General features: G+C 64.1%; 104 protein-coding genes and 1 pseudogene (2 of these 105 running past the window's edge). 60 read left to right on the top strand and 45 right to left on the bottom strand.

Features of this window, described 5'->3' with window-relative positions; all coding sequences use genetic code 11:
• Positions 1–355, top strand: partial view of an aminotransferase-like domain-containing protein gene (locus tag G5S35_RS16290; RefSeq protein ID WP_074985745.1) — the 3' portion only. It extends 1,061 nt beyond the left edge of the window; 355 of the gene's 1,416 nt are visible here — the last part of the coding sequence; the start codon falls outside the window, past its left edge; it ends in the stop codon at positions 353–355.
• A gap of 18 nt (positions 356–373) precedes the next feature.
• Here G5S35_RS16290 and G5S35_RS16285 read toward each other — a convergent pair whose 3' ends face one another.
• Positions 374–1,000 carry a LysE family translocator gene (locus tag G5S35_RS16285; protein ID WP_065058925.1) on the bottom strand — a complete coding sequence of 209 codons (627 nt, stop codon included), beginning with the start codon at positions 998–1,000 and terminating at the stop codon, positions 374–376.
• Between the two features lie 248 nt (positions 1,001–1,248).
• On the bottom strand, positions 1,249–2,274 hold the full coding sequence (locus tag G5S35_RS16280) for a sulfonate ABC transporter substrate-binding protein (protein ID WP_065058924.1): 1,026 nt from the start codon (positions 2,272–2,274) through the stop codon (positions 1,249–1,251).
• Positions 2,275–2,540: 266 nt separating this feature from the next.
• Here G5S35_RS16280 and G5S35_RS16275 point away from each other — a divergent pair, with 266 nt between their 5' ends.
• The 3 genes from G5S35_RS16275 to G5S35_RS16265 all read left to right on the top strand — a co-directional run bounded on the left by G5S35_RS16275 (position 2,541) and on the right by G5S35_RS16265 (position 4,821).
• Complete coding sequence (locus G5S35_RS16275) at positions 2,541–3,503, top strand: fatty acid desaturase (protein ID WP_080180446.1); 963 nt, start codon at positions 2,541–2,543, stop codon at positions 3,501–3,503.
• 76 nt (positions 3,504–3,579) lie between these two features.
• Entirely contained in the window at positions 3,580–4,503 is a 924-nt protein-coding gene (locus G5S35_RS16270) for a LysR substrate-binding domain-containing protein (RefSeq protein ID WP_124261770.1), read from the top strand.
• A gap of 45 nt (positions 4,504–4,548) precedes the next feature.
• The gene (locus G5S35_RS16265) at positions 4,549–4,821 is read left to right on the top strand and encodes a hypothetical protein (RefSeq protein WP_146230020.1); all 273 of its coding nucleotides are present in this window, start codon (positions 4,549–4,551) and stop codon (positions 4,819–4,821) included.
• A 107-nt stretch (positions 4,822–4,928) separates the two neighbouring features.
• Here G5S35_RS16265 and G5S35_RS16260 read toward each other — a convergent pair whose 3' ends face one another.
• From G5S35_RS16260 to G5S35_RS16245, 4 genes are all read right to left on the bottom strand, one after another.
• Complete coding sequence (locus G5S35_RS16260; RefSeq protein ID WP_065058922.1) at positions 4,929–5,321, bottom strand: hypothetical protein; 393 nt, start codon at positions 5,319–5,321, stop codon at positions 4,929–4,931.
• 31 nt (positions 5,322–5,352) lie between these two features.
• The gene (locus tag G5S35_RS16255; protein WP_065058921.1) at positions 5,353–5,769 is read right to left on the bottom strand and encodes a universal stress protein; all 417 of its coding nucleotides are present in this window, start codon (positions 5,767–5,769) and stop codon (positions 5,353–5,355) included.
• Between the two features lie 47 nt (positions 5,770–5,816).
• Positions 5,817–6,026: a hypothetical protein gene (locus G5S35_RS16250; RefSeq protein ID WP_065058920.1), complete on the bottom strand. Its 210-nt coding sequence runs from the start codon at positions 6,024–6,026 to the stop codon at positions 5,817–5,819.
• Positions 6,027–6,177: 151 nt separating this feature from the next.
• Positions 6,178–7,719 carry an FAD-dependent oxidoreductase gene (locus G5S35_RS16245; RefSeq protein WP_074985740.1) on the bottom strand — a complete coding sequence of 514 codons (1,542 nt, stop codon included), beginning with the start codon at positions 7,717–7,719 and terminating at the stop codon, positions 6,178–6,180.
• Between the two features lie 260 nt (positions 7,720–7,979).
• Between G5S35_RS16245 and G5S35_RS16240 the strand changes: the two genes are divergently transcribed.
• The 3 genes from G5S35_RS16240 to G5S35_RS16230 all read left to right on the top strand — a co-directional run bounded on the left by G5S35_RS16240 (position 7,980) and on the right by G5S35_RS16230 (position 10,209).
• Positions 7,980–8,279, top strand: coding sequence for a hypothetical protein (locus G5S35_RS16240; protein WP_082991784.1), 300 nt, complete (start codon positions 7,980–7,982; stop codon positions 8,277–8,279).
• Between the two features lie 380 nt (positions 8,280–8,659).
• Positions 8,660–9,667: a M23 family metallopeptidase gene (locus tag G5S35_RS16235; RefSeq protein WP_237181423.1), complete on the top strand. Its 1,008-nt coding sequence runs from the start codon at positions 8,660–8,662 to the stop codon at positions 9,665–9,667.
• A gap of 137 nt (positions 9,668–9,804) precedes the next feature.
• Complete coding sequence (locus tag G5S35_RS16230; RefSeq protein ID WP_065058917.1) at positions 9,805–10,209, top strand: DUF302 domain-containing protein; 405 nt, start codon at positions 9,805–9,807, stop codon at positions 10,207–10,209.
• A gap of 120 nt (positions 10,210–10,329) precedes the next feature.
• Here G5S35_RS16230 and G5S35_RS16225 read toward each other — a convergent pair whose 3' ends face one another.
• Positions 10,330–10,590, bottom strand: coding sequence for a hypothetical protein (locus G5S35_RS16225; protein WP_074985735.1), 261 nt, complete (start codon positions 10,588–10,590; stop codon positions 10,330–10,332).
• A gap of 517 nt (positions 10,591–11,107) precedes the next feature.
• On the opposite strand from G5S35_RS16225, the gene G5S35_RS16220 reads away from it, so the two are divergent.
• Positions 11,108–12,790 carry a phospholipase C gene (locus G5S35_RS16220; RefSeq protein WP_065058915.1) on the top strand — a complete coding sequence of 561 codons (1,683 nt, stop codon included), beginning with the start codon at positions 11,108–11,110 and terminating at the stop codon, positions 12,788–12,790.
• Between the two features lie 205 nt (positions 12,791–12,995).
• Positions 12,996–14,438 carry a cytochrome-c peroxidase gene (locus G5S35_RS16215; protein WP_183039208.1) on the top strand — a complete coding sequence of 481 codons (1,443 nt, stop codon included), beginning with the start codon at positions 12,996–12,998 and terminating at the stop codon, positions 14,436–14,438.
• A gap of 94 nt (positions 14,439–14,532) precedes the next feature.
• Here G5S35_RS16215 and G5S35_RS16210 read toward each other — a convergent pair whose 3' ends face one another.
• Entirely contained in the window at positions 14,533–16,119 is a 1,587-nt protein-coding gene (locus tag G5S35_RS16210) for a GGDEF domain-containing protein (protein ID WP_065058914.1), read from the bottom strand.
• A gap of 255 nt (positions 16,120–16,374) precedes the next feature.
• On the opposite strand from G5S35_RS16210, the gene G5S35_RS16205 reads away from it, so the two are divergent.
• From G5S35_RS16205 to G5S35_RS16185, 5 genes and pseudogenes are all read left to right on the top strand, one after another.
• The gene (locus tag G5S35_RS16205) at positions 16,375–18,105 is read left to right on the top strand and encodes a LuxR C-terminal-related transcriptional regulator (protein ID WP_183039207.1); all 1,731 of its coding nucleotides are present in this window, start codon (positions 16,375–16,377) and stop codon (positions 18,103–18,105) included.
• 334 nt (positions 18,106–18,439) lie between these two features.
• Positions 18,440–19,987, top strand: a pseudogene (locus G5S35_RS16200) (ESPR-type extended signal peptide-containing protein); the annotation flags it as partial.
• Between the two features lie 236 nt (positions 19,988–20,223).
• The gene (locus G5S35_RS16195) at positions 20,224–21,873 is read left to right on the top strand and encodes a YadA family autotransporter adhesin (RefSeq protein WP_477644652.1); all 1,650 of its coding nucleotides are present in this window, start codon (positions 20,224–20,226) and stop codon (positions 21,871–21,873) included.
• An 87-nt stretch (positions 21,874–21,960) separates the two neighbouring features.
• Positions 21,961–22,272: a hypothetical protein gene (locus G5S35_RS16190; protein ID WP_074985730.1), complete on the top strand. Its 312-nt coding sequence runs from the start codon at positions 21,961–21,963 to the stop codon at positions 22,270–22,272.
• 60 nt (positions 22,273–22,332) lie between these two features.
• Positions 22,333–22,917, top strand: a complete 585-nt coding sequence (locus G5S35_RS16185) for a hypothetical protein (RefSeq protein WP_183039204.1) — start codon at positions 22,333–22,335, stop codon at positions 22,915–22,917.
• A gap of 51 nt (positions 22,918–22,968) precedes the next feature.
• On the opposite strand, the gene G5S35_RS16180 is transcribed toward G5S35_RS16185, so the two are convergent.
• From G5S35_RS16180 to G5S35_RS16145, 8 genes are all read right to left on the bottom strand, one after another.
• Positions 22,969–23,313, bottom strand: coding sequence for a cupin domain-containing protein (locus G5S35_RS16180; RefSeq protein WP_065058910.1), 345 nt, complete (start codon positions 23,311–23,313; stop codon positions 22,969–22,971).
• A gap of 103 nt (positions 23,314–23,416) precedes the next feature.
• Positions 23,417–23,848: an OsmC family protein gene (locus tag G5S35_RS16175; RefSeq protein ID WP_065058909.1), complete on the bottom strand. Its 432-nt coding sequence runs from the start codon at positions 23,846–23,848 to the stop codon at positions 23,417–23,419.
• Positions 23,849–23,938: 90 nt separating this feature from the next.
• Positions 23,939–24,727 carry a c-type cytochrome gene (locus tag G5S35_RS16170; protein ID WP_074985725.1) on the bottom strand — a complete coding sequence of 263 codons (789 nt, stop codon included), beginning with the start codon at positions 24,725–24,727 and terminating at the stop codon, positions 23,939–23,941.
• Positions 24,724–26,349 carry a cbb3-type cytochrome c oxidase subunit I gene (locus tag G5S35_RS16165; protein WP_124261776.1) on the bottom strand — a complete coding sequence of 542 codons (1,626 nt, stop codon included), beginning with the start codon at positions 26,347–26,349 and terminating at the stop codon, positions 24,724–24,726. The genes G5S35_RS16170 and G5S35_RS16165 overlap by 4 nt, the downstream gene beginning before the upstream one ends.
• Positions 26,339–26,914 carry a cupredoxin domain-containing protein gene (locus G5S35_RS16160; RefSeq protein WP_065058965.1) on the bottom strand — a complete coding sequence of 192 codons (576 nt, stop codon included), beginning with the start codon at positions 26,912–26,914 and terminating at the stop codon, positions 26,339–26,341. The genes G5S35_RS16165 and G5S35_RS16160 overlap by 11 nt, the downstream gene beginning before the upstream one ends.
• Before the next feature lie 15 nt (positions 26,915–26,929).
• Positions 26,930–27,112, bottom strand: coding sequence for a hypothetical protein (locus G5S35_RS16155; protein WP_065058906.1), 183 nt, complete (start codon positions 27,110–27,112; stop codon positions 26,930–26,932).
• 7 nt (positions 27,113–27,119) lie between these two features.
• Positions 27,120–28,394 carry a c-type cytochrome gene (locus G5S35_RS16150; RefSeq protein ID WP_065058964.1) on the bottom strand — a complete coding sequence of 425 codons (1,275 nt, stop codon included), beginning with the start codon at positions 28,392–28,394 and terminating at the stop codon, positions 27,120–27,122.
• 103 nt (positions 28,395–28,497) lie between these two features.
• On the bottom strand, positions 28,498–29,103 hold the full coding sequence (locus tag G5S35_RS16145; RefSeq protein WP_110328222.1) for a c-type cytochrome: 606 nt from the start codon (positions 29,101–29,103) through the stop codon (positions 28,498–28,500).
• A 325-nt stretch (positions 29,104–29,428) separates the two neighbouring features.
• Here G5S35_RS16145 and G5S35_RS16140 point away from each other — a divergent pair, with 325 nt between their 5' ends.
• On the top strand, positions 29,429–29,680 hold the full coding sequence (locus tag G5S35_RS16140) for a hypothetical protein (RefSeq protein WP_183039203.1): 252 nt from the start codon (positions 29,429–29,431) through the stop codon (positions 29,678–29,680).
• A 33-nt stretch (positions 29,681–29,713) separates the two neighbouring features.
• The gene (locus G5S35_RS16135) at positions 29,714–30,454 is read left to right on the top strand and encodes a FadR/GntR family transcriptional regulator (protein WP_065058905.1); all 741 of its coding nucleotides are present in this window, start codon (positions 29,714–29,716) and stop codon (positions 30,452–30,454) included.
• A 58-nt stretch (positions 30,455–30,512) separates the two neighbouring features.
• On the opposite strand, the gene G5S35_RS16130 is transcribed toward G5S35_RS16135, so the two are convergent.
• Both G5S35_RS16130 and G5S35_RS16125 read right to left on the bottom strand, forming a co-directional pair.
• Positions 30,513–30,797 (bottom strand): XRE family transcriptional regulator, encoded by a 285-nt coding sequence (locus G5S35_RS16130; RefSeq protein ID WP_065058904.1) that lies wholly within the window; start codon positions 30,795–30,797, stop codon positions 30,513–30,515.
• A 26-nt stretch (positions 30,798–30,823) separates the two neighbouring features.
• Positions 30,824–31,183: a type II toxin-antitoxin system RelE/ParE family toxin gene (locus G5S35_RS16125; RefSeq protein ID WP_237181422.1), complete on the bottom strand. Its 360-nt coding sequence runs from the start codon at positions 31,181–31,183 to the stop codon at positions 30,824–30,826.
• A gap of 387 nt (positions 31,184–31,570) precedes the next feature.
• On the opposite strand from G5S35_RS16125, the gene G5S35_RS16120 reads away from it, so the two are divergent.
• From G5S35_RS16120 to kdgD, 4 genes are all read left to right on the top strand, one after another.
• On the top strand, positions 31,571–32,908 hold the full coding sequence (locus G5S35_RS16120) for an MFS transporter (protein WP_183039201.1): 1,338 nt from the start codon (positions 31,571–31,573) through the stop codon (positions 32,906–32,908).
• Positions 32,909–32,945: 37 nt separating this feature from the next.
• Positions 32,946–34,022 carry a lactonase family protein gene (locus G5S35_RS16115; protein ID WP_065058901.1) on the top strand — a complete coding sequence of 359 codons (1,077 nt, stop codon included), beginning with the start codon at positions 32,946–32,948 and terminating at the stop codon, positions 34,020–34,022.
• Positions 34,023–34,111: 89 nt separating this feature from the next.
• Positions 34,112–35,461: a glucarate dehydratase gene (gene gudD, locus G5S35_RS16110; protein ID WP_183039200.1), complete on the top strand. Its 1,350-nt coding sequence runs from the start codon at positions 34,112–34,114 to the stop codon at positions 35,459–35,461.
• Between the two features lie 44 nt (positions 35,462–35,505).
• Complete coding sequence (gene kdgD / locus G5S35_RS16105; RefSeq protein WP_065058900.1) at positions 35,506–36,423, top strand: 5-dehydro-4-deoxyglucarate dehydratase; 918 nt, start codon at positions 35,506–35,508, stop codon at positions 36,421–36,423.
• A 124-nt stretch (positions 36,424–36,547) separates the two neighbouring features.
• Here kdgD and G5S35_RS16100 read toward each other — a convergent pair whose 3' ends face one another.
• Complete coding sequence (locus G5S35_RS16100; protein ID WP_065058899.1) at positions 36,548–36,808, bottom strand: H-NS family nucleoid-associated regulatory protein; 261 nt, start codon at positions 36,806–36,808, stop codon at positions 36,548–36,550.
• Positions 36,809–36,940: 132 nt separating this feature from the next.
• Between G5S35_RS16100 and G5S35_RS16095 the strand changes: the two genes are divergently transcribed.
• Positions 36,941–38,014, top strand: coding sequence for a hypothetical protein (locus G5S35_RS16095; protein WP_373681642.1), 1,074 nt, complete (start codon positions 36,941–36,943; stop codon positions 38,012–38,014).
• 12 nt (positions 38,015–38,026) lie between these two features.
• On the opposite strand, the gene G5S35_RS16090 is transcribed toward G5S35_RS16095, so the two are convergent.
• Positions 38,027–38,737 carry a cytochrome b/b6 domain-containing protein gene (locus tag G5S35_RS16090; protein WP_080180445.1) on the bottom strand — a complete coding sequence of 237 codons (711 nt, stop codon included), beginning with the start codon at positions 38,735–38,737 and terminating at the stop codon, positions 38,027–38,029.
• Between the two features lie 166 nt (positions 38,738–38,903).
• On the opposite strand from G5S35_RS16090, the gene G5S35_RS16085 reads away from it, so the two are divergent.
• Positions 38,904–39,503 (top strand): TMEM175 family protein, encoded by a 600-nt coding sequence (locus G5S35_RS16085; protein WP_065058897.1) that lies wholly within the window; start codon positions 38,904–38,906, stop codon positions 39,501–39,503.
• A 79-nt stretch (positions 39,504–39,582) separates the two neighbouring features.
• Here G5S35_RS16085 and G5S35_RS16080 read toward each other — a convergent pair whose 3' ends face one another.
• On the bottom strand, positions 39,583–40,143 hold the full coding sequence (locus G5S35_RS16080) for a DUF4142 domain-containing protein (RefSeq protein ID WP_065058896.1): 561 nt from the start codon (positions 40,141–40,143) through the stop codon (positions 39,583–39,585).
• 444 nt (positions 40,144–40,587) lie between these two features.
• Here G5S35_RS16080 and G5S35_RS16075 point away from each other — a divergent pair, with 444 nt between their 5' ends.
• Positions 40,588–41,649, top strand: a complete 1,062-nt coding sequence (locus G5S35_RS16075) for a diguanylate cyclase (protein ID WP_074985714.1) — start codon at positions 40,588–40,590, stop codon at positions 41,647–41,649.
• A gap of 50 nt (positions 41,650–41,699) precedes the next feature.
• Here the strand turns inward: G5S35_RS16075 and icmH are convergent, their stop codons facing one another.
• The 3 genes from icmH to tssJ all read right to left on the bottom strand — a co-directional run bounded on the left by icmH (position 41,700) and on the right by tssJ (position 44,671).
• Positions 41,700–42,485, bottom strand: coding sequence for a type IVB secretion system protein IcmH/DotU (gene icmH / locus G5S35_RS16070; protein ID WP_065058894.1), 786 nt, complete (start codon positions 42,483–42,485; stop codon positions 41,700–41,702).
• Positions 42,482–43,828 (bottom strand): type VI secretion system baseplate subunit TssK, encoded by a 1,347-nt coding sequence (gene tssK / locus G5S35_RS16065; protein WP_065058893.1) that lies wholly within the window; start codon positions 43,826–43,828, stop codon positions 42,482–42,484. Before tssK ends, icmH begins: the two co-directional genes overlap by 4 nt.
• 216 nt (positions 43,829–44,044) lie before the next feature.
• Positions 44,045–44,671: a type VI secretion system lipoprotein TssJ gene (gene tssJ, locus G5S35_RS16060; protein ID WP_124261787.1), complete on the bottom strand. Its 627-nt coding sequence runs from the start codon at positions 44,669–44,671 to the stop codon at positions 44,045–44,047.
• A gap of 461 nt (positions 44,672–45,132) precedes the next feature.
• On the opposite strand from tssJ, the gene G5S35_RS16055 reads away from it, so the two are divergent.
• From G5S35_RS16055 to G5S35_RS15995, 13 genes are all read left to right on the top strand, one after another.
• Positions 45,133–45,798, top strand: a complete 666-nt coding sequence (locus G5S35_RS16055) for a tetratricopeptide repeat protein (protein ID WP_074985712.1) — start codon at positions 45,133–45,135, stop codon at positions 45,796–45,798.
• Positions 45,799–45,860: 62 nt separating this feature from the next.
• Entirely contained in the window at positions 45,861–46,391 is a 531-nt protein-coding gene (tssB, locus tag G5S35_RS16050; RefSeq protein ID WP_065058890.1) for a type VI secretion system contractile sheath small subunit, read from the top strand.
• 13 nt (positions 46,392–46,404) lie between these two features.
• Complete coding sequence (gene tssC, locus G5S35_RS16045) at positions 46,405–47,901, top strand: type VI secretion system contractile sheath large subunit (RefSeq protein WP_065058889.1); 1,497 nt, start codon at positions 46,405–46,407, stop codon at positions 47,899–47,901.
• 249 nt (positions 47,902–48,150) lie between these two features.
• Entirely contained in the window at positions 48,151–48,654 is a 504-nt protein-coding gene (locus tag G5S35_RS16040; RefSeq protein WP_065058888.1) for an Hcp family type VI secretion system effector, read from the top strand.
• A gap of 71 nt (positions 48,655–48,725) precedes the next feature.
• Entirely contained in the window at positions 48,726–49,205 is a 480-nt protein-coding gene (gene tssE, locus G5S35_RS16035; protein ID WP_065058887.1) for a type VI secretion system baseplate subunit TssE, read from the top strand.
• 70 nt (positions 49,206–49,275) lie between these two features.
• A complete protein-coding gene (gene tssF / locus G5S35_RS16030) occupies positions 49,276–51,114 on the top strand; it encodes a type VI secretion system baseplate subunit TssF (protein ID WP_074985711.1) in 1,839 nt (612 codons plus the stop codon).
• The gene (gene tssG / locus G5S35_RS16025; RefSeq protein WP_074985709.1) at positions 51,078–52,163 is read left to right on the top strand and encodes a type VI secretion system baseplate subunit TssG; all 1,086 of its coding nucleotides are present in this window, start codon (positions 51,078–51,080) and stop codon (positions 52,161–52,163) included. The genes tssF and tssG overlap by 37 nt, the downstream gene beginning before the upstream one ends.
• Before the next feature lie 37 nt (positions 52,164–52,200).
• Positions 52,201–54,879, top strand: coding sequence for a type VI secretion system ATPase TssH (gene tssH / locus G5S35_RS16020; RefSeq protein WP_074985708.1), 2,679 nt, complete (start codon positions 52,201–52,203; stop codon positions 54,877–54,879).
• Position 54,880: 1 nt separating this feature from the next.
• Positions 54,881–56,017: a type VI secretion system protein TssA gene (gene tssA / locus G5S35_RS16015; RefSeq protein ID WP_074985706.1), complete on the top strand. Its 1,137-nt coding sequence runs from the start codon at positions 54,881–54,883 to the stop codon at positions 56,015–56,017.
• Positions 56,018–56,036: 19 nt separating this feature from the next.
• Complete coding sequence (locus tag G5S35_RS16010; RefSeq protein ID WP_183039199.1) at positions 56,037–58,595, top strand: type VI secretion system Vgr family protein; 2,559 nt, start codon at positions 56,037–56,039, stop codon at positions 58,593–58,595.
• Positions 58,595–59,545, top strand: coding sequence for a DUF4123 domain-containing protein (locus G5S35_RS16005; RefSeq protein WP_183039198.1), 951 nt, complete (start codon positions 58,595–58,597; stop codon positions 59,543–59,545). Before G5S35_RS16010 ends, G5S35_RS16005 begins: the two co-directional genes overlap by 1 nt.
• Complete coding sequence (locus G5S35_RS16000) at positions 59,535–60,521, top strand: DUF3304 domain-containing protein (RefSeq protein ID WP_237181421.1); 987 nt, start codon at positions 59,535–59,537, stop codon at positions 60,519–60,521. The genes G5S35_RS16005 and G5S35_RS16000 overlap by 11 nt, the downstream gene beginning before the upstream one ends.
• A complete protein-coding gene (locus tag G5S35_RS15995; RefSeq protein ID WP_065065759.1) occupies positions 60,511–62,772 on the top strand; it encodes a DUF2235 domain-containing protein in 2,262 nt (753 codons plus the stop codon). Before G5S35_RS16000 ends, G5S35_RS15995 begins: the two co-directional genes overlap by 11 nt.
• Before the next feature lie 54 nt (positions 62,773–62,826).
• On the opposite strand, the gene G5S35_RS15990 is transcribed toward G5S35_RS15995, so the two are convergent.
• The 4 genes from G5S35_RS15990 to G5S35_RS15975 all read right to left on the bottom strand — a co-directional run bounded on the left by G5S35_RS15990 (position 62,827) and on the right by G5S35_RS15975 (position 69,845).
• A complete protein-coding gene (locus G5S35_RS15990) occupies positions 62,827–63,792 on the bottom strand; it encodes an OmpA family protein (RefSeq protein WP_074985700.1) in 966 nt (321 codons plus the stop codon).
• Complete coding sequence (gene tagF / locus G5S35_RS15985; protein ID WP_074985698.1) at positions 63,776–64,786, bottom strand: type VI secretion system-associated protein TagF; 1,011 nt, start codon at positions 64,784–64,786, stop codon at positions 63,776–63,778. The genes G5S35_RS15990 and tagF overlap by 17 nt, the downstream gene beginning before the upstream one ends.
• Complete coding sequence (gene tssM, locus G5S35_RS15980) at positions 64,783–68,670, bottom strand: type VI secretion system membrane subunit TssM (protein WP_183039197.1); 3,888 nt, start codon at positions 68,668–68,670, stop codon at positions 64,783–64,785. The genes tagF and tssM overlap by 4 nt, the downstream gene beginning before the upstream one ends.
• Before the next feature lie 317 nt (positions 68,671–68,987).
• On the bottom strand, positions 68,988–69,845 hold the full coding sequence (locus tag G5S35_RS15975) for a M15 family metallopeptidase (RefSeq protein WP_074985788.1): 858 nt from the start codon (positions 69,843–69,845) through the stop codon (positions 68,988–68,990).
• A gap of 136 nt (positions 69,846–69,981) precedes the next feature.
• Here G5S35_RS15975 and G5S35_RS15970 point away from each other — a divergent pair, with 136 nt between their 5' ends.
• The 6 genes from G5S35_RS15970 (at position 69,982) to G5S35_RS15945 (ending at position 75,377) form a co-directional block, all read left to right on the top strand.
• Positions 69,982–70,932 (top strand): hypothetical protein, encoded by a 951-nt coding sequence (locus tag G5S35_RS15970; RefSeq protein ID WP_065065756.1) that lies wholly within the window; start codon positions 69,982–69,984, stop codon positions 70,930–70,932.
• A 290-nt stretch (positions 70,933–71,222) separates the two neighbouring features.
• Complete coding sequence (locus tag G5S35_RS15965) at positions 71,223–71,867, top strand: CDP-alcohol phosphatidyltransferase family protein (RefSeq protein WP_183039196.1); 645 nt, start codon at positions 71,223–71,225, stop codon at positions 71,865–71,867.
• On the top strand, positions 71,854–72,477 hold the full coding sequence (locus tag G5S35_RS15960) for a lysophospholipid acyltransferase family protein (RefSeq protein ID WP_074985787.1): 624 nt from the start codon (positions 71,854–71,856) through the stop codon (positions 72,475–72,477). The genes G5S35_RS15965 and G5S35_RS15960 overlap by 14 nt, the downstream gene beginning before the upstream one ends.
• A gap of 3 nt (positions 72,478–72,480) precedes the next feature.
• Positions 72,481–73,422, top strand: a complete 942-nt coding sequence (locus G5S35_RS15955) for a phosphatidate cytidylyltransferase (RefSeq protein WP_065065754.1) — start codon at positions 72,481–72,483, stop codon at positions 73,420–73,422.
• A 135-nt stretch (positions 73,423–73,557) separates the two neighbouring features.
• Positions 73,558–74,046: a helix-turn-helix domain-containing protein gene (locus G5S35_RS15950; RefSeq protein WP_065065764.1), complete on the top strand. Its 489-nt coding sequence runs from the start codon at positions 73,558–73,560 to the stop codon at positions 74,044–74,046.
• Positions 74,046–75,377: a type II toxin-antitoxin system HipA family toxin gene (locus G5S35_RS15945; RefSeq protein ID WP_065065753.1), complete on the top strand. Its 1,332-nt coding sequence runs from the start codon at positions 74,046–74,048 to the stop codon at positions 75,375–75,377. The genes G5S35_RS15950 and G5S35_RS15945 overlap by 1 nt, the downstream gene beginning before the upstream one ends.
• Before the next feature lie 137 nt (positions 75,378–75,514).
• Here G5S35_RS15945 and G5S35_RS15940 read toward each other — a convergent pair whose 3' ends face one another.
• Positions 75,515–75,703 (bottom strand): CsbD family protein, encoded by a 189-nt coding sequence (locus G5S35_RS15940; protein ID WP_065065752.1) that lies wholly within the window; start codon positions 75,701–75,703, stop codon positions 75,515–75,517.
• Between the two features lie 253 nt (positions 75,704–75,956).
• Here G5S35_RS15940 and G5S35_RS15935 point away from each other — a divergent pair, with 253 nt between their 5' ends.
• The 4 genes from G5S35_RS15935 (at position 75,957) to bfr (ending at position 80,708) form a co-directional block, all read left to right on the top strand.
• Entirely contained in the window at positions 75,957–77,429 is a 1,473-nt protein-coding gene (locus tag G5S35_RS15935; protein WP_183039195.1) for a benzaldehyde dehydrogenase, read from the top strand.
• 32 nt (positions 77,430–77,461) lie between these two features.
• Complete coding sequence (locus G5S35_RS15930; protein WP_110328175.1) at positions 77,462–78,598, top strand: NAD(P)-dependent alcohol dehydrogenase; 1,137 nt, start codon at positions 77,462–77,464, stop codon at positions 78,596–78,598.
• A gap of 237 nt (positions 78,599–78,835) precedes the next feature.
• The gene (locus G5S35_RS15925; RefSeq protein WP_237181420.1) at positions 78,836–80,062 is read left to right on the top strand and encodes a helix-turn-helix domain-containing protein; all 1,227 of its coding nucleotides are present in this window, start codon (positions 78,836–78,838) and stop codon (positions 80,060–80,062) included.
• Between the two features lie 169 nt (positions 80,063–80,231).
• Positions 80,232–80,708 carry a bacterioferritin gene (gene bfr / locus G5S35_RS15920; RefSeq protein WP_065065748.1) on the top strand — a complete coding sequence of 159 codons (477 nt, stop codon included), beginning with the start codon at positions 80,232–80,234 and terminating at the stop codon, positions 80,706–80,708.
• 106 nt (positions 80,709–80,814) lie between these two features.
• Here the strand turns inward: bfr and cyoD are convergent, their stop codons facing one another.
• Genes cyoD through cyoA form a run of 4 tightly spaced genes read right to left on the bottom strand, consistent with a single transcriptional unit; the run spans position 80,815 to position 84,845 of the window.
• Complete coding sequence (cyoD, locus tag G5S35_RS15915) at positions 80,815–81,198, bottom strand: cytochrome o ubiquinol oxidase subunit IV (RefSeq protein WP_260400439.1); 384 nt, start codon at positions 81,196–81,198, stop codon at positions 80,815–80,817.
• Positions 81,195–81,815 (bottom strand): cytochrome o ubiquinol oxidase subunit III, encoded by a 621-nt coding sequence (cyoC, locus tag G5S35_RS15910; protein ID WP_065065746.1) that lies wholly within the window; start codon positions 81,813–81,815, stop codon positions 81,195–81,197. Before cyoC ends, cyoD begins: the two co-directional genes overlap by 4 nt.
• A 3-nt stretch (positions 81,816–81,818) precedes the next feature.
• Positions 81,819–83,810 carry a cytochrome o ubiquinol oxidase subunit I gene (cyoB, locus tag G5S35_RS15905; protein ID WP_065065745.1) on the bottom strand — a complete coding sequence of 664 codons (1,992 nt, stop codon included), beginning with the start codon at positions 83,808–83,810 and terminating at the stop codon, positions 81,819–81,821.
• A gap of 6 nt (positions 83,811–83,816) precedes the next feature.
• Entirely contained in the window at positions 83,817–84,845 is a 1,029-nt protein-coding gene (gene cyoA, locus G5S35_RS15900; RefSeq protein ID WP_080180443.1) for a ubiquinol oxidase subunit II, read from the bottom strand.
• A 191-nt stretch (positions 84,846–85,036) separates the two neighbouring features.
• On the opposite strand from cyoA, the gene G5S35_RS15895 reads away from it, so the two are divergent.
• Together G5S35_RS15895 and G5S35_RS15890 are read left to right on the top strand one after the other, a co-directional pair.
• Positions 85,037–86,449, top strand: a complete 1,413-nt coding sequence (locus tag G5S35_RS15895) for an aminotransferase-like domain-containing protein (RefSeq protein WP_110328177.1) — start codon at positions 85,037–85,039, stop codon at positions 86,447–86,449.
• A 281-nt stretch (positions 86,450–86,730) separates the two neighbouring features.
• The gene (locus G5S35_RS15890; RefSeq protein ID WP_065065742.1) at positions 86,731–87,852 is read left to right on the top strand and encodes a porin; all 1,122 of its coding nucleotides are present in this window, start codon (positions 86,731–86,733) and stop codon (positions 87,850–87,852) included.
• Between the two features lie 68 nt (positions 87,853–87,920).
• On the opposite strand, the gene G5S35_RS15885 is transcribed toward G5S35_RS15890, so the two are convergent.
• Positions 87,921–89,462, bottom strand: coding sequence for a DUF1254 domain-containing protein (locus G5S35_RS15885; RefSeq protein WP_110328178.1), 1,542 nt, complete (start codon positions 89,460–89,462; stop codon positions 87,921–87,923).
• 20 nt (positions 89,463–89,482) lie between these two features.
• Complete coding sequence (locus tag G5S35_RS15880; protein ID WP_110328179.1) at positions 89,483–90,985, bottom strand: DUF1254 domain-containing protein; 1,503 nt, start codon at positions 90,983–90,985, stop codon at positions 89,483–89,485.
• 774 nt (positions 90,986–91,759) lie between these two features.
• Between G5S35_RS15880 and G5S35_RS15875 the strand changes: the two genes are divergently transcribed.
• Both G5S35_RS15875 and G5S35_RS15870 read left to right on the top strand, forming a co-directional pair.
• The gene (locus G5S35_RS15875) at positions 91,760–92,656 is read left to right on the top strand and encodes a fructose bisphosphate aldolase (RefSeq protein ID WP_183039194.1); all 897 of its coding nucleotides are present in this window, start codon (positions 91,760–91,762) and stop codon (positions 92,654–92,656) included.
• 300 nt (positions 92,657–92,956) lie between these two features.
• On the top strand, positions 92,957–93,535 hold the full coding sequence (locus G5S35_RS15870; protein WP_420874530.1) for a transglycosylase SLT domain-containing protein: 579 nt from the start codon (positions 92,957–92,959) through the stop codon (positions 93,533–93,535).
• Between the two features lie 5 nt (positions 93,536–93,540).
• Here the strand turns inward: G5S35_RS15870 and G5S35_RS15865 are convergent, their stop codons facing one another.
• The 5 genes from G5S35_RS15865 to G5S35_RS15845 form a co-directional block, all read right to left on the bottom strand.
• Complete coding sequence (locus G5S35_RS15865; RefSeq protein ID WP_183039193.1) at positions 93,541–94,881, bottom strand: DUF1254 domain-containing protein; 1,341 nt, start codon at positions 94,879–94,881, stop codon at positions 93,541–93,543.
• 32 nt (positions 94,882–94,913) lie between these two features.
• A complete protein-coding gene (locus tag G5S35_RS15860) occupies positions 94,914–96,242 on the bottom strand; it encodes a DUF1254 domain-containing protein (RefSeq protein WP_237181419.1) in 1,329 nt (442 codons plus the stop codon).
• 86 nt (positions 96,243–96,328) lie between these two features.
• A complete protein-coding gene (locus tag G5S35_RS15855) occupies positions 96,329–97,675 on the bottom strand; it encodes an MFS transporter (RefSeq protein WP_110328182.1) in 1,347 nt (448 codons plus the stop codon).
• A 185-nt stretch (positions 97,676–97,860) separates the two neighbouring features.
• Positions 97,861–98,766 (bottom strand): LysR family transcriptional regulator, encoded by a 906-nt coding sequence (locus G5S35_RS15850; RefSeq protein WP_065065738.1) that lies wholly within the window; start codon positions 98,764–98,766, stop codon positions 97,861–97,863.
• A 171-nt stretch (positions 98,767–98,937) separates the two neighbouring features.
• On the bottom strand, positions 98,938–99,927 hold the full coding sequence (locus G5S35_RS15845) for a ProQ/FINO family protein (protein ID WP_183039192.1): 990 nt from the start codon (positions 99,925–99,927) through the stop codon (positions 98,938–98,940).
• 269 nt (positions 99,928–100,196) lie between these two features.
• On the opposite strand from G5S35_RS15845, the gene G5S35_RS15840 reads away from it, so the two are divergent.
• Positions 100,197–100,964, top strand: a complete 768-nt coding sequence (locus G5S35_RS15840; RefSeq protein WP_124261954.1) for an SDR family oxidoreductase — start codon at positions 100,197–100,199, stop codon at positions 100,962–100,964.
• Positions 100,965–101,162: 198 nt separating this feature from the next.
• Here the strand turns inward: G5S35_RS15840 and opgC are convergent, their stop codons facing one another.
• Entirely contained in the window at positions 101,163–102,254 is a 1,092-nt protein-coding gene (gene opgC / locus G5S35_RS15835) for an OpgC domain-containing protein (protein ID WP_110328185.1), read from the bottom strand.
• A 541-nt stretch (positions 102,255–102,795) separates the two neighbouring features.
• Between opgC and G5S35_RS15830 the strand changes: the two genes are divergently transcribed.
• The 7 genes from G5S35_RS15830 to G5S35_RS15800 all read left to right on the top strand — a co-directional run bounded on the left by G5S35_RS15830 (position 102,796) and on the right by G5S35_RS15800 (position 110,773).
• Positions 102,796–105,168: a bifunctional salicylyl-CoA 5-hydroxylase/oxidoreductase gene (locus tag G5S35_RS15830; RefSeq protein WP_074985676.1), complete on the top strand. Its 2,373-nt coding sequence runs from the start codon at positions 102,796–102,798 to the stop codon at positions 105,166–105,168.
• Positions 105,165–105,947, top strand: a complete 783-nt coding sequence (locus G5S35_RS15825; protein ID WP_183039191.1) for an SDR family NAD(P)-dependent oxidoreductase — start codon at positions 105,165–105,167, stop codon at positions 105,945–105,947. Before G5S35_RS15830 ends, G5S35_RS15825 begins: the two co-directional genes overlap by 4 nt.
• Positions 105,944–106,489 carry a MarR family winged helix-turn-helix transcriptional regulator gene (locus tag G5S35_RS15820; RefSeq protein ID WP_183039190.1) on the top strand — a complete coding sequence of 182 codons (546 nt, stop codon included), beginning with the start codon at positions 105,944–105,946 and terminating at the stop codon, positions 106,487–106,489. The genes G5S35_RS15825 and G5S35_RS15820 overlap by 4 nt, the downstream gene beginning before the upstream one ends.
• Positions 106,490–106,532: 43 nt before the next feature.
• Positions 106,533–107,390: an enoyl-CoA hydratase family protein gene (locus G5S35_RS15815; RefSeq protein ID WP_183039189.1), complete on the top strand. Its 858-nt coding sequence runs from the start codon at positions 106,533–106,535 to the stop codon at positions 107,388–107,390.
• Positions 107,391–107,393: 3 nt separating this feature from the next.
• A complete protein-coding gene (locus tag G5S35_RS15810) occupies positions 107,394–108,593 on the top strand; it encodes an acyl-CoA dehydrogenase family protein (protein ID WP_183039188.1) in 1,200 nt (399 codons plus the stop codon).
• Positions 108,594–108,628: 35 nt separating this feature from the next.
• Positions 108,629–109,045, top strand: a complete 417-nt coding sequence (locus G5S35_RS15805; RefSeq protein WP_074985670.1) for a RidA family protein — start codon at positions 108,629–108,631, stop codon at positions 109,043–109,045.
• 90 nt (positions 109,046–109,135) lie between these two features.
• Positions 109,136–110,773 (top strand): AMP-binding protein, encoded by a 1,638-nt coding sequence (locus G5S35_RS15800; protein WP_183039187.1) that lies wholly within the window; start codon positions 109,136–109,138, stop codon positions 110,771–110,773.
• Between the two features lie 607 nt (positions 110,774–111,380).
• Here the strand turns inward: G5S35_RS15800 and G5S35_RS15795 are convergent.
• Positions 111,381–111,779 carry an FKBP-type peptidyl-prolyl cis-trans isomerase gene (locus G5S35_RS15795; protein ID WP_065065727.1) on the bottom strand — a complete coding sequence of 133 codons (399 nt, stop codon included), beginning with the start codon at positions 111,777–111,779 and terminating at the stop codon, positions 111,381–111,383.
• A 192-nt stretch (positions 111,780–111,971) separates the two neighbouring features.
• On the opposite strand from G5S35_RS15795, the gene G5S35_RS15790 reads away from it, so the two are divergent.
• Entirely contained in the window at positions 111,972–112,427 is a 456-nt protein-coding gene (locus tag G5S35_RS15790; protein WP_065065726.1) for a DUF1269 domain-containing protein, read from the top strand.
• A gap of 31 nt (positions 112,428–112,458) precedes the next feature.
• Here G5S35_RS15790 and G5S35_RS15785 read toward each other — a convergent pair whose 3' ends face one another.
• A complete protein-coding gene (locus tag G5S35_RS15785) occupies positions 112,459–112,746 on the bottom strand; it encodes a hypothetical protein (protein WP_183039186.1) in 288 nt (95 codons plus the stop codon).
• A 63-nt stretch (positions 112,747–112,809) separates the two neighbouring features.
• Positions 112,810–113,616 carry a cytochrome c biogenesis CcdA family protein gene (locus tag G5S35_RS15780; protein WP_183039185.1) on the bottom strand — a complete coding sequence of 269 codons (807 nt, stop codon included), beginning with the start codon at positions 113,614–113,616 and terminating at the stop codon, positions 112,810–112,812.
• 366 nt (positions 113,617–113,982) lie between these two features.
• Here G5S35_RS15780 and G5S35_RS15775 point away from each other — a divergent pair, with 366 nt between their 5' ends.
• Positions 113,983–114,546, top strand: coding sequence for a thioredoxin family protein (locus G5S35_RS15775; RefSeq protein ID WP_065065724.1), 564 nt, complete (start codon positions 113,983–113,985; stop codon positions 114,544–114,546).
• A gap of 152 nt (positions 114,547–114,698) precedes the next feature.
• Here G5S35_RS15775 and G5S35_RS15770 read toward each other — a convergent pair whose 3' ends face one another.
• On the bottom strand, positions 114,699–115,068 hold the end of the coding sequence (locus G5S35_RS15770) for an alpha/beta fold hydrolase (protein WP_124261960.1). The gene runs 674 nt beyond the window's last position; the window shows 370 of its 1,044 coding nt (coding positions 675–1,044); its start codon lies off the right edge, out of view; the stop codon is at positions 114,699–114,701.

Genomic DNA, 115,068 nt, shown 5'->3' with positions numbered 1-115,068 from the left:
CGAGCGCATCGTCGACAAGGTGCTGCTCGAAGGGCGTTACGCGCGCCACGTCGAAATCGTCAACGAGCAGTTGAAGGCTGCGCATGCGACGTTCGAAGAGCGCATCGACGCGCTCGGGCTCGAACCGTTCTGCCGGCCGCGCGCGGGACTGTTCGTCTGGGTGCGGCTGCCGGTGGAGGCCGCGCGGGCGGGCGAGCTGGCGACGGCCGCGCTGCGCGACGGCATCTGGCTCGCGCCGGGCTCGTATTTCCGTCCCGACGACGCGGCCAGTTCCTGGTTCCGTTTCAATGCGCCGTACTCGCTCGACGACGCGCTCTGGTGTTTTATCGAGCGCGCGAGCAGCGGAAACTTCTAAGGGATCCTGACGAGGCGATCAGCTTTGTGCAAGATGCGCGAGATGCGCAAGCAGCGGATACATCGAGGCGACGAGTGACAGCGCCATGGCGATGTTGAATGCGCGCAGGCGGCGCGGATCGGCGAGAAAGCGCCGCATGCCGGTGCCGAACGCAGCCCACACGCAGATGCAGGGCAAGCCGATCACATAGAACAACGCGGCCATCACGACGGTATTCATGCCGAAGTCCGTCGACAGCCGGATCGTCGTCGCGGCGGTCAGCACCATCATCCACGCCTTGGGGTTGATCCACTGGAACGCGATGGCCTCGTGAAAGCGCATGGGACGCCGCTCGCCGCTTTTCATCTTGAGGTCGCCCGAGGTGCCGATTTTCCACGCGAGCCACAGCAGATACGCCACGCTCGCGGCTTCGAGTGCCGTGTAGAGCATGGGTACGTGGCGGAACGCCTGACCCAGACCGAAACCCACGGAGAGCATCAACACCACGACGCCCGCGCTGATGCCGAGAATATGCGGCACCGTGCGCCGGAAGCCGAAATTGACGCCCGAGGCGAGCAGCATGGTGTTATTGGGGCCGGGCGTGATGGTCGTGACGATGACGAACAGCATGCCGGCGGGCAGGGCGCTGAGCATGTCGGGCAGCATGAGGCGAGGGCTCCGGTAAAGCGAGGGCGATCGTATCGATCAGGATGGAGCCAGTCTAGCTGCGTGTTTCGGTACAGTACCGGTACAGATGGCAGAGTGTCTGCCGGTACGGCGTGGTGGCGGGTGGACGGGAACTGTCCGGTGGTCGGGGTGACGGGCGGTGACGGGCGGACCGCCGGGCCAAGCTGAGCTGGACCGCGCCCGGCCGCGCTGTCCTGCACGCGGCGGGCGTCTGGGTGCGAAGTCGCTCAGGTGGTCTGCCAGCGTGCGTCGGCGACCACGAGCTTGCGCGGGATGAGCTTGAGTTCGGTGAACGTGTCCGCGATCTGTTGCTGGTAGGCGAGCGTGGCGGCATCGATGGGGCGCACGCCGTAACCGGCGCGCTTGAGCGCCACTTCGAGCGTGGCCGTGTCGAGGCCGACCAGCGGCGACAGTTGCGCGGCGACCGCCGGAATGTTGTCGCGCGCGAAATTATCCACGGCGACGAGTTCGTCGACCAGCGCCCGCACGACCTGCGGCTGTGCATCGGCGAACTTGCGGGTCGCGAGGTAATACTGCACGTTGTCGACGAGATGCTCGCCGTTGGCGATCGTGCGCGCATTGGCCTGACGCTCGATCGCGGCGAGATACGGGTCCCAGATCACCCAGGCATCGACGCTGCGGCTCGTGAACGCGGCGCGCGCATCGGCGGGCGCGAGATAAACGGGCTGAATATCCTCGTACTTGAGATTCGCTTTTTGGAGCGCTTTCACGAGCAGATAGTGCACGTTCGAGCCTTTATTCAAGGCCACCCGCTTGCCGCGCAGATCGGCGACCGTGCGAATCGGCGAATCCTGCGGGACCACGATGGCTTCGCCCTTCGGCGCGGGCGGCTCGCTGGCGATATAGACGAAATCCACGCCGCCAGCCTGGGCGAAAATCGGCGGCGTCTCGCCAACCGTGCCGACATCGACCGCGCCCGCATTGAGGCCTTCGAGCAATTGCGGACCGCCGGGGAATTCCAGCCATTGCACCGAAAAACCGAGCGGCGCAAGGCGTTTTTCGAGCGTGCCGCGCGCTTTCAATACGACGAAATTCCCGTACTTCTGAAAACCGACGCGCAGCACCTTGTTGCCTTGCGCGCGCGCCGCGCCGCTTTGCAGCGCGAATGCGGAGGCGGCGCCGACGCCGGCCGCGCTACGGATCGTGGCCAGCGTGGCCGCGCCCGCAGCGGCTTTCAGAAGCTGTCGACGCGCGCCGTTGGCGCGGTGGTCGTCGTGTTGATCGTTCGACATCGTGTGGTCTGCCTTTGAATGACGCTATTTGCGAATGGCTGCGCGCATTGAACACCCATTGAACGCCGATTGTTCGCGCGAGAGGTGTCACCTTAAATCCGTTTTAGCGTCGGCCTAACCAAGATATCGTCAGATGCTTATCTGCCGACCCGCATATCGCGTTGCATGCGCGAACGTCATAACGATGTGCAAATCCATTATTGGAGCGCCGCGCGGCGCGTCCTTATACTGCAGCCTCATTGTGGGCGAAGTGGCAGGCGGCAGACATGGCGGAATATTTCGACGCGGAACACGCGCAGGCTGTTGCCGCGCTCGAAGCGCGCTTCGCGGCGCGCACGGAATGGCCCACATGGCTGCTGATCGCGGGCGTGTACGGCGGCTGGTTCGCCACGCTGCTGATGGTGCGCCATCATGCGCTCTCGCTGCACGCCGCCGCGCCGCTGCTCGCTGTGCTGTGCGCCTGGCATATGTCGATGCAGCACGAATTGCTGCACGGTCATCCGACACAATATGCATTCCTGAATAAATTGTTGGGATTCGCGCCGCTCACGATCTGGTTTCCCTACACGCTCTATCGCGACGCGCATCTCGAACATCATCGCGACGAAGCGCTCACCTTGCCGGGCCTCGATCCCGAAACGAATTATGTGCCCGCAGGCGAGTGGCAACGCTGGCCCGCGTGGCGTCGTGCGCTCTGGCACGCGCGCAAAAGCTTCGTGGGCAGAATGGTGGTGAGCCCGCCGATGAGCGCCGCCGCGGTGCTGGCCGCCGCGTTCAAAGCGCTGCGCACGCGCGACCGCCGCTATGCGCCAATGTGGATCGTGCACGGCGCGTGCGTCGCTGCGTTGCTGTTCGCGCTGCAACACTGGGCAGGCGTGCCGTGGTGGTTTTATCTGCTCGCCGTGACGTGGCCCGCGCTGTCGCTCGCGACCATCCGCTCGTTATACGAACATCGCGCCGCGCCGGACCCAAAGGCGCGCATCGCGATCAACGAAGCGGGCGCGGCCATGCGGCTGCTGTTTCTGAACAACAACTATCACCTCGTTCATCACGACCTGCCGTCGCTCGCCTGGTACAACCTGCCGCGTGCGTACCATCTGCGTCGCGCGGATTACGCCGACAAATGCGCGGATTTCGTGATCCGCGGCGGCTATGGCGAGTTGCTGCGCCGCTACGCCTGGAAAGCCACCGACGCACCGGTTCATCCGTTCGGCAACGGCGCGGCCTGATCCGTTCGCGAGCCCACCCCACGTTTAGCCAAAAGATCGATATACATCGAAGCGCGGGATTGATAGGCTGCGGCGTATGGATTCTTTACTCACTTCCGCATCGCTGCGGCGCCTGCAGGTGTTTCTCGCCGTCTGCGAGACGCTGCATATGGCGCGCGCCGCCGAACAGCTCGGCGTGGCCCAGCCCGCGCTCAGTCAACAGATCAAGGGACTTGAAGAGGCGCTCGGCGTGCGCCTCTTTCATCGCCGCAAGCGGGGCATCGACCTCACGGCGGCGGGCGAGGCCTTTCGCGCCGAAGCGCAGAAACTGCTCGCGCTGCACGGTCACGCGATCGACGCGGTCAGGCGCACTGCGCGCGGCGAACTGGGCACGCTGGCGATCGGCTATGTCGCGTCGGCGATGTTCGAGCGCAGCTTTCCCGTGCAATTGCGGGCCATGCGCGAGACGCATCCGAATGTGGAACTGGAGTTGCGCGACGAGAACCTGCGTACGCTGTTCGCGGCGCTGGAAGCGGGCGAACTCGATGTCGCGCTGGTGCGTGCGCCCGTGGCCGCCGAGGCGCCGCTGCGCCATCGCGTCCATTCGAGTCAGGAACTGGTGGTGATCTTGCCGAAGTGGCATCCGCTCGCCGCGCTGGAAAAGATTCCGCTGGCGAAGCTCGCGACGGAGCCGATGGTGGGCTTTCCCGATCCCGACGACGTCGGCACGATGCGCGTCGTCACCGACCTCGCGGCCAAGGCGGGCGTGAAGCTGCAACCGAAGTGGAAGGTCTCGGACGTGGGCAGCATCATCGGCCTGGTGGCGGCCGGGTTGGGGTTCGGGATCGTGCCGCTTGAGATCGCGCGGCTCGCGGGCGCCGGGATCGTGGCGCGACCGCTGGCGGCGCGTGGAGCGCGCGCCGAACTTTGGCTGGTCTGGCACGAGGCGCGCGAAACGCCCGCGCTGAGCCGGTTTCTGGCGATCGCCGGCAAAAGCCGCGTGGCGAAGGCCGCCGGCTAGCATGCACGCGGCGTCTTGCGCGATGAGCGCGCACGGAGGCCACGCATGGGCGTAGCAACGGCCGACGCGGTCGCGCTGGATGCGGCGACCGCGCAGAGTCAGGCAGACGACGGTCTGCCGCGAAGCTTGCGCTTCTTAGAAGCTGCGACGCTGCGCTTCGGCGAGCAGTTCGCAGTATTCGAGGTGGCGATTCAGCGCCACGGTGCCGAGACGGCGTGCTGCTTCAAGAAATCGAGCCACATTCGACGAAATTGCAATAATCACTGCGCCCATGATGTCCTCGTTTGGCTGGGGTATGTACCTAAGGGTTATCCCTAATCATACGCGCTTCCATCGGGAATGCAACGGCGTGAGTGTGTCGATTTGCAACACTCGGCCCCGGCTGGCCCCGAAAATCGGGGCAAAACCGGCGCCGACTGTGCGGATTAGCGCAACGATCGCGGCTGCCACGGTCCGCGCGCCGCGATCCCGCCCTGCAATCCAATATGCAATTCCACAAGCCAGCGGCGCGGGCACTCGCTGCTGACGCGCACGGTGCGGCCGCTCGCGATGGCGCGCGGCTCGACGAAGCCACTCGCCCGCGCGTCGCGCCAGGCGTGGTGCGCGTCGGAGCGAATCCAGACGCTCAATGCGGCGCAGGTCATGAAGCAGAACAGGGTGGTGAGGCCGAGCGCGAGATCGGGATGGCTGCCGCGCGCGACAAAGGCGAACGCGCAGGTGAGGATCGGGTTGATCAGCAGAATCAGGACGACGAGGCGCAAGACCGCGCGACGGCGCGGCGTCGACGTGTGACGAAACGAGGTGCCGGGGTGGTGCATGGTGAGTCGCTACGCGTATTTATTGTTTGGCTCATTGCAGCAGCGTGACGGGTGCGGCGCACAGCCGCCGGAGTTGCGCGAGCATGCCCCATTTGCGCAGAAAGCCCAGACGGCTCGCGTCGACCACGACGATATCGGCGCTCGCGCACTCCACGCATGCTGCAATGCTGCGAGCGGGCGGTCCGAACACGCTGCGCCGCGTGTAGGGCACGCCGGCGTCGTCGAGAATCGCGCAGGTTCGCGCGAGTGCGTCGCTCATCGAGCGATGGTAGCGTTCGCGCAATTCGGCCGGCGACCAGAATGCGCTGCTGCGGTCGATCGAAGCGTCGCCCAGCACTTCGACGACTTCGACTTCGCTGACGCAATGCTCGGCGAACAGAAAGGCGCTGTGGCGCGCGGCTTCGGCGGCGCCGTGCCGGTCGAAGATGGGGATCAGCAGTTTGAGCACGGAAACCTCGGGAGACTTTGTGAATGCGCTCGACGCAGACAGGGCGCTCAGTCGCGCACGAACACGAACGGAGCCAGCGCGGCCACGCAGAGCGCGAGACCGGCTACGGCGGACCCCAGCGCGATGCAGGTCACGGCTGCGCCCACGCCTGTCATGGCGATCGCATCGAGACGCCGCCGCCGCGCACGCCGGCACTCGATCTCGGCCAGCGACGCCGAGCGTGCAAGCGGTGCTTGCGCCCAGGTGAATACCGTCATGAACCCTCCGTCGACGCGCGATGCGCAAAAGTTGCAGGAGCTGCAACCACGGAGGAAATCGTAGCGGGCGCGCCGTAAAAACCGTGCTAAAACACGCGGCGGCCGTTATAAATGCGGCGTATCGAAACGCAGAAAGCGGATCAGGCCGGGATCAGCCGCCGAGTACGGCGCGCGCAATATCGGCCGTAATCGGTTCGCGCATGCGTTCGATCAGATGTGCGGTCGCCTGATCGTAACCGCAGGCGAGCACGGCCTGGACGTGGCCGAGGCGCGAATAGATCGCGCGAACACGGCCTTCCGCGAAGTTGCCGGAGATGTCGAGATCGTCCCATTGCGTGGCGTGGCCGAGATAATCCACGCGCTGGCCGAAATGCTCGGTCCAAAAGAACGGCACGCCTTCGTAGCGCACCTCGCGTTCGAGCATGTTGAGTGCCGCCACGCGCGCGAGTTGCTGCGCGACGCGCCAGTGCTCGATGCGCGCCGTGCGTGCGAGGCCCGAGCCGTCGGCAAGCGGAAAGCGCGCAATATCGCCGGCCACGTAGACGCGCGGCGCGGCGCACATCGTCGCATCGACGCTCACGCCGCCGTCGTGATCGAGCTTCAGTCCGGCCAGCAACTGCGTCGCGGGGCGCACGCCCACGCCCGCGATGACCGCGTGCGCGGGCAAGTTCTCGCCAGTGTCGAGTTGAATCGATTCAATGCATTCGCGGCCTTCCAGACGCAGCGCCTTCGCGCGCTGAAACGTCACGCCGTGCGCCTCGTGCCAGTCGCGAAACAGGCTGCCGACGCGCGCGCCCAGCGCCTGGTGCAAGGGCACGCCGCTCGGCGTGACGACGGTCACGCGTACATCGCGCTTGCGCAGCGCCGAGGCGGTTTCGAGCGAGATGAAGCTGTCGCCGAGCATGACGACGTGCTCGCCGGGTGCAATGCCTTCAAGAATCGCCTTCGCGTCGTGCAACGTGCGCAGCGTGAACACGCGATCGAGATTGGCGCCGGGCAGGTCGGGGCGACGCGCGCTCGAACCGGTCGCGACCAGTGCGGCGTCGAATGCGGTTTCGCGGCCATCGGCGAGCGTGACGCGCTTGAGCGCCGTGTCGAAGCGCACGACGGCGGTGTGCTCGATGCGCAGACGTTCGTCGCGCGTTATTTCCTCGGACAAAAGCGGCGGCACGTCGTCAGGCTGCATGTCACCTGCGGGAACGAATTTGCTCAGACAGGTGCGGTCGTAAGGCGCTTCGGGCTCCGCGCAGAAGACGGTCAACTCGCCGTCGAAACCGTTGTCGAGCAGCGTGGCCACCGCCGATGCGGCCGCCGCACCGCCGCCGATAATCGCGAAGCGTTGCGGCGTGCCGCGCCGCGCGACGGTCGCCGCCGGCGCGCCGGGCTGCAGATCGATGAATACGCTCGACGACTCCACCTTGACGGGCCACGCCTTGAGGCTGCCCAGCGCGGGCGGTTCGAGCCACGCGCCGCTATCGGCGGCGAATACGGCCTTGTGCCACGGACAGACGATGCGGCCATTACAGAGCGCGCCGGCTTCGAGCGGCGCGCCAGCGTGCGGACAATCCGCCTGAAACGCCCGCAGGCATTCGCCGTCGCGCACGAGCAGGACGGCTTCGTTTTCGATCTTCACGCGCGTCATGCCCGAAGCGGGCAATGCTCCCAGTTCCGCTGCCTTGATCCATGCATTCATGACGCGCTCCTGCCTGAAATAGCCGATATTTCCCGCTTGATGTAGCGGAAAGACGCATAGGAAAGAGCGCAAGCGCCGTGCCGCCGCAACACGGCCAGCCGATGCGAATAACGATGCAAATAACGATGCGGATAAATCAGCCGCGCCAACGGCACGCTTCGTGCGCTAACGGTCGTGAGCGTGTGATCGACACGTGTTTGTCGGTCTGCGTTTTTCATTCGGGTAGATCGACCATTTTCATTTAATCAGGAGTCCAAGCTATGTTGACGAAGAAAACACTTGCGGCGGCGCTGGTCGTCGCCATGGCGACGATGTCGGGCGCCGCGTTCGCGCAAGGCAACGGCGGCGGCAGCAGTAGCAACGGCACGGGTGCGCAGGGCGCGGGCGGCGACGCCAGCGGTTCGACGCAGAACATGAACATGGACCAGCGCCAGCCGGCCTCGTCGGCGCATGCCACGACGAAGCATCACAGCACGAAGTCGCACCACGCAAAGAAGCCCATGAACGACACCACGAATACGCCTGGCGCAGACGCCAGCAGCGATACCAAGGGTCAATAGCGATTCAGCGTGGGGTGGAAAATGCATTGCGCGAGCGGCCCGAAAGGGCCGTTCCGCCTGAAACGGGGCCATAAAATAATTGCCGCAATTTCGTGGCACGCGAACAATAATTCAGAAATAAATACCGAAAAAATAAGGGGAATAACGTTATCGAACTTTTTTAAGTTTGTTTTAAGAAAGCCTGGATAGCCTCGGGCCTTTCGCCCATCGGCACCGCAAGGGTGGCCGGTGTCACATCGAAAGTCGTGTGTCACGCGCGCGGCTTTTCGCCAGCATTCCGTTTCCAGCAGATGCCCAAACTCGTCTTGTCGACATCTACGGGATTCTCGGGTAAAGCGTTCATCGTCGCCGCTATGAGCACGGCCTGCACCGCATGGCTCATGCACCAGGCCCCCACGCAAAGCGCCGACGTATCGCTGCACGCATCCGACGATATCCCGGCTCATGCCACGCGCGACGGCGCGTCCGCGACTGCCACGCAATCCGCCCAGACCGCTGCAAGCACGCCGCCCGCCGCGCCCGCTTATCGCGTCGAAACGGCCCAGGTTACGCACAGCTTTTCCGAAGCCGCGACCAAACTGGGCGTCGACGCGGCGACCGCCGCGCAACTCGCGCGCGCGCTCGCGGGCCGACTCGATTTTCGCCGCGATCTGCAACCCGGCAGCGAAGTGCGCTTCGTGTTTCGCAACGACAACGCGCCGGCCGATGCGAATGCACAGACGAATACGCAGACAAATGCGCAGTCGTCGTCACAACCGGTAGCCGCCACGAGCGCCAGCACTGCCGCGAGTCCCGACGACGATCTCCCGCTCGCCGTGCGCATTTCCACGGGCAAGACGTCGCACGACTTGTTCCTCTATCGCAATCTCGACGGCAAGGCGTTCTATTACGGCGCCGACGGCCAGTCGAATGCGCCTTCGTTCACGCGCTATCCGCTCGCTTATACGCGAGTGTCGTCGGCGTTCTCGCCAAATCGGCTCGATCCGGTCACGCATCGCTGGGCGGCGCACGAAGGCGTCGATCTCGCCGCGCCCGCAGGCACGCCCGTGCACGCAACCGCGCGCGGCACCGTGACGTTCGCGGGCTGGGAGACCGGCTATGGACGCGTCATCAAGATCAAGAATTTCGGCGACTATTCGACGACCTTCGCGCATCTCTCGCGTTTTGCGAAGTCGCTGCGCGCGGGCGCGCAGGTGCGCACGGGGCAAGTCATCGGTTATGTCGGGTCGACGGGATGGGCGACGGGACCGCATCTGCATTACGAAGTGCACGTCGATCACGTGCCGAAGAATCCGCTCACGGTTGCGCTGCCGCAACGCTCGGGCATGAGCGCCGAGGAAAAAGAGCATTTCGCCCAGCAGGTCGCGCAGTTCGAGCCGATGCTCTGATCGCGGTGTCCCCGCCGTTTGCGCGCCGGTCCCCGGCCGTTTCCGCACGGTTTCCCCTGCCGTCAGGTTTATGCACTACAGTGCGTGAGCACGCACGCCTTATCGCGCGCATCACCGCTCATCAGGGAGCCAAGGTCATGACCGAACATCGGCAGCACCCATCGTCCGTGGTGTCGTTCAAAAGCGCCCACGATTTCGATACGACCATCGCGCAACTCAAAAGGGCGCTCGACGGCGTGGGCGCCACCGTGTTCGCGGACGTGGACCAGCGCGAGGCGGCGTCGCTCGTCGGGCTCGCATTGCGGCCCACGCGGCTGATTCTCTTCGGCAATCCGAAAGCGGGCACGCCGATCATGGCCGCCAATGCACACGCGGCGCTCGAGTTGCCGCTGCGCCTCGTGGTCTGGCAGGACGACGAGGGCCACGCGGTGGTCGATTACCGCGATGTCTCGCAGACGCTCGGTCCGCTCTACGCCATCGCGCCTGAACTGCTCGGGCCGATCCAGCGCGTCGCCGCCTTGTTGCAGGCGGCCGTGCAGTAATATCCGATGAAAAGTGAGCCGCGCGCTTTAGCCCCTGAAATACGGGGCGAAAAGCGCGCGTCGGTGTACATCTTCTTCATTGTTCGTTGATTGACAAGCGCGTTGCGCAACGCGCGCGCTTCATTGTCCGAAAAATAGATCGCACTGCGAACGAGGCAGACACGGCTTGCCGCCGGTGCGCTGGCCGGCCGCGCTGCGCGTGTCGGCCGTGCCGCCGTACGACATGTCGGTCGCGGCCTGAGCGGACGCATTGGCGTCGTCGAGCAGGGTGCGATGTGTGCTTTCCGGCGGCACCGCTTCGTCCCGGGCCAGCGACGTACGCGGCGTGCCGGCCGCCACGACGCTCACGCACACGGCGAGTATCGCCAATCGGATTTTCATTTCGACACTCCTTCTTCATGCGCCGCCGCACACGCGGTGCAGGGCGGCGTGCGCGCACGGCACGCGCCACTGCGCCGTACGCATTCAGGTGGAGTCGGGATGCCGGCACAACGCCAGGGCTGCCGAACGTGTTAGCTGACTGCTTACACCGTGGCGCGCCCTCGCCAGGCGGAGGGCGGCGCAGCACGGCGCGGCGCAAGAAGAAGGGAAGAGCGGGCGCGCAGAGAACGTCCGCGCTGCCCTTCAGTTATAGCGCGCGCACGCGAGAGTGCAAAACCCGGCCGTCTTTCAGGATTTCGCCAATTCTTCCCATTTCTTTCGGCATTGAAATGTAGTGAAAGCTTAAGGAAATTGAATGGTCGCTGTCACGTCATGTTGTGGTGTTGTAATTCGCTCGCCCTGATGTCTGGCGCATTAACCCGGTGAAACCTGATCGGCGCGAAAGCAAGCCCACACGTATTCGACGCGTCGAGCAGGACTCTAAAACCAACTCGAAAAATCGATGGAGCCCACAAAAATGTACCGCCGAGCATTACTCGCCGTGCCGTGCGTCGGCATTGCCGCCGCACTGTTCGCGTGCGGCAGCAGCAATTCGAACTCGGGTTCGACGACGTCGTCGCAGTCCGCACAGGACGCACTCACGACTGCCACGCCGATCAAGCACCTTGTGGTGATCTACGGCGAGAACGTCTCGTTCGATCACTACTTCGCGACCTATCCGAGCGCGACGAATCCGTCGGGCGAGCCGTCGTTTACGGCCGCTTCGGGTACGCCGTCGATCAACGGCCTGACGGGCACGCTGCTCACGTCGAACCCGAACTTCACCAACACGGCCAACGGCACGGACGCGGCCAATCCGTTCCGCCTCGACCGCACGCAAGCCGCCACCGCCGACCAGAACCACGCCTACACGGCCGAGCAGCAAGCCGGCGACAACGGCGCGCTCGACCTGTTCCCGAAGTACACGGGTAACGCGACGAGCGGCGGCGCCGGCGCCTTCGGCACGAAGGGCCAGGTGATGGGCTTCTACGACGGCAACACCGTCACGGCGCTCTGGAACTACGCGCAGAAGTACGCGATGAGCGACAACGCCTGGACGACGACCTACGGTCCGTCGACGCCTGGCGCGCTCGAAGTCGTGTCGGGCCAGACCAACGGCCTCGAACTCGTGAACACGTCGAAGCAGCCGGCCACGGCCACCACCTCGTCGTACTACATCCAGGACGGCGCAGGCGGTCTGACGATGATTAACGACGTCGATCCGGGCTACGACACCTGCTCGAGCACGACCGACTCCGGCATGATCAACGCGAAGAACATCGGCGACCTGCTGAACGCGCAGAAGATCACGTGGGGCGGCTTCATGGGCGGCTTCAACCTGCAGACCGTGAACTCGAACGGCACGACGGGTTGCAAGCGCAGCACGATCGCGACGGCGGTGAACGCGGCGACGGCCGACTACATCCCGCACCACAACTGGTTCCAGTACTTCAAGTCGACGTCGAACCCGCAGCATCTGCGCCCGAGCTCGACGGCCGTGATCGGCAGCACGCTCGAAGCGGACGGCAAGACGCTCGATCCGGCGAACCACCAGTACGACACGGATGACTTCTTCGCTGCGGTGAAGGCGGGCAACTATCCGTCGGTGAGCTTCCTGAAGGCGCCGGCCGCGCAAGACGCGCACGCAGGCTATTCGGATCCGCTCGACGAGCAGGCGTTCGTCACCAAGGTCGTGAACTTCCTGATGCAGCAGCCGGACTGGAAGAACACCGCCGTGGTCGTGACCTATGACGACTCGGACGGCTGGTATGACCATCAGTACATGGCGCCGGTCAGGTCGTCGCTCGCCAGCGCCGACCAGCTCAACGGCAGCGGCGTGTGCGGCACGGGCACGCAGCCGACGGGTGTGAACGGCTCGCCGGTCAACGGCCGCTGCGGTCCGGGCACGCGCATTCCGTTCCTCGTGATCTCGCCGTGGGCGAAGACGAACTACGTCGACCACACGTTCATCGACCAGGCTTCGGTGGTGCGTTTCATCGAAGACAACTGGCTCGGCGGCGCGCGTCTCGGCGGCGGCTCGTTCGATGCCGCGGCAGGCGACCTGCGCGGCATGCTGAACACGACCGGCACGGCGGTGACGTCGCCCCTGTACCTCGACGGAACGCTCGGCACGCAGCTGAGCGCCGCACCGGCGATGTAAATCGAGCGGCGGCGCGAGGCTTGAGCTGCAAGTGAGCTGCCAGCCTCGCGCCGCGTTTGCCCGCCATCGACGACATCCGATAACCAGCGATGTCGAGATGACGGGATGACTATCGCTGACCCGCTTGCCGTGCATGCGCTCCCGTAGCGCTCACGGCAATTCGGCGTTTCAGCGCCAACACGAAGAACGCCACGAAGAACGCATCATGTCCGAGCTTTCCGCATCGCCCACTCCGTCTTCTCCTTCGCCCGAGCCACACGCGCCGCGCACGTCGACGCGTCCCGCGCGCCTCGTGCTGCGCGCCGCCGCCGCCGTGCTGGTCGCGGGCCTCGGCTTCTGTGCCTACGCCGTGGCGTTTCCCGCACATGTGCCCGAGGCGGTCGGCGAAGTCGTCGAGAACCTCACGGGCGCGAATCCGCATCCTGTCGTGCTGCAGCGTCCGCCGGTCGCGCCGCTCTCGGCGATGGCGCAGCTCGGCAAGCAACTGTTTTTCGATCCTTCGCTCTCGGGCTCGGGCCAGCAGTCCTGCGCCTCGTGCCATAGCCCCGATCACGCATACGGTCCGCCCAACGGGCTCGACGTGCAGAAGGGCGGTCTCGCGATGACGCAGCAGGGCTATCGTCCGCCGCCTTCGCTGATGTATCTGTATCGCCAGCCCAATTTCAGCATCGGTCCCGATGCCGGTGAAAACGACGATGCGCCCACGGTGCAGCAGCAGGCGTCCGCATCGGCGAACGTCGTGAAGTCGCAGAAGACTGCGGGCGGCGCGTCGACGTCGGTGGAAATGGTGCCGCAGGGCGGTCTGTTCTGGGACGGTCGCGCCGACACGCTGCAACAGCAGGCCTATGGCCCGCTGCTCAATCCGGTGGAAATGGCCAACAAGGACGTGGACAGCGTCGCGCAGAAGCTGAAGAATGCGCCCTACGCGAAGCACTTCAACGAATTGTTCGGATCCCGAATCTTCGACAACCCGAAGATGGCCGTGTCGGAAGCGATGTTCGCGATCTCGCGCTATCAGGTGGAAGATCCGTCGTTCCATCCGTACAACAGCAAGTACGACCGCTGGCTCGAAGGGCGCGCGCATCTCTCGCAGGCCGAACTGCACGGGCTGCGTCTCTTCAACGATCCGGACAAGGCGAATTGCGCGGGCTGCCACCTCTCGAAGCCCGGCAAGGACGGTCTGCCGCCGATGTTCACCGACTACCAGTATGAAGCGCTCGGCGTGCCGCGCAATCGCACGCTCGCGCAGAACCGCGATCCGAAGTTCTACGATCTCGGCGTATGCGGTCCGTTCCGTGCCGACATGAAAGACCAGCAGCAATACTGCGGGATGTTCCTCACACCCACGCTGCGCAACTCGGCCTCGCGCACGGTGTTCTTCCACAACGGCATCTATCACGACCTCGACCGCGTGATGGCGTTCTACAACGAGCGCAATACCGATCCGGGCAAGTTCTATCCGCGCGGCGCGGACGGCAAGATCGAGAAATACGACGACATGCCGGCCGATCTGCAGAAGAACATCGATGTGGCCGATGCGCCGTTCGACCGCAAGTTCGGCGACAAGCCCGCCATGACCGCGGACGAAATCCACGACATCATCGCGTTCCTCAAAACGCTCAACGACGATCCGGTGCCGTCGCACTGATCGACGCAAAGTCACGCGAATATGCAAATACGCAAACACGCGGACCAACGGCCACGCGCGCTCCCGGGCGCGCTTTTTTATTTGATCGCGACGTTCAGTTCGCGCTGTTGCCGATCAACGAATCGCGCGGATCGGGCGGCGCGCCTTCGAACACCGTTGCCTTGACCTGATTGCGGCCTGCTTCCTTGGCGGCGTAGAGCGCCTCGTCGGCGGCGCGCAACAGCGCGTGAGCGCCGGTGGCCTCGCGCGGCGTGCAGGTCGCGCAACCCACGCTCACGGTCACCGAGCCGTGCTCGCTATGGCCATGCGCGATGCCGAGCGCCGCCACGTTCTCGCGAATCTGCTGCGCGATCTTCCACGCGCCATCGGCGGGCGTGCCGGACAGCACCACCGCGAATTCCTCGCCGCCGTAACGCGCCACCATATCCGTCGCGCGCTGCACGGTCGCGCCGATGGCGTGCGCCACGGCGGCGAGCACTTCGTCGCCGGCCGCGTGACCGTAGAAGTCGTTGAACAGCTTGAAGCGGTCGATGTCGATAAACAGGATCGAAAGCGGCTGCTCGGCGCGGCGCGCGCGCTGCCATTCTTCCACGAGCCGCAGATCGAGCGCGCGACGGTTCGACAGCCCGGTGAGCGCATCGGTGACGGACAGGCGTTTCAGTTCCGATTCCGCGCGCAGCCGCGAGCGCAAACCGAACGCGAGCAGCCACGACGAAAGCGCGACGAACGCGCCGAACGCAATCGAAGTCGGTTCGTAAACGGCGACGCGCTCGCGCCAGCGCACGAGCGTGTCGTCGAGCGCGGGCGCGACCACCACGGTCAGCGAAGCGTGCGGCACGCGTTGATACGTGTAGATGCGCGTCGTGCCGTCCTCATCGTCGCGCGCGACGAAGGAACCCGAACTCGATTTCAGCATGGGCGCGATCTGGCGCTGCGAGGCGAGATTCGTGCCCACGTCGTAATCGGAATACGGTTTGCGCGCGAGCAGCGTGCCGTCGTCGAGCATGATGAAGACGTTGCCGTTCGGCCCGACGTCGATGCGATTGAACAGTTGCTGGAAATACGCGAGCCGCAAGGTGAGCAGCACGACACCCCCGAACTCGCCTTCGTAGTCGCTGATACGGCGCGACAGGCCGATCGCATACTGGCCGTCGTTGACGCGCGAGCGGAACGGATCGGAAATGTACATGCCCTGCGAGCGGCTGCGTTCCTGGGCGCGGAAGTAGTCGCGGTCGGCGAGATTCACATTCGGGTAGGCGCGCCCGTCCTGCGAATCGACCACGTGCCCGCGCGCGTCGGCGTACAGCGCGCCGTCGATATAAAGCGCGCCCGCGATACGGCCGAACAGCACCGTGCGGCGCAGGTCGGGCGGCAGCGTCGCCGTGCGTGGATCGCGGATCGACGCGACGGCGTCCGAGAGAATCAGGTCGTACAGGCCCAGATTGGTTTCGAGGTGGCTCGAAATCAGCGCGGTCAGCATGGTGGAGGTTCGTTGCGCATTTTGCAGCGCTTGCTGCCGTTGTTGCGAAAAACCGATAAAGGCGATCGCGACGATGGCGAAGCCGACGAACGTCCCGGCGCTGCCGAGCACGAACGGATGCTCGCCGAGCCAGCGAAAGAGGTACAGATACGCCGCGCGAACACGGGCGGCCGTGGATCGGTAAAGCGACTGGAACGTCATGCAGGCTCTCCGTGGCGCGGTCTGCGTGACCACGTTCAGCCATGGTGCCGTAGCGGCGCTGGAGAGGGAAGCTAAGTGGCCTAAAACATGCCGCTTGCATGGCATCGCCATTCAACGCGATGAAACAATCAGTTTAACGAACTAATCATCGATTGCTAACGTTGCAACATTCGCGGTGTTCGCGCTCAGCGAGTGGGGCGATTTTGCGAAACGGTCATAGAATCGAGCACGGAGACAGCGACCTGGAGGAGCAGCATGGCCAGCGTGATCGTAGCGAGCGGTCAACCGGTTGAACGCGCGGCGCTCAGCGAGCTGGTGCGCGCGGCGGGCCATCAGGTGACGGGAGAGGCCGAGAGCGGGCAGCGGGCGTTGCAGTTGCTGCGCGAGGTCGAGCCTGAATTGCTGGTGCTGGCCACCCATCTGCCGAAGATCAGCGGCGTGGAAGTGTTGCGGCGTCTGCGGGCGAAAGGCACGCGCACGAAAATCCTGCTGTACGGCGAAGAAACGGCCGCGCATTTCATCCAGAGCTGCTATGAGGCGGGCGCGGACGGATTCATCGGCAAACAGGAGGAGCCGGGCGAATTGCGCCGCGCGATGAATGGCGTGCTCACGGGACACCGCTATTTTCCCGCGTTCGAATCCGAGTTCGCGGGCACGCGCAAACGCGTCGATTCCGCCGGCCCGCTCTCGGTGCTCTCGCCGCGCGAATTGAGCATTCTCACTTATCTGGCGCGCGGTTTTCCCAACATCGCCATCGCTCAGGAATTGTCGATCAGCGAGAAGACGGTGAGTGCGCATCGGAGTCATCTGCGCCGCAAGCTCAATGCGGAATCGCTGGTCGAACTCGCCGATATTGCGCGCAAGGCCGGCTTGCTCGGCGAATCCGCACGCGCCGGGATCGCGCCGACGGAAACGTTTCAGGCGAGCGAGCACGACGTTTCGATGCTGCGGGCGATGCTCGACGGCACGCCGTTGCCGCTGCATGTGCGCGATCTCAATGGCCGTCTCGTTGCGTGCAATGACGCTTTCCTGAAACTGCACGACACGACGTTCGACGCCGTTGCCGGTACGCGTTTCAGCGATCTTCCATCGATCGGAGCGGAGACCGCGATCGAACTGGAACGTCGCTACCGTGCGCGCGTGTCGCTCGGTACGCCCGCGCGCACCGATCGCGAAGTGGTCATGCACGGTCGTCGCGCGATGCTGCATAGCTGGGCGACGCCGTATCGCGGCACGGACGGCGAATTGCTCGGCATGGTAGTCGGCACGATCGACGTCACGGGGCGCGAGGACATGCTGCGCGCGTTGTCGATCGAGCGCGATAACGCGGCCGGCGTCGCGGAAGGCATGGGCCGCCTGCTGGGCGCACTCTGCGACGAAATGCAGCCGCTCGCCGGACTGCTGGAGACGGCAGCCGCGATGTTCGACAGCGGCACGGCAACGGCGGAGCAGCGCGCGTTTGCCTCGCGCCTGAGCGAAGCGATTCCACGCGTGGAGCATCTCACGCGCAACGTGAAGGATCTGATCGCGCTGGAGCAGGGCGAGCAGGCGCTCGAACAGGCGCCCGCGCGTCCCGCCGATCTCGTGCGCGAAGCCGCGCAAGCGGAACAGGCCGACGCGCGCCGTTACGGTTGCACGCTGACCGTGCGCGTGACTGGCGACGCCACGGTGTCCGCGCTGCTGGATCGAGGCCGGATGATCAATCTCGCCCGTCTGCTCGTGCGCCGCGAAATGCTGCAAAGTCCGGGCTGCACGGTCGACATTCATCTCACCGTCGCTCCGATGGTGCCGGGCGGCGCGTATCGCCTCACGATCGACATCGAGCCTTCGGCGGGGACAGCCGCGCCACTCCCTGTCGTCGAAGCCGGCAATCAGGTCGGCTTTCTCGTCTGCCGGCACATGGCCGAATTCATGCACGGCTCGCTGCAACTGCACGCCGGTGCGCGCCGGGGCACCACCTGGCGGCTCGTCGCGTCCGCTGAATAAGGCCGCGCGCCGCGCCGGCGACCCGCAGTATTGTCTGCCCGGCACCGCAGTATTTTCCTGGTTTCGCCCCTCCGTTGGCCTTTTCCGTCGAGCACAGCATTGTCCTGGGCGCGACTCAGTATTCGCTCATATTTCCCGATCGCTCCGGCCTCTATCGTTACATCCAGACGCAACGAGCGCATGCATCCGCCAGGTGATACCTCGCCAGACACATGCAGCGCCACCGGAATCCGTCTTCGTTGTAGCGAGCGAGTAGGCAGGGTTTTCTCGCGATGCAGGGCATCGCACGGCTGCTCCCGCTCACGTCACTTCACTCGACATTCGGGAGTCCGTAATGAACAAGATCTATCGATCCATCTGGAACGCCTCCACACAAACGTGGACGGCTGCGCAGGAAAACGCCCACGCGCACGGCAAGCATTCGGCGCGGCGGGCGCTGACGGTGGCCATGCTGGCCGCTGTCGCCGCACTGGGCAGCGGCGGCGCGTGGGCCACGCCCGCGCCCGGCGGGCAGGGCAATACCGGCATCTTCGTCAATGACGTCTCGACCGGCGGCTGCATCGCGGCTTATGACGCGGGCAGCGGAACCGGTGGCGGTCAGGGCAATCAGTGGTTCGGCATCAACGCCAGCAACTACCCGGGGCAGCTCCAATATTGCAGCGCGGGCGACAAGGCCACGCAAACGAAGCGCGTGCTGTTCTATGGCGCCACGGTCAACGATCAGGATCCCGGCATCGTCGGCAGCGATTCGCTCACGCTCGGCAACGAGCTGTATGTGAACGGCGGCCGCATCGTGCTCAACGATCAGATTCGCGGCACGGGCTCCCTCGCGATCGGCAACGAAGCTACCTTCGCCAACGGCGCGAACAGCGTGGCGATCGGCAATCGCGCCTTCACGGCTGGCGCGGCGGCGAATTCAATTGCGATCGGCACGAGCGCTCAGGCCAACGCGGCCAACAGCGTGGCGCTGGGCGCGAACAGCGTCACGTCGATGAACGCCGCCGCCGAGGCTTACGCGCCGACAGCGGAAGCGATGGCGAAACTCGCGGGCCTGACGCCCGTGGGCGAAGTCTCGGTGGGCTCTTCCGGCGTGGCCATGGTCAGCACCGAACGTCGCATCACCAACCTCGCGGCCGGCGCCGAAGATACCGACGCCGTGAACGTCTCGCAGTTGAAGAGCGTGGCCGACCTGATCGACAGCAACAGCACGCATTACTACAGCGTGAACGACAACGGCACGCCGCAAGGCAATTACAGCAACGAGGGCGCAATCGCGCCTCACTCGCTCGCGGCCGGCGTCAATGCCAGCGTCAGCAGCTCGAATTCGGTGGCGATGGGCGACGGCGCAACCGTGTCGACCAAAGCGGACAGTTCCGTGGCGGTGGGCAGCCAGGCGCAGAGCAATGCCAGATCGTCGGTCGCCGTGGGCGCGAACGCCGTGGTCGGGACCGAGGCGACGAACAGCGTCGCGCTCGGCAGCAACAGCGCAGTCGCCGCGGGCACGACCCATGCAACGGCGCTCGGATCCGGCGCATCGGTGAACGGGACGCGCGGCGTCGCGGTGGGTTCCGGCGCACAATCCCTTGCGGCCAACACCGTGGCAATCGGCGCAGGCGCGGTTGCGTCCGGGACGAACGACGTCGCGCTCGGTCGCGGGTCGGTGGCGAACGGCGCCGTCGGCACCAGCGGCGCGAACGTGGGCGGCAAGAGCGTGACGTTCGCAGGCGCGACGCCTCAGGGCACCGTGAGCGTGGGCGCGCAAGGCGCTGAACGTACGATCACGAACGTCGCTGCCGGCCGCCTCAGCGGTACGAGCACCGACGCCATCAACGGTTCACAACTGCACGCGACCAATCAGGTCGTCGACGAGCACGCAACGGCCATTACGGATCTCGATGGCCGCGTGACCACGGTCGAAGGTGGCGTGACGCGCCTCGGCGACACGATCACGAACATCGCGGGCGATACGAGCGAAACCTACACGAACGCGAATGGCATCGGTATCGCTACGCGCGCACCAACGAGCAGGGCCTTGCGAAAGCGGACGCCTATGCCAGCGGCGAAGGCAGCACGGCAGTCGGTTATGAAGCCGCGGCGCAAGGCAATTCGAGCCTCGCGTTGGGCCGCAATGCGATGGCCGCGCACGCAAACAGCGTCGCGCTCGGCTCGAACGCGGTGACGGACACGGCGTTCGGCACGGCGGGCGGCACGGTCGGCGGCGTTTATCGCGGCTATGCGGGCTCCGCGCCGGTCGGCACGGTAAGCGTGGGCGGCGCAGACAGTGAACGCACGATCACGAACGTTGCGGCGGGCCGCGTGGACGATCAAAGCACCGACGCCATCAACGGTTCGCAGTTGCACGCCACGAATCTGGCCGTCAACAAGAACACCAGCGACATCACGAATCTGCAGGGCGACATCGGCAACGCGGTGATGTACGACTCGCCGGCGCGTGACTCCGTGACGCTGGGCGGCCCGGGCGCGAGCAGCAAAGTGCGCCTGAGCAACGTGGCCGAAGGCGAAGTCAACGAAAACAGCACCGATGCGATCAACGGTTCGCAGCTTTATCAGACTCGCCAGAGCATCACGAATCTCGATGGCCGCGTGACGAATGTCGAAGGCGACATCACCAACCTGACCACCAACATCGACAACGTCTACATGGGCGGCACGAAGTACTTCCACGCCAACTCGACCGGCGTCGACTCGCAGGCCGTCGGTCAGGACAGCGTCGCGATCGGCATGGGTGCGCGTGCGAACCACGCGAACGATGTGGCGCTGGGCGCGGGTTCGTCGACCTCGTATGCGGTATCCACGCCGGGCGCGGTGTTCGGCAACAGCTACTACAACTTCGCGGGCGCCAACCCGACGGGCACGGTGAGCGTGGGCGCGCAAGGCAGCGAACGCACCATCACGAACGTCGCGGCGGGCCAGGTCAGCGCGGACAGCACCGACGCCATCAACGGCTCGCAGCTCTATGCGGTGGGCCAGGCGATCGGCGACCTCAACGCGAGCGTCACGCAGGCGACCGAAGGCACGGTGAAGTACGACCGCAACCCCGACGGCACCATCAACTACAACAGCATCACGCTGCAAGGCGAGGGCGGCGAGAAAACCTCCATCCATAACGTGGCGACGGGCGTGGAAGGCTCCGATGCGGTGAACGTCGATCAGCTCAACCAGGCCGTGAGCGGCATCACCGACAACCTCAGTGCGGCTGCCAATCCGTTCTTCACGGCCGATGGCGATCGCAATGCCGAAGCCGCGAGCGCGACCGGCGATCACGCAACGGCGATGGGCGCGAACGCCCAGGCGAACGCGGCGAACTCGGTGGCGGTCGGCGCGGGCTCGGTGGCGGACCGCGCGAACACGGTCTCCGTGGGGACCGCGGGCAACGAGCGGCAGATCACCAATGTCGCGCCCGGCACGGTCGGCACCGACGCCGTGAATCTGAATCAGCTCAACAACATGGGCGCGCAGGCGAATCAGTACACCGACAAGCGCGTGAACATGCTGGGCGACCAGGTGAACCGCGTGGCGCGCGATGCGTACTCGGGCGTCGCGGCAGCAACCGCGCTCTCGATGATCCCGGACGTGGACCTCGGCAAGTCGATCTCGGTCGGCGTCGGCGGCGGCACGTATCGCGGCTATCAGGCGATGGCGATCGGCGGCACGGCGCGCGTCACCCAGAACATCAAGCTGCGCGCGGGCGCGGGCGTGAGTTCGGGCGGCACCACGGTGGGCGTTGGCGCTTCGTATCAGTGGTAACGATCGGGCGGCGCTCGGCGCCGTCACCCGGTCAAAACCCAAATAGTCTGGAACCCGAATTAATTAATCTGATTTTACGAGTCAATCATGAAACATCACATTCTCTTCTGCGCAATCGGTCTCGCGCTTCTTGCGGGCTGCTCCAGCGCATCGGGCCCGGCACACAACCTCGACGTCATGACGTCGACACAAGGTGCGCCGGTTTATCGGGTGCAGTGTCAGGGCCTCTTTTCCAGTAGCCGGACCTGCATGAAGCAAGCGGAAAAGATCTGTGGCGAAGGGGCAGTGAACCTCGTCTCGACGATCGACAAGGCCGCTTCAGGCACCGAGGCCAGCGGCGATCCGCGCGAGCTGACCTTCACCTGCGCGGCACACAAGGCCGCACCTGTAGTGCAGTAAATCGCAGTTTGAGCGGGCGCGCCGCGTCCGCCATGTTCAATCAATCATCAGGAGTCTAAAATGAAATCCGCTACCCTCAAGCTCATCTCGATCAGCACCGCCATGTTGCTCGGCGTCGCGCCGGTTCTTCCGGCTGCCGCCTCCGACTTCACCGCCGACGCGACACAAAGCGTCGTCGCGCAGGCCGCTGCCGTGCCGCTGAAAGGCCGTGTCACCTCGGTCGACGTCACGAGCCGCACGATGACCGTGCTCGGCGAGCATGGCAAGGAAGTGCGTCTGCCGCTCGTCATGCGTCCCGACGACAAGACGCTGCCGCAAGTGGGCGATGCGATTGCGCTGCAATACAAGGATGCGCTGGTCGTCGAGCTTCACAAGGTGGCCGCGCAAAGCGACGGCATCCGCAAGCGCGTCGATACCGACGTGTTCCTGCCCACCGCCAGCGGCTACGAAGTCGCGCGTCAGGTGGAGGTCGAGGCGACGGTCTTGCAGGTCGACGCGCAGGCCCGCAAGGTCACGCTGCGTGGCGCGACACGGCGCTTCGCGATGGACGTGCATCCGGGCGTCGACCTGAAACAGGTCCATCCGGGCGACACGGTGCGGCTGGTCTTCGTCCAGACTTACGCCGTGCAGGATACGCAGGGTTGAGTCAAGGCGCGCAATCGCACGATTGTGCGAAGCGCGAGCGTCTCGCGACGCTCACGCTTTTTTGTCGTCGTGGGCGAGATGGATCGTGACGAGCACCGAGGCGTCGTCGAGGGATTCGAGCGCGTGCGGTACGCCTGCATCGAGCAACAGCATATCGCCCGCGTGCATCGTGCGCGGATCGCCGTTGATGGCAAAACGGATCACGCCTTCGAGACACAGCACGGTGATTTCGCCCGGCGCGCGATGCTCGGGCACCTGCTTGCCCGCGGGCAGCACGAGGCGAATCACTTCGAGCTGCTTCGCGCGGATCAGCGTGGTCGACTTCGCGTTCTTGAGCGCACCGCCTAGCGGGCGGGCGTCGAAGATCTCGCCGGGGGCGGCATGCGGAATGGCCATGATGGGTTCTCTGCGAGACGGAAATCAGCGGTTCGGTGCCGGGGACCGGACCCGAACCGGTCGATCACAAAACATCACAAAACATCAAACAACACCGTGTGCGTCAGGCGGCCAGGGTCGCCTTCAGCGTGATCTTCGCGTTGTTGGCGAACAGCTTCGACACCGGACAGTTCTCCTTCGCGCCGTTGGCGAGTTCTTCGAACTTCGCCTGGTCGATACCCGGAATCTTCGCGGTCATGTCGAGCTGGCAAGCCGTGATCGAAAAACCTGCGCCGACTTTTTCGAGCGTCACCGTCGACTTCGTTTCGATGCTGTCGGCCTTGAAACCGGCTTCGGTGAGAAAGAGCGAAAACGCCATCGTGAAGCAGCCCGCGTGCGCCGCGCCGATCAGTTCCTCGGGATTGGTGCCGGGGCCACCCTCGAAGCGCGAGGCGAACCCGTAGGGCGCGTCGCGCAACACGCCCGTCTGGGTCGAGATCGAACCCTGACCGTCCTTGATGCCGCCGTGCCATTTGGCGCTAGCCGTCTTTTGCATGATGTTTCTCCGCGTAAGGGGTGGGAAGGCGAGTCGCGCAAGCCGCGTGCCTCGGCAGGCGCTCGACGCCCAGTGCTCAGTGCTGATCGCTCAATGCTGCGTGGCGCCTGCGTACCAGGCGGCGGCCGCATCGATTTCGTCGGGCGTCATGTTGCGCGCGATGTTGCGCATCTGCTCGGAAATGTCGTTGTGGCGCGTGCCGTTCGCGAATGCCGCGAGCTGCGCCTTCGTGTAGACCGCCGGCAAGCCGTCGAGCCACGGGCTGCCGACTTTGTGATCGACGCCGCCATGACACGACGCGCACGCCGGAATATTGCGCAGCGGCGCGCCTTGCGAAACGATCTCGGGCGGCTCGCCCTTGAGCTCCACGAACGGCGGCAGCGAGGCGTAATACGCCGCCAGATCGCGCAAATCCTGATCGGACAGATTTTGCGCCATCGGCGACATCACCGCGTTCTGACGCGCGCCGCTCTGGAAGTCGAGCAGTTCCTTGTAGATCACGCTCGCATACTGGCCCGCGAGATTCGGCGAATTGGCGTCGCTCATGCCGCGCGGACCGTGGCACATCGTGCAGCGCAGCGAGAGCGTCGCGCCGCGTCCGATCGAGAGACTGCTCGCGCCGTCGAGCATGTGCGGCGTGAGTTCGACGGTGCTCACCTTGTAGCCGGGCGTCAACGAGGTTTCGCCCTGATGCCACTGGCGCGGTACGCCCGCCGCGCTGCAGATCGCGTTCCAGAGGCCCTGGAAGTTCGGATCGCTTTGCGCCGAAGGCAGCCACACGAAGCCGATCAGCGCGGAGACGAAGAACGCGACGATCGTCGCGCCCACGCTCACGCGAAACCAGGGATTGCGTAACGAGAACAGGCGTTCGTCGCTCATCGCGGCGCTCCAATCGGAATCGCGGGCACGGCGGTGTCGGGTGTCGCGAGCAGTTGCGCGATCGGGTAGCCGTAGTTGGCGACCGTGAGGGCGATCATCAGCACGATCCACAACGCGAAGCTGTTGAGCGCGACCGGCAGGCGCGGCGTCTCATGCACGGGCGTGCTGAAGCGGTATTCCTCGGGCGCGGCCGCCTCGCTGCGATGGCCCTGCCAGAGCACCACGAAAAACAGCACGGCCGAGAGTACGAGGATGAAGCCGCCCACCGCCGAGATCGCCACGAGCAGCGCCTGGCCGGCGAGCGCGGGATCGGCGTAATCGAAATACGCCATGCGGCGCGGCATGCCGAGAATGCCGACGAGGTGCCACGGGAAGGTCGTCACGATCATGCCGATGAACCACAGCCACAACTGCCAGCGCATCAGCCGCCAGTTGGTGAGCGCGCGGCCCGTGAGCTGCGGCCACAGATCGTAGGCGATGGCGAAATACATGATGACGATCGCGCCGCCGTAGATCAGGTGGAAGTGGCCCGTGACCCATTGCGTGTTGTGGATCGGCTGGTCGAGCTGGTAGCTCATGTTGATGAGGCCGCCCGCGCCGCCGAAGCCGAGCATCACGAACGAGAACGCCACCGCGAGCATCTGCGGGTTGTGCCACGGCAGCTTCGCGATCCAGCCGAACACGCCCTTGCCGCCGCGCAGCCGGCCCGCGATTTCCACCGATGCACAGATCGTGAACACCGTAAGCAGCGTCGGCACCGCGACGAGCGCCGTGAACACCGACTGCAGGAACTTGAAGCCCGAGCCCACTTGCGGATCGGTAAACAGATGGTGCAGGCCGATCGGCATCGCCACCACGAGGAACAGGATGAAGGAGATGCGCGCCATCGCATCGCTGTAGAGGCGGCCGCCGATCGCGCGCGGAATGATCGTGTAATAGGCGATGTACGCGGGCATCAGCCAGAAGTAGACGATCGCGTGCAGCGTCCACGAGAAGAACACGCGCGCGAGTCCCGCGTCGATGGTGCTGCGCAGACCGAGCGCCACGGGCAGGATCTGGAACAGCACTTCGATGGCCGCGCCGACAGCGGTCCAGCCCCACAGATACGCGCCCGCCACGGTCGCGAACATCGCGAGCGGCACCGGCTTGCCGCGATTCTCGCGCTTCCACGCCGCGAGGTTCACGCCCATCAACGCGACCCAGACCCACGAACCCACCACCACGAGCACGACGCCGAGGTAATAGAACACGCTGCCGATCATCGGCGGATAAAACGTGTAGAGCACCGAGGCGCGGCCGAGCGCGACCGGCACGCTCGCCGTGACCGAGCCGAGCGTGAGCAGGATGAAGCCGAGCCACGCCCAGCGCACGCCGACCAGCGGCTTTTTCAGCGCGAGTTCGGTGACGGCGTAGCCGAAGCCCATCGCGATGAGCGTGGGAAACGCGTAGCCCATCACGGTGCCGTGCTCGGTGACGGAGCGGTAGTAAAGCTCGGGGTCTTTGAGCCATGGATGCAGCGGGCTGCGCACGAGCATCTGCCACGCGCCCAGCACGAGCGCGACGCCGAACAGCACGAAGGCGAGCCAGAAGTGGGCGAGCACGAGGCGCTTGTTATTTAACACAGCTGAGTCTCCGCGAATTTCCCGCCTGGTTGGCCAGTTGCATGAACGCGTCGCGATCGATCACCTTCACGTGCGCCCACATGCCCTGGTGGCCCGTGCCGCAATACTCGTGACACGGCATCAGATGGTCGCCGGGCTTGTCGAAGGTGGTGCGGAAGGTGGAGACGTAGCCGGGCTCGACCATCGAATTCAGATTGGTGTCGGTGACGAGAAAACCGTGCACGACGTCGGCGCTGGTGGCGCGAAACGTGATCGGCACGCCCGTCGGCACGACGATGCATTGCGGCGTGAACGAATACTGCTGCGCGAGCACGCGCACGGTCACCGAGCCGTCGGATTCGAGCGCGCTGCCCAGATTGGTTTCGACGAATTCGCCGGACACGTGCAGCGTTTCGGGGTCGATGGTTTCCACGCGCGAAGGCGGCATCATCGCCCAGTGCAGGCCGGTGAACACCACCATCGCCACCAACAGCAGAACGAGCGCCACCATGAGCGTGGCCCAGCGGCGCTCCACGCGCGCGGCGACGTCGGCGCTGGCATGGGAATCGGTCGGATTCGTGGACATGGATGAGCGGCCCGCTTATTGGATGACGCCGCGAGGCAGGAACACGAGAAAGTAAAACGCGAACCAGATCGCGAACACGATGGCCGTGGCGATGCCCGCGAGCGCGAGCGCGCCGCCCGGACCGCGCCGCACGATCTCGTCGACCTGTTCGTGCTGCGGGCGCTCGCCCGGTTGTTCGGGAACGGAAGTTTCGATCATCGCGGCCTCAGAAAAGCGGCGCCGAACGCAGCGCGTTCACTTCATGTTCGGAAACCGGCGTGCCGTGATTGCCCCACGCCGTGCGGATATAGGTCACGACAGCCGCCACTTCCTCGTCGGAGAGCGATTGCGCGAAAGGCGGCATGCCGTACGGCATCGGATTCTTGCGCGTGCCGGGCGCATAGCCGCCGTTGAGCACCATGCGGATCGGATTCACCGCCGAGTTCATCTGGATCGACTGATTGTTCGCGAGCGGCGGGAAATGCGGCAGCTTGCCCTGACCTTCGGTCGCGTGGCACACGGCGCATTGCGCTTCGTAGATCTTCTTGCCGAGCGGCGCGAGACGGTTCGCTTCCTCGGTCACGAAATCGCTTTTCGGCGATTTGTCGACTTCGGACGAGTGGCCGGGCAGCGACTTCAGATAGACGGCCACGGCGCGCACGTCGTCTTCGGTCAGATACTGGAAGCTGTCGTAGACGACTTCGGACATCGGCCCATAGACGGCGCCGCGATTCGACACGCCCGCGTGCAGCAGGTCGACGATATCCTCGATGCTCCAGTCGCCCAGACCCGCTTCCTTGTTCGACGTGAGCGACGGCGCATACCAGTTCTGCAACGGAATCAGGCCGCCCTGGAAGGCCTTCGAGGCCGAGTTGCCGCCCAGCGCGTTGATGGCCGTGTGGCACATCGTGCAATGGCCGAGACCTTCGACCAGATACGCGCCGCGATTCCATTCCGCCGATTGTTTCGGATCGGGCTTGAACTCGCCCTCGCGGAAATAGAGCGCGCGCCAGCCGAGCAGCAGCGAGCGCTGGTTATACGGAAAACGCAGCGTGTGCGCGCGATTGGGCTGATGCACGGGCTGCGTGGAAAGCAGGTAGGCGTAGATCGCGTCGGAATCGGCGCGCGTGACCTTGGTGTACGAGGCGAACGGCATCGCGGGATAGAGCAGCGTGCCGTCGCGCGACTTGCCCTCGTGGAGCATGCGATAGAACTCGTCGGCGGTCCAGGCGCCGATGCCGTACGTCTTGTCCGACGAAATATTCGGCGTATAGAGCGTGCCGAACGGCGTCTCCATGGGACGGCCGCCGCCGAACATCTGCTGCGACGGCACCGTGTGACACGCAATGCAGTCGCCGGCGCGCGCGAGGTATTCGCCGCGCGCAATCTGCCCGGCGTGGGCGGCGACGGGCTTCGCGTTCGCCGACGCGGCGGCTGCGGCGGCGCTCGCCGCATTGGCGGCATTCGCGGAAGGCGCGGCGGTCTGCGCGCTCGCGCTCAGGGCGAACGCGCAGCAAACGGCCAGCGGCGCCAGCAAGGCCGGCAGGCGCGAGGAAAAACGCAGCGAAGTGAGGATTCGATGTTTGCGCACGTCGAGGCCTCGGCTAGTGGGGGACGCTGCCGCAGGCGAGCGGCAGGGGCGCGGGCGGCGCGGGCTTCGGATCGGCGGGCGCCGGCTGCGCGGCCAGCCACGCGGCGATGGCCGTGATGTCGCGTTCGGCGAGATGCGAGGCGATATCGTGCATGCAGTCGGGGCTCGCGGCGCGGCGCGTGCCGTAGCGGAACGCCCCCAGTTGCGCGCTGATGTAATCCGCGTGCAGGCCGACGAGGCCCGGAATGGCCGGCTCCATGCCGGTCAGCCCGGCGCCGTGACAGGCGGCGCACGCGGGCACGTTGCGGTTCGGCGCGCCGTTGAGCACGAGCGATTTGCCGAGCGCGAGCAACGCGGCGTCGACCTTCGGCGTGGCGGGCGGCGGGTAGGGCGGATGCTGCTGCGCGAAGAAGTCCGCGATCTGCTTGAGGTACGCGTCGGGGAGATACGCGAGCAGGTAGTTCATCGGCGGATAGCTGCGGCCGCCGTCGCGAAACGCGATCAGCTGGTTGTACAGATAACCGGCCGGCTTACCCGCGAGCCGCGGGAAGTAGTCGTTGTCGGTGCCTTCGCCGTGCGCGCCGTGGCAGGCGGCGCAACCCATCACGCGTGCCTGCATCGTATCGGGCGCGGGCTCAGCCGGCGGTGCCGCGAACAGCGGCGCCCAGGGCAGGACGAGCGCGGCAATGAAGAGGACGAAGCGGGTTCTCAATGATTCCCTCGTTGCGGATTGTGGCGACACAAACGCGGTGCGATTCGATATCAGTTGAGGCGTCGTCCGGTGTGGGGCAGCTTTCGTTCTCTTTGGCAGCCGATGTTCCGGCAGTCCGGCGCGCATCCTCTGATCGACATTATCAAGAAAAATGCCGTCGATGCACGTGAAGGTGTGCAAAAAAACTGTAAGTGGAGAAGTGGATTAACAGGTTTGCTAACGACCCGATCGCATGTTTGTTTTCGTCTTCAGCATTGGCGGCGAGACAGTGATGCGGCTTTATCTCTGCATTTTATTCGGATGGCTAATCAATTTTGACATGATCGATTCGCGTCACTATGCGGGGGAAAGATTCCGCCGGGCGCCGGTTCGGCACGGTTGTCCGATAACTGCCGGCGCGACGCTCCACGCCCGCCAAGCGCTGTTACGCGACGCTTTTGGCGCGCCAACGCCCGCAAACCATCAGTTGTCCGACGACGTATAATAATTCCCTAAACCGAATGACAAGGAGGGGACGATGGCCGCATCGCTCGCCGCGCCGATACCCGCGCGCAACCGCAACCTGGCCGAGCAGGTCGTCGACTTCATCAACCAGCAGATTGGATCGCGCGCGTTGAAGCCCGGCGACAAGCTGCCCACCGAAAGCAGTCTCATGACGCAACTGGGCGTGAGTCGCACGGTGGTGCGCGAGGCCATTTCGCGGCTGCAGGCCATGTCGGTCATCGAGACCCGGCACGGCATTGGCAGCTTCGTGCTGGAGCCGCGCCGCGAACCGCTCGAACTCGACGTCGTGCCCGCCAGCACGCTCAACGATCTGCTCTCGGTGCTGGAGTTGCGCATCAGCCTGGAGACCGAGTGCGCCGGACTGGCCGCGCAGCGCGCGAGCGAACGCGATCTCGCGAACATCCGCACGGCGCTCGACGCGATCTCGGCGGCAACTCACGCGGGCGGCGACAGCGCAGGCGCGGACCTGGCGTTCCATGTCTCCGTGGCGCGCGCCACCGGCAACCGGTATTTCGTGGACATCCTCACGCAGATGGGCGCCGCGCTCATTCCGCGCCATCGCATTGATTCGGCCGGTATTGCGCACCGCGATCCGAAGACTTACGCCGAACTCGTGAACCGCGAGCACGAAAGCATTTTCGAGGCGATCGCGCGTCAGGACCCCGAGGGCGCGCGCGCGGCCATGCGCATGCATCTGTCGAGCAGCCGCGAACGACTGCGCCGCGCGGCAACGGCGCCTGGCGGCAAGGTCTAATCGCCGTTCGCGCATGACACGCGGCGAAAGCGACGCTCAGGCGATGCTCAGGCAGCGTTCAGGCGCAGAGTTCGAACCTGAACTTCTTCCCGAGCGCGGCGGCGGCGCTGGCCAGCGTGGTGAGCGTGAGGCTGGTGTCGTTCTGGTCGAGCAGGCGGTTGAGCGCCGCGCGGCTCGTTTTCATTTTCGCGGCCATTTGCGTCTTGGTCAGTTGCTGCGCCTTCATTTCCTGCTCGATCTGCCACGCGATCACGCGCTTGATGGCCATGGCCGTCGATTCTTCGAGCAGACCTTCCCCGGCGAGAAAGTCGTCGAAATTTGCGCCGATATGTTTGTTCGTCATGCCGTGCTCCTTGTGCGCGGGGCGCGCTAGCCGTTTTTCAATTGACGTAACCGCTCTCTTGCCAACTCCAGATCGTCTTGTGGCGTGCCGTGCGACTTCTTGATGAAGCCGTGCAGCAGGACGAGGGCGTTGCCCGCGACCGTGAAGAAAACCCGGGCGATGCGCAGCGGCAAATGCACGCGGATCTCCCACAGATCGCGCTCCAGTTTGCGCACGACCGGCATGCCCAGCGGCCAGCCGATCTGCACCACCTTGATTTCCTCGCCGATGGCCTTGCGGTCGGCAGCCTCGAGATCCTTGAGCCATAGCCGAACCGGTTCGTTGCCGGAACCGGTTCGGAAAAAGTGCACGACGAGCGGCGAGACGTAACGATTAGGGTGATTCAAATGTATCAACATTGGTACGAAATATCAAGCCGATGGAGTTTGATCTTACGTAGCGATGTGATGCGAAAAGACTCGGCCAAATGGCTGGGTCGGCAGCGGAAGTTGATGTGGATGCCGGTTTGATCGGCTGCCCCAGCACGCGGGCAGCGCACGCCAGATGGGCCAAGTAAGTCATCGTACAACTAGGCGAAGTTATCGACTGACCGGCCTTTAATGGGAGCGATGTTGCTTGCTCTGATCGCATTTTCACGGCAAATCTAGCCAATTTTCAGGGTAAACACCCAATAGAATCCCACCCGTCTCCTCCCTACAATGTCGTCAGACAACGTACCATGAAGCGCCGCACACGGACCCCGATGCGCGGACGCCGCTCAGGAGACAGCCCAGATGTCCATTCCCGCCAAGCGTCACGACGACCTGCTGGATTCGGCCAGCGCCAAGGTCATGCGGCACGTGCTGCCGCTCTTCCTGATCATGTTCATCGCGAACTACATCGACCGCGTGAACGTCGGTTTCGCGAATGCGCACATGGAGGCCGATCTGGGCCTCTCCGCGGCGGCCTACGGGCTCGGCAGCGGTCTGTTTTTCATCGGTTACGCGCTGTTCGAAGTGCCGTCGAACATGCTGATGCAGAAGTACGGCGCGCGCGCCTGGCTCACGCGCATCATGGGAACGTGGGGTCTCGTGGCGGGCGCGATGGCGTTCGTGCAGAACGACACCTCGTTCTATCTGCTGCGTTTTCTGCTCGGGATCGCCGAAGCGGGGTTCTTTCCGGGCGTGGTGTATTACTTCGCGCAATGGCTGCCGCAGCAGGCGCGCGGCAAGGCGGTGGCGGTGTTTCTGGCGGGCTCGGCGTTCGCCTCGGTGCTGTCCGGGCCGATCACGGGCGCGCTGCTCTCGGTGCGCGGTTTCGGCCTCGCGGGCTGGCAGTGGATGTTCCTGATCGAAGGCGCGTTCTCGATCGTGCTCTGCGGCGCGAGCTGGCTGCTGCTGAAGTCGCGCATTCGCGACGCGCACTGGCTCACGCACGAAGAGCAGGGCGCGCTCGAAAGCTACATGGCGCGCGAACAGGCCGAGCGCGAAGCCGCGACCGGCACGCACGTGCCCGTCATGCGCCTGCTGAAGGATCCGCAGATCGTGCTGTTCTGTTTTCTCTACTTCGCGATCCAGCTCACGATCTACGCGGCCACGTTCTGGCTGCCGACGATCATCCGCAAGATGGGCAGCCTGACGGATTTCCAGGTGGGCCTCTACAACGCGATTCCGTGGATGATCGCCATCGTCGCGATGTACTGCTTCGCGCTGCTCTCGGCGAAATGGCGCTTCCAGCAGGCATGGCTCGCGCTGGCGCTGGTGATTGCCGCGTGCGGGCTGTTCGCGTCGACCTCGGCGAATCCGGTGTTTTCGTTCGTCGCGATCTGCTTTTCGGCGATTGGCTTCAAGGCCGCCTCGTCGCTGTTCTGGCCGCTGCCGCAAGGTTATCTCGACGCCCGCGTGGCTGCCGCCGTGATCGCGCTGATCAATTCGCTCGGCAATCTGGGCGGATTCTTCGCGCCCGCCACCTTCGGCTATCTACAGCAGCACACCGGCTCGATCGCGGGCGGCCTGTATGGACTCGGCGTGACGTCGCTGATCGCCGCGGCCGCCGCGTTCCTCGCCCGCAACAAACCGACGCGCCGCGCGTTCGGCGACGAAGCAGAGTCCGTCCATCGTGGCGCACACTGAGGCTTTCGCCACGACCGCGACCACTGAGGAAACGCTCATGCAAGACCGCTACTTCGTCTACGTTTCGAACGCCAACGACGGCGAGATCGACGTGCTGCACCTGGACGCCAACGCCGCCACGCTCACGCCGCACGCGCGCACGGCCATCGCGCCGACCGTCATGCCGATGGCGCTCGCGCCCGACCGCCGCCATCTCTATGCCGTGACGCGCGGTTCGGACCTGCATCTGTATCGCTACGCGATCGATGCGCACAACGGCACGCTGACCACGCTCGGCCGCGCGCCGCTCGATTCGAGTTTCGCCTATCTGTGCGCCGATCCGCTCGGGCGCTTTCTGCTCGGCGCCTCGTATGGCGAGCATCGCGTGTGTCTGTATCGCACGCAGGACATCGACCAGGGCCTGGGTGGACCGCTGCAGACCGTGGAAGGGATCCAGAACGCGCATTGCGTGATCGTTTCCGCCGACGGGCACTTTGCGTACGCCTCGTCGCTCGGCAGCGACCGCGTGTTCTGCTTCGCGCTGGAAAACGAGGGGCGCCTGCGCGAGATCGGCGCCGTGGATCTCGGCAAGGGCTTCGGTCCGCGCCATCTGTGCCTGTCGCCCGACGAGAAGACGCTTTACGTGCTGAGCGAATTCCGCGCCACCGTGGCCGCGTTGACGCGCGACGCGCAAACCGGCGCACTTGCGCCCGGCCACGTCTCGCCGCGCGCCGCCGACCTCGCGCATCTGAACGACGGCTTCGCGCGCCCGAGTTCGTCGGACCCGGTGCAGCCCGATCCCGCCGAACTGGCGAAGCTGGTCTGGGCCGCCGATATCCACGTCTCGCCCGACGGCCGCTTCGTCTACGCCTCGGAGCGCACGACCAGCCGCCTGCTCACGTTCGCCGTGCAGCCCGATGGCGCGCTCGACTACGCCGGTTGCGTCGATACCGAAACCCAGCCGCGCGGTTTCCGCCTCGATCCCTCGGGCCGCTTTGCGGTGGCCTGCGGAGAGAAGTCACCGCATGTCTCGCTGTATCGCGTCGATGCGCAGAGCGGGGCGCTCACGCTCGCCGCGCGCTGCGCGGGCGGACACGGTGCGAACTGGGTGGAGATCGTCGCCGCCCCGGCCTGATTTCGGCACATACCGTTTTGACCGACCGACTGGCGCGGGACGCTCGCCCGCGCCGCCTTTAAACAGCGCTTTCAAGCAGGTAAGCCTTCATGTCCACACCGACCGTCCAACCGAACGCCACGCCCGTCGTGACCGAACTGCGCGTCGTGCCCGTCGCGGGCCGCGACAGCATGCTGATGAATCTCTCCGGCGCGCACGGCCCGTTCTTCACGCGCAACGTCGTGCTGCTGCGCGACAGCGCGGGCAACACCGGCATCGGCGAAGTGCCGGGCGGCGAGGCGATCCGCAAGACGCTCGACGACGCGCGCGCGTTCGTGGTCGGTCAGTCGATCGGCAATCTGCAGGCGGTGCTCAACACGGTGCGCAAGCAGTTCGCCGATCGCGACGCCGGCGGCCGCGGCCTGCAGACCTTCGACCTGCGCACCACGATTCACGCCGTGACGGCGCTCGAAGCGGCGCTGCTCGATCTGCTCGGCCAGCATCTGAACGTGCCGGTGGCGGCGCTGCTCGGCGAAGGACAGCAGCGCAGCGAAGTGGAGATGCTCGGCTATCTGTTCTTTATCGGCGACCGGCGCCAGACCGATCTGCCGTACGCGAGCGGCGCGGAAGGCCGCGACGACTGGGAGCGCCTGCGCACCGAAGCGGCGATGACACCCGAGGCCGTCGTGCGCCTGGCCGAAGCCGCCAGAGCGCGTTACGGCTTCAACGATTTCAAGCTCAAGGGCGGCGTGCTGGCCGGCGACGCCGAAATGGACGCGGTCACGGCGCTGGCCGAACGCTTTCCCGAGGCGCGCGTGACGCTGGACCCGAACGGCGCGTGGTCGCTGGCCGAAGCGATTCGCCTGTGCCGCGACCAACACGACGTGCTCGCCTACGCCGAAGATCCGTGCGGCGCGGAAAACGGTTACTCGGGCCGCGAAGTGATGGCCGAATTCCGCCGCGCGACCGGCCTGCCGACGGCCACCAACATGATCGCCACCGACTGGCGTCAGATGGGGCACGCGATCCAGTTGCAATCGGTCGATATTCCGCTCGCCGATCCGCACTTCTGGACCATGCAGGGCTCGGTGCGCGTCGCGCAGATGTGCAACGACTGGGGCCTCACGTGGGGCTCGCACTCGAACAATCACTTCGACATATCGCTCGCGATGTTCACGCACGTGGCCGCCGCCGCGCCCGGCAAGATCACCGCGATCGACACGCACTGGATCTGGCAGGACGGCCAGCGTCTCACGCGCGAGCCGCTGCAGATCGTGGGCGGCAAGGTGCAGGTGCCGCAGAAGCCCGGCCTCGGCATCGACATCGATCTCGACGAACTCGACAAGGCTCACGCGCTGTATCAGCAGCACGGACTCGGCGCGCGCGACGACGCGATCGCCATGCAATACCTGATTCCCAACTGGACGTTCGACCACAAGCGTCCGTGCCTCGTGCGCTGAACGCAGGCTCGCCCGATATCGCCATCATCACAGGATCCCCGACCATGACCACGCCGCAAGAACTCAAGCAGATCGTTTCCGAAGGGCTGCTGTCGTTCCCCGTCACCGACTTCGACGCGCAAGGCAATTTCCGCGCCGATACCTACGCCGAGCGCCTCGAATGGCTCGCCCCGTATGGCGCGAGCGCGCTGTTCGCGGCCGGCGGCACGGGCGAATTCTTCTCGCTCACGAAAAGCGAATACTCGCAGGTCATCAAGACCGCCACGGAAACCTGCAAGGGCAAGGTGCCGATTCTCGCGGGCGCGGGCGGCGCGACGCGCGTGGCCATCGAGTACGCGCAGGAAGCGGAGCGCAACGGCGCGCAAGGCATTCTGCTGATGCCGCATTACCTCACGGAAGCCTCGCAGGAAGGCATCGCGGCGCACGCGGAGCAGGTCTGCAAGGCCGTGCCGAAGATGGGCGTGATCATCTATAACCGCGCGAATTCGAAGCTCGGCCCGGACATGCTCGAACAGCTCGCCGACCGTTGCCCGAACCTGATCGGCTTCAAGGACGGCGTGGGCGAGATCGAGGCGATGGTGACGATCCGCCGTCGTCTGGGCGACCGCTTCTCGTATCTCGGCGGCCTGCCGACAGCGGAAGTGTATGCGGCGGCGTACAAGGCGCTGGGCGTGCCGGTGTATTCGTCGGCGGTCTTCAACTTCATTCCGAAGACGGCGATGGACTTTTATCGCGCGATCGCGGCCGATGACCACGCAACGGTCGGCAAGCTGATCGACGACTTTTTCCTGCCGTATCTGAAGATCCGCAATCGCCGCGCCGGTTACGCGGTGAGCATCGTGAAGGCGGGCGCGAAGCTCGTCGGCCACGACGCGGGTCCGGTGCGCGCGCCGCTCACCGACCTCACGGCCGAGGAGATGGAGCAGCTCGACGTGCTGATCAAGAAGCTGGGCGCGCAGTAAGCTGGCCGATCAGCGCGCATCGCAGGAAAAAAAGCCCGCGAACCGTGATGGTTCGCGGGCCATTTTTTATCGTGCGCGCACGCGTTTATTTCAATCGTTTATTTCAACGGTTCAACGCAGATGTTCAATTTGCGCCGGAGCCGCCGAAAAGATCGAGATTGCCGTGGTCGGCATCTTGCGCGGACGCATTCTTGCGCGAACGGGCCGCGCCTTTTTTCTCGCGTTTCGCGCGCGGTTTGCCGAACAGGTCGTCCGGCGTGAAACCGAATTCGGCGATGGCGGCGCGGGCGGCCGCGAGTGCTTCGTCGGCCGCCTCGGCGCGCAACGCATCGATACGCGCGTCGAGCGCACGCTTTTCGGCGAGCAATTCGAGGTAAGTTGCCATGTGCGGTCGTGTCGAATGAAGTGAACGGGATCGCCCGATTTTACGTCAAGCGGCGCGCGCGAGGCATGTGACTTGCTAGCTGCATCGGCTGTTGCCTCACCGACGACCGAAGCCGACATGATTTCATTTCGCCTGCTGCCGCGGCGCCGCCTGATCGCCGCTCTGTGTCCACTCCTCATGACGTCCGGCTGCGCCTGGTTCGGTCCGCACATGTTGCGCACCGATCAGGTCGATTACGAACGCGCGCTCGGCGACGCCAAGAAACGCGAGATGCTCGCGACCATCGTCGGGTTGCGTTTCGGCGATTCGCCGTCGTTCGTCGCGGTGAGCCAGATCATCGCGTCTTACACGTTCGAGGCCAACGCGGGCGCGATCGCGGAGGGCGGTTCGAGCACGGCGGGCACCAGCTACGGCCAGGCGAGCGTGGGCGCGACGTACTCGAATCACCCGACCTTCACCTTCGTGCCGACCACGGGCGAGGCGCTCGCCACGGGCTATATTCGCCCGCTGCCGACCGAACTCGTGCTGCCGCTCGCGGACAGCGGCGTGCCGATCGACCTGCTGCTGCGCCTCTCGGTGCAATCGGTGGGCGGCCTGCAAAACGCCGCGCCGCTCGGCGGCCCAACGAGCGACGGCAGTCCCGGCTTTTTCGAACTGCTGCGCGCATTGCGTCGCCTGCAACTCGCGGGACAACTCACCGTCAGCTACAAGGAAGATCCGGTGGATCACTCGCATCGCGTGACGATGACACTCGGCAGCGAAGACGCGCCGCCCGAAACGAAAGCCGATCTCGACGACGTGCGCCGTCTGCTGAAACTCTCGCCGGTCGTGCGCGAATATCCGGTCGTGTACGGTCCCGCGAACGGCGACGGCCGCAGCATCCGCATGGTGACGCGTTCTGTGATGGGCATTCTGACCAATCTCGGCGCGCAGATTTCCGTGCCCGAAGACGATGTGAAGCGCGGCGCGACGATTCCCACCGTGCATCTGATCGGCGGCGAAACGCGGCCCACGATCATCGTGCACGTGGGCAGCAAGGCGCCGCCCGATGCGTATGCCACGATCGGTTATCACGACGCCACTTACTGGATCGAGAACGACGATTTCGATTCGAAATACGCGTTGACGGTGCTGCAGAATCTGATCGCGCTCTCGCAGGCGAATCAGGATCAGAAGGCGCCGATACTCACGGTGCCGGCCGGCTGACGCGCCCGAGCGTCACAGATACATCGCCAGCAAGGCCGTCACGAGCGCGGCGCAGCCCATCAGCAGCGCCGCGAGCCAGAGCGAGGCGCGCGCGGGCGCACGCACCGTGGCGGGCAGACGCTTGCGGCCCGTGAGCATCGGGCCGAGCAGATTGTGGCCCTTGGCGAGCGCATAGACGCCGATCGCGCAGACATGCAGCACGACGGCGATGGCGAGCACATCCCAGCCGTAGGCATGCAGCGCCGAAATCGCGTTCGCGAATGCGGCGCTCACGTACTCCGAAAGCGGGCCTTCATCCTCGATATCGTTGTTGACGTAGAGACCGCTGAGCGTTTCGACGAACAGCAACGCGAGCAGCAACAGCACCATCCAGCCGCCCGCCGCATTGTGGCCCACCTGGGTGTCGGGCTCGCGCCGCAAGACGTGGCGCAGATGCCGCCACGCGGCAAGCGGCGACGCCACGAAGCGCCCGAAGCGCGCGGTCTCGCTGCCGAACCCGCCCCATAGCAGACGGAACAGCACCAGCGCGAGCAGCGTTTCGCCGGCGCGCACGTGCAACTGCATCCAGTTGAAATGCTGCGAAATCCACGCGACGCCGACGAGCAATACAGCGAGCCAGTGAAAGAGCCGGGTCGGCAAGTCCCAGACGCGCACGCTGCGCGAGGGTGCAGCGGCGTCGGTTGCGTTCGCGGGTGGGGCGGTGGCGCGTCGGTCGGTATCCATGGGCGAGCCCGATTCGTCAGACGATGTAGCGCGCCGCTTACGGCGGCATCGGGAGATTATCGCGCGATGGCGGCAGGACGTAGCATCGCACGCCGGTTTCAGCGATACTTCGGCCATACTTTCGCGCGCCTTACTTCGTCTGCGAACCCCTCGAATCATTGAGCCAATGAACAAGAACCGACTCGAAGCGTTCAGCGATGGCGTGCTCGCCATCATCATCACGATCATGGTGCTGGAACTCAAGGTGCCGCACGGCGACAGCATCGCGTCGCTCGCGCCATTGTGGCCGACGTATCTGAGCTACGTGCTCAGTTTCATCTACGTGGGCATCTACTGGAACAATCATCATCACATGATGCACGCGGCGCGCAGCGTGAACGGCACCGTGCTGTGGGCGAATCTGCATTTGCTGTTCTGGCTTTCGCTGCTGCCGTTCACCACGGGCTGGATGGGCGAAAATCATTTCGGGCGCTGGCCGACCATGCTGTATGGCGTGAATCTGCTGCTCTGCGCGATTGCCTATGTCGTGCTGCAAGGCTGCCTCGTGCGCTATCACGGTGCGCAAAGCGCGCTGGCGCAAGCGCTCGGACGCGATTACAAAGGCAAGTTGTCGGTGGTGGGATATCTGTTGGGAATCGGCTGTGCCGCTGCCGATTACGCGCATTTCGGCGCGCTGTTTTTCCTGCTCGTCGCGCTGCTGTGGCTCGTGCCCGACCGCCGCATGGAACGTCTCGTGACGGCTGCGCACGACCATCCGGAAGCGTAAAACACGCGCATGACAGAATGCGAGGCGGCGCACGAATGCGCGCCGCCTCGCCGATCATGCGCTCACGCGCATGCTTTCATCAGCCCGCCAGATGCTTGCGCGCGGCCAGCTCCTTTGCCTTGGCGATATCCGCCTGAATCACGGGCAACCCTTCGGTCGCGGCCTTCTTCAAACCGGCATCGCGACCCGATGCAATTTCCGCCTGAAATGCCGAGAGCGTTTTTTGCTGGCCGGCCAGCGCGACCTGTTCGATATAGGTCTTGTCGAAATCGGCGCCACGCAGATTGTTGATGCTCGAGAGCACGGCGGCGTCCGGATCGTCGCGCGGGACGTCCACGCCGCGCGGACTGGCGGCGCGCATCGAATTCGAGAGCTTCGTGTAGTCGGCGACCAGTTGTTCCGCGAAGGCCTTCACTTCGCGGTCGGTCGAACGCGAGTCGGCAATACGCGCCGCGTCGCGCTGCGTGGCGACGGTTTGCGTGCCGTCCGCGATGAACGATTTGTCGGCGGCATGCAGTTCCTGCGTGGCGCCCGCGGTCGTGGCAGCCGGCGCGGCGGTTTGCGCGTGAGCGCTCACGGAGAGCGCGAGCAGCGCGGTGGCGGAAACACTGGCGAGCGAGGCAAGCGAGAGGCGATTCATGCGAACTCCTTTTCTACGTGATTTCTACGTCATTGGTATCGACTACGCCCACGGCATTCGCGCGCTGCCGCATGCACCGTGCATAGGCGTGCAATGTCCGCGTCGAGTGTCGTTGGCGGCCGCTGGCGGTCTTGCTGCGCAACGGTTGAAGCATTCTAGGAAGGCGTGGCGCGTACAGGTGCAACGATCACGTCGCTTCTGTAACGGTTGGTAAGAACGGGCTTGGACGCGCCACAGCCCGGGCTTGTTCATCGGGGCGTCATGAGAAACGATACACACGGTCGAACGCGCGGTTGCGCGGGCATCGATCGTGCGCTCATCGCACGCATCGAATAGCCCTTATTTTCAGGGGGAAAACCCGAATTCTCCACGGCGAACGCTGTCGCCGATGGCACAATACATGCATAGATCCTGCGCGACAGCAGGACATTCGAGAGACCGAGAATGTTACCCAGCACGAATCCGATGGCGGGCAAGGGGAGGCGCTTCGTCGAGCGCAGTTGGCGATTGCGCGTCGGCGGGCGTGTGCTCGCGTTTTTCTGCATGGCGTCGGTATTCGTGCAGCAGGGGCGCGGCGCGCCGTTCTGGGTGCTGCTCGTCATCGACTGCCTGATCTGGCCGCATATCGCGCGGCGTGCCGCGCACGCGTGGGCCGTGCCGTATCGCGGCGAACGCCTCAATTTGATGGTCGATTCCGCAATGGGCGGCGTGTGGGTGGCCGCGATGCGATTCGATTTGCTGCCGAGCGCATTGATGCTCGTGATGTCGGGCATGGACAACATGGCTTCGGGCGGCATGCGGCTGTTTCTGCGCGGCGTGCTGGCGAATCTTGCGGGGCTGGCGGCCGGTCTGCTGACGTTCGGCTTCGCGTTCGAGCCCGATACGCGCTTGCCCACGCTGCTCGCGTGCCTGCCGTTTCTCGCGATTTATCCGCTTGCGCTGGGCCTCGCGGTGTATCGCATCTCGCGCAAGCTCGCCGAGCAATCGCGCATGCTCGAAGGGCTGAGCCGCACCGACGGCCTCACCGGTCTCTTGAATCGCCGCCATTGGGAAAATCTGCTCGTGCGCGAATTCGAACGCTGCCGCGCGACGCGCTATGCATCGTCGCTGCTGCTCATCGACCTCGACCATTTCAAGGACGTCAACGATACGCGCGGGCATCAGGCGGGCGACGCCGTGCTAAGCGCGTTTGCGGGGCAACTACGCGAGCATTTTCGCGCGAGCGACAGCATTGGCAGGTATGGCGGCGAGGAATTCGGCGTGGTGTTGCCGGGCGCGACGCTCGCCGAAGCGCGCACGGTCGCCGAGCGTTTTGCGCGCGCGGTGCGCTTGCAGGCGAAGGACGCGGACAGCGTGTGCCCGTGTACGGTGAGCATCGGCGTGGCGCAATGCGACGAGGCGATGAACGATCACGCCGCATGGCTCAAGCGGGCCGATTCGAGTCTGTATCGCGCGAAGATGACGGGTCGCGATCGCGTGGTCGCGGAGCAGGGCGAACCTGCGTGAGAGCGATTCCAGCCCGTGTTTTCAGGGCTGAAATCGTCATCGGGTCGACATCAAGGCAGCGAGATCGTGAGATTGGCCGATTGCGGGCCGAGCTTGACGATCTGCGTGTAAGGCGCGAGCGTGCGCAGCGTGTTGTCGCGCAGCCACGTGCTGAGACCCAGCCATCCGAGCACGCCGACGAGCGCGAACACCGCGCCGATCGTCCAGAGCGGCACTTCGCGCTTGAGGCGGTGCACCACTTGATCGGGCAGCGGCCAATGCGGGGCGAACGGCGCGCGCTTGCCCTTCATGTGCGCGATTTCGTCGCCGATGCGCGCGGTCAGATAAGCAAGCTTCTCCGGCCCTTCGAGCATGTATTTGCCCTGAAAACCGAGCAGCAGGCACATGTGAAAGACTTCGAGCGATTGCAGGCGCGCGGCGCCTTGTGCGCGACATTGCTCGAGATACTGGAAGAACTTCTCGCCCGCAAGCTGTTCGCCGAACAGCGTGAGTTGCAGCGGACGGCGCTCCCAGTCCGCGCGAATGCGGAACGGCGAGGACAGCACCGATTCGTCGATCGCCGCGCAGAACGCGAACTTGGCCGCATAGACGTCGTCGGCGGAAACATTCAGCTTTTTCGCGCCGCGCTCGAAGTCGCCGAGAAACTGCTGCACGCGTGCGCTGAACTCGGCGGCGTCACCGGGCTCGCGACCGTTTTTCAGCAGAAACAGCATGAAAAAGCCATCGTAGAGCAGGTCGAGCAGCGAGCGCACCTGATAGGCGGGATCGCCCACCGGCGCTTGCGGCGTGACGGGCGGCGGCGCGACGTCGCCGAAAAGGGAAGGCGCGTTGGTCATGACGTCACCGCAATCAGTTCGAGTTTGAGATCGTTGATGCCCGAGGGCGTGTACACCATCGCCGACTGCGCCTGAATCATGCGCTCATAGAGCGCGCTGCGCGATTCGAGCGCGAAATAGCAGGCGCCCGGGCGCACCGGAATGGCGGGCGGCACTTGCGGCGTGTAGACGAGACGCACGCCGGGCATGGCCGAAAGCACGAGCTTGTCGACGTCGTCGGGCGCGCCGACCTTGAAGCGCGCGGGCACGGCATCGACCAGATCGACGGCGGGCATGTCGGCCGAGACAGCGAGATAGAACGTGGTCTTGTCGTCGATCTTGCCGGAGTCGAGGCGGCCGATATGGAACGACGCGCGCACTTCTTCGAGCGCAATCGCGAAGTACTGCGTGGAGATCACCGTTTCGAGCAGATCGCGCAGGATGGCGTCGAGGCGCGCAAAACCCGGGCCCGGATCGTCGTGACGATAAGCGGGCAGATCGGCGAGCGTGTGATTCTTCGAGAACGTGAGCAACTGGCCCGCAAGACGCAGTTCTTCCTGGAAGAGCCGTTCGGGATGCAGCGCCGCGTGCTGATACAGATGCGCGAGCGTCGCGAACGCGCCGCTGGCCGTGTGCAACAGCCAGAACGACGCAATATCGCCCGAGCGGAATTCGATGATGTTCTTGGTCGGCTCGCGGTGGAAACCGTAGAGCGCGTTGACCTTCGCCTGCAGCGCGTCGATCAGGCGGCGCAGGCGCTGATGCAGCAGCGGCGACGCCTCGATGGCGAGGCTCGGCGGCACGAAGCTCTCGTCGGCCTCGAAACCCGACGACGCCGTGCGGCGCACGCGCACCACCGGCACCGACAGCAACTGGTCGCGCGGCTCGGTGTGCGCAACGAGCTTCACGTTGTTCTTGAGGAACGTGATGTCGGCCTGCGCGGCGTCGGTGTAATGATCGGCCACGCTCGACTGTTCGCTCACGTAGCGCGCAATAAAGCCGTCGTCGCGATTGGCCGAATAATTCGAGCCGTTTTCGCGCACCTGATGCAGCGCCAGATAGAACGTGAATTCGTTGATGCCTTCGGGCAGCGTGTCGAGCGCGACGGGCGGCGGCAGGTCGTCGGCTTGCGGCGCGGAGTAGAGCGTGCCGTCGGGAAACACGAGCGACAACTCGCTGATGCGCAGAATATTGCTGCCAAGCGAGTCGTGATCGATACGGATCGAGCGCACGCCCCAGTTATATGGCTGGATCGCCTGGATCGACTCGAAGAGCCGCGCTTCGTGATAGGCGTCTTGCCGCTGGAAGTGCTGAGGCCTGAGAAACAGGCCTTCCCCCCAAAGCACTTTCGAGGAATAGCTCATGTTGATTCAGCGTTATGCGTCGATCGGGTCGTGCCTGGCGTGCGAGCCGCCGGCTGACTGAATTGGTTAAAGAGGTCCGTTTCCGTGAAATTCAACGCGCTTCTGGCGTGTGCATTCATCCCCGCTTTCATCCCCGCATTCCCCTCATTTGCAAGGTTCGCTGCCGCTCTTTCTGCCCCGTTTTAAATCTTCGCATTCGCTGTCACCGATTCGCTTTTAACCACAGGTGACAGACGAAAGCAGATTGAGCGCTTGCGCCGACTGACTTGCATCCGCGGGGATTACGGTACCGCTCGTGACCGTCATGGCGCAGTTGTGCAGGCCAACCATTATGCCGGATTTCTCCGATTTCGCCGGATCGAAAGCGAATTTCCAGCGCTTCATTGCCGGGTCGCGGAACAGCGCGACGATGCCGAAAGCTTGTGCTTCGCGCGAAACTTTCTCCGTGGCGTTATACCGCTGCCCCGGAATCAAGGTGATTTCGCGCACGCTCAGCAGGTCGGCGCCCAAGGTGCTTTTTTCCTTCGCGGGATCGGTGAATGTGTCGAACGGCGCCTGCTGGAACGAGGTCGGATCCTTCAACGCGTAGAGGCGCACGACTAATGCGAGCGGCTTGTTATCGGTCGCCGCATTGAGATTGCGCGCCGCGTAGAGCGTGACGCCGAGGTCGCGCGGCGGCTTCTGGCTGTCGGGTACATCGGGCTTGCCGATGCCCGCGAGTTGCAGCGCCGCCGAGGCCGCGCTGCCCAACGCGGGCACGGCCGCCGCGCACCCGCCCAGCAAGGCAGCAGCGGCGCAAACCAGAGCCACATTTGATGCGATTTGAATAATGCGCGCAGTCATTTTTATCGCGGGCTTGAAGCCCGAACTCTCCGACAACGTTAAATCCGCTTGAACGTTGGTAATGCACGGCGCATTGCGCGGACATTATCCCCGTGATGCCTTCTTTAATAAAAATCCGGCAAATTTTCCTGCCCGAAGCCCCGTGTACATTGGTTGCGCCGGAAATTATTTCCTTGTCAGCTGTGCGCCCGTTACTTTGTGGCTTCTGTCATGGTTCTTACTCGCTTCTCCAGCACTTTTCAGCTTCACGCGAGGCCCATTTTCTTTCGGGCACTTTTCATTGCACAGTTGAATTATCGAAATTTGGCCTGTACTATACCCGCGCGTTGAGCAATAAGTAAAACACTCGTTTCAATATCGAGATAAGTCTGCGAGACAGAGATCTCGATGGTAGTTTTCGAGGCGCAGATCTCGAAGCTGAATCACAAACACAATCAAACTCTCTGGTCGGTAGAGAAAACATGAATAAGAGCGTCTTCTCGAAGCTAACGGGGGCTGTGATCGCGTGCGGCATCGTCGCGGGTTGCGCCACCCAGGGCAACAATCTTTCCGCATCGCCCGAAGCATTCAACAAGGCGCTCGCCGATGCGGACGCGCTCTCGAAGGGCGGCGACCAGGATCAGGCGATCGCCGCGTATCAGAAGCTTGCAGCCGCCGACCCCACGCGTGAAGAGCCGTGGTCGCGCATTGCCCAGATCCAGTTCCAGCAGCAGCACTACGGTCAGGCGATCGTGGCGGCGCAAGAAGCGCTGCAACGCGATCAGACGGATCGTGGCGCGAAGAGCGTGCTGGCCGTGGCCGGCCTGCGCGTAGCGACAGAGTCGCTTGGCGAACTGCGTCAGGATGCTTCGCTGCAAGGCGACGCGAAGTCGGACGCCCAGGCGCTCGCGAAGCAGTTGCGCGACACGCTCGGCGAGGACGCGCTGTTCCCGCCCGACCAGAGCGCGAAGTCGCCGGTGAAGAAGAAGCGCTATGTGAAGCGCGTCACCAAGGCCGCGCCGAAGGCTGCCGAATCCGCAGAAACGGCGGCTGCACCCGCGGCTCCGGCCGCGCCCGCAGCACCCGCCGCGCCGGCGCCCGCCAAGGCTGCCGGTAACGCCGCTGATCCGTTCAGCGCGCTGCGCTGAGTTTCGAGCACCACACGCGACACGTCCGATAACAAGGTCAAAACGGGAGCAGGGAGCCGTCGATGGCAAAGAAAGAAAGCATCCAGAAGCGCTTGCAGAAAGTGCGGCCGCCGCGCGTCCAGCTGACCTACGAGGTCGAGCGTGGCGATGCGATCGAAGTGAAGGAACTGCCGTTCGTCGTCGGCGTCATGGGCGATCTGGCCGGTCAGTCGGAAATCGAGCAGCCCAAGCTGCGCGACCGCAAGTTCATCAATATCGATCGCGACAATTTCGACGACGTGATGAAAGGCATCGAGCCGCGCGCCGCGTTTCAGGTGGAAAACCGCCTGAGCGAAGCGGGCGGCAAATTCGCCGTCGATCTGCGCTTCAAGTCGATGGCCGATTTCAATCCGGACGAGGTCGTGGCTCAGGTCGAGCCGCTGCGCCGCCTGCTCGACGCGCGTTCGAAGCTCGCGGATCTGCGCAACAAGCTCGCGGGCAACGACAAGCTCGAAGACCTGCTGAGCGAAGTGCTCTCCAATACGCAGCAGTTGCAGGCGCTCGCGGAGAACACTCGCAAAGACCCGTCGGAAGACGAACCCAAGGGCGAATGAGGCGGGGGACGCAATGAATCAGCAAACCGCAGCCGCGCAAAGCGCGGCCATCGAAGCCGAAGACGGCAGCACGTCTTCACTGCTCGACAGCATTGTCGAAAAGAGCAAGGTCGCGAAATCGGATTCGGAGCACGCGCGTGCGAAGGACCTGATCGGCGAACTCGTGCATCAGGTGCTCGACGGCACCGTGGTCGTGTCGAACAATCTGTCCGCGACCATCGACGCGCGCGTGGCCGAACTCGACCGCCTGATTTCCGAGCAATTGAGCGCGGTGATGCATGCGCCGGAATTTCAGCGCCTCGAAAGCACGTGGCGCGGCCTCGATTATCTGTGCAAGGAAAGCAATACCGGCCAGACCATCAAGATCAAGGCGCTGCACGCACCGAAGCGCGACGTCGTGCGCGACTTCAAAGCCGCGGTCGAATTCGACCAGAGCGCGCTCTTCAAGAAGGTCTATGAAGAAGAATTCGGCACGTTCGGCGGCGCGCCTTTCGGCACGCTGATCGGCGATTACGAAATCACGCGCCAGCCCGAAGACATGTACTTCATCGAACAGATGTCGCATGTCGCCGCGGCCGCACACGCGCCATTCATCGCTTCGGCTTCGCCGGAGTTGATGGGCCTCGAATCGTTTGCCGATCTCGGCAAGCCGCGCGATCTGGGCAAGGTGTTCGACACCGTCGAATACGCGAAGTGGAAGTCGTTCCGCGACGCCGAGGATTCGCGCTACGTGGGTCTGACGCTGCCGCGCTTCCTGGGCCGCCTGCCGTTCAATCCGAAAGACGGTGCGACGGCGGAAGGCTTCAACTTCGTTGAAGACGTGGACGGCACCGATCACAGCAAATACCTCTGGTGCAACGCGGCGTGGGCCTTCGGCGCGCGCCTGACGGCAGCGTTCGACGACTTCGGCTGGTGCGCGGCGATTCGCGGCGTGGAAGGCGGCGGTCTCGTGGAAGATCTGCCGACGCACACCTTCAAGACCGACGACGGCGAAATCGCGCTCAAGTGCCCGACCGAAATCGCCATCACGGACCGCCGCGAAAAGGAACTGAGCGACCTCGGTTTCATTCCGCTCGTCCACTGCAAAAATTCCGATTATGCCGCGTTTTTCGCCGCGCAATCGGTGCAGAAAGCGAAGAAGTACAGCACCGATAGCGCCAATGCGAATGCCGTGCTCTCCGCGCAGCTTCAATACATCTTCTCGGTATCGCGCGTGGCGCACTACCTGAAGGCGATGATGCGCGACAAGATCGGCAGCTTCGCTTCGGCGCAAAACGTCGAAGTGTTCCTGAATCGCTGGATTTCGCAATACGTACTGCTCGACGACAACGCCACGCAGGAACAGAAGGCACAGTTCCCGCTGCGCGAAGCGTCGATTCAGGTCGCGGAAATTCCGGGGCGTCCGGGTGCGTATCGTTCGGTCGCGTTCCTGCGTCCGCACTTCCAGCTCGACGAACTGTCGATCTCGCTGCGTCTCGTGGCGGATCTGCCGAAGCCGGCTAATTCGTAATGCAAGCGTCGTAACGGGCGCGTCATCGAAAGCGGCAATCAAGACGACGGAAAGAAAGCCGCACAAAGGGAATTGAGAATGCGCCGAACGCGATTGCCTGCACCGCCAGAACGGTGCAGGCAATGCGGTGCATCCGGTGTAGAGGCCTCGTGTAAATGGGGCCCGCGCCAAGTGTGAGCGGTCCATCGGGCGGCCCGGCTTCGAGCCTCGCGCCGCCGTATAAACCACCTCTATGGGGAGCGATACGTTATGAAGGACATCTATCTAAAATTCGGCAATCCCGCGATCAAGGGCGAATCGCAGGATAAGGACCACGCTAACTGGATCGAAATCGACTCGTGGAGTCACTCGATCCTGCAACCGCGTTCGGCAACGGCATCGACGGCCGGCGGCCACACGTCGGAACGCTGCGAACACGCCGATATGCGCTTCACGAAGGACATCGACGTGGTCAGCCCGCTGCTGTATCAGCACGCTTCGGGCGGCACGACGTTCGACGAAGTCACCATCGACTTCATGCGTTCGGACGGCGAAGGCAACCGCATCAAGTACCTCGAAGTGAAGCTCAAGTACGTGATCATTTCGAGCATCACGCCGACGGTCGTTGGCGAAGGCCTGCCGACCGAAGAGTTTTCGCTCAAGTACGCGGCCGTGCAGTGGAAGTACACGCAGCAGAAGATCGGCGGCAACCAGGGCGGTAACGCGCAGGGCGCATGGAGCCTGACGAAGAACGACAAGACCTACGCGGTCTAAGGTGTCGTTGAACCGGGTGGGGCGCAGGGCGCGCCGCCCGGTTTTCATTGCATGCGACGCCGGATGGTTTGATGAAACGTTTCGAGCCCAGTTTCTTCGACAAGCTGTTCGACGACGAACCGCATTCGCCGGCACCTGCCGCGATGCGGCAATTGTCGCTGGACGAACTGAAAGCGACGGTGGCGCGCGATCTGGAGTCGATTCTGAATACGCGAATCGCCTTCACCGAGCACATGCTTGCGCAATTGCCTGAATGCCGTAAATCCCTGCTGACTTACGGCCTGAACGATTTCGCGGGTTTGAGTCTCGCGAGCCATTACGATCGCGCCTTTATCTGCAAGTCGATCCAGCAGGCAATCGAGCGGCACGAACCGCGCCTGCAACGTGTGACGGTGTCGCTCGAATTGAATTCGCGCTCGACCAGCGTGCTGAATTTCGCTATTCAGGCATTACTGGTCGTGCATCCGGCCGAAGAGCCGGTAAACTTCGATGCATTGCTGCAGCCTTCGACGCTGCAGTATTCGGTCTCGCGCGCACGCGCGAAGACCTGAAGCACGGCAACGGCCGCGGACTGTCACGCGCCGCGGCTGCACAGGTAGTTTTGGGGGGCGGGGAGTCGCGATGGAAGAGTTGTTGCCGTATTACGAGCGCGAATTGTCGTTCTTGCGACGTTATTCGCGCGAATTCGCCGAGCGCTACCCGAAGATCGCGGCCCGTCTCGCGATGAGCGGCGAGCACTGCGAGGACCCGCACGTCGAGCGCATGATCGAGTCGTTCGCGTTGCTGGGCGCGCGTATCAACAAGCGTCTCGACGACGATTACCCGGAATTCACCGAGGCGCTGCTCGAAGTCCTCTATCCGCATTATCTGCGGCCTTTTCCGGCGTGTTCGATCGCGCAGATCGGCAACACGGCGTCGTTCACGCAGCTCACCGCGCCGGCCACGATCGAGCGCGGCACCGAACTCAAGTCGCGCCCGCTGCGCGGCGTGCAATGCCGTTTTCGCACCGCTTATGACGTGACGCTTGCGCCGGTGCGGATCAGCGAAGCGCGCTATATGCCGGTGGCGATGGCGCCGAGTTCGATCGTGCTGCCCGGCGACGCCACGGGCGTTATTTCAATCACGATTGAATCGACTTCGCCGCAACTCGATCTTGCGACGTTGAAATTGCCGCAATTGCGCACGTATCTGCACGGCGAGCAATCTTTTATCGCGGCGCTCGGCGACTGCCTGTTCGTGAACGCGCTGGGTGCATGGGTCGAATCCGATCGCAGCGGTCGCTGGCGCGCGCTGCCGGAATTGCCGTATCGTCAGGCCGGTTTTAGCGACGACGAAGCGCTGATCGATTTTCCTTCGCGCTCGCACCCCGCCTATCGGCTGCTCACGGAGTATTTTGCATTTCCCGCGAAATTCGATTTCGTCGATTTCGATCTGGGCGCGCTGGCATCCGCCGCGGGCCGCTGCCAGCGGCTCACGCTGCATGTCGTGCTCAAGGAAGTGCGCGGCGATTCGCATGAGGCGCGGCTGCTCGACACGCTCGCGGCACATCATCTGCGGCTCTTCTGCACGCCGGTCGTCAATCTCTTCAAGCAGCACGGCGAGCCTATTCGCCTTAATCACCAAAGCATCGCATATCCAGTGGTGGCCGAGGCACGCCGCGCGTTCGCGTACGAAGTCTATTCGATCGACTCGGTCAAACTCGTGCAACAGCGCGCCGATGCGGAATCAGTGGTGGAATTCCGGCCGTTTTATTCGCTGCGTCATGGCGAAGCGTCGCGCGCCGGTCATTACTGGTTTGCACGACGCGATGAAGCCGTCGCGCAGAAAAGCCCGGGTTACGAAACTGAAATTTCGATTGTCGATATTGACTTCGACCCCGCGGTCGAACAAACCGATACGCTGAGCCTCGAACTGACCTGCACGAACCGCGATTTGCCCGCCGGTCTCGCCGTGGGCCTGGAAGGCGGCGACCTGTTTCTCGAAGGCGGCTCGCTCGTGAATCAGATTGCGCTGCTCGCGCGGCCCACGTCGTGCGCGCGTTTCGAGCGACGCCAGGCCGCGCATTGGCGTCTGATTTCGCATCTCGCGCTCAGTCACGTTTCGCTGGCGAGCGGCGGTGCGACCACGCTCAAGGAAATGCTCGCGCTCTACGATTTGCGGCGCAGCGCCGTGTCGTCGCGCCATATCGACGGCATCGTCGACGTGGAGCAGCGCGCCGCCGTGCAATGGTTGCCCGGCAAACCGTTCGCCACCTTCGTGCGCGGCGTGGAAATTCGCGTGACCGTGGACGAGGACCATTTTGTCGGCACGAGTCTCGGCACGTTCGCGCGGGTGCTCGACGTGTTCTTCGGCCTGTATGTGCATATCAACAGTTTCGTGCAACTGGTCGTGATTTCGAAATTTACTGGCGAGGAGATCCTGCGATGCAAGCCCCGCAGCGGCGATTCGATCCTCGTGTAATCGAGCGTCTGCTCGACGAGCCGCACCGCTTTGAATTTTTTCAGGCGGTGCGTCTGCTCGAACGCTGGTTCGTCGACAAGAAGCAGGATCGCCAGCGCGACGTCCTCACGCATCGCGTGGCGTTCCGCAACACGCTCTCGCTGGGCTTTCCGCCCAGCGAAATCGAACAGGCTGCCTCGTACGACGAAACCGGGACGCGACTCGCCGAACCCGAGCAACGCGCTGCCGCACTCGATGAGGAACGTCTCGACCAGGTGGAAATCACACCTGCGTTTTTTGGCTTGCTCGGCGGGCAGGGCGCATTGCCGCTGCACTATACGGAGCAGTTGATCGCGCGCGAGCAGCTCAAGCGCGACCGCGCCGCGCGTGAATTCTTCGACGTATTTTCCAATCGCGCGACGGCGTTGTTTTATTCCGCGTGGAAAAAATACCGTTTGCCGTTCCATTACGAACTCGATCGCGACGAGCGCTATATGCCCTTGCTGCTCGCGCTCGCGGGCGTGGCAGACCACGATTCGCGCGAGAGTTTGCATGGCGGACGCGGCGCATTGCTCGATGAAGCGATTGCCGGTTATGCGCCGGCCGCACGTCATCGGCCGGTTTCCGCTGCGTATTTGCAGAACACGCTCTCCGAATATTTCAATGTGCCAGTGCGCATCGAGCAGTTCGTCGGCAAATGGTACGACGTTCCGCCCGATCAACTCTCGATGCTCGGTATGCGTAACGTGGCGCTGGGCGCGACGGCGCTCGCCGGTCAGCGCGTCTGGCAACGCGACATGCGCGCGCGTCTCGTCGTCGGTCCGCTTTCGAAAACCGATTACGAAGCCTTTTTGCCCGGCGGCGAACGCGCGATCGCGCTGGAGCACATGCTCACGCTGCTGGGACGCGTGACGCTCGAATACGAAGTGCGGCTCGTGCTGCGGCGCGACGACGTCGGGCCGAGTCGACTCGGCGGCGGCTCGCGCCTGGGCTGGGATGCGTTCCTTTGCACCCACGAAGCCGATCGCGATCGCGCCGACGCGCATTACGAATTGCATGTCACCCACTGACGACTGACTGGAACTCCGCCCGGACCGACTTCACGACATGAGCACGCCTCTCAAGACCCTCATCACCAAGCTCAACTCCACCTGCCGTCTCGCGGCCGAACGCGCGGCCAGCGCGTGCCTTTCGCGGGGGCATTACGAAGTCGATCTGGAGCACCTGTTCCTCGCCTTGCTCGAAGAGCCCACGAGCGATCTGGTGTGCGCGCTGCGCGCGTCGCGTATCGATCCGCATGCCGTGCGCGCCGATCTCGAACGCGAATTGCAGCAACTGAAAACCGGCAATACGCGTACGCCGGTATTCTCGCCGCATTTGATCGCGCTGTTTGAACAGGCCTGGTTGATTGCCTCGCTCGACACGCAGATCGGGCGTATCCGCTCGGGACATTTGCTGCTCGCGCTACTGAGTGCGCCCGATCTCGCGCAATTCGCGCATCGCATGTCTTCGCGTCTGGGCGAGGTGCCGGTTGCCGAACTCAAGCACAGTTTCGACGAATTGACGCAAGGGTCGGTCGAAGCCGCCCCGCGCGACGCCGAGTGTGCAGCGGCGCAACCCTCGGCATCGGACGCGGACGGTGAAGTGCGATCGAACGGCGGCCCGTCGAAAACGCCTGCGCTCGACACGTATACGACCGACCTCACGCAGCGAGCGCGCGAAGGCCGCGTCGATCCGGTGATCGGCCGCGAAGGCGAAATTCGCCAGACCATCGACATTCTCATGCGCCGCCGCCAGAACAACCCGATTCTCACGGGCGAACCGGGCGTCGGTAAAACGGCGGTGGTCGAAGGGCTCGCACTGCGCATTGCGGAAGGCGACGTGCCCGAGGCGCTGCGCAACGTTGCGTTGCGTGTGCTCGATATGGGCTTGCTGCAAGCCGGCGCGAGCGTGAAGGGCGAATTCGAAAATCGCCTGAAGAGCGTGATCGACGAAGTGAAGAAAAGCCCGCAGCCGATCGTGCTGTTCATCGACGAAGCGCACACGATCATTGGCGCGGGCGGTCAGGCGGGCCAGAACGATGCCGCCAATCTGCTCAAGCCCGCACTCGCGCGCGGCGAATTGCGCACGATCGCCGCGACCACGTGGAGCGAATACAAAAAGTACTTCGAGAAAGACGCGGCGCTTGCCAGGCGTTTTCAGGTTGTGAAGATCGAAGAGCCGAGCGAAACGCTCGCGGCTTCGATGCTGCGCGGCATGACCGCGTTGATGGAAAAGCATTTCAACGTGCGCATTCTCGACGAGGCGATTACCGAGGCCGTGCGACTTTCGCATCGCTATATCAGCGCGCGTCAATTGCCTGATAAGGCCGTGAGCGTGCTCGATACCGCTTGCGCGAAAGTCGCGCTCGCGCATAGCGCAACGCCTGGTGCGATCGACGACGGCAAGCGCCATATTGAACGCGTCGACGCCGAAATCGCCGCGCTCGAACGCGAAGCGGCGAATGGCGCGGCGCACGAAGAACGGCTCGCCGCGCTCAAAGTGGAACGCGAAGCCAGCGCCGCTGAAGTGGCCGAAGACGAAGCGCGTTATGCGCAAGAACACGAACTCGTCACGCAGATCGCTGCGCTGCGCGCGCGTATCGATGCTTCGCGCGAAGCCGCCGCCGACGCTGCGCTTGCACGCGACGCCGACGACGCGCGCGCCGCGCTGCCCGCACTCGTCGAGCAATTGCATGCGTTGCAAGGCGATGGTCCGATGGTGCCGCTGCAAGTGGATGCGCATGTCGTGGCCGAAGTCGTGTCGTCGTGGACAGGCATTCCGCTCGGCCGGATGGTGAAGGACGAAATTAAAACGGTGCTGAACCTGAGTCCGCTGCTCGGCGAGCGCGTGATCGGTCAGGACCACGCGCTCGAAGCGATTGCGCAACGCGTTCGCACGGCAGGCGCGAACCTGGAAGATCCGGATAAGCCGCGTGGCGTATTCATGTTCGTCGGCCCGTCGGGTGTCGGTAAAACGGAAACGGCGCTTGCGCTCGCCGATATTCTTTATGGCGGCGAGCGCAAACTCGTCACCATCAATATGAGCGAATATCAGGAAGCGCATAGCGTGTCGGGCCTCAAAGGCTCGCCGCCGGGTTATGTCGGTTATGGCGAAGGCGGTGTGCTGACCGAAGCCGTGCGTCGCAATCCGTATTCGGTCGTGCTGCTCGACGAAGTGGAAAAGGCCCATCCCGATGTGCTGGAAATGTTTTTCCAGATCTTCGACAAGGGCACGATGGATGATGCGGAAGGGCGCGCAATCGACTTCCGCAATACGCTCATTATTCTGACTTCGAATGTGGGTTCGTCGGCGGTCATGCAGGCGTGCCTGAATAAATCCGCCGAGGAATTGCCCGACGCCGACGCGCTGGCCGAATTGCTGCGTCCGCAACTCTACAAGACATTCAAGCCTGCATTCCTCGGGCGCATGAAAGTCGTACCGTATTACCCGATCTCCGACGACGTGCTCGCCGAGATCATCGAACTCAAACTCGAACGCATTCGCCGGCGGATCGAAGCGAATCATGGCGCCACTTTCGAGTGGGACGATACGCTCGTCGACGCCGTGCTCGCGCGCTGCACCGAAGTCGATTCGGGTGCGCGCAATGTCGATCACATCCTCAATGGCACGTTGCTGCCCGAGCTTGCGCAATACGTGCTCGAACGCATCGCAGAAGGCACCGCGCTCGCGCGCGTGACAGTGCGCGCCAACGAGGCTGGCGAGATCGAATACACCGTGAATTGATATGTCGAACGATTACACCGCGCTGCTCGCGCCCATCAACGAAACCTCGCCGTGTGGCGAAGATCTGCTGTTCTCCGCGGATTTCGACACGATTGCTTACGCGCGTCGCTTCGACGACCCGTCGCTCGACCAAGGCGAATGGGTCACGGAAATCAAGGAAGCCGACTGGCCGCTCGTGATCGAGCGTTGCACGGCGCTGCTCGCCACGCAAACGAAGGATCTGCGCCTCGCGGTATGGCTTACCGAGGCGCTCGCAATCCAGGAAGGCGTGCCGGGCCTCACGCAAGGCTTTTCGGTGCTCACGGGGATCGTGGATCGCTTCTGGGACGGCGTGCATCCGCTGCCCGAAGGCGATGACGTGGAGTCGCGCCTGGGCAATGTGGCCTGGCTCGCGGGGCGCTCGGCGGAATTGCTGCGAGCGGTGCCGCTCACCCAATCGGGCACGGCGTTTAGCACGCTCGATTGGGAAGTTGCGCAACACGTCGCGCAGGCCGTCAAACGCGACCCCGACAACGCGGCCGATATTGCGCGCGGCAAGCCGTCGGTGGAACAGATCGACGCTTCGCGGCGCGGCACGGCGCCGGCATTTTATGAAGCGCTGCTCGCGCAATTTAAAACATTCGAAGCCGCACTCGGCGCACTCGATGCGGAACTCGAACGCCGCGCCGGCGACGCTGCGCCGAGCTTTCGTCAAACGCGCGATGCCTATGACGATGTGTATCGGTTGCTCGAGCGTTTTGCGCGCGATGTGGGCGTGGATCCGAACGCTGCGCAGAAGCCGCCCGTGGCGGATCAATCGGCGCAAGGCGACGCACATGGTGCGGCGCGCGGCGCACAGGAGCGCTCGGAACCGAGCTTCAAGACGCCTTTGTCCAATGAGGATCACGTGCTGACCCCGACTCGCGTTCAACCCCGCGCGCATGGCGGCATTGAAAGCCGCGCGGATGCCGTTGCGCAATTGCGCGCGGTGGCCGATTACTTCCGCCAGACCGAACCGCATAGCCCGGTCGCGTATCTCGCCGATAAAGCGGCCGAGTGGGCCGGCATGCCGCTGCATCAATGGCTTTCGACAGTGGTCAAGGACGACAGCACGCTCGCACATATTCGCGAGATGCTTGGCGTGAAATCGGACGAATGACATTCACCTGGTGAGCGAAATGGGCGCACAGGACATCATGAGTCTTATCAGCTGCGGCCTCGTGCAGGACGGCCGCTTGCTGAAACTCGACACGCCGCTCGGCGATAACGCATTGCTACCGCAACGTGTGATCGGCCGTACGCGTATGGGCCGCGATTATGGCTTCACGGTGGATGCTGTGTCGCTCACCGGCGATATCGCACTGAAGAAACTGATTGCGCAACCGGTGACGCTCTGGTTCGAACAGGTCGATAAATCTTATCTGCCGCATCACGGCTACGTGCATACGGCACGTCGACTCGGTTCGGATAGCGGCCTGACAAGTTATCAGCTCGAATTCGCGTCCTGGCAGCATTTTTTGAAGTTCAGGAAAGACGCGCGCATCTGGCAGGACAAGACCGCCGACGCCATTCTCACCGACGTATTCAACGCGCACCCGCAGGCACAAGGCGCGTTCCGCTTCGCCTTGCAAAGCACGTTGCCGCAGCGTTCTTTCTGCGTGCAATATGAAGACGATTGGCATTTCTGCCAACGAATCATGGAGTCAGAAGGGCTCTATAGTTATTTCGAACAGGGCAGCGACGGCAAATCGCACACGCTGGTCGTCGTCGACAATCTGAGCGCATTGCCGGCGCTCTCGCCGCAAACGGTGCAGTTCTATCGCGCGGGCACGAATAGCGAAACGAATGCGCTGGTGCAATGGAGCGCCACGCGTATGTTGCAAAGCGTGACGCTCACGACGCGTACGTTCGATTACAAGTCGCCCTCGACGGCCAGCAACGCGAAGGGCACCTCGGTGCCGACGCTCGACACGACGAGCAATCTTCCGCAGCAAGCCGAAGTGTACGAATACACCGGCGCGTATAGTTTTGGCGACAAGGCGCGCGGCGACTCGCTTTCCACGTTTCGCATGGAAGAGTGGGAATCTCGCACGAAGCGCTTCGAAGGTGGTGGCGCGGTGCGTAACCTCGACGCGGGCCGCTGGTTCACGTTGAGCGGGCATCCGGCGCACGACGCCGATAGCGAGCAGGATCGCGAATTCGCCATTATCGAAACGGTGTGGTTCGTCGAGAATAATCTGCCGGTTTCGAGCATGCAGGCGCAATCGTTTCCGCACAGCCTGCAAAGCCGTCTCGCGGCGATCAAAGCCGCACACACATCGACATCGGCTGCGGTAACGCACGCTGACGGCAGCGAAGGTTTTTTGTATGCGCAAATCGAAGCGCAGCGCAAAACCGTGCCGTATCGCAGTGCATTCGATCACCCCAAGCCCGATATGCAGATGCAAACGGCGATCGTGGTGGGGCCTGCCAGCGAAGAGGTGTACACCGACTCGCTGAATCGCATCAAAGTGCATTTTCATTGGGACCGGCTCAATAGCGGCGACGAAAATGCTTCGTGCTGGCTGCGCGTGGCGATGTCCGATACCGGCAGCAGTTATGGCAGCGTGCACGTGCCGCGCGTCGGAGAGGAAGTCATCGTCGACTGGCTCGACGGCGATTGCGACCGGCCTATCGTGACGGGCCGCGTTTATAACGGATCGACCGCGCCAAACTGGCATTCGAACGGTCTGCTTTCCGGTTACAAATCGAAGGAGTATGGCGGCAGCGGTTATAACCAGCTCGTACTCGACGACGCCACCGGCCAGAACCGCATGCAGCTCTATAGCACGAGTGCGAATTCGCAATTGCATCTGGGCTATCTCGTCGCGCAAAACGCGAATACGCGTGGCGCGTTTCTGGGTAGCGGATTCGATTTGAAATCGGATGCTTATGGCGCGGTGCGGGCAGGTCAGGGACTGTACGTTTCGACTTACGCCCGATCGGCCGCGAGCGCGCAACTCGACGTGACAGAAGCACATCAGCAACTGACGAGCTCGCAAGACATGATGGACGCGCTCTCGCAAGCGAGTGCGAATCAGCAGGCCGAAAGTCTTGCGGACGGCGTGAACGCGCTGAAGTCGTTCACCACCGCGACGCAGGAACGCGTGCAAGCCGCGACGGGAAGCGGCGGCAATACGGCGGGCGGCGGAACGGGCAGCGCAAACGCGTTTTCGCAGCCCGTGATGCTCATGGCGAGCCCTGCGGGCATTGCGTTGTCGACCCAGCAATCCACGCACATCGCCGCCGATCAACAGATTAGCCTCGCGAGCGGACAGAGCACGCACGTGGCGACCGGCAAATCGCTGATCGCCAGCGCGCGCGAGAAACTCAGTCTGTTTGCGCAGAACGCGGGCATGAAACTGTTCGCGGGCCAGGGCAAAGTGGAAATCCAGTCGCACGCGGACAATGTCGAAATCACCGCGCAGAAGTTGCTCAAGGTGATTTCCGCGACCGACAAGGTTGAAAGCGCCGCGAAGAAAGAATTGCTGCTGACGTCCGGCGGCGCTTATATCCGCATCAAGGACGGCAACATCGAGATTCACGCGCCCGGCAAGATCGATATCAAGGGTGCACAGCATTCGTTCGAAGGGCCGGCCAGCACGAATTATCCGCTGCCGACCATGCCGAATTCCACCTGCAAGGAATGCGTGCTGAACGCGCTGAGCGGCCGTGAATCGATGCTCGAGGTGGGTTGATGAGCGAACAGAATGTGCAAGGCGACGTCGTCGATACGCGCCAGGAAGAGTGGCCTGTGTGGCTTGACGGTCTGCGCGCAAAGCTCACTGCTTATGTGCACGCGGATATCGACGCGAGACTTTATCTGCTCGTGGATACGCGTGGTTATCAGGACCTGCACGAACGTTTGAGGAACGAGACGCGGCTTCGCCATGTGTCCTTGTGGAAGGGTATTGAACTCGAAGAGTATCCGGAGATTTCGCCGTATCTGATCGAGTTCGACGCGCACGTGCTGTTCGGTAAAGACGAAAGCGCGCTGAGTATGCTTCGTCAGCTTTGGTGCGAAGCCGTCGATCTTTATGCGCTGACGTCGATCTGGTCACCCGTTTCGTTCGAACAGATCGACGCGCATTTGCGTCGCTATGTGATGTACGAATTGCCCAACGGGCGGGCGTATTACCTGTTCTTTTTCGATAACCATGTACTGCCGAGATTGCGACAGGTTTGGAGCGAGAAGCAGGCTCAGGAATTTATCGCGCCTTGTCTGGAGATTGGATATCGCACGCGCCGCCTGGAAGCCGCAACCTGGCGGAATGAATCGAGGCCTGCGCTGACTCGCATTGTGTCGCCGTTGAGCGCTGAGCAGCACGAAGGTTTGTTGGAGCTCGGTTATGCCGACAAACTGGTGTTGAAGTTTCGCGAAACGATGGGCACGTCGATCGATCATCTCAGCGATATCGAGCTTTATGAGCAGACGCTGGAACAGCTGGAACGCTCGGGCAGATATCGGATTACCGGCGATGAGTCGTTGTCGGCGTATGTCATGACGGGACTGTTGATTGGCCCGCGCTTCGACGAGCACCCGGTCGTGCAGACGCAACTGGCCGCGGTGATGCGTAAGGAAATGGACGCGGCGCAGGCGTTTGAGACGATCGACGATGCGACGTGGGATGAGATTCGTGCGGGATGATATTCAGGAATTCAAGGAGCAGATCGTGAAGTTGGGGACTTTTTTGCTGACGCGCGTGGCGGTTGCGAGTGCGCTTTGTGTCGCGCTCAACGCATGCGGGAAATCCGAGCCGAGCTATAGCAGCATTTCCACCATGGCACTCAACTACATGCCGTACAACCTGGCAGGCTTCACGATCACCGATCAATTCGGGCACGAAGTTAGCAGCGGCGGCGACAATGAGCCGGGCGGCGGCGGCGGTGTCTCGTGTTGCTATGCGTTGAAAGGCACTCAGTTCAAGGTATCGTGGAACTACTACGATGCCAATCAATGGCATGCGGGCGACGAAAAGACGTTTCACGCCGAAACGACCGTGACGCTACCCGATAGCCCCGAGCCCACCCGGATCGGCGACCGCATACTGGCCGTGCATTTTTATCCAGATCGGCATGTCGAGCTCGAATTTCCGGCGAGCATCATGCCGAATTCAAGGTTGCCCGTGGTTGACGTCGTTCGCGCCATGCAACAAAAGCACGGCGATGCGCTGGACCATCGCTACGACGATACGGAAGGCGATGCAGATCGCCGCATCGCGCGCGCCGTCGCGCAAGCGTGGATCAAATATCGTTTGACCGACGAGCGCGATCTCGAGCAGTACGCGTACTTTGCGTTGCTCATCAATCCGGATTTCGATGCGCATCCCGCGGTGCAGAAAATCATTCAGGCCGACAAGGCAAAGCCGGGAGCGCTTGCCGCATCTCTGCAAGGTCTGCAGCCCGCCGTGCTTAAAGCGTTGAAGAACAAGCAGTTCGCGAAAGTGCCCGTTCCGGCGATTCCAGACGGCCTGGTGCCGCCCCGCGCGAGGCGTATCAACATGCGGGCTAATTGCTGCACCGTACACGATTCGAATAGCCACTCATTATCGGCAGCGACCGTCGAAGACGACATGAACGGACCGCTGCCGCCCCCGTGCGAGGAATCAAACGATGCCGGCTGATAAAGGAAAGAGTACGTCCGGGCTGGATCCCGACGACGCTACGCCGCAGAGCGTCCGTCTCGCCGTCAGCCGGATGACGGCTAATGATTATCCGAAGGGCGATTGCATGCCGTGCGGCGCGACGATTCGCATCGGCGTATTTTTCGACGCATTCGGCCGCAACAAGGACGAAGACGAGAAGAGCGATAACCCGTCCACATATTCGAATATTGCGCGATTGTGGGAAGCCCATCGCACCATGCTGGACTCGAAACGTCCCCCGAACCAGTTCTGGTTTGCGCTCTATTATTCAGGGCTCGGGACCGATATCAACAAAAGCGCCGAGAACAACGATTGGATCAACACGAGTGAGGCTGCCGCCGCCCTGGTGGGGAAGGACCTCCTTGGCGCGGGAAAGAGTGTGTTGAACTCTGCCACGCGCGCAAATCAACTCGATAAATTCGACGCCAAGAAGCGTGCAACGGATGCCTTCAAGAAGTCGGCGGAAGATTTTTCGTACCGGCCGTTGCTGAAGGCCTATAACGACTTCAAGAAGGACATCAAGGACATTCCCGCGACGATGCGCCGGGTTGCCAATGTGCTGGACCCGTCGCCCGCACGGTTGTGGGAGCGCTCGAAGCTTGGCGTCGTGCACGTCTACAAGAACGCGAAGAACGATATCAAGAAGAATCCGCTGAAGGTGGCACAGGCTGCCGTGCGTCAGGTATTTACGAGTGTGGTGATGGAGAACGTTGCCATCGTGCGCGACTCGCAGGCGATGAGTTTCTACTTCGGCACGGGCGTCGACACGCGGCTCGCCGCGGCATTGGACCAGTTTAAGGCCGCCGTCGATGCCGTCCGCAAGGGGCCGCCAGCGGTCAGTAAAATTCGCAAAATCGAACTTTCGGTTTTTGGAGCCGATCGAGGATGCGTGCTCGCGCGCGCCTTCGTCAATCGGATTGCCGAGAAGTACAAGCATCGCGACGACGAAGATCTGCAAATAGACGGTGTGCCGATTGAAATCAAGTTCCTCGGTCTGTTCGATGCGGTTTCATCGATCATGTCGGAGGATGCGGGCGAAGTCATTGGCTTGATTCCTTATCTTGGCACCATCAAGCCCGATTACAAGGACTTCCCGCTTTCCGTCCCGGCTAGTGTGAAGCGTTGTGTGCACTACGCCGCCGCGCACGAGATGCGTTTTTATCAGCGGCTCGACAGCCTCGAAAAGACACGCGGCGAACAATACCTCTATCCCGGAACGAGTTGCGACGTAGTTGGCGGCGCGCCGCAGGGATCACTGGGTTTGAATGCGGAACTCATGCGCATGCCGTTCCGCGACATGTTGATCGAAGCGCTCAAGGCAGGCTGTGCCATGCTCGACTTCGAAACCATCTATGAGCGGAAGCCGACTCTGTTCAGGCGAATCACCATCGCCCACCCCATCAGCTACGAAGGCAAGCAATACCGCATCAAGCAGCTCGTGGAAGCGTACCGGAAGGTTGTGCGCAACAACGCAGGCGTCAATTTCCTGCCGCATGCGGAAACGTTTCTGCGCTGGATTGCCGTTCGCTATCAAGACGCCGACTTCCGTCACTCCGTGACCGATCCTGTTGCAGAATGGCGCAAACAAGTGGAAAAGGCCGACTACGACCGCCGCGCGGCGGCCGCGAAACTGCAATGGGAAATGCAGGGCAGCGGTCCGATGGACTCGCCGAAGATCCAGCAATTGCGCCAGGAAAAGCAGGCTGCCGACGCGCACTGGAACGATCTGTTCGCGCATGCGCCTTCGAACAACTACACGACCGTGTGGAAGCGGCTCGATGCCGAAGCGAAGGACATGACGTCGAAGTGGGAAAAGATGCGGCCGGGTTACGAAGCGGAGCAACAGCGCCGTTTCACGCATTCGTTCGACACGCAAATGCACTACACGCCGCTCTTTCTCGCGCCCGCGTTCGTAAATAAAGATCCGCTCAACGCCGATCAGATCGCCTTGGTAAAAGCCTGGCAGGAAGGGTTCGCCGGCAAGAACCCGTTGCCCGACGACGTCATGGCGCTATTCGACATGCTCGTTCACGATACGCTGCTGACGAGCTGGCAGGATCACGTGCTGGCGCCTTCGCTGTATTTCCGCACGCGCGACAAAGACGTATTCGGCACCACCGATTACGACGCGGAAGACAAGAAGCGCAAAGAAGACGACGCCAACGCGGCGCGTATCGACAAGATGGCGGCCGATCAGGCGGCCATGCAAAAGGCGCGTTCAGCGCTGTAGAGCCGATATGAAAAAAGCCGCGCGGGCATTGCGCCCCGCGCGGCCCAGCAACACTTAAATCCCCGCGCGGAATTCAATACGTCGATTACGCGCACGACCGTCGGTCGTGTCGTTCGACGCCACCGGCTGATCGGGGCCCACACCATTGGTCGTGAGCTGCTGCGGCGAAATCCCCTTCGCAACGAGATAGCCCTTCACCGCATCCGCGCGCGCCTGGCTCAATGCGATATTCGAAGCGCGATTACCCGAATTGTCGGTATGACCGATGATTTCCACCGTGCGCGTATTCATTTTCGCGAGCACGGCGGCCATCTGATCGAGAATCGCGCGGCCTTCCGGCGCGAGCGTCGCGCTGCCGGTTTCGAATTCGATGGTGCGGTTCGCGAGCGTCTGATCGAGCAGACCCTGTTCGGATGCGCTCACACGCAGTCCATTGCGAATCGTATAAGTGGGATTGAGCGCATTCGCCATGTCGCTCGCGATCTGCTGGCGTTGCGCTTCGTTGCCCACTTCGCCGCGCACGTCGATCTGCGTGCCGTCGATCTTCAATTGTCCCTTGTGAATCTGCTTGAGCTGCGCGCCAATCAGCTTCTGCACATTCGACGACCAGTTAGGCGGCGTGGCCACATCGCCCACTTCGATCTGGTCGACCACGTTGCCTGCGCCATACGTATCGCGCAGACGTTGCAGCACGGCAGCGTGCGTGGCTTCGTCGGGCACCTTGCCGCCCACCACGACCTGGCCCGGCGCGTTGTCCATCGGTGCGGGCGTCGAGGTCACGGCGCTGCGCGTGCCCGAAGCGGCTGCAGTGACGGAAGCGGCGGGCGCAGTATTCGCCACGCCTGCCGATGAAGCCGTGCCGGGCAGGACCGTCGTGCGGATCTGCGAGCCGCTGTTGTCGATGGGCGTGACGCGTGCGGGGCTGCCGTCGTCGGCGAAAGCGGGCGCGGCAGCGCAGAACACCAGCGCGACCGCGGCCGCCAGCGCGCGGCGCGCACGCGTATCAAGCACGGCGGCCATTGACCGGCTCCCCGATAAACGCCTCGCGGAACGTGTCGATCGAGACGCGCAGCGACAGCTGCGGTTGGTCGAGGTAGCTGACGAGTTTGCTGATGCCATGGTCGCTTTGTGCATGATCGTCGATCCACTCGGGATCGTCGATGTCGATGTTGTGGGCTGCGTAGGTTTGCGGATCGACCACGCTGTGCAGGGTCTTCGCGGAAGCGCCGTTGAATCCGATGACGAGGCGCTCGCGCTGCGCAATCGTGCCGATGAAGATCGCCAGTTCGAAATCGGCCTTCGACACGAACGGCGCGATCAGTTCGAGCCAGAACGCGGCAACGAGGCTGCGATAGAACGGATCGGTCGGCAGCGGCAGCGTGAGGCCGCGTTCGAGATGCGCTGCGCCGCTCGTCATCACGGGACGCAGCAGCGAGCCAAGCGCGAGCATCGCGCCGCGCAAACGCACCGGATGGCCGCTCGCCAGCAGCATCTGTTCGAGGCCCGAAAGCGTCTGATGCTCGACGAAGTCGGCGAACGTGCCGTCGTGCGGATTGCCCGTGCCGCCCACATCGACCGGCACGAACGTTTCGCCGAGCGATTGCAGCGCGCCCGCGGGTTCGCTCGGTCCGAGCAGCGGCTGCATCTGTGCAGCGACGCGCGACCAGAGACGCGCGAATGCGAGCGGGCTGCGCGCGAGAAAAGCGAGCGGTTGCTCGACTTCCAGCGCGGTGGCGGCGAGAAACGGAAAGCGCCGCGACGACTGATCGTGGCTCGCCACCATATGGCCGGCGATCGCGAGCTTGCTGTGCGAGCCGAGAAACGCGAAGTGCATCGGCTTCGCTTCTTCGTAGACGATCTTCCAGCGCGGATCGTCGGTGAGCAGTTCCATCGCTTGCGCGAGCCAGCGATCGAGCGTTTGCAGCAGTTGCGGATTGTGCCCGCTCTTCACGAAGTCGCCGCGCGACGGAATCTTGCCGAAGTAGGCGATTTGCGCCTGAACGGTTTGCGTCATTGCGCACCTCCCGCGTTGTTGTTGGCGCTCACTGCGTTGGCCGTCGCGACCGCCGCTTGCGGCGCGCTCGTCGCGGCCGCCGCGGTGCTGTTCGACGCATTGGCCGGTGCGGCCGGGGTCAAAGCCGGATTCGCGGCCGCGCCCACGCTGGCAATCGACGACGGCAACTGCACGCCGCGCAAGCCTTGCTGCTGCGGTGCATCGCCGCTCGATGCGGTCGGCTGCGAGGTGCTGATGATGCGCATGCTCACCGACACCGTCACGCTGCCTTGCGTCCAGTTGAGGTCGAAGGTGCCATCCGGACGACGGCTGCGTTGCGCCGAGTTGATCAGCTTCTCGAGACCGTAGCGGCCCGGCTCGTTGACGAGCTGGATCGTGCGGCCGTCGAAGGTCGTCGCCGAGAGCGTCGCGCCCGGCGAGCCCGACGGATTCGGCCACACGAAGTTGGTCCACTGCGGCGGCGTGTTGCGATAACGCAGCTGCTGGCCGTCGATCGCGATCGTGTACTCGGTCGTGCCGCTCGACGGCTGCGGCAGGATCTGGAACACGGTCTGCGGTTCGCTGCTGCCGCCGTTCGCACCCGCCGCGCCACCCGCGAGCGGTGCGACCCAGCGCGCGAAGCCGCCGGTGAAATCAGGCGTGAGCGAGAGGCCCATATCGCCCCACGTGCGCGCCGAAAGCGTGTCGCCGCGACGGACCGCGAGCGGGCCGAGCGTGGTGCTCACGAACTTCGAGATCGCGCCGTCCGGGCCGAACATCTGCGCGATTTCGCTCGCGCCGGCCTCGACCTTCGCCGTGCCCGCAAACGGATACTTGTTCGCGAGCGACGCCTGGAACGGCTGATACACCTGCGCATTCCACACCTTGTTCACTTCGACGCTGGCCGGCTGGATCACCACCGCATACGCCTGCATGAGCGGACGCACGAGCAGCGGACGCAGTGCCTTGCGCTGATCGTCGGTGAGGCCGGTGAGCATCTGCTCGTCGACGAACTTCAGCGAATCGGCCAGTTCCGAACCGTTGCCGTCGAGCGTCTGCTGCATCAGCTGGCGCGCGCCCGGTCCCGGATCGCCCTGATTCTTGATGGTGTTGAAGCGCGTGCGCACCTTCGAGAGCGAATCCATGTAGCCCTTGAGCATCGAACCGTTGTCGTGCGTGACGACGATCCGGCCGAGGCCCGCGAACGCCTGACCCACCGGACCCATCGGCAGCTCGACCGGATTGCCGTTGATGTCGATGTTGGCCTGCAACGGACCGCTCGACGCGCGCGAGAACAGATTCTTGAACCAGCCCGTGATGCCGCTCTGCGCACGCTTGATGCTGGTGTTCACGAGCGACGGGTTGTCCCACGAAGTCTGGTCGTACGCGGTTTCGAGAATCTTGCGGATCGGCGAATCCTGCGGGTCGCCGAGACGGTTCATCGCGTCGACAGCCTGGCCGAAGGTGCCGAAGTCCTGCACGGCGATGCCCTGCATGAACTTCTGCCAGTGTTGCGCGTACTCTGTTTTGTACATGCCCACCAGCGTTTTCTGGATCTGCTCGGGGCTGCCTTCGAGCGTGAGGTCGTCGGCGGCCGAGGTGTTGAGCACCCAGTCCTTCGCCTGCAGTTCCTTGGTGGCGGCGTCGCGGATCGCGGGCTGCACATACTGGAACCACGCTTCGCGCGTGAACGTACCCGGAATCGCGTAGCTGCCGGCAACGAGGCTCGTATTGCCATCGCCGACGATGCGCGCGACCGTCATCGGCGCGAAACGCGTCGAGGCGCGCGCCTTGATCTCTTCATACACGCGCTGGCGTGCGGGCATGCCGCGCACCACGTGGCGCAGGTTCTCGCGCGTCTGGTCGACGAGCGCGAGATTCGCGTCGATCATCGGCCAGTCGTCGTCGTTCACGCGCGCGAGATAGAAAGTGATCATGCGCTCGGCGCTCTTGATCATCTCGTCGCGAGGCATGTTGCCGCGATTCTGTTCGAGCCAGCCGCGCCAGAAGCGGGCGATCTGGTCGGTGAGGTGAGCGGTCTCGACGTGGCGCTTGTCGGAGAGCATCAGGTAGGTCTTGAGCGCGTTGTACGCGTCCTCGACGCTGCTCGGCGAGGCGTCGCTATAGAGGCCGCCCTGGCGCGTGGTCGCCATGGCGGCGTGCGCGGAAACCGGCACCGCGCCCGAGTCCGGCGCGTGCGTCATCGGTGCGAGCTGGTCCGGATGCGCGTCCACGTCCTTGAGGAACGACGCGAGATTCTGCGAGACCGGCGTGAGCATGATCTGGCGAATGCCGTTGTAATACTCTTCGAGCAGATGCTGTTCGAGGCGATCGCCCTGATACAGCCCGAGCGACACCGAGATCGGCTTGTCGTGACGGAACTGTTCGAGCTGGTCGATGCGGTCCTCGAGAATATCCATCGCCTGCAGGCGCGATTGCAGATCGTTGCGGTTCTGCTGCAGTTTCTCGACGTTGTCGAGATCGGCCTGCACGTTCGCCACCAGTTGCTGATTGTTGATCGCCGACCACGTCCAGCCGCCGAGCGCGAGGGCGAGCGCCGCCACCACGCCGAAGAACGTGGCGTAGCGCAGGCGCGTTTTCGCAGGGCTCGCGAACTGGCGAACCGTATGGCGGTCCGCGAAAATCACCTTGGAAAACAGGTCTTTCAGGAAGAAACCATTCTTCGAGAACGCGGCTTGTGGCTTGGGCAGACCATCGGCGGAAAGGGCAAAGCGATTGGCGATGCGCTGCGCGGCGGCGCTATTGGTTTCGCCTTCCTGCAGTGCGCTCGTGAAATAGAAGCCGCGGAAAATCGGCTTGTACTGGAACGGATTGTTTTCGAACAGCGTGGCGAGGAACGCACGCAGCGCAGGCTTGATGGTCGAGAATTCCAGCGGAAAACTCAATTGGCCCGGCGTGAGCGCGTTGCCGCGGCTCATCGACATCTGCGCAATGCTGATTTCCTTCAGGCCGTCGTAAAGCTCTTCGAAGCGATCATCGAACAGCGTGACCACGTCACGCTTCTCGTCGGGTTCGTAGGGCAGGGTAGCGCCCCACACGCGGTCGTATTCGTTGCGCTCGCTGCCGCTGAAGAATTCCGTGAAACCCGTAATGAGGTCGACCTTCGTGAACATCACGTAGACCGGCGCGAACACTTCGAGCTTTTCAGTGAGTTCCTGCACGCGCTGGCGCAGGTTCTTGGCGAGGTCGATGGCGAATTCGGGCTTGCTGCCCGTGAGTTCCGCAATGCTGGCCGTCACGATGATGCCGTTGATCGGCGCCTTCGGACGAAAACGCTTGAGCAGGCCCAGAAAGCCGAGCCATTCGCCGCGATCTTCTTCGTGAATCGAATAGCGGCCGGCCGTATCGAGCAGAATGCCTTCGTTGGTGAAGAACCAGTCGCAATTACGCGTGCCGCCGATACCGTGAACGATCGCTTCCTTTTTGTCGGCGAACGGAAATTGCAGGCCGGAATTGAGCACGGCGCTGCTTTTGCCTGCCGCCGGATTGCCGATCACGATGTACCACGGCAATTCGTACAGCGCGGAGCCGCCCGACATCTGGCCGATCTTCGAGGACTTGATGGTCTTGACCGCGTCGACGAGGCGCGTGCGCAGCGCGTCGAGTTCGGCCTGGGTGCCGCGCGCGGCGACGGCCGCCGGGCTTTCGACCTGAGCCTGCTGTTCGAGCATGTCGCCGAGCTTGCGATTCGCGCGATGCACGCGAATGCGGCGCACGATCCAGACGAGCAGCCAGATCGCGAGCAGGGCGCCGAGCACCACGCCGACCCAGATGAGCCCGATTTGCAGCGTGTCGGCTGCGATGAACAACACGGCGGCGAGCGCGATGAAGCCGATGATGGAAAGCGTGCGCCTGTGAGTCAACACGTTGAGGATGCGTTGCATAAGCCGGTCAGGTCCTGGTGCTTTGTGTGCTGTTCTGATGATTCGTTGCGAGTCGCGACGCGTGCTCGGGCGTCACGCGGGCAGGGCGCATGCACGCGCGCGTACGCGGCGCTCAGGCATGGCGCCGCGTCGGCAAGCGGGATGGCAAGCGGGATGGCGAAAAATGGGAAAAGAAATGGCGCGGCCCATGCGGCGCGCGGCGCAAGATATTGAAAGAACGCCCCATAACATCCTCTTTATTGTCCGCATTGCGTCCTGCATCGGCCCAATATGCATATATGCGTCTATGTGTATCCGCATTCGGTTACACAATTGCGTCATTTCGCGCCGGGCGGCTTGCGCCCAAGCACAAAACCGGGCTTGTGATATTCGACGTGCCCGAGGTCCATCATTTTCCATCGGCCGCCCCACGTCAGACCGACTTGCTCGGCAACCTGTCCATATAGCTGATAGCCGCGCATGGCCCAGGGATCTTTTTCTGAAATGACGAGCTTGCCGTCGCGCAAAAACGCGTTATCTGCTGCGAGACCGTATTGGTGATAGCTTTGAAACGCTGCAGCATTGGTCACGCTGCCACCCAGTTTCGCCAGACGGTCTTGCCGATCGGGACTCCGATAACCTTCCAGCAAAGCCATGTCGTAACCGTATTGCTCGTGCATGATTTTATAGACGAGCAAAAGACGCGTACGGAAATCCGCATCGAGCAGATTCCAGTCGCGGCTCGCGTCGACCAGAGCGGGCCGAATCTGCTCGACCTCCCGTGTGGCGAACACTTCTGGCGGCAAGGGCGGCGGCGGAACAAGCTGCTCGCCATTGAGCAGCGCCGAGATTTTTTCATCGGGCGCCCGAAGCGTGTCATCGTATTGGAATAACTGGTGGCCACGAAGCGCAATTGCGATCAGCGGCGGCGTCGCAAGAATACCTGTCGTCGCCAAAATCAGCAAGCGCCGCTTAATCAGCAAATTTTGCAGACTTGAAATAGCCGATATAGAATTTTTTGCCGATTTACCGACATGACTTCGCGCTTGCATTGCACGTGCTGAAGCACGCTTTGCAATCGAATTATGCAAATTGAATACGCCACCGAAAACAGCGGCTCTTACCGCTGGCAACAGCAGTAAAGCCGCGATCAAAACGGCAATGGCGAAATAGGCGACGAGTGCAATGGCAACCAAAAGCGACCCCGAGAGCTGAGGCAATTGTTTTTTGTAATGCTTGATTTTAGAATCAGGCCTGCCCGAAGTCGGGCCGACACGTATTATTACGTCGAAAATGGCCTGATTCAATGTGCACGATTCGAATGAGACTCTAATGAGTGTGCCGGACAACTCCCGCCCTAAAGCTCCACCCAGCCTGCTGGCCGACGGTCCCGGCAAGCCGGCCGGCGCGCCTTCCGCCAATGGCGCGCCCAACGGCTCGCGCATCCTTGCGAACCTCGAAGGGCGCGTCGTGCCGCCTGCTTCGCCTGCGGGCAAGCCGCAGCGATCCTCCAAAGCGATCGCGCTCGTCGCGCTGCTCGTGGTCGGCGCCGGCGCGTTTGGCGCCTGGCATCTGATGACACGTACGCCGTCTGCGGCATCGAGTGCGTCCACAACGGCTGGAACGCCTGCAAGCGCTACGGCGACCGCTTCAACGACCGCATCGGCGGCCAGCGCGCCACATGCCGTGACGAGTACGCAAGCCGCGCCGGAAGCGGCCTCGGCCTCGCAAGCCGCCACGATCGTCGCCGACGACGATAGCGCCAAGGCCGCAGCGAACAGCGCGACGTCAGCGCCGGAGAACGACGCCGACCGTCTGTCGCACGCGCTGTCCGATGGCGCGCACGACGGGCCGGCGAACGCGCCTGCGGTCGCTGCGGTGGCGCCGTCGAAGGTCGCGCCGGAAAAGGGCGCCGCGAAATCGAAACACGAAAGCGCCGACGCGAAGCATCAAACTGCAAATACGCATCGTCAGGAAAGCAAGACGAGCGTCGCGCAATCGAAGAAGTCCACGCATCACGACACGGCGAAAAAGGACGACTCGGACGCCGATCTGCTCGCCGTGCTCGTCGCGCGCACCAAGCCCGCCGATCCGAAGCACGAGGCCAGTGCGCGCGCCGGCAAGTCGGCCACGCCCGGCAACGCGTCGCTCGCGCAGCAGGTCAAGGCATGCGGCGAACGCGGATTCTTCGAGGATCAGTTGTGCCGCTGGCGCGTTTGCGACGGTCATTGGGGCAAAGATCCCGCGTGTCCCTCGACGGCGCGCGCGAACAACGAGCATTGACGGCGCGACTCACGCACGCCGTATCTGCATGCCGGAGCATCGATCGATTCTTCGGCATGCGAAGCATCGCTGGTGCGATCCCACGGAACGACGATGACAGACCCGACGCATCACACAGTTTTGATTATATTTAACATAATGCAAATTAGCGCATTTTTATAATGTGCCTGCGCGGGGGATTTCTGCCATCGATCCTGCCCACGCGCAAACTTGCGCTCAATAGCGCACCATGATCCGACTGGCCTCGGTATAACGCGCCGGTCTCACTCCAACATTGAACACGACGCCTCATGGACGACAATCGACGCCCGATCAAATCGCGCTCCAACGCGGCAATCGTCGCGCTTTCCTCATTTCTCGCGGGCACGCGCGTGACGCCCAACCAGATCTCGTGTGCAAGCGCCGTGTTCGCGTTCATCGGCGCGCTCGCGCTGCTCAATCCCGAGAGCATCGTCGCCATGGTCGTGGCGATCGTCTGCATCCAGTTGCGGCTGCTGTGCAATGTCGTCGATGGTCTGGTCGCCGTCGAAGGCGGTAAAAAATCGATCGTCGGGCCGATCTTCAACGAATTTCCGGACCGCGTCGCCGACAGCCTGTTGCTGGTCGCCGCGGGCATGGCCGCCGGCATGCCGTGGCTGGGCTGGGCGGCCGCGCTGTTCGCGGCGCTCACGGCTTATGTGCGCGTGTTCGGCGGCTCCGTGGGCGTGCCGCAGCGTTTCATCGGGCCGATGGCCAAGCAGCATCGCATGGCCGTGCTCACGCTCGCCTGCGTCGCGACGATCGTCGAAACCTGGCTGCAGCGCCATCACGTTGGCCTGTTCATCGCGCTCGTCGTCATCGCGGCCGGCAGCGCGCTGACCTGCGTGACGCGCACGCGCGCGCTCGTTCAGGATCTGCATGCCCAGCAGACCACGGAGGAAAATCATCATGCGTAACGTGATGCAGCGCTGGCTGCTCGGCGTCGTGCGGCTCGTGGTGGGCGCGCGCGGACGCTATGCGAGCACGCCGCCCGACGCGCGCCAGACCATCTATTTCGCGAATCATTCGAGCCACGTCGATACGCTCGCGATTCTCGCCGCGCTGCCGCCGGACCTGCGTGCGAGCGTGCGACCGGCAGCCGCGCGCGACTACTGGGACGCCACGCCCACGCGCCGTTTCATCGCCAATCGCGTGCTCGGCGTGGTTTACGTGACGCGCCAGGGCGCGGCGGGCGAAGATCCGTTGCAGGCCGTGCGCGACGCGCTGGCCGCGGGCTGGTCGATCATCATCTTTCCGGAAGGTACGCGCAGCGCGACGGGCGAAATCGGGCCCTTCAAAAGCGGCCTCTACTGGCTGTCGCGCGATTTTCCTGACGTGCAACTCGTGCCCGTGCATCTGTCCGATCTCGTGCGCGCCATGCCCAAGGGCAAGCTGCTGCCGGTGCCAATCAACTGCCATGTTTCGTTCGGCGACGCCGTGCCCGGCGCGGCATCGCTCGACAAGGACACCTTCCTGGCCACGGCGCGCGACGCCGTCATCCACCTTCAAGAATCGGTACGGGGATAAGCGATGCCGCACGTTTTCTGGATCACGATCGTCGGCGTTCTCGCCCTGCTCTGCGTGTTCACCGTCGCGGGCGCCGTGCTGCGCGTCAGACTGGGCGCGGGCAACGCGACCATCGTCAACATGAACCAGCGTATTTCGGCGTGGTGGGTCATGATTGCCGTGGTCACGGCCGCGCTCTGGCTCGGCCCTTACGCCACGCTGTTTCTGTTCTTCATCTGTTCGTTCTTCGCGCTGCGCGAATTCATCACGCTCACGCCGACCAAGCCCGCCGATTACTGGTCGCTCGTGCTCGCTTACTACGTTGCGCTGCCGGTTCAGTTTCTGCTGGTGGCGTTGCACTGGTACGGCCTGTTCGCGATCTTCATGCCGGTGTACATGTTCTTCGTGCTCGCGGCCGCGGCGGCCTTTGCGCAGGATACGGCCGAGTTTCTCGAGCGCAACGCGAAGATCCAATGGGCGCTGATGGTCTGCGTGTATTCGCTGAGCTATGCACCCGCATTGCTGTTGCTGCCCTTGCCGCACTATTTCAGCAATAACGGTCCGCTGCTGCTGTTCTTCCTGCTGGTCGTGCAGTCGAGCGATGTGTTCCAGTACGTCTGCGGCAAGCTGTGGGGCAAGCACAAGCTTTCGCCGCTCGTGAGCCCGTCGAAAACGTGGGAGGGCCTGATTGGCGGCGGCGCGCTCGCCATCGGGCTCGGCACCCTGCTCCACGGCCTCACGCCGTTCAATCTCTGGCAGGCCGCGCTGATGTCGGCTGTCACGGTGATCGGCGGCTTCGTCGGCGGCCTCGTGCTTTCCGCCGTCAAGCGCTCGATGGGCGCGAAGGACTGGGGCGTGATGATCGCCGGCCACGGCGGCATGCTCGATCGCGTCGATTCCATCTGCTTCGCCGCGCCGATCTTCTTCCACCTCACCCGCTATTTCTTCGTGCCGGCCGGCTGCTGACGCGCGGGACGTACAGTCCGGACTTACAGTCTATAGGCTGTATTTTGCATTTACAGCCTTTAGATTGTATTTTGCATTTACAGCTTATAGACTGTGGATATGTCACCCGCCGCGTCATCGTTTCCGGAGCTTCGCGTGGACTATCCGCTCAAGACTGTCAGCCAGCTGCGCCCGCTGCTGCTGGGCTTCCGCAAAAAAAGCGGACTCACCCAGGAAAAGCTTGCGCAGCGGCTCGGCATCTCGCAGCAAAGCTATGCCGCCTTCGAAGCCAATCCCGCCGCGGCCAGCGTCGAACGGCTGTTTCGCGTCTTGCGGCTGCTGAGCGTCGACATGCGCCTGCTGTCCACGGAAGCCGATCTCGCGGCCGCGCCGCGTGCCGCCGCCGCGAAGAAAAGCACCACGCCCGCTAAAACGCCGAAGGCAAAGCCCAAAGCCGCTGCGCCGACACAACGCCCTTCCGCCCCGGCAAACACGCGCGGCACGAAAAAAACGACAGCCGCGAAAACAGCGACGAAAACAACGAAAGCGCCACAAGCAGCAAAGGCCGTGAAAACGGCCCGTAAGCAACCCGCACCGCGTAAAACGCAAGCCGCTCTATCGCCCCGCAAGCGGGAGGACTGGTAATGGCGCGTCCACGCCAGACCAACCGCCTCGATCTCTGGATGAACGGCCTGCCCGTCGGTCATTGGGAAATCGTGCGCGGCGTTGAGCGTCTTGCTTACGCCGAAAGCTGGCTCGAGGACGAGCAAGGCCGTCCGCTGTCGCTTTCGCTGCCGTTTACGCCGGGCAACCAGCCCTTGCGCGGCGAAATCGTCACCGATTACTTCGACAATCTGCTGCCCGACAGCGAACGCATCCGCCGCCGTATCGCCACGCGTTACCGCACGGGCGGCACCACGCCGTTCGAACTGCTGGCCGTACTCGGACGCGATTGCGTGGGCGCATTGCAACTGCTGCCCGCCGGCGAAGCGCCGGTCGATCTGGAGCACATCGAAGGACGCCCGCTCGACGAACACGCCATCGCGCAACTGCTGCGCGACACCACGGCCACGCCGCGCGCCGCCGAGCACGACGCCGTCGACGACCTGCGTCTGTCGATCGCCGGTGCGCAGGAGAAAACCGCGCTGCTGTGGCATGGCGGCGAGTGGCTGTTGCCCACGGGCAGCACGCCAACCACGCACATCCTCAAACTGCCGCTCGGCCTCGTCGGCAACATGCGCGCCGATATGCGCACCTCGGTCGAGAACGAATGGCTCTGCGCGCGCATCGTCGCCGCGTTCGGCCTGCCGATCGCGCCGTGCGAGATCGCCGAATTCGAAGACGTGAAGGCGCTCGTGGTCGAGCGTTTCGACCGCCGCCTGTCACGCGACGGCCGCTGGATCGTCCGTCTGCCGCAAGAGGATCTCTGCCAGGCCACCGGCACGCCGGGCCTGCTCAAATACGAAGCCGACGGCGGCCCCGGCATCGACGCCGTGATGGCGGTGCTGGGCGGTTCGGTGCGTGCGGCGGACGATCGTCGCCACTTCTTTCTCGCGCAGATGATCTTCTGGCTGCTCGCCGCCACCGACGGCCACGCCAAGAATTTCAGCATCGCGCATCTGCCTGGCAGCCGTTACGCGGCCACGCCGCTGTACGACGTGCTCTCGGCGCATCCGATCATCGGGCGCGGACGCAATCAGCTCGCCGCGCAACGCGCGAGCCTGGCGATGGCCGTGCGCGGACGCAACGCGCATTACCGCATCGCGCAGATCTTGCCGCGTCACTGGATCGCGCAAGGTCAACGTGTGGGATTTACAATCGATCAGGTCGAAGAGATGATGGCGACGGTTGTGGCGCAGACGGAACGCGTCATCGACGAAGTGGGCGCGCAGTTGCCGCGCGAGTTTCCAGTCGATGTCGCCGATGCGGTATTCGAAGGGATGCGCCGTCTCGCCCGGGTGCTGGGCACCGGCTGACTCGCACCGAGAAAGCGCTAATTGCACGGTGAAGCGGCCGCAACAAAAACAAAGCGACGACGCCGAAACCGGCGCCGTCGCGGATAAAGAGGCCGCCGCGCGACGCGGCGGCGAGGGTTGTCGTGGCGCGGCCGCGTTTAGTGGTGACGCTTGGTCACATCCTTCGCGGCTTCCTTCAGGTCGCCCACATTCTTGCGCGCCTGGCCTGCTGCCTGCTGCATATCGCCCTTCAATTCACGCTGCGGGTTGTCGGTGGCGCGGCCCACTGCTTCGTTGACCTTGCCCTTCAGCTTTTCTGCCGTGCCCTTCACCTGGTCCTTGTTCATGGTGCATCTCCACGTAAAAGCGACGGTGCGTCGCGACGTCTTCGTTATCGCACGCGCCGTGCCTGCCGCCCCCCGTTCCCTCCGCGAGCTGTTCAGTTACTGAACGCTTTACCGCGCACAGCCCCGCTGCGACGCGGACTTTCAGGACGCGAACAATTCCCGATTGTGACGCTGACCCCGATTCCCTAACCTCGCAACGTTGCGTCGATGGCGTGTGCCATCGACATCGCCGTACCGTTTCCAAGGAGTCAGCATGAGCGTCACCCCTTCCTCCCGTCTTCTCGATAGCGACGTCTGGCACGGCCGCGTCTTCACCGGCGCCTGGCGCGACGGCACGTCGAGCGCCGATGTGCTCGAACCCGCCACGGGCAAGCGGCTCGCGAGCATCGGCATGGCCGACGCCGAGTTCGTCGCCGCGTCGTCGAAGGCTGCATTCGACGCGCAGCAGGCGTGGGCCGCGCTGCCCTACGACGAGCGCGCCGCCGTCCTGCGCCGCGCCGCGCGCCTCGCCGAAGACGCATTCGACGAAATCGCCGGCTGGATCGTGCGCGAAAGCGGCTCGACACGCGGCAAGGCCGGCTTCGAAACCCAGGCGACCGTAAAAGCGCTGCACGAGGCGAGCGCGCTGCCCTCGCGTTCCGCGGGCGAGGTGCTGCCCTCGGTGCCCGGCCGCCTTTCGCTCGCGCGCCGCCGCCCGCTGGGCGTCGTGGGCGTGATCTCGCCGTTCAACTTCCCGCTCTATCTGGCGATGCGCGCGGTCGCGCCCGCGCTCGCGCTCGGCAACGCCGTCGTGCTCAAGCCCGATCCGCGCACTTCGGTCTGCGGCGGCTTCGCGATCGCGCGTCTGTTCGAACTCGCGGGCCTGCCCGCGGGCGTGCTGCACGTGCTGCCCGGCGACGGCGCGGCGGGCGCGGCGCTCACGAGCGATCGGCACATCGCGATGATCCAGTTCACGGGCTCGACGGGCGCCGGCCGCAAGGTCGGGGAAGCGGCCGGCCGGCATCTGAAGAAGGTCTCGCTCGAACTGGGCGGCAAGAATTCGCTGATCGTGCTCGACGACGCCGACCTCGATCTCGCCGTCGCCAATACGGCCTGGGGCGCGTATCTGCATCAGGGACAGATCTGCATGGCAACGGGCCGCGTGCTCGTACAGCGCAAGATTTACGATCGTTTCGTGGAAAAACTGGTCGCGAAGGCGAAAGGCCTCACGGTTGGCGACCCGGCCACCGAGAACGTCGCGCTTGGCCCGATCATCAACGCCGCGCAGCGCGATCACGTCGCACGCGTGCTGGCGGCCGCGAAGGACGCGGGCGCGCGCATCGAAACGGGCGGCGGCTTCCGCGACCTGTTTTTCGAGCCGACCGTGCTGAGCGGCGTAACCGCGCAAAACCCGGCGTTCAACGAGGAAATCTTCGGACCGGTGGCCGTGGTCGTGCCCTTCGACACCGACGACGAAGCCATCGCGCTCGCCAACGATACGGAGTACGGATTGTCGATGGCCGTGGTCACGGCGAACGTGGGCCGCGCGCTGCTCATGGGCGAGCGGCTGCGCACGGGCCTGCTGCACATCAACGATCAGACCGTCAACGACGAGGTGATCAATCCGTTCGGCGGCGTCGGCGCTTCGGGCAACGGCACGAGCATCGGCGGCCCGGCGAACTGGGAAGAATTTACGCAGTGGCAATGGCTCACGGTCAAGGGCGAAGCACCGCTCTACCCGATCTGAGATCCGCCACCATCGACACAAGGAGACACGCTATGACTACGATATCGGCCAACACGGGCCGCACCGTCACGGCCGCCGTCGCGCGCGGCAAGGGCGAGCCGTTCACAATCCAGAAAGCGCGCCTGCGCGGCCCGAAAGACGACGAAGTGCTGGTGCGCGTGGTGGCCACCGGCCTGTGCCACACCGACCTGATCGTGCGCGACCAGTATTACCCGGTGCCGCTGCCCGCCGTGCTCGGCCACGAAGGCGCGGGCGTGGTCGAAGCGGTCGGCCCCGCCGTGAAGAACCTCCAGCCCGGCGATCACGTCGTGCTGACCTATGGCGCGTGCGGCCATTGCCAGCCCTGCGCGGGCGGTCACGGCGCGTATTGCAGCCAGTTCTTCGGCCTGAACTTCGGCGGCGCCGATCTCGAGGGCCACACCGCCATCGAGGACGAAGAAGGCCGTCCGCTGCACGATCACTTCTTCGCGCAGTCGTCGTTCGCGAGCCACGCGCTGGCCCGCGAAAACAACGCGATCAAGGTGTCGAAAGACGCGCCGCTCGAACTGCTCGGGCCGCTCGGCTGCGGTATCCAGACCGGCGCGGGCGCCGTCATCAACTCGCTCAAGGTCACGCCGGGCAGCAGTTTCGCGAGTTTCGGCGCGGGCGCGGTCGGCCTCTCGGCGGTGATGGCCGCGCGCGTGGCGGGCGCGACCACCATCATCGCCATCGACATCGTGCCCTCGCGGCTCGAACTGGCGAAGGAGCTGGGCGCGACGCACACGATCGACAGCCGCGAAGGCGACGTGGTCGAGACGATCCGCGCGATCACCGGCGGCGGCGTGAACTTCGCGCTCGAATCGACGGGCATCGCGCAGGTGCTGTCGGGTGCGATCGAATCGCTCGGCACGCTGGGCGCGATCGGCGTGGTCGGCGCGCCGCCGCTCGGCACCAAGGCGGAGTTCGACATCAACAGTCTGCTACTGAACGGCCGCACGATTCGCGGCATCGTGGAAGGCGACAGCGTGCCGCAACGCTTCATTCCGCAACTCGTCGAGCTGTATCGGCAAGGGCGTTTTCCGTTCGACAAGCTCGTGAAGTTCTATCCGGTCGAGCAGATCAACGAAGCCGCCGAGGACAGCAAGCGCGGCGTCACGCTCAAGCCGATCCTGCGCTTCACGCACGCCTGACGTTTCGATACGTTGCCGCAGCGGGTGATGGCGGGCGCGGCGCCGTGCCCGCGCCCGCGCCCGCTGCGGTATCCTCGCATCAGCGCGCCGTTGCCGCTCCGCGTGCGCGGCAACGGCCAGGACGGACGGCATGGCGCCCTCAATGTTCACCTCACGTGCCGCGCCGACTGTCCCGCCGACTGTCCTTTCGTTTCCCCCTCTTTTGCCGCTCGACCCCATGCCACGACGGGAGCCCGCATGAATCGCAAGTCCGCGACGGAAACCGTCCAGGCCAGCGCGCTCGCGCAGTTGCATTCGGCCCGCGAGCGTTTCGGCGACGGCGGGCAACTGCCCGCCGCGCTCATGCCGAACCTGCTGCCCGAATCGGTGGCGCGCTCCTGGGCGCGTTCGCGCGATGCGGGCGTGCTGCCGTGGCAGGCGCCCGAATACGAGCTGCTCAAGGGCACGCGCAGCGTGCGCGAATCGCACGAAGACCGGCGGCTCTACAGCTGCATCGTCGACGAAATCGAGCAGCTCTGGGACGCTTTCGGCGGCGACGACTGGACCATCTTCTGCGTGAATCCACACGGCACCGTGGTGCACGCGCGCCGCAGTCCCGCCTGCGACGACGACCTGATCCTGCCGATCATCGCCGGGCGGCGCATTCTCGAATCGCATATCGGCACGACGGCGCCGAGCTGCGTGCTGCACGAAGGCATCGAAGTGACGGTCGCAAACGGCCAGCATTATCTCGACCAGTTCGAACGCGTGTCGTGTCTCGCGGTGCCGCTGTTCGGGCTGCATGGCGAAGTGATCGGCGCGCTCGATCTCACCGGCACCGGCCAGCGCGATCTCGCGCAGGTGAAGGAGCAGTTCCGGCTGGCCGCACTCGCCGCTGAACAGCGTTTATTCGCGACGCTGCGCGGCTGCCACTTGCTGCGCGTGCAGCACGATCCGCGCTGGCTCGCGACGCCGCTCGCGGGCGTGCTGGCGGTCGAGGAAAACGGTGATCTGCGCGCGGCGAGCCGGATGGCGCGGCGTATTCTCGGCCTGCCGCATGGCGCGCCGCTGGCGCTTCGGTCGTTGCAGGATCTGTTCGACGATGCGCCGCCCGCGCTGCTCGGGCGTCTGCTGAAACCCCAGCGCGGCCCGCAGCGCATTGCACGCGCGGACGGTAGCCATGTGTGGATGCAGTACGCGCGCGCGCCGCTCAATCGCAGCACGGCGCGGCGTGCGGGGGCCGGACTCACGGGCGATCATTCGGATATCGCGCCACCCGTCGGCGCGCAGGACACGGCGAAAACCGGCGCGAGTCTCGAAGAACATACGCTCGGCGCGGTACAGCAAGCGATGCGCGATCACAACGGCAATGTGGCCGCCGTGGCAAGACAATTGCGCATCTCGCGCACGACCGTCTACGCGCGCCTCCGGCAGTTGCGCGAAACCGGCATGGTTAGCGACGACCCGCACGCAAGCGGCGCATGATCGGGGCCAGTTCGGCTCGCGTGTTGCCCGCGCAACGCCCCCTCGCCGGTTGCGCGCCATGATGATTGCGAATACGTCTTGTTAATGCCGTCGTTCGCGCACTCGTCGCGCTGACTGTCTATCCTCGTCCTATGCGCACGAGCGTCCACTGGTCCGTCAGGAGAGCGTCATGCAAGCCGACCCCAAGGTTATCGAATATCTGAATGCCGAACTCAAGAACGAGCTGACGGCCATCAATCAGTATTTCCTGCACGCACGGCTCTACAAACACTGGGGGCTCACCGCCCTCGGCAAGCATGAGTATGATGAATCGATCGAGGAGATGAAGCACGCGGACAAACTGATCGAGCGCATCTTCATGCTCGACGGTCTGCCCAATCTGCAGGATCTCGGCAAGTTGCTGGTTGGCGAGAGCACGCGCGAGGCGCTCGAATGCGACCTCAAGCTCGAACGGATCGCGCAGGCGCAATGTAAGGAAGCCATCGTCTATTGCGAGTCTGTTCGCGACTTCGTGTCGAGGGAAATTTTCGTCGAGATTCTCGACGACACCGAAGATCATATCGACTGGCTCGAAACCCAGATCGGACTGATCGACAAGATCGGCATCGAGAATTATCAGCAGTCGAGCATCGGCTCGGTCAGCTAGCGCTCGCTGCAAGGGCCAGTACCACCGCGCCACGCCTGTCAACACAAAAAAGCCCCGCGCGGCCAACACCGCGCGGGGCTTTTCACACTCGACGAACGGCAGCGCGTCAGTCGTGCGCCATCGCCCGATCGACGCTGATATGCGTCGGCATCATGTTGACGTTGGCGTTGTGCATGACCCACAGCGACAGCCCGACGATCACCGCAATCAGAAACGCCGTGCAGATGAAAATGCCGGTGTTGGCGCGCTGGCTGCGCGACGATCCAATATGCAGGAAGTAGCCGAGCTGCACGACCAGTTGCGCGACGCACAGCACGACGATCGCCACGAGTCCCATCGCGGGCGGCACGAGATGAAACATCACCACGCCGAACGAAGCGAGCGTGAGCACGAGCGACAGCACCGTGCCCATCATGTAGCCCTTGAAGCTGCCGTGCCCGTCGCCGTGTCCGCTCTGCGGGACTGCATGATTAACATGAGAATGGCTCACAGCACACCTCGCAGATAGACAAAGGTAAACACGCAGATCCACACGAGATCGAGAAAGTGCCAAAAGAGGCTCAGGCACGCGAGACGGCGCTGGATCGTATCGGTCAGACCGAACTTGAAGGTCTGATGCATCATGATCGCGATCCACAGCAGACCCGCCGTCACGTGCAGACCGTGCGTGCCGACCAGCGTGAAATACGCCGAGAGATACGCGCTCGTATGCGGACCCGCGCCATCGGCGACGAGCTTCGCGAACTCGTTCACTTCCATGCCGACGAAGCCCGCGCCGAACGCGAACGTAATCGCGAGCCACACGATCACCTGCGCGCGCTTGCCTGCGTGCAGGTTGAGCATCGCCATGCCGAACGTCACGCTGCTCGCGAGCAGCAGCAGCGTTTCGCCGAGCACGTACGGCAGTTCGAACAGTTCCTTCGCGCCCGGTCCGCCTGCCGTCGCGTTCGCCAGCACGCCGAAGGTGGCGAACAGCGTTGCGAAGATGAGGCAGTCGCTCATCAGGTAGATCCAGAAACCCAGCGTCGTCTTGGTGTTGTCGCTGTGGCCGTGATCGTGCCCGTGCTCATGTCCCTGAGCGTGAGGTGTAGTTGCAGCGTGCGCCATGACTTACGCAGCCTCCTTGATGTCCAGTTCCGCGAGCTGCGCGAAGCGCGCGTTTTCGATGCGCGCGACTTCCGCCGCCGGCACCCAGTAATCGACGTCCTGGTCATAGCTGCGCACGATGAACGTCACGATCATGCCGATCAGCCCGGCCGCCGCGAACGGCCACATGTGCCACACCGCGGCGAAGCCGAACAGCAGGCTGAACGCGGCGATGATGAAGCCCGCGCCCGTATTGCGCGGCATGTGGATGTCTTCGTAATGCTCGGCCTGCTTGTACGCGGTGCCCGCTTCCTTGTTGTCCCAGTGCTGTTCCATCGAGGTGATCTTCGGCATCACGGCGAAGTTGTAGAACGGCGCGGGCGACGACGTCGACCATTCGAGGCTGCGGCCGTCCCACGGATCGCCGGTGACGTCGCGGTTCAGGTCGCGGTCGCGAATGCTCACGTAGATCTGCACGACCAGCGCGAGAATGCCGAGGCCGACGAACACCGCGCCAACCAGCGCCACCACGAGCCACGGATGCCACGAGGCCACTTCGTAGTGGTTCATGCGGCGCGTCATGCCTTCGAAGCCGAGGATGTAGAGCGGCGTGAACGCGAGCCAGTAACCGATCAGCCAGCACCAGAACGAGACCTTGCCCCAGAACTCGTTGAGCGTGAAGCCGAACACCTTCGGGAACCAGAAGCTGATGCCCGCGAGGCAGCCGAACACCACGCCGCCGATGATCACGTTATGAAAGTGCGCGACGAGGAACAGCGAGTTGTGCAGCACGAAGTCCGCGCCCGGCACGGCCAGCAGCACGCCCGTCATGCCGCCGACGGCGAACGTCACCATGAAGCCGATGGTCCAGAGCGTGGCGCTGTGATAGCGGATGCGGCCGCGATACATCGTAAACAGCCAGTTGAACAGCTTCACGCCGGTCGGGATCGAGATCACCGTGGTCATGATGCCGAAGAACGCGTTCACGTTCGCGCCCGAGCCCATCGTGAAGAAGTGATGCAGCCACACGAAGAACGAGAGAATGCCGATCGAGGACGTCGCGTACACCATCGACTTGTAGCCGAACAGCGGCTTGCCCGAGAACGTCGCGATGATTTCCGAATACGCACCGAACGCGGGCAGGATCAGGATGTACACCTCGGGATGGCCCCACACCCAGATCAGGTTGATGTACATCATCGCGTTGCCGCCAAGCTCGTTCGTGAAGAAGTGCATGTCGAGATAGCGGTCCATCGTGAGCAGCGCGAGCGTGCCGGTGAGCACCGGAAACACCGCGACGATCAGGATGTTGGTGATGAGCGCGGTCCACACGAACACCGGCATCATCATGAGCTTCATGCCCGGCGCACGCATGCGCAGGATCGTCACGATGAAGTTGATGCCCGAGAGCGTCGTGCCCAGACCCGACACCTGCAACGACCAGATGTAGTAGTCCATCCCCACCGTCGGACTGTAGCCAAGCTCGGAGAGCGGCGGATACGCTACCCAGCCCGTCGCCGCGAAGTCACCGACGAACATCGAGACCATCACGAGAATCGCGCCTACGACCGAGAGCCAGAACGACAGCGAATTCACGAACGGATACGCGACGTCGCGCGCGCCGATCTGCAGCGGCACGACCACGTTCATCAGTCCGAGAATCAGCGGCGTGGCCACGAAGAAGATCATGATGACGCCGTGCGCCGTGAAGATCTGGTCGTAGTGATGCGGCGGCAGATAGCCGGCCGCGTCGCCGTATGCGAGCGCCTGTTGCGCGCGCATCATGATCGCGTCGGCGAAACCGCGCAGCAGCATCACGATCGCGAGAATGATGTACATGACGCCGATGCGCTTGTGATCGACCGAGGTGATCCACTCGCGCCACAGATAGCCCCACTTCCCCGCGAGCGTGATCGCGGCGAGCAGGAGCAGGCCGCCGAGCGCCACGACGGCGCCGGTGCCCATGATGATCGGCTCGTGCCAGGGTACGGCATCGAGCGTGAGTTTTCCGAACATGTGTGATTACTCCGCTGCCAGGATGGCGGGCGCGCGCGCGCCGCTGCGTTCGAGGGTGAGCGCCGGCACGTTCGCGCCGGTGCCGCAAATCGGGTTGCCGTGAACGTCGCGCATGTATTTGTCGACGACGCCTTCGAACAGACCCGGCGCGACGTTCGAATAGAGCGTCACGGGCGTCTTTTCGCCGGGGATCGCGAGGCGCTCGTACGCGCCGCGGCTCAGCATCGCGGGCGAGGCCTGGGCGCGGGCGATCCACGCGTCGAAATCGGCGCGGCTGGTGGCGAGCGTGTCGAAGTGCATGTCGGAGAAGCCCGGTCCGCTGAAGGCCGCCGAACGGCCCGCGTAGACGCCGGGTTCGTTCGCGATCAGATGCAGCTTCGTTTCCATGCCCGACATCGCATAGACCTGGCTGCCCAGTTGCGGAATGAAGAACGAGTTCATCAGCGACTCGGCGGTCAGACGGAACGACACGGGCGTGTCCACCGGAATCGCCAGCTGGTTCACGGACGCGACACCGTAGTCGGGATAGATGAAGAGCCACTTCCAGTTGAGCGCGACGACGTCGACGCGGATCGGCTTGGTCTGCGATTCGATCGGCTTGTACGGATCGAGCGAGTGCGTCGTGCGCCAGATCAGCACGCCGAGCGTAAGCACGATCACACAGGGAATCGACCACACGACCACTTCGATCGCGGTCGAATGCGACCACTTCGGCGCGTAGGTCGCGCCCGTGTTGGACGCGCGGTAGCGCCACGCAAACCACAGCGTGAGCGCGATCACGGGAATCACCACCAGCAGCATCAAGCCGAGGGCGATCAGGATCAGGTTCTTTTCCTGCACGCCGATGTCGCCTTTCGGGTCCATCAGCACGGAGCTGCAGCCGCCGAGCAGCGCCAGCGCGCCGCTCGCGGCAAAGGTCGCGGCGGCGCGTAACGGCCTGCTTATGCGGGGGTGAAAACGGGATGAGTGGGTGGAGTGTGGCTGCGGCGGGCCGCCTTCAAAGGACGGTCCTCTTCGAGAAAGGGTTTGGCGCATGTCGGGTTCCAGGGTTGACGAACGCGCAAACCCGTCGATACAGCGCGTGCCCGGAATGCCCCGCCGCTTTGGTCAGGCTCCGCCGCGGCAGTGGCCATACATGCACCATATGTATGGATTTACGCGATTCGTGTCCGCATGCTAGAGTAAGACATGACACATACATGTGCGGCAGGATGACGCAAGGCCCTATGACGCAACCCACCCGGAACGACGCCGACTCCAACCCGGATACCGATACCGCCGCCTCGCCGTGGGCATCGGCGTTCGCGCGCGGCAGCGGTCCGCGCTATGTGCAGCTCGTCGACTTCATCGAGCGCGCCGTGGCCGACGGCACGCTCGCGCCCGGCGACCGCGTGCCCGCGCAGCGCGTGCTGGCGAATCTGCTCGGCGTCGATCTCACCACGATCACGCGCGCGTTCAACGAGGCGCGGCGGCGCGGGCTGATCGAGGCGCGCGGGCCGCTCGGCACCTTCGTGTCCGCGCCGCGCGCGGAGCTTGCGCAGCGGGTGGATCTGAGCATGAACATTCCGCCGCCGCCCGTGGGCATCGACACCAACGCGCTGCTGCGCGAAGGACTGTCGCGCCTGCTGCTGCGCAGCGACGCCGACCTGCTGATGACCTATCACGTCGGCGGCGGCGGCGCGGCCGACTGCACGGCGGCCGCCAACTGGCTCGCGCCGGCGCTCGGGCCGGTCGATCCCGCGCGCGTGGCCGTCTGCCCCGGCGCGCAGGCCGCGCTGGCGGCGCTGCTCGTCGCGTTCACCTCGCCCAGCGACACGATCCTCGCCGAGCCGCTGCTCTATCCGGGCTTGCCGCACGCCGTCGCGCAACTCGGGCGCCGCCTCGAAGCCATCGACACCGACGCCGACGGCATGCGCCCCGACGCGCTCGAAGCCGCCTGCCGCTCGCACGGCGCGCGTCTGCTGTATCTCAATCCGACCTTGCAGAATCCCACGGCCGCGACCATGCCCGAGTCGCGCCGCCGCGAGATCCTGCGCGTGGCGGCGCGCTACGACGTGCGCATCGTCGAGGACGATCCCTACTGGCGCTTCGCCCCGGACGCCCCGCCGCCGCTCGCGCGCCTCGCGCCGTCGCAGGTCTGCTATCTCTCGACGCTCTCGAAAACGCTCTCGCCCGGTCTGCGCACGGCCTTCCTCGTGATGCCCGACGTGGCGTCGCACGCGCGCTTCCTGGCCGCGCTGCGCACGTTTTCGCTGATGGCCGCACCGCTGACGAACGCGCTCGCGATGCAGTGGATCGCCGACGGCACGGCCGCGCGCATCTTCGACGGCGTGCGCGCCGAGGCGCACGAACGCCAGCGCATGGCCGCGCAGACGCTGGGCTCGTCGGCGGGCGCAGGCATTCATCTCTGGTACGCGCTGCCGAGCTACTGGCAGGCGCGCGATCTCGCGGCGGCGGCCAACATCGAGGGCCTCGCGGTCGCGCCGTCCACGGCGTTCGAGCAAGGCCCCGGCACGGCGAACGCGATCCGCATCTCGCTGGGCGCCACCGCCGACCGCAGCCAGCTTCAGGCCGCGCTGCGCCGTCTCTCCACGCTGCTCGCGAGCAACCGCTCGGCGCAATCGCAGGTGATCGTCTAACGCCATCTGTGGCGCGCGGGTCGCGGCCAGCGCGCCACAGGCAAAGCGCTCCCCCGCGCGCGATGTATGCGCCGGCTTTGGATGCCGCACCTGTCTTCCTCGCCCTGCACCTCACGCCAGGATGTGCTCCCGGCCGCAGACGCACACCGGTGCGTCTTTCTCATGCACGCTTTGCAATCTCCTCATGAAAAGAATGCAGTGGACAGCTAATTTCGACGCCCCTTTAATTAGCACGGTCATTCTAATTTCATGATGCTTACATAAATAAAGAGGAGACAGACATGCGCGTGCGCAGGCATGGGTGGTGTGGGATTGCTCTCGCAGTGGCGGCAAGCGGCGCGGCGGCCGCCGAATCGGGCGTGACGCTGTACGGCGTCGCCGATACCTACATGCAGTACCTGAGCAACGATGGCAAGAACACCGTCGCGCTCAAAAGCGGCGGCTCGACGAGTTCGCTGTTCGGCCTGAAAGGCACCGAGGATCTGGGCGGCGGCCTGATTGCGCAGTTCAACGTGGAAACGGGCTTCAACCTCAACAACGGTGGACTCTACGCCGACACCAGCAAGCTCTTCTTCCGCCAGGCATGGGTGGGCCTGAAGCACGAAAAATACGGCTCGCTCTCGTTCGGCCGTCAGTACGATTCGAGCTTCCGCGTGGTGTATCCGACCGATCCGTTCAAGGTCAACGAAGGGCTCTCGCCATTCGCGTCCTACGTGCTGGCCGTCGATCGCAACACGCTGTCGACGCAGTACGACTCGGCGCGCCTGAGCAACTCCGTGCTTTATCAGACGCCGCGGATCGGCGGCGTGCAGCTCTACACCATGTACGGTTTTTCGGAAACGGTCACGCAACCGGTGCCGTCGACGTTCGGCAATACGCTGAACCTCGGCGTGAACTTCACGGGCGGCGGGCTCTACGCGGGGCTCGCGTACGTCTACCAGCACAGCGGCACGGCGCGCTACGCATCGCTGCCCGCCTCGATCGACCTGATGAACACCGAGCACTTCGTTGCCGCGCTCGCGTATCGAATCGGCCCGGTCAATCTGCAGGCGAACTACTCGTATAACCGGCCGAAGGGCGAACCTGCGCCGGGTTCGTTCACCGCGCGGCTCGGCTCCGCGCACTCGATGAGCATCGCCGAAGTGGGCGCGACGATTCAGGCCACCTCCATCGACGAAATCCAGCTTGCTGCGCTCTATCGCAACGTGCGCGGCGCGCACGACAACACGCCGGGTTTCCAGATCGGCATCGATCACTGGATTTCGAAGCGTACGAGCCTGTATGCGCGCGCGGGCTATTTCAAGAACAACGGCACGGCCACGGTGAGCTGGCCGGGCGTGAGCGTGACCGAAGGCGGCACCAAGCAGGCGATGGGCGCGGTCGGCATGACGCATCGCTTCTAAACCGCTTCACTCCGTTAAAGGCAAAAGCGGCCCTTGCGGGCCGCTTTTCTTATGCTGGGTTTATCGATTCAGTCGATGCGTTCGATGTCGCCGGGCTTCCAGGTCTTGTCGAAGAACGGCTGCGTCGGGCCATACAAACGCAGGATCACGAAAAAGCCCTTGTCCGGCAGCGTGCGGATGTAGTTCTTCACATTGACGTCGGCGGGCTGCTTCGGTCCGAACACGATATCGATCGAACCATCGGCGTTCTTCGCGGGCTCGTCCATCGTGTTGATCGACGGGAACGCCTGGCCGTTCTGCAATCCCGACGCGCTCCACGCGTCGTAGGCCGCGACCGACCAGAAGATATGCGCCGGAATGCCCGCGGGCAGATGCAGCTTGTAGGTGTGCTCGCCCGTCAGGAAACGGCCCTGCGCGTCCTTGAACGCCGTGGGATATTTCGCGCCCACGTTCACCATGCTGACGGCCATGCCCGGGCTTGCCGAGTACGCGTAGGTGAAGAAGCCAGTGCGAATGTCGATGTAGTTGAAGGTCGGCGACGTGAATTCCGCATTGCCCGGAAACACGTTGAGCCACTGCCGGTCCGGATACCACTTCTGCGCATAGGTGTTCGCGGGCGGCGCGACGGCAATCACGCGCGCCATCTTCGCGGCCGTGCGCGCGGCGTCGTCGAGGATCTTGCGCGTGCGCGGGTCCGGCTTGAACGGCTGCCCCTTGACGATGCCGAGACTCGCGGCCATGCCGCGCATTTCCATGTCGGCGGGATCGGGATACTCGCTGTCGATGAAACGCGAGAGCATGTCGAACGCGCTGCCATCGGTCGGATACAGCATGTTGATGGGCACGCCCGACGCGTCGGGAAACTGCATGGGTTTCGCATTCGCCTGCTGACCGAGCGGATAGATCTTCGTCTGCTCCAGCACGCCGACCGGTTGCGCGAGTGCTTTCGGATTCTTGAAGAAGCCGCGCCAGAACACGAACACGCCGTTCGTGCGCGAGCGATAGACGTAATAGCCCTCGGGAACCGGGCCGTCGTAGCCCGGCGGCAGCACGAGATATTTGCCGCCCTTGCCCTTGTCGGGACCGGGCAGGCCGACGTCGCCGCACATCACATGGCCTTCGAGCTTCGGCCCGCAGATCGGGCGCTGGAAGAAGTCGTCGAGAATGCCTTGCAGGCCGGGCGGCACCTCGATCACCATCGGGCCGTCCTTGCCCACGTCGAGATAGCCGAGCGCGTAGATTACGTCCGAATTCGGCGTGGTGATCTGCGTGCGCGCGTCGAGCCGTTCCTTGAAGATCGGCAGCACGTTGTAACCCGCGCCGAACTTGCGTTCCGAGCCTTCCTTCATCGCGTACACGTTGAGCGCGGGAATGGCCCAGATATACGTCTGGACCGCGCGCTGGAACAGCCATTCGTCTTGCAGCGTCTGGACCGATTGGGGCGCCGGAAAGCCGCCGGGGAACGGCAGATTCGCGAGTTCGCCATAGCGCGCGGCGACAGGTGCGGCGTCCGGTGCCGTGTCAGGCGCGGCTTGCGCCCACGTCATGCAGGGCGTCGCCAGCGCAACCGCGAGCGCGAGACCGCGCAGGGAAGTGTTCAAGGTCGTCATCCGTCTCCTCCGTGCGCCGATTACGGATTCGTGGCGCTGGTGGCGCGCACCGGCGGCGGCGTCCACGACCCGTCGAGCGCCGCGGGCTCGGGCCAGTAGGCACGCACGTACAGCGAGAAGTCCTGACCGGCGGGAGCCGGCAGCCAGTTCGCGCGCTTGTCGCCTTCGGGCGGCGCGCTCTGGATGTAGATCGTGAGCGAGCCATCTTCGTTGAGCTTGAGGTCCTTGTTCTTCGTGCCCACCGAATAGCGCTTGATGTCGTTCGGCGAGAAGAAGTGATGCTCGTTGTACAGCGTGAGCGACCAGAATCCCTTCACCGGCGGCAGCTTGCCCTTCGGAAACGTGACCGTGTAGGCATGCGCGCCATTCAGGCGCTGGCCGCTCGCGTCGGCGTCCAGATAGAAGTATTTGGTCTCGTTGCTCTTGTTGACCAGGATGTTCGACTTGGCGACCGCCGCGCGCGTGTAGTAGTCCGTACCGAATGCCGCGCCGTTGGTGATCGTGTGCCAGTTGTCGTTCAGCGCGTGCCCGAAGCTGTTGAAGTTGAACATCGGCGCGACGACTTCGGTGTCGGCCTTTTTCGCTTCGTCGACGATCGCCGCCTTGATCGCCGGATCCTGACGCGCGGCCGCGAGCAGCGCCTCGGCCTGCGCGTAGAGCGCCTGCTCGCCCGGCAACGGCGGCGTGGCCTTGAGCACGAGCGGGAGTTCGTCCCAGAACTTCTCGGGCTCGACAAAGCGGATTTCCGCGTCGCCGCCGCCGCCATCCTTGCCGAAATGCGGCAGCGCGGACCAGTCGGTGCGCTTCATCTTGCCGTCGAAATCGGCGAGCGGATACACGCCGATCTGCGCGATCGTGGACTGGATCGCCTTGCGGTCCTCGGGCGTGTCGTCCATGAAGACGCGCGGAATCACAAGCCCGACCGAGGTAGGCGAGCGGAATACGTGCTGGATGCCTGCGGGCACCTTGCCCTTCCAGTTCGGACCGGCCAGCAGATAGAAGCCGGGCTTCGTGCCGTACATCTTGCCGAGGCTCGCGAAACTGTCGGTGCGCGTGTCGACGGCCTGGATCACCCAGAAACGGCCGCCGAAGTCGGGCACCTGCACAACCACCGGCGAAGCGTCGAGATCGACCACGGCCGAACCGTACACGACGTCCTGATTCGGACACGCCACGAAGCGCTCGGCCGGCTCGATATAGTCATGCAGCATCGACAGGCGATTGGGCGGCGCGAGCGGCACGATGCCGCCGTTCAGGCCCGGCGAAGGCACCTGACGCGCCGCGAGCAGGCGGTTGTAGATATTCGTCATGGGCCAGGCCCAGACGTAAAGATTGCGCGCCAGGGTGCGCGCATACGCTTCGGACATCGCGTAGCCGGCCACCGGCCCCGGCGGCAACGCGGCCGCATGCGGTTGCGCCGCGCCGGCTGACTGGGCTTGTGCCGCTGCCGCGCCTTGCGTGAACGACGCGACAGCCGACGCGACAGCCAGGGCGAGTGCGCCCACGAGGATGCGATTTTTCATGGTTCTTTTTCCGATTGTCGTAAAAGTTCGCATGGCGCGCAGGTGGGCGCGACGGTGATGAAACAGACGCCGAATAAACCCGCCTTGCAAAAAAAGAGCCTGCGCAGTGTTTCGTGTCGCGCATTCGATGACTAATTTGCACACACCCGGTATACATGCCGGTTTATGCAAAATGCAGCAGCGTTATCTGAAACCTGAACAAATGAACCGGCGATACGGACAAAAAATACGGGCAAAAATACGGACAAACCCCGCGACACCCAGCTGATAAAAATCATATCGTGAAAGCCGAAAGCCGGTCTTTCGCCTGCACGGCCGATACTAGCCCGACAGCAACCAGCAAACAACGTGGCGCGCGCAATGATTATTCGACTCTTCCGGCTTATTGACGTGAGTCACTGGCATCGCGCATGCGCGCATTCGAATCCGCGAAAGTCCGCTTCCATTCGAATGCGACAAATAATCGGCCCCATAATGACCTCAACGCAATTTATGCCAGGTCTTATTCCGTCTTTTCAATGCACGTTTGTACTGAGCCGGGAAAAGTGTCCGTAATAAGCGGATCGGCAAGAATTTACCGGGGGCTGGCATCGCGCTTGCTTCCCGCCTTTGGAATCGACTCATGGGTTCGGTAACGGACGGCCAATGCGCAGTTCGGCGAGACGCTGTCACGCAGCGCCAGTACACTCGTCGGAACGCAGATGCCCGCAAGGCCGACCGCCGGGCTCCAGGTAACCGCGCCGCACCCGGCGCCTTTTTTCGGGAGAAATGAAGATGGCCAACGACACGATGCTGCAGCAGATGCGCGACAAACCGGGCTTCATCGCCGCGCTCGATCAGAGCGGCGGCTCCACGCCGGGCGCGCTGCGGCAATACGGCATTCCCGAGAGCGACTATCAGGGCGACGAGGCCATGTTCCGCCTCATGCACGAGATGCGCGTGCGCATCATCAGCGCGCCCGCGTTCACGGGCGCCAAGGTGATCGGCGCAATTCTGTTCGAGCAGACCATGGACGGCCAGGCGCACGGGAAGCCCGTGCCCGCGTTCCTCTGGGAAGACCGTGGCGTGGTGCCTTTCCTCAAGGTCGACAAGGGCCTCGAAGCCGAAGCCAACGGCGTGCGCCTCATGAAGCCGAATCCGGGCCTCGACGCGTTGCTCGAACGTGCCCGCAAAGCCGGCATTTTCGGCACCAAGATGCGCTCCACGATCGAGCGCGCCTCGCCGGAGGGCATCGCGGCCATCGCGAAGCAGCAGTTCGAAGTGGGTGCGCAGATCAGCGCACACGGACTCGTGCCGATCCTCGAACCCGAAGTGTCGATCAAGGCGCCCGACAAGGCGCAGGCCGAAGCGCTGCTGCGCGACTCGCTGCTCGAGGGTCTCGACGCCCTGCCCGCATCGAGCGACGTCATGATCAAGCTGACGATTCCCGACACGCCTGACTTCTACAAGCCGCTGATCGACCATCCGCGCGTGGTGCGCGTGGTCGCGCTGTCGGGCGGCTATTCGCGCAGCGACGCCTGCGAGCGCCTCACGCACAACCACGGCATGATCGCGAGCTTTTCACGCGCGCTGATCAACGACCTCACGAAGCAGATGAGCGACGCGGAGTTCGACGCCGCGCTGGCCGCGAGTATCGACGAAATCTATCAGGCATCGGTCAAGAAGGACTGAGCGGACTGAGCCTGCGCGCGGTACATGCCGCTGCGTTAAAAACCGAAAGACAGCCGGGGCCACAACCCGGCTGTCTTTTTTTGTTGGGCGGTTATACTGTGCGCCAGTCGATCGTTCACTCATTTTTTCGCGATATGGACCGGCCATGAGGCGGTTACTCTGCCTGCTCGCCTTGCTGCCCGGCTTCGTGCAAACCGCAGCGGCGCAGCAACAGCCCCCGAGGACAAACAGAAGCTCCCCACCTACCTCACCCAGAAGTTCGGGCTGGCGAAGGAAAAGGCTGCGCAAATTTCTGAGGCCGTGACCACGGCCGCCGCGAAATATTCGCTGCCGCCCGCGGTGCTGCTCGCCATCATTTCGATCGAGTCGCGCTTTCGCGAGAAGGCGCGTGGCGCGAACAACGCCACCGGACTCATGCAGGTCGTGCCCTCGGCGCACCGCAATCTGCTGCGCAACAAGGACCTCACCGATCCCGACGTCAATATCGATGTGGGCTCGTCAATCCTCTATGGCTACAAGCGCGACGCCGGCGGCGATCTCGACGCGGCGATGAAAAACTACGGCGGCTCGACAGCCTACGCGCAGAAGATCCGCGCACGCGCGATGGAGTTCAGTCACGTGCTCGACAGCGCGAGCGCCCCGCATGTCGTCGATGCCGACGCGGCGAGCGCAAGCGCCGCGTACACGGGTGCGTTTTCGGCGACGCTCGCGGCGAAGACGGTGGCCGGTGCGACCGCTACGGCGAGCGCGAGCGTGGCATCCTCGACGCAGGCAGCGTCTGCGCAATCGGGTGCATCGGGCGCACAGACCGCATCTTCCACCGACACCTCAAGCGCACGCGACGCCGCACGCTACCAGTCACGTTCGCGCGATCGCTGATCCGCTCAACCGCGCTGCCGCTCCACCGGCGGATACGCGTAACGCCCTTCGAGATGCACCGCGCGCGGCACGTACAGGCGCAGCGCCAGATAGAACCGCTCCGGCGGCGCGGGCAGCCAGTTTGCGCGCAATACCGGATCGGCGGGTTCGTTTGCCGAGATCGCGATCCGCAAGCCGCCGTCGTCGTCGAGACGCAGACCGCGCGTGCGGTCGCCCAGCGAATAGCGGCCGATGGCATTCTCGGCCAGCATGCAGGTCGCGCGCTCGTAAGCGGTCAGCGACCAGAACGCCTCGACCTGCAACGCCTGGCCGGGCGCAAAGTGCAACACGTACGATTCGCGGCCATCGAGCAGCGCGCCATCGTCATCGCAATCGGCGGTGATGTACATCGCTTCTTCGATGCCGAGCGCGCCGATGTAGCTGAGCGCGACCTGCGCGCGCTCGCGATAGTCGTCGCCGAAGGTTTCGCGCACATCGACCGGCAGCGCCCAGCCGCCGCCCAGCGCGAGCGGCGGCGCGCTCGCGAGTTCGCGCGTGAGCTGCGCAATCGCGCGGGCGAGCGCGTCGGTTTGCGCGGCGTCGAGCGTGGCAATATCCGCACCGATACCGCACGCGCGCCAGCGTGCGAGGCTCGTCATCGCAGCGGCGGGCGGCGGGTTTTCCGTGAGTGCGCGGTTCACGACCTGCGCGAAGCGCGCCGCATCGCCGGGACGTTCCTGCGGCGGCAACCACGCGTCGATACGCGTCGGCACCGGCGCCGTGCCGCCGGGCGCCCGTTCGATCGACAACTGATCCTGCAACAGCACGGCCGCCGCCAGATCGTCAGCGCCATCGACGAGAATTCGGCCGATCACCCAGACCGTATCGGTCGGACACGCGAGCGAGCGCATGCCCGCGGGCGCCTCGCCGCGCCACGTCGGCCCGTGCACGAAGAACGCACCCGCTTCGCCGCCGGTCGTGCGGCTGCCGATATACCCGAACGGATTCGTGTACATGTCGAGCAGGCCCAGCACGTAGTAGCGCGAGTGCATGGCCGGCACGCGGATCACGAGCGGCCCGCCGCGCAAATCGAGCCACGCGCTCGAATAGAGCGTGTCGTTGTTCGGCGTGACGACGCGTCGATGCTGCGGCCCGAGCAACTGACGCGTGTGCAGCCAGGCGTTGGCCCAGCGTGCGGTGGCATCGGCGTCGTGGCCCTCGACGCGCGGACAGGTCGCGGACAACATGCGCGCCATTTCGTAGAGCGGCAGTGCGAACTGCACGCCCTCGACGGCGAGATCGACAAGATCAGCGCACGCGGCGGCGGGTTCGACAAACGAAGCGGATGAGACAGTCGGAGTATTCATGGCGGATTGAAGCAAAGAGAATGGCGTGGACGTCAGGCGTTCACCGGCGACACGTTTTGCACCGGCGGAATCGCGTAGCGCCCTTCGAGAAACGCGGCCTGCGGATGGTAGAAACGCAGGATCAGATAGAAGCCGTCAGGCGGCGCGGGCAGCCAGTTCGCGTGCGGATCGGCAGGCGCTTCGTGCTGGATGGCGATACGCAGTCCGCCATCGGCGTCGTAGCGAAGCCCCGGCGTGCGGTCGCCGATCGCGTAACGGGGGATCGGGTTGTCGACGAAATAACGGTCGGCGCCATAGAGCGACAGCGACCACAAGGCATCGACGGGCGGCAACTGGCCCGGCGCGAAATGCAGGCTATAGCGGCGCGCGCCGTGCAGATGCTCGCCCGCATCGTCGAAATCGGCGGTCGCATAGACGGCCTCTTCCGAGGCGAGCGCGCCCAGCCCCTTCATGGCGATGCACGCGCGCAGCAGATGCGCATGGCCGTAGCGCCCGAGTTCGAGGCTATAGACCCAGTTGCGGCGCGTGCGGCTTTGCGTGAACGCGAGCAGCAGACGTTGCGCGTCGGCATAGGCGAGGCGCAGGCCGTGCTGCACGGCTTCGGGCAGCGCACGCACGTCGGTCCGTCCGTGCTCGCGCAGTCCCGCGCGCACGAGCATGCCGAAGGCGGCGGCCTCGTCGGCGCGTGGCGGCAAATCGGCGAACGCATCGAACACGTGCTGAAAGAAGTCGAGCGCGTCGTCGCCGCTTTCCTGCCAGTCGCGCACGCACTGCGGCCCCGCGCAGACCGGCCCGTTCAGCCGGAACGCGCGCGCGGCGTCACGGGCGCGAGGCAGGTCGTCGTCGCTTTGCACCAGCACGCGGCCGAGCAGCCAGACCAGCGCGGTGGGACAGGTCACCGGCGTGCCGTCGCCCGTCGGCTGTTGCCCCGGCGCATGCAGCACGACGCGCGCGCCGCGCGTCCCCACGTTACGCGGCCCGAGATTCGCGAAGTTGTTGGTGAAGGCATCGAGCAATTCGATCACGAAATAACGCGTGCTCTCCACCGCCGGCAGGTCGAGCACGACAGGACCGTTCGAAAGATCGATCCACGCATTCAGATAGAGAAAGTCGTTGGCGGGCGTGACGATGTCGCGGTCCTCATGCGTCCAGCGGCGGTCGCTCGCATAGAGCGCGTTGAACGGCGCGCGCAGCGGACTGCGCGAATGCGGCTGCGTGTGCAGCGCGCACGTGCGCATCACTTCGACGACCGGATAGCGTGCGAGCGCGAGCGGCCCCGCCGCCATTTTCACCAGCGCGACGACGGGATCTTCATCGGACCTCGCTCGCGGATCGATTCGACTCATTGCCTGCGTATACATAGCGAATTTCCTGCGTCCCAAAATAATTTCGGAATCCTTTGTATCTACGATAAGGCGAGCGCGCTTTCCGCATCGCCCCCAGCTTTTCAGCGTTCGCCCGACACCAGCGGACTCGCCATCTGCGCTTGCTGTTCGCGCTGTTCGTGCCGAGCACGCGCGGCGAAACGCTCGCGGTCGGCTTCCGGATGAATCAGCACGGCGGCGACCAGCCCCGCAGCAATGGCGAACGCGCCCGCGAGCAGCATCCCCGTCTGGAAACCGGCGGCCTGGCTGGCGGCGTGATCGATCACATAGCCGATCACGGCGGGTGTGACGAGACCGCCGAGCGTCGCGATACAGATATTGATGCCTAGCACGCCACCGCGCTGCGCGGCGGGGACGATCTCGCCCGCGAGCGTCATGCCGCTCACGAACGTGAACGACGCGAGCGAAAATCCGACCGTCACCGTCGCGATGAGCAGCGGCCCGGCGCCAAGACGCGGCATCAGCACCAGCGCGATACCCGAGGCCACGACCGCCACCGCCCCGAGCGTGCCGCGCGCATGGCGGCTCGACACGCCGCGCGCCATCAGCCGCTGCGACCACCAGCTCAGCAGCGGCGAACTGACCATCTGCCCGAACGCAGGCAGCACCACGATCCAGCCGACCTGCGTGAGCGAATAGCCCGCCACGCGCACGAGGTAACTCGGCAGCCACACCGTCGCGACAGTCAGGATCACGTAGGCCGCGAAGCCCGCGAGATCGCTGCCGATACAGGTGCGCGACAGCAGCAGCGCGCGCAGCGGAATCCGCTCGGGGTAGATAGCGCCGGCGCCGCCCTGCGTCGCGACGGCGCGTGCGTCGTCATGGCCGCCGAGCGGCCCTTCCTTGCCGATCCATAGCCACAGCGCACTCCACACGAGGCCCACGACCGCGAGCAACTGAAACGCCGCGCGCCAGCCGAAGGCCACGATCACCGTCGTGATGAGCGGCGCGATCAGCCCGGCGCCAAACGACGCGCCGATCGTCAGCAGCGCCGACGGCACCGCGCGTTCGCGATCGGGAAACCACTTGTAGAGCGCGTGCACGGCGACCGGAAACGCGGGCCCCTCGCTCGCGCCGAGCAGTACGCGCGACAGCACGAGCGTGGCGGGCGCGGCGTAAAGCAGCAGCGGCACCTGCGAAATCGACCACGTGACGGCCATCGCAAGCAGCAGCCAGCGCGTTTTCACGCGATTCGACAGCAGCCCGACCAGCAACGCGGAGATCGAAAACAACGTAAAGAAACTGGCGGCGATGCGGCCGAACTGCCCGTGCGTGAGATTGAGCTCGCGCATGATGGGCTCGGCGGCGAGACCGATGAGCGCCTTGTCGGCGAAATTGATGGCGAGAAAGAAAAACAGGCCGGCGACGATTAACCATCGCTGGGCGCGAGCGTGCGTCTCGAACGTCATTGCGTCTCCATTCGCGGCTTTTTTGTGGACGGCCGGCCAGCGCCGGTCGCCTCGTCTGCCGCATCCGGGACATTGGACGATGCGCCAATCAATAATACAACTGCATAATTTGCATCGAATCAATAGATCGAACGCATGAATGCGGGCGCATTGACGCAGCCCCCGCAGCGCCGGCTCCGGCGGAATTATCGAGACGTGGCGGCGACGCTTTGAAACGCGCGGATGGCCTGTTCAGCGGCGGGAGACAGCGTGCGCCCCGCGAGATGGACGATGCCGAATTGCAGCCACAGCGGCGAGCGCGTGGGCAGCGAGAGCGGCACGAGGCCCGCCATGCGCGCCGGATTCCACATGGCGTGAGTGGTCAGCAACAGGAGTGCGTCGGTCTTGCGCGCGTATTCCTGCAACACGTTCACATCGTTGCAGACGAGATGAAATTCGAGCGCGTGATTCGGCGCGTAACGCAGCCATTTGCGCAGCGCCTCGTGCATCGGATCGGGCAACGGCACGGAGACGACCGGATACGCCTGCAACTCGTGCGCATCAAGCCCGGCACGGCCCGCGAGCGGATGCCCCTCGCGCACGAACCAGGCCGCCTGATGACGCGGCAGCGTCATCACGTTGACCTCGCTGGTCGGCTGGGTGCCGCGAATATCGACGATCAGGAAATCGAGCGTTTCGGCGTGCAGGGCGTCGAGCAGGTTTTTCCAGTTGTCGACGACCGCGTTGATGCGCAGTTGCGGATGATGATGCGCGAGCGCGTCGAGCGCGGCGGGCAGCAGCATGGCCGCCGGATACGGCCCCGCGCCGAAACTCACCGCACCGATGTCGTGATTGCGCAGCAGATCGACGTCGCGCACGAGGCAGCGCGCCTCGAACAGCACTTTCTTCGCGCGACGCACCACCAGCTCGCCCGCGGGCGTGATCTGCACCTCGCGCGTCGTGCGGTCGAACAGCGCCATGCCGAGATCGTCTTCGAGCGTCTGAATACTGCGGCTCAGCGCGGGCTGGCTCAAATGGACGCGTTGCGCGGCGCGCGCGAAGCTGCCCTCTTCGGCGAGGGCGATCACGTGTTCGAGCTGGCGTAGATTCATGGCGAGGCGCGGCAATCGTGACGGTATGACCGCCGGGAAGTCCGCATCGCGTGGCGGACCGGATGCCGCGCGCCGACGTCGCAACGAAGCGAGCCGGTGCGCGGCATGGCGCGGACCGGCTCGGGATCGCTAAACGGGATGGCCGCCGCGCGCGGGCGGCGGCCGACGCGCTCAGGCGTTCGCGGCGGGCGTGTCCCCTTCTGCAGCCGGCGCGGCCGGTGCTTGCGCGGACTCGGGCGCAGCCGGTTCGGCGGCTTGCGCTTCGACTGCCGGGGCCGGAGCCTGCGCTTCAGCCGACTCGACGGCTTCCGCCGCTTCCCCCGTCTGCCCGGCAGCAGGCGCCGCCGGTGCGGCTGCGTCCTGCGGCTTGGCTTGCGCCTCGGCCTTGGCCTTCTGGCGCGCGAGCGCGGCGTTGGCGCGGCCGATATGCGACGGATCGATGCCCGGGCCTTCCGACGCCGTGCCGTCCAGTTCGTAACGCGGACCGCCCGCGGCCACGCGCTCGTGGTAACGCGGATGGTTCACGTGGCGCTTGAGCACGGCGACGATCAGCGTGCGCTCGTAATCCGGGTGCGCGGCGACCAGATCCTCGACGACACCGATCTTGAGCGGCAGACGCTCGCGGAAGGTCGGATAGAGCTTCGCAAAAACGTTCCAGACCGTGTTGAGCTGGCGGTTGCGCTCGATGCGCGCCTTGTCGGCTTCGCTGAGATTCGCCGCCGGTTGTTGCGCACGCGCCGGACGCTGACGATGCGGGCCACGGCCCTCACCTTGCCCTTGCCCCGGACGCGCGCCCTGGCGCTGCTCGCCGTCGCGCGGACCGCGCTGCGGGCGGGCCTGCTGGCCCTTGCCCTCTTGCGGCCTGCCGTCGGCGGGCGCGCCGCCCTCGGCGCGCTTGCCTTGCGGCTTGCCGTGCGCCGGACGCGGACCGCGCGCGCGCGCGTCTTCCGTGCCGGCCGGACGCGGACCCTTCGGACCCTTGTGGCCCGAAGCACCCTGCCCACGACGCGGGCCCTGCGCGCCCTTGGGCGAGGACTTGCCTTGCGGCGACTGCGCCTGTTCTTCGGGCGGCTGTCCCGTGCCCATCCCCATGCTCTTCTTGATTTCGAGAAGACCATCCTTGAAGCTCAGGGTACGGCGTTGTTGCGATGCGGCTTTCACGTCCAGCTCTCTTCCTTATTGGATCGGACGCTATGATACAGAATCGCGCGCAGCATTTCTGTCACCGCGACTCGCCGATGCCCCGCGTGCAGCACGCGCGACGCTTGACAGCGCGCTCGCACGACCTCCGCGAAAATGTGCCGTGCGCGCGAATCGCCCTGTTTTTACGGGTTTTTTTGCGGTTTCCCGCATCTCGCGCCCGCACCGCGCCCCCATTTTTCATGCCGCGTACGCCTGTGTGCACATCGCGCGCTTTTTTTGTCACAAAAATGAACGTTTCCTCGACTTTGCCTTCTTCGATCCGCGCGATCGTTACCGGACATTCGCGCGGGCTCGGCGCCGCGCTCGCCGAATTGCTGCTGGAGCGCCAGATCGACGTGCTCGGTGTGGGCCGCAGCGCCCATCCGACGCTGGCGGCCCGGACCGCCGCGCGACTCGCCGAAGCCGCCGTCGATCTCGCCGATCCCGCGAGCGTCGAGCGCTGGCTGGCCGGCGGCGCGCTGAGCGCGTTCGCGCAAAGCGCGGACTGCGTGCTGCTGTTTAACAATGCCGGCACAGTCGACCCGATCGCGCCGCTCGGCGTGCAGGATGCGGGCGCGATCGCCCGAGCGATCACGCTCAACGTCGCCGCGCCGCTGATGCTGGCCAACGCACTGGCCAGCGACGACAGTTCAGGCAACGCCGCCTCGCGACGCATCCTGCACGTCTCCAGCGGCGCTGCGCGCAACGCTTACGCGGGCTGGAGCGTGTATTGCGCGACCAAGGCCGCGCTCGACCACCACGCGCGTGCCGTGGCGCTCGACGCGCCGCGCGGCGTGCGCATTTGCAGCGTCGCGCCCGGCGTGGTCGATACCGGCATGCAGGCGACGATCCGCTCGACGTCGACGGACAACTTCCCGCAACGCGAACGATTCGAGCAATTGAAAGAGAACGGCCAGCTGGCGACGCCGGAACACGCGGCACGTCTGTTGATCGATTACGCACTGAGCGACGCGTTTGGTTCGACGCCGATCGCCGACGTGCGCGAACTCGTGTAACGGCATCGTCACATTATTGAATCGAGTCACTGAGCGCGCACGCTCCCGCAAACGCTCACCTCGACAACCGAGCGCGATGCGGGATCACCATAGCTAACGAGTTGATTTCGCGCTGTTTCAGCGAGATGACGAGCCGCTTTGCGCGGCTCGTTTAGCATCACTCCCGCAAACACTCACCTTTGCCTGTGCGTTCCGGCATCAGGTAAGCGCCACACGCGGCCGCAATTCCGCCTTCAAACGACGCGCGCCGCCCGCAAGCATCAGCAGCGCGCCGATCGCCACCACGTCACCCGCGAAACGCGCGGGCAAGATCGACGAAACGTGCGTCGCGCGAATGACCGTGTCGACCGCATTGGACACGAGCGCGCCGCCCACGAAGCACACGAGCCCCTGCTGCCCCACGCTCACGACGCCCGGCAGGCGCTGCGCGAGCCACTCGATCCAGCCGAGCCGCACCGCCTGCGCGGCAAGCCACGCAACGGCCGCAAAACTCACGATGCGCAGGCTCGCGAGATTCTGCTTCATGTAGCCCGGCTGCGGCGTCATTTCGATAAAGAGCCGCACGACCGCGAATGCGACCACGAGTGTGATCGCGAGCACGGTGAGAAGGCGGCCGAGCCGCGAGATCTGGAACGCGTCAGTGACCGGATAGAGACGGCACAGCAGTCCGAGCAGGAACATCGCCTGCCACGCGAAGGGATTGAACGACCAGATCGAACCCGGCACCGACGGCAAATAGCGCACGAGCCAGCAGCCGGCGAACCACGTCGCGAAACTGCCGAGCAACACCAGGTCGGGCCGGCGGCGCGCCAGCGGCATGACGACCGGGAGCATCAGCACCAGAATCACGTAGAGCGGCAACACGCCCGCGAGATACGGCTGGTCGCGAAAGATCGCGATATTGCCGAGCATCGCAAACGGATGCGCGGTGAAACGCTGGAAGCCCGTTTCCGCAACCAGCGGCGAGTCCACGCGCAGCGCGACAGCCGCCGCACCAGAAAGCAGCATCAACGCGGCGGCGCACAGATACGCGGCGTAAATCTCGCGCCCGCGCCTCAAAAAGCGGCGATTGGCGGCCTCGGTGCCCTTGCGCGCGGCAATCGCGAGCCAGCTCGCCGCCGCCACGTAGCCGCTCACGAAGACGAACACCTCGGCCGAATCGCAATACGCGAACGTGTGCAGCATGCCGTGCGACAACACGCTGGATGGAATGTGATCGAGTGCAATCGCAATCAGCGCGAAACCCCTGAAAAAATCGATTTCGATCGATCGCTTCGCTGTCTGGCTCATCAATGAATACTCCCGTCGTCTCTGGCGGTTGTGACGATTGTTGCGATTGAAATTGCGTCTCTTCGATTTGCTATGCGGATCGCGCGCCGATGCTTTCAGTCGCTTCCTTTGCCATCACCTTTCATCAGGATGACTGATTGTTTATGCGTTGATACGTGGCGCGTGCAAACCGTATGAAAATGCCAGGTGCCCGAAAGCGTTTCGTAAAGACTCGATCGTTTCATCGCTACACCATGCGAATTCGGTGCCAGCGAGCGTCGAATCTTTCCTCGACACCCAGCATGGCACACCTGCCGTCATGCACGCAGTTTCTCCCCGTCGACGGCAAGGCCGCCGTAAGGAAGTGCACCGCGCGCCTCATGACCGGGTTGACGCGCGATGGGGCGCGAGGTTCCACCGAATATTCGGTTTTATGCGCATTGATGCGCGCGACATGCGGTGTGTATCGGCGAGCGGCGAGCGAACACGCCCGCATCAACTTACTTGACATCTAAACTATTTAGACCTACATTAACTTCAAGGACTGACCACGGGAGCTAGCATGCGCATTGCCTGTATCGGCGGAGGGCCCGCCGGGCTGTACTTCGGCCTGTTGATGAAGCGCCGTCACCCGGAGTACGAGATCACGGTGATCGAACGCAACCGCCCGTACGACACCTTCGGCTGGGGCGTGGTGTTCTCGGACCAGACGCTCGGCAATCTGCGCGCAGCCGACCCGGAAAGCGCCGCCGAAATTCTCGACGCCTTCAATCACTGGGACGACATCGAAATCCATTTTCGCGGCCGCTCGATCCGATCGTCGGGTCACGGCTTTTGCGGCATCGGCCGCAAGCGTCTGTTGAATATTTTGCAGGCACGCTGTGAACAGCTCGGCGTGAAGCTCGTGTTCGAGACCCAGATGAGCGACGACGACGTGCAAAACGCCGACCTCATCATCGCGAGCGACGGCCTGAACAGCGCCACGCGCCAGAAGTACGCCACCACCTATCAGCCCGATATCGATCTGCGCGACTGCCGTTTTGTCTGGCTCGGCACCTCGAAACTGTTCGACGCCTTCACGTTCGCCTTCGAAGAAACCGAACACGGCTGGTTCCAGGCGCACGCCTATCGCTTCGACGACAACACCTCCACGTTCATCGTCGAAACGCCAGAGCATGTCTGGCGCGCGGCGGGCCTCGACGACATGAGCAAGGAAGACAGCATAGCGTTCTGCGAAAAGCTGTTCGCGCGCTATCTCGACGGCCATGCGCTGCGCTCGAATGCATCGCATCTGCGTGGTTCCTCGCAATGGATTCGTTTTCCGCGCGTCGTGAACCGCGAATGGGTGCACTGGAAAAGCGCGAGCGACGGCCAGCAAACGCCGGTCGTGTTGATGGGCGACGCCGCGCATACGGCGCACTTCTCGATCGGCTCGGGCACCAAGCTGGCGCTCGAAGACGCGATCGAACTCGCCAACAGCATGGACGCGCATCCGCACGATCTGCGCGCCGCGCTCGCGCATTACACGAGTGTGCGAAGCGTCGACGTGTTGCGCATTCAGAATGCCGCGCGCAATTCCACCGAATGGTTCGAGCACGTCGATCGCTACGCGAAATTCGAACCCGAGCAATTCGCCTATTCGCTGCTCACGCGTTCGCAGCGCATTTCGCACGAGAATCTGCGCGAACGCGATGCGGCTTATCTGGGCGGCTTCGAAACGTGGCTCGCACAGCGCGCGAATCCCGAGGCGGCATCCAGCGCGCGTCCTGTTCCGCCGATGTTCACGCCTTATCGCGTACGCGGCGTGACGCTCAAGAATCGCGTCGTCGTTTCGCCGATGGCGCAATATTCCGCGCAGGATGGCGTAGCCGGCGACTATCACCTCATGCATCTGGGCGCGCGTGCGATGGGCGGCGCGGGGCTCGTGATGACCGAGATGACCTGCGTGTCGCCCGAAGCGCGTATCACGCCCGGGTGCCCCGGGTTGTACGCGCCCGAACATCGGACGGCATGGAAACGCATCGTCGATTTCGTGCACGCGCAGTCGGACGCAAAAATCGGCGTGCAGATCGGCCACTCGGGTGCGAAAGGCTCGACGCGTGTCGCGTGGGAAGGCATCGATCAGCCGCTCGACGACGGCAACTGGCCGCTGGTTTCGGCGTCGCCGCAACAATATCTGCGTGGCGTGAGCCAGTCGTCGCACGCCGCGAGCGCCGATGAACTGCGCGAGATCGAAGCGCAATTCGTGCGCGCGACGCAAATGGCCGCCGAAGCCGGTTTCGACTGGCTCGAACTGCACTGCGCGCACGGCTATCTGCTCTCGAGTTTTCTCTCGCCGCTCACGAATCAACGCGACGATGAATATGGCGGTTCGCTGGAAAACCGTCTGCGTTATCCGCTGCAAATCTTCAACGCGATTCGCGCCGTGTGGCCGCAGGACAAGCCGATTTCGGTGCGTATTTCGGCGCACGACTGGGTCGAAGGCGGCATCACGCCCGACGACGCCGTCGAGATCGCACGCGCCTTCAAGGCGGCAGGCGTCGACATGATCGACGTCTCCTCCGGCCAGGTGAGCAAGGACGAAAAGCCCGTGTACGGCCGCATGTTCCAGACGCCGTTCGCGGACCGCGTGCGCAACGAGGCGGGCATCGCCACCATCGCCGTGGGCGCGATTTCCGAGGCCGATCACGTGAACGGCATCATCGCGGCGGGCCGTGCGGATCTGTGCGCGGTGGCGCGCCCGCATCTGGCGAATCCGTCGTGGACGCTCAACGAAGCCGCGAAAATCGGTTATTTCGATGTGATGTGGCCGCATCAATATACGGCCGCGAAAAATCAGCTCGAACGCAATATCGAACGCGAGCGCGCTGCGGCTGCGGCAGCCGCCGGTTTGTCGCCGCTCGAACGCGCGCAGCGCGCGGAAGGCACCGTATGAACACGCACGACGCATTGCATCAACGCCACGCGGTCGTGACGGGCGGCGGCAGCGGCATCGGCGCCGCGACCGCTACCGCCCTGCTGAAAGCGGGCGCGCGCGTCACGCTGATGGGCCGCGAGATGGCGAAGCTCGTCACGCAGCGCGAGAAGCTCGGCGGCGGCGAACACATCGCATGCGTGAGCGTCGATGTCGCCGACGAGGCCGCCGTGAATGACGCCTTTGCGCGCGCGACACAAGCGCTCGGCGACGTCGACATCCTCGTGAACAATGCAGGTCAGGCGACTGCCGCGCCGTTCGCCCAGACCGATCTCGCGCTCTGGAAACGCATGCTCGACGTGAATCTCACGGGCGCGTTTCTGTGCACGCGCGCCGTGCTGCCCGCGATGCTCGCACGCAAGCACGGGCGCATCGTGAACGTCGCGAGCACGGCGGGCCAGGTCGGCTATCCGTACGTGGCCGCGTATTGCGCCTCGAAACACGGCGTGATCGGCATGACGCGCGCACTCGCGCTCGAAGTCGCCACGCAGGGCGTGACCGTGAACGCGGTGTGCCCCGGCTACACGGAAACCGAACTTTTGCAGGCTTCCCTTGAGCAGATCACGCGCAAGACCTCGCGCAGCGAGGCCGAGACGCGTAGCATCCTCGTGCGCCACAATCCGCAGCAGCGCTTCGTCACGCCGGACGAAGTCGCCAACGCCGTGTTGTGGCTGTGCGCGCCCGGATCGTCCGCGATCACCGGGCAATCGATATCCGTTTCTGGTGGAGAAATCACATGACCCTGCCCGCCCGCAAGACGGCAGCCGCGAAGACGCCGCGCAAAGGCGTTGCGAAGCCCGCGGAGAATGTCGTCGACATGGAGATGAGCACGGGCACCGACAGCCATATGGGCCTGCGCCTGTGGCTGCGCCTGCTCACGACGACGAACCTCGTGCAGGCCGAATTGCGCCGCCGTCTGCGCAGCGAGTTCGACACGACGCTGCCGCGTTTCGATTTGATGGCGCAGCTCGAACGTCATCCCGAAGGGATTCGCATGACCGAGCTGTCGCGCCGTCTCATGGTGACGGGCGGCAACGTGACGGGCATTACCGATCAGCTCGAAAAAGAAGGCCTCGTCGTGCGCGACGCCGATCCGGACGACCGCCGCTCGATCGCCGTGCGTCTCACGCCCGAAGGACGCGCCGCGTTCGATCGCATGGCAATCGCGCACGAGCAATGGGTCGTGGAAATGCTGGGCGGACTGTCGCTCGACGAAAAGTCGAAGATGCACGACCGGCTCGGCAAGCTCAAGCAACATCTGCGCGACAGTTTGCCGGGCTGAACGCGCGACGCGAATCAAACAGGATTCAGGAAGGAGACACACCTTGACGACAGAACGTTCGAGCGCCGACGCGCTCTTCGCGCGCAACCGCGTCACGCTCGCAGGCTACGAGGCGAAGCACTTCGGCTGGTCGGTCGAGGACCGCGTCGCCACGATCACGCTAAATCGCCCGGAGCGCAAGAATCCGCTCACGTTCGAATCGTATGCGGAACTGCGCGACCTGTTCCGCCAACTCGCCTACGCGACCGATGTGAAAGCCGTCGTCCTGCATGGCGCGGGTGAGAACTTCTGCTCGGGCGGCGACGTGCACGACATCATCGCGCCGCTGATCGATTTGCCGATGCCCGAATTGCTGATGTTCACGCGCATGACCGGCGACCTCGTGAAAGCGATGCGTCACTGTCCGCAACCGATCATCGCAGCCGTCGATGGCGTGTGTGCGGGCGCGGGCGCGATTCTCGCGATGGCCTCCGACATGCGTTACGGCACCGCGCGCAGCAAGCTCGCCTTTCTGTTCACGCGCGTCGGTCTCGCCGGTTGCGATATGGGCGCGTGCGCGATCCTGCCGCGCATCATCGGTCAGGGACGCGCCGCCGAACTGCTCTATACGGGACGCTCGGCAAGCGGCGAGGAAGGTCACGCATGGGGTTTCTACAACCGTCTGTGCGATCCCGCCGAACTGCTCGCCGATGCACGCAAACTCGCCGCCGATCTCGCCGCCGGCCCGACCTTCGCGCACGGCATCACCAAGACGATGCTGCATCAGGAATGGACCATGAGCATCGACGAAGCGATCGAATCCGAAGCACAGGCGCAGGCGATCTGCATGGCGACGCGCGATTTCGGCCGCGCGTACGACGCCTTCGCGGCAAAAACGCGTCCGGTTTTCAAGGGAGATTGAGCAGTGAACGCACCGGCTGACACTCATCTGCACGACGCGCTCGCGTGGCCGTTTTTCGAGGACCGTCACCGCGCACTCGCCACCGGCGTGGAAGCGTGGGCGCGCGAACACCTCGCTCACGTTTCGCACGACAACGTCGACGACACCTGCCGCAAGCTCGTGCGCCAGCTCGGCGAAGCAGGCTGGTTGCGCTACGGCGTGGGCGGCACCGCTTACGGCGGTCACGGCGACACCATCGACACGCGCGCCGTCTGTCTGCTGCGCGAAACGCTCGCGAAGCATTCGGGGCTCGCCGACTTCGCGCTCGCGATGCAGGGCCTCGGCTCGGGCGCCATCTCGCTCGCCGGCAACGACGCGCAGAAATCGCGCTATCTGCCGCGCGTGGCGAAGGGCGAAGCAATTGCCGCGTTCGCGCTCTCCGAGCCCAATGCGGGCTCGGACGTTGCCGCGATGGCGCTGGCCGCGCGCGACGAAGGCGATCACTACGTACTCGACGGCGAAAAAACGTGGATCTCGAACGGCGGCATCGCCGACTTCTACGTAGTGTTCGCACGCACGGGCGAAGCGCCGGGCGCGCGCGGCATCAGCGCGCTGATCGTCGACGCCGATACGCGTGGGCTGGAAATCGCCGAACGCATCAACGTGATCGCGCCGCACCCGCTCGCGCGCCTGCGCTTCACGAATGCGCGCGTGAACAAGAGCCAGTTGCTGGGCGCGCCCGGCGAAGGCTTCAAGATCGCCATGCGCACGCTCGATATTTTCCGCACGTCGGTGGCCGCCGCGTCATTGGGTTTCGCGCGCCGCGCGATGGCCGAAGGGCTCGCGCGCGCCGCCTCGCGCACGATGTTCAATCAGGTGCTCGGCGATTTTCAGCTCACGCAGGCCAAGCTTGCGCAGATGGCGCTGACGATCGACAGCAGCGCCCTGCTCGTCTATCGCGCCGCGTGGCTGCGCGATCAAGGCGAAAGCGTCACACGCGAAGCGGCGATGGCGAAATGGCACGCCAGCGAAGGCGCGCAGCAAGTGATCGACGCGGCCGTTCAGCTGTGGGGCGGCATGGGCGTTCAGAGCGGCAATGTGGTCGAGTCGCTGTATCGCGAGATCCGCTCTCTGCGCATTTACGAAGGCGCGACCGAAGTGCAGCAGTTGATCGTCGGCCGCGATCTGCTGAAGTCGTATCACGCCGAACACCATGCGGCCTGACGCGAACCGAACCCCTCAATGAACGCGAAAAACCCATGAAAAAAGCCCTTCTTCCCGCAGGCTGGATCAAGCCGCGCGGTTATGCGAACGGCGTCGCCGCGCGCGGCACGCAGGTTTTTATCGCCGGTCAGATCGGCTGGGACGAGCAGGCGAAGTTCACGAGCCGCGAATTCGGCGCGCAAGCCGTGCAGGCGCTGCGCAATATCGTGGCCGTGCTCGAAGCCGCGGGCGGCAAGCCCGAGCATCTCGTGCGCATGACGTGGTATGTGACGGACAAGCAGGAATACCTGTCATCGCTAAAGGACATTGGTGCAGCGTTTCGCGATCTGATCGGCGATTACGACATTGCGATGAGCGCGATTCAGGTCGTCGCGCTGATCGAGGACGAAGCGAAGGTGGAAATCGAAGCCACCGCCGTGATTCCCGACGACGCGCGTCTGAGCCACGCATAGCGCGCAGCGACCCGATCGCACTCAAAGCGCGCGCAGAAAAAGACCGTATAAAACGCGCACCAGTCTGTTCAGATTGAAGCCGGAGACACCATGCAACCGACCGCTCACGTCGATACCTATGCACGCGATCACCTGCCGCCCGAATCGCAATGGCCCGCGCTGCTGCTCGACAATCCCGACGTCACCTATCCGGCGCGCCTGAATTGCGCGGCCGAGTTGCTGGACCGCGCAATCGAGTCCGGATACGGCGCGCGCCCGGCGATCTGGTCTGAAGTCGATGGCCAGCCGCGCGCGACCACTTATTCGCAACTGCGTGAGCTGGTCGACCGCAGCGCGCACGTGCTCATCGACGACATGAAGCTGCAGCCCGGCAACCGCGTGCTGCTGCGCGGCCCGAATACGCTGCAAATGGCGGTGGCCATGCTCGCCGCGCTCAAGGCCGGGCTCGTGGTGGTGCCCACCATGTCGCTGCTGCGTGCGAAAGAGTTGAAGCAGATTATCGACAAGGCGAACATCAGCGCAGCGCTCTGCGATGTGCGCCTTGCCGACGAACTCGCGCGCAACACCGATCCGGCCAACGAATACTTCTGCGCCGGCCTCGAACAGGTGCGCTACTTCCACGACGACGCGCCCGACAGCCTCGAAACCCTCGCGGCGGCCAAACCGGCGCAATTTCGCGCGTGCGATACCGCAAGCGACGACGTCTGCCTGATCGCCTTCACAAGCGGCACGACCGGCACGCCGAAAGGCTGCATGCACTTCCATCGCGACGTGCTCGCGATGTGCGATCTGTTCCCGCGCCACGTCCTCAGGCCCACCGCCGACGACGTGTTTTGCGGCACGCCGCCACTCGCGTTCACGTTCGGGCTGGGCGGCATTTTGTGCTTTCCGTTGCGCGTCGGCGCGTCGACGGTGCTGATCGAAAAGCTCACGCCCGCCCTGCTGCTGCAAACGATCGAAAAATTCCGCGCGACGATCGTTTTCACCGCGCCCACGTTTTATCGGCAGATGGCGCCGCTCGTGAAAGACGCGGATATTTCCAGTCTGCGCCAGACGGTCTCGGCCGGTGAGGCGCTGCCGCAGGCCACGCGCGATTTATGGCGCGAGGCGACGGGCATCGAGATGATCGACGGCATCGGCGGCACGGAGATGATCCACATTTTCATTTCGTCGGCCGGCAGCGACGTGCGTCCCGGCTCGATCGGCCGCGCAGTGCCGGGCTACGTCGTGCAGGCGCTCGACGACGCGCTGCAACCGGTGCCGCCCGGCACGACCGGCAACCTCGCCGTGCGCGGCCCCACCGGTTGCCGCTATCTCGCCGACGAACGCCAGATGAAATTCGTGCGCGACGGCTGGAATCTGCCTGGCGACGCGGTATCCATCGACGCCGACGGTTACGTGTTCTACCAGGCGCGCGCCGACGACATGATCGTTTCCTCCGGCTACAACATCGCCGGACCGGAAGTCGAAACCGTGCTGATGCAGCACCCTGCCGTGTCGGAATGCGGCGTCACGGGCGTGCCCGACGACGTGCGCGGCCAGGTGGTGAAGGCCTTCGTCGTGCTCAAGCCCGGATTCGACGGCAACGAAGCGATGGTCGCCGAATTGCAGAACTTCGTGAAATCGGCCGTGGCGGCCTACAAATATCCGCGGCTAATTGCGTTTATCGACGCTCTGCCGCGAACGGAGACGGGCAAACTCAAGCGGGCGGTGTTGCGGACGATGTGAAGCGTTTGGGAAGGCCGGTTGGATCGCGAGAGGCGGCACGCGTGAGCGTGTCGCTTTTTTACGTGTTTCCGTTTGGAAACACGCGGGCGGGGGCGGAGTTTTCTCGGTTTCCGATCGGAATCAGATTATTTTTAGAGTATTACTACGTAAACCGCCATGAATCCAACTACTCACATCAATTTATTTGACATTATTAATATAATGTTTGGATCAGATCGAGGAACGGCATTTTTTCCGTGTCTTTGCCCTCGATTACGGTGATATTGGGAACGTGGCGATACCGGAGGAGCGGCCTGCGTCGATTTGAGGGTCGGCGAGGCGCTGGCGGAGAAAGTGCAGCGCAGAGTAGAGGAAGCGCGCCAGTTGGCTTCTGGCATACGCTGCAATCCGGGGCACCCGGAATGCAGCCGCCGCGTGATCGAGTCAGGCGATCTCGTGGCGTTCGACACGGATCCAGGCGGCAGCCTTGGCCTTTACGCCAAGACCCCGAGGAACGATGCGACGACGATGCCCCGAGCCGAGGCACCGGCAACGTTGCGGGAGGCTCTGGCAGCGCTCCCGATCGACAAAATCATGGCGAGGAACACCCCGCCCTTTCCGAATCCGCTTACTGCTGGATACCGAGCAGTTCGACTTCGAACGTCAGATCGCTGTTCGGCGGGATCGGGCCCACAGCACGATCGCCATAAGCCGTCGCGGCCGGGCAGGTCAGCTTGGCCTTGCCGCCGACCTTCATCGTCTGCAGACCCTGCGTCCAGCACGGAATCACGCGACCGAGCGGGAACGTCGCTGCGCCGCCATGCTTGGCCGAACTGTCGAACTCGGTGCCGTTCGCAAGCGTGCCGCGATAGTTCACGCGCACGACGTCATTGACGGTCGGCTGCGGGCCGGTGCCTTGCTTGATTTGTTCGACGATCACGCCCGACGGCAACTTCTGGACGTTATCGGCAGCGAACGCGGTCGTGGCGACAGCGGCGGTGGCAAGCAGAGCAATGACTAGTTTCATGCGATGTCCTCGTTGGTTGACCCACCGATTATACGGACCTGACATTGCGCACTCATTTCGGCGCTCGCCTACGCGCTTGCACCGCGCTTACCCCTCGCCTGGCCGACGCTTGCCGCCCCGAATTCCCCACTGGCGCGGCGATGCGCATTGACTATCTTTAGAGCATCGCCGCATCGGCCAGGGAGCAGCGCCATGGCTCAGGAACTACTCGTCGCGACCTTCGACAATCTGGACTCCGCGCAGCGCGCGGCGCGCGACTTCAGGAACTTCGAAACGGATGGCGTGGGGTTGAAGATCGAAAGCGGCGTGATGGTCCAGAAACACGCGGACGGCACCTGCACCGTGCTCGACCAGTACACGCACGCCTACTGGGGCACGGTCGTCGGCGCGGTCACCGGCGGATTGATCGGCCTGCTCGGCGGTCCCGCGGGCGCGATCGCGGGCGTGACCATCGGCACGGCCGCGGCGCTCGGCGGCCGCGCCGTCGAAAACCTGCTCGACAGCCGACTCACGCAAACCATCGAAGCCGAACTGAAAACCGGCAGCGTGGCGCTCATCCTCGAAGCCAAAGAGGAATCCACGACCGAAGTCGACGAAGTCGTGCGCGGATACGGCGGCACCCTCTTTCGCCAGAAATTGGCGTGGTGAGATGGGCTGACGTCGCTGTCGTCCTGGGTCATCAGGACGGCGGCGTGCTTGCATTGCCGAGCGCCGCATGCTTCGCCGCCGCCGCTTCGACGACGCGTTGCGCATCCGGATACGTCTCGCCGGTGCTCGTCTGATAGCGCTTGAGTTCGTCGACGGCGCTCGCGAATGCACTGCCGCCGATGCATGCCTTGAGACGCCCGGCCTGCGACAGCGCCGGATAGCGTGCTTCGGCCTCGTCGAGAAAACCCTGCATGGCGTCATGCAGATCGTCGTAGTTTCCGGCACGATTGATGCCGTCGATGCGTTCGTCCGCGTTCATGGTCGCGCTCCGGATCGTGTGGCTGCCTCGATAGCATAGAACGCGGTGCGAACTGCATGCGGCTCAACCGGGCCTCGCATTCGACTGCGGATTCGACTGAACATCTGACTGAACATTCTGCTGCGCCGCCCGCGCTCCCCGCGAAGCCGATGTAATCGATGCGGTCAGGCGGCTTTCCAGGCCGGTAGTCGGCGCGCCGGGCAACAACGCAAGCACACGCGTATCCACGCCCAGTGCGATCGCCGCCACGGACACCAGCACGAGCGCGCCCATCGCGCGGCGCAGCCATTCGCCCAGACCGAGCGAGCGCTTGAGTGCATCCATCGCCCGTCGGCCGAGACTCGCGGCGATCGCCAACGAGCAGGCCGCGCCGATCGCATAAGCGGCGAGTGCGCCCCACGTTTGCCAGGTCACGCCATGGCGCGCCGCGCCCGTGAGAATCAGGCCGAGGATCGGGCCCGCGCACGGCGCCCAGAGCAAGCCGGTCGCCGCGCCCAGCAACAGCGACGAACCGATCTGCCCGAGCGCGCCATCGCTCTGCGAATGCGCCATGAAGCGGTCGGCGAGCGTGGTAAGCGGGCGCGTCAACCGCGTAGCGAGCGCGGGCAGCAACAAGGCCGCACCGAACACGCCAAACAGCGCCAGCGCGAACCAGCGACCATATTCGCTCAATTGCGCCGCACCGTTCAGGCCAGCCGCGCCGAGTCCCGTGAGCAGCGCGAACGTCCCCGCGAGACCGAGCAGCAGCGGCAAACGATCGGTCAGGAACGGACGATCGGAGCGCGCGAACACGAACGGCACGACCGGCAAAATGCACGGGCTCAGGACAGTGAATGCCCCGCCGATGAAAGCGACGACGACGAGCAACATAATTCGGACTCCCAATATCGTACGTTTGAACGGATATGCGCGGACCGGCTCGCATACCGGGAAAATTCAGCGGCGCACGCAGCGCCAGTTGCATGACCCGTATTCAAACGCCTGCGTGTATCGGGCAAATGTCGGACGAAGGCTGTATCAAATCGGCATGTATCGCGTGCAGCCGGGGATACAGACCGATACAGATAACGCATCGCACGCAGCAAGGCCGCGTGGTGCAACGCCTGTTTTTGTATGCCAATGTGTACGCGCCTCGCGGCGATACATGGCGATTCACGCACGACCACGGCGAGACACGCGCCAGATACGTCGGCGCGTTCCAATACGTCCGAACCCTCACCAAAAGGAGAACTCGCCATGCTCAACCGACTCAAGATCGCCGCCGTCGCGGCCGGACTCGTCGCCACCGCGGCGTTCGCCGCTTTTGCATCCGCGCAGGATTCGGGCGTCGAACCGTCCGCGATCAAGACCGGCGCGCCCGCGCCCGATTTCACCGGCATCGACACGTGGCTCAACAGCGCCCCGCTCGATCTCAAGCAATTGCGCGGCAAGCCGGTACTCGTCGAGTTCTGGACCTTCGACTGCATCAACTGCGCGCATACGATTCCGCACGTGAAGGACTGGTACGCGAAATACCACGACAAGGGCCTCGTGGTCGTCGGCGTGCATACGCCTGAATATTCGTTCGAACGCAATACCGCAAATCTGAAGAAGGCGATCGGGCAATACGGTATTCAATATCCCGTCGCGCAAGACAATCGCTATGCAACGTGGAACGCGTACGGCAATCAATACTGGCCCGCGCTGTACCTGATCGATCAGAACGGCAAGCTCGTGTATACCCACTTCGGCGAAGGCAATTACGACGATACCGAGCATCAGATTCGCACGCTGCTCGGCCTCGACGCCAAGCGCGGCTAATCGACGGAATCGTCTGAATCGACTGGAAATTGCCGAATCGGAAAGCGATTCGGCAAATAAAAAAATGGCGTGCCGAAAAGCACGCCATTTTTTATGGAAGGCACAAAAAAGCGCGCCGTTAAGCGCGCTTCTTCAACCCGAGATCACCCGAATCACAAATGCGTGACCTGCAGAATCGCTTCGGCGAATTCCTTGGGCGCTTCCTGCGGCAGATTGTGCCCAATACCGCCCGTCAAATTGCGATGCAGATACTTGCCGGTGAACTTCTTCGCATACGCTTCGGGCGGCGGATGCGGCGCGCCATTCGCATCGCCTTCCATCGTGATCGTCGGCACCGAAATGGTCGGCGCGGCGGCCAGACGCTGTTCGAGGCCGTCGAGACGCGCTTCGCCCTGCACCAGACCGAGACGCCAGCGATAGTTATGAATCACCACCGCCACGTGATCGGGATTCTGGAACGAAGCAGCCGAGCGCGCGTAAGTCGCGTCATCGAAATTCCATTTCGGCGAGGCAAGTTGCCAG

Source organism: Paraburkholderia tropica (assembly GCF_014171495.1).
In the GTDB taxonomy this organism is placed as follows: Bacteria; Pseudomonadota; Gammaproteobacteria; order Burkholderiales; family Burkholderiaceae; genus Paraburkholderia; species Paraburkholderia tropica.
Note: the sequence above shows the minus strand (reverse complement) of the source record. Positions and strands in the feature narration are given on the sequence as shown.

Excerpts from the sequence above, each read along its gene's own strand:
- G5S35_RS16285 (WP_065058925.1), bottom strand. The coding sequence starts at position 1,000 with ATGCTGCCCGACATGCTCAGCGCCCTGCCCGCCGGCATGCTGTTCGTC.
- G5S35_RS16280 (WP_065058924.1), bottom strand. The coding sequence starts at position 2,274 with ATGTCGAACGATCAACACGACGACCACCGCGCCAACGGCGCGCGTCGA.
- G5S35_RS16275 (WP_080180446.1), top strand. The coding sequence starts at position 2,541 with ATGGCGGAATATTTCGACGCGGAACACGCGCAGGCTGTTGCCGCGCTC.
- G5S35_RS16270 (WP_124261770.1), top strand. The coding sequence starts at position 3,580 with ATGGATTCTTTACTCACTTCCGCATCGCTGCGGCGCCTGCAGGTGTTT.
- G5S35_RS16265 (WP_146230020.1), top strand. The coding sequence starts at position 4,549 with ATGGGCGTAGCAACGGCCGACGCGGTCGCGCTGGATGCGGCGACCGCG.
- G5S35_RS16260 (WP_065058922.1), bottom strand. The coding sequence starts at position 5,321 with ATGCACCACCCCGGCACCTCGTTTCGTCACACGTCGACGCCGCGCCGT.
- G5S35_RS16250 (WP_065058920.1), bottom strand. The coding sequence starts at position 6,026 with ATGACGGTATTCACCTGGGCGCAAGCACCGCTTGCACGCTCGGCGTCG.
- G5S35_RS16245 (WP_074985740.1), bottom strand. The coding sequence starts at position 7,719 with ATGAATGCATGGATCAAGGCAGCGGAACTGGGAGCATTGCCCGCTTCG.
- G5S35_RS16240 (WP_082991784.1), top strand. The coding sequence starts at position 7,980 with ATGTTGACGAAGAAAACACTTGCGGCGGCGCTGGTCGTCGCCATGGCG.
- G5S35_RS16235 (WP_237181423.1), top strand. The coding sequence starts at position 8,660 with ATGCACCAGGCCCCCACGCAAAGCGCCGACGTATCGCTGCACGCATCC.
- G5S35_RS16230 (WP_065058917.1), top strand. The coding sequence starts at position 9,805 with ATGACCGAACATCGGCAGCACCCATCGTCCGTGGTGTCGTTCAAAAGC.
- G5S35_RS16225 (WP_074985735.1), bottom strand. The coding sequence starts at position 10,590 with ATGAAAATCCGATTGGCGATACTCGCCGTGTGCGTGAGCGTCGTGGCG.
- G5S35_RS16220 (WP_065058915.1), top strand. The coding sequence starts at position 11,108 with ATGTACCGCCGAGCATTACTCGCCGTGCCGTGCGTCGGCATTGCCGCC.
- G5S35_RS16215 (WP_183039208.1), top strand. The coding sequence starts at position 12,996 with ATGTCCGAGCTTTCCGCATCGCCCACTCCGTCTTCTCCTTCGCCCGAG.
- G5S35_RS16210 (WP_065058914.1), bottom strand. The coding sequence starts at position 16,119 with ATGACGTTCCAGTCGCTTTACCGATCCACGGCCGCCCGTGTTCGCGCG.
- G5S35_RS16205 (WP_183039207.1), top strand. The coding sequence starts at position 16,375 with ATGGCCAGCGTGATCGTAGCGAGCGGTCAACCGGTTGAACGCGCGGCG.
- G5S35_RS16190 (WP_074985730.1), top strand. The coding sequence starts at position 21,961 with ATGAAACATCACATTCTCTTCTGCGCAATCGGTCTCGCGCTTCTTGCG.
- G5S35_RS16185 (WP_183039204.1), top strand. The coding sequence starts at position 22,333 with ATGAAATCCGCTACCCTCAAGCTCATCTCGATCAGCACCGCCATGTTG.
- G5S35_RS16180 (WP_065058910.1), bottom strand. The coding sequence starts at position 23,313 with ATGGCCATTCCGCATGCCGCCCCCGGCGAGATCTTCGACGCCCGCCCG.
- G5S35_RS16175 (WP_065058909.1), bottom strand. The coding sequence starts at position 23,848 with ATGCAAAAGACGGCTAGCGCCAAATGGCACGGCGGCATCAAGGACGGT.
- G5S35_RS16170 (WP_074985725.1), bottom strand. The coding sequence starts at position 24,727 with ATGAGCGACGAACGCCTGTTCTCGTTACGCAATCCCTGGTTTCGCGTG.
- G5S35_RS16160 (WP_065058965.1), bottom strand. The coding sequence starts at position 26,914 with ATGTCCACGAATCCGACCGATTCCCATGCCAGCGCCGACGTCGCCGCG.
- G5S35_RS16155 (WP_065058906.1), bottom strand. The coding sequence starts at position 27,112 with ATGATCGAAACTTCCGTTCCCGAACAACCGGGCGAGCGCCCGCAGCAC.
- G5S35_RS16145 (WP_110328222.1), bottom strand. The coding sequence starts at position 29,103 with ATGCAGGCACGCGTGATGGGTTGCGCCGCCTGCCACGGCGCGCACGGC.
- G5S35_RS16140 (WP_183039203.1), top strand. The coding sequence starts at position 29,429 with ATGTTTGTTTTCGTCTTCAGCATTGGCGGCGAGACAGTGATGCGGCTT.
- G5S35_RS16135 (WP_065058905.1), top strand. The coding sequence starts at position 29,714 with ATGGCCGCATCGCTCGCCGCGCCGATACCCGCGCGCAACCGCAACCTG.
- G5S35_RS16130 (WP_065058904.1), bottom strand. The coding sequence starts at position 30,797 with ATGACGAACAAACATATCGGCGCAAATTTCGACGACTTTCTCGCCGGG.
- G5S35_RS16120 (WP_183039201.1), top strand. The coding sequence starts at position 31,571 with ATGTCCATTCCCGCCAAGCGTCACGACGACCTGCTGGATTCGGCCAGC.
- G5S35_RS16115 (WP_065058901.1), top strand. The coding sequence starts at position 32,946 with ATGCAAGACCGCTACTTCGTCTACGTTTCGAACGCCAACGACGGCGAG.
- gudD (WP_183039200.1), top strand. The coding sequence starts at position 34,112 with ATGTCCACACCGACCGTCCAACCGAACGCCACGCCCGTCGTGACCGAA.
- kdgD (WP_065058900.1), top strand. The coding sequence starts at position 35,506 with ATGACCACGCCGCAAGAACTCAAGCAGATCGTTTCCGAAGGGCTGCTG.
- G5S35_RS16100 (WP_065058899.1), bottom strand. The coding sequence starts at position 36,808 with ATGGCAACTTACCTCGAATTGCTCGCCGAAAAGCGTGCGCTCGACGCG.
- G5S35_RS16090 (WP_080180445.1), bottom strand. The coding sequence starts at position 38,737 with ATGGATACCGACCGACGCGCCACCGCCCCACCCGCGAACGCAACCGAC.
- G5S35_RS16085 (WP_065058897.1), top strand. The coding sequence starts at position 38,904 with ATGAACAAGAACCGACTCGAAGCGTTCAGCGATGGCGTGCTCGCCATC.
- G5S35_RS16080 (WP_065058896.1), bottom strand. The coding sequence starts at position 40,143 with ATGAATCGCCTCTCGCTTGCCTCGCTCGCCAGTGTTTCCGCCACCGCG.
- G5S35_RS16075 (WP_074985714.1), top strand. The coding sequence starts at position 40,588 with ATGTTACCCAGCACGAATCCGATGGCGGGCAAGGGGAGGCGCTTCGTC.
- icmH (WP_065058894.1), bottom strand. The coding sequence starts at position 42,485 with ATGACCAACGCGCCTTCCCTTTTCGGCGACGTCGCGCCGCCGCCCGTC.
- tssK (WP_065058893.1), bottom strand. The coding sequence starts at position 43,828 with ATGAGCTATTCCTCGAAAGTGCTTTGGGGGGAAGGCCTGTTTCTCAGG.
- tssJ (WP_124261787.1), bottom strand. The coding sequence starts at position 44,671 with ATGACTGCGCGCATTATTCAAATCGCATCAAATGTGGCTCTGGTTTGC.
- G5S35_RS16055 (WP_074985712.1), top strand. The coding sequence starts at position 45,133 with ATGAATAAGAGCGTCTTCTCGAAGCTAACGGGGGCTGTGATCGCGTGC.
- tssB (WP_065058890.1), top strand. The coding sequence starts at position 45,861 with ATGGCAAAGAAAGAAAGCATCCAGAAGCGCTTGCAGAAAGTGCGGCCG.
- tssC (WP_065058889.1), top strand. The coding sequence starts at position 46,405 with ATGAATCAGCAAACCGCAGCCGCGCAAAGCGCGGCCATCGAAGCCGAA.
- G5S35_RS16040 (WP_065058888.1), top strand. The coding sequence starts at position 48,151 with ATGAAGGACATCTATCTAAAATTCGGCAATCCCGCGATCAAGGGCGAA.
- tssE (WP_065058887.1), top strand. The coding sequence starts at position 48,726 with ATGAAACGTTTCGAGCCCAGTTTCTTCGACAAGCTGTTCGACGACGAA.
- tssF (WP_074985711.1), top strand. The coding sequence starts at position 49,276 with ATGGAAGAGTTGTTGCCGTATTACGAGCGCGAATTGTCGTTCTTGCGA.
- tssG (WP_074985709.1), top strand. The coding sequence starts at position 51,078 with ATGCAAGCCCCGCAGCGGCGATTCGATCCTCGTGTAATCGAGCGTCTG.
- tssH (WP_074985708.1), top strand. The coding sequence starts at position 52,201 with ATGAGCACGCCTCTCAAGACCCTCATCACCAAGCTCAACTCCACCTGC.
- tssA (WP_074985706.1), top strand. The coding sequence starts at position 54,881 with ATGTCGAACGATTACACCGCGCTGCTCGCGCCCATCAACGAAACCTCG.
- G5S35_RS16010 (WP_183039199.1), top strand. The coding sequence starts at position 56,037 with ATGGGCGCACAGGACATCATGAGTCTTATCAGCTGCGGCCTCGTGCAG.
- G5S35_RS16005 (WP_183039198.1), top strand. The coding sequence starts at position 58,595 with ATGAGCGAACAGAATGTGCAAGGCGACGTCGTCGATACGCGCCAGGAA.
- G5S35_RS15995 (WP_065065759.1), top strand. The coding sequence starts at position 60,511 with ATGCCGGCTGATAAAGGAAAGAGTACGTCCGGGCTGGATCCCGACGAC.
- G5S35_RS15990 (WP_074985700.1), bottom strand. The coding sequence starts at position 63,792 with ATGGCCGCCGTGCTTGATACGCGTGCGCGCCGCGCGCTGGCGGCCGCG.
- tagF (WP_074985698.1), bottom strand. The coding sequence starts at position 64,786 with ATGACGCAAACCGTTCAGGCGCAAATCGCCTACTTCGGCAAGATTCCG.
- tssM (WP_183039197.1), bottom strand. The coding sequence starts at position 68,670 with ATGCAACGCATCCTCAACGTGTTGACTCACAGGCGCACGCTTTCCATC.
- G5S35_RS15970 (WP_065065756.1), top strand. The coding sequence starts at position 69,982 with ATGAGTGTGCCGGACAACTCCCGCCCTAAAGCTCCACCCAGCCTGCTG.
- G5S35_RS15965 (WP_183039196.1), top strand. The coding sequence starts at position 71,223 with ATGGACGACAATCGACGCCCGATCAAATCGCGCTCCAACGCGGCAATC.
- G5S35_RS15955 (WP_065065754.1), top strand. The coding sequence starts at position 72,481 with ATGCCGCACGTTTTCTGGATCACGATCGTCGGCGTTCTCGCCCTGCTC.
- G5S35_RS15945 (WP_065065753.1), top strand. The coding sequence starts at position 74,046 with ATGGCGCGTCCACGCCAGACCAACCGCCTCGATCTCTGGATGAACGGC.
- G5S35_RS15940 (WP_065065752.1), bottom strand. The coding sequence starts at position 75,703 with ATGAACAAGGACCAGGTGAAGGGCACGGCAGAAAAGCTGAAGGGCAAG.
- G5S35_RS15935 (WP_183039195.1), top strand. The coding sequence starts at position 75,957 with ATGAGCGTCACCCCTTCCTCCCGTCTTCTCGATAGCGACGTCTGGCAC.
- G5S35_RS15930 (WP_110328175.1), top strand. The coding sequence starts at position 77,462 with ATGACTACGATATCGGCCAACACGGGCCGCACCGTCACGGCCGCCGTC.
- G5S35_RS15925 (WP_237181420.1), top strand. The coding sequence starts at position 78,836 with ATGAATCGCAAGTCCGCGACGGAAACCGTCCAGGCCAGCGCGCTCGCG.
- bfr (WP_065065748.1), top strand. The coding sequence starts at position 80,232 with ATGCAAGCCGACCCCAAGGTTATCGAATATCTGAATGCCGAACTCAAG.
- cyoC (WP_065065746.1), bottom strand. The coding sequence starts at position 81,815 with ATGGCGCACGCTGCAACTACACCTCACGCTCAGGGACATGAGCACGGG.
- cyoB (WP_065065745.1), bottom strand. The coding sequence starts at position 83,810 with ATGTTCGGAAAACTCACGCTCGATGCCGTACCCTGGCACGAGCCGATC.
- cyoA (WP_080180443.1), bottom strand. The coding sequence starts at position 84,845 with ATGCGCCAAACCCTTTCTCGAAGAGGACCGTCCTTTGAAGGCGGCCCG.
- G5S35_RS15895 (WP_110328177.1), top strand. The coding sequence starts at position 85,037 with ATGACGCAACCCACCCGGAACGACGCCGACTCCAACCCGGATACCGAT.
- G5S35_RS15890 (WP_065065742.1), top strand. The coding sequence starts at position 86,731 with ATGCGCGTGCGCAGGCATGGGTGGTGTGGGATTGCTCTCGCAGTGGCG.
- G5S35_RS15885 (WP_110328178.1), bottom strand. The coding sequence starts at position 89,462 with ATGACGACCTTGAACACTTCCCTGCGCGGTCTCGCGCTCGCGGTTGCG.
- G5S35_RS15880 (WP_110328179.1), bottom strand. The coding sequence starts at position 90,985 with ATGAAAAATCGCATCCTCGTGGGCGCACTCGCCCTGGCTGTCGCGTCG.
- G5S35_RS15875 (WP_183039194.1), top strand. The coding sequence starts at position 91,760 with ATGGCCAACGACACGATGCTGCAGCAGATGCGCGACAAACCGGGCTTC.
- G5S35_RS15865 (WP_183039193.1), bottom strand. The coding sequence starts at position 94,881 with ATGAATACTCCGACTGTCTCATCCGCTTCGTTTGTCGAACCCGCCGCC.
- G5S35_RS15860 (WP_237181419.1), bottom strand. The coding sequence starts at position 96,242 with ATGTATACGCAGGCAATGAGTCGAATCGATCCGCGAGCGAGGTCCGAT.
- G5S35_RS15855 (WP_110328182.1), bottom strand. The coding sequence starts at position 97,675 with ATGACGTTCGAGACGCACGCTCGCGCCCAGCGATGGTTAATCGTCGCC.
- G5S35_RS15850 (WP_065065738.1), bottom strand. The coding sequence starts at position 98,766 with ATGAATCTACGCCAGCTCGAACACGTGATCGCCCTCGCCGAAGAGGGC.
- G5S35_RS15840 (WP_124261954.1), top strand. The coding sequence starts at position 100,197 with ATGAACGTTTCCTCGACTTTGCCTTCTTCGATCCGCGCGATCGTTACC.
- opgC (WP_110328185.1), bottom strand. The coding sequence starts at position 102,254 with ATGAGCCAGACAGCGAAGCGATCGATCGAAATCGATTTTTTCAGGGGT.
- G5S35_RS15830 (WP_074985676.1), top strand. The coding sequence starts at position 102,796 with ATGCGCATTGCCTGTATCGGCGGAGGGCCCGCCGGGCTGTACTTCGGC.
- G5S35_RS15825 (WP_183039191.1), top strand. The coding sequence starts at position 105,165 with ATGAACACGCACGACGCATTGCATCAACGCCACGCGGTCGTGACGGGC.
- G5S35_RS15820 (WP_183039190.1), top strand. The coding sequence starts at position 105,944 with ATGACCCTGCCCGCCCGCAAGACGGCAGCCGCGAAGACGCCGCGCAAA.
- G5S35_RS15805 (WP_074985670.1), top strand. The coding sequence starts at position 108,629 with ATGAAAAAAGCCCTTCTTCCCGCAGGCTGGATCAAGCCGCGCGGTTAT.
- G5S35_RS15800 (WP_183039187.1), top strand. The coding sequence starts at position 109,136 with ATGCAACCGACCGCTCACGTCGATACCTATGCACGCGATCACCTGCCG.
- G5S35_RS15795 (WP_065065727.1), bottom strand. The coding sequence starts at position 111,779 with ATGAAACTAGTCATTGCTCTGCTTGCCACCGCCGCTGTCGCCACGACC.
- G5S35_RS15790 (WP_065065726.1), top strand. The coding sequence starts at position 111,972 with ATGGCTCAGGAACTACTCGTCGCGACCTTCGACAATCTGGACTCCGCG.
- G5S35_RS15785 (WP_183039186.1), bottom strand. The coding sequence starts at position 112,746 with ATGAACGCGGACGAACGCATCGACGGCATCAATCGTGCCGGAAACTAC.
- G5S35_RS15780 (WP_183039185.1), bottom strand. The coding sequence starts at position 113,616 with ATGTTGCTCGTCGTCGTCGCTTTCATCGGCGGGGCATTCACTGTCCTG.
- G5S35_RS15775 (WP_065065724.1), top strand. The coding sequence starts at position 113,983 with ATGCTCAACCGACTCAAGATCGCCGCCGTCGCGGCCGGACTCGTCGCC.